The following is a 110,753-nucleotide window of genomic DNA, read 5'->3' as shown; positions in this document are numbered from 1 at the left end:
CCTGCGCGGCTCGCCCGCTCGTGTCGTCTGCCTGATGGGCGATGGCGAGCAGGCGGAGGGCCAAGTATGGGAAGCGGCGATGAGCGGCGCGCATTACCGCCTCGCCAACCTGGTCGGCATCGTCGACATCAACAAGGTGGGCTCCGACGGCGTGGTCGCCGAGACGATGGACAACGAACCTCTCGACGCGAAGTGGGCCGCGTTCGGCTGGCGCGTGCGGCGGATCGACGGTCACGACCTCGATCAGGTCTGCGAGGCGCTGGATTGGGCCCTGAACCGCCCAGAGGATCGCCCGAGCGTCATCCTCGCCGACACCGTGGCGGGCAAGGGCGTTTCGTTCATGGAAGGAACCTGGCAGTGGCACCTCGGTTTCCTTGGCCCGGCCGACCGCGACCGCGCCCTTGCCGAGATCGAGAAGGGGATCGGCTGACATGCCGACCGCGACCACGCCCCCGGCTTCCGGCCGCGCCGCCTACACCGCCATCCGCAACCCGGCCGTGGACATGAGCGAGTCCACGGTGCGCCCGGGCTTCGACGAGGCCTCCTGGGACATGGTGGGAAGCCTCAACCTCTCGCTTCAGCTTCCCACAGGGTCCGTGCTGATCGAGCTCGCCGAGAAGGGGCGCGACGACATCGTCGTGCTGACGGCCGATCTCGGCCGCCCCACGCAGGTGATCAACTTCGGCAAGCGCTTCCCACACCGCTACTTCAACTTCGGCATCGCCGAGCGGAACATGATCGGCGCCGCGGCCGGCCTCGCCACCACCGGCTTCACCCCCTTCATCTCGAACTACTCCTTCTTCCTTGCGCTCATGGGGGCGGAGAACATCCGCAACGACCTCGCCTACACCAACCTCAAGGTGCGCATGGTGGGGACGCACTCGGGCATCGCGATGGGCTTCTACGGCACCTCGCACCACTGCCTGGAGGACATCGGCCTATTGCGCGCCATCGCCAATCTGACCGTGATGGCGCCGTGCGATGCGAACGCGATTCGCGCCGCGCTGCCCGCTATGCTCGATCATCCGGGGCCGGTCTATTTCCGGGTCGGCCGCGGCCGGGAAGCGCCGGTGTACGACGCACCGCCCGCTTGGCAGGTGGGAGGGTCGCACGTGCTGCGCGACGGCCGCCACGCCACGGTCTTCGCCATCGGCAACCTGGTCAAGGCTTCGCTCGACGCCCACGACATTCTCGCCCGCGAGGGCATCGGGATACGGGTGGTCGATCTCTACTCGATCAAACCGATCGACCGCGATGTGATCCTGGCTTCAGCGCGCGAGCACGGGATCGTGTTCTCCGCCGAGGAGCACAACATCGTCTCTGGGCTCGGCTCGGCGGTGGCGGAGGTGCTGGCCGAGGCCGGTGCGGGCGCGCGGCTCGTTCGCATCGGCATTGAGGATCAGTACTCGATCCTCGGCCCGCCCACCCATCTCTATCGCCACTACGGGCTTGATGGCGAGGGGGTGGCGGCCAAGGTGAGACAAGCGCTCGGCAAGACCGGCTGAACCGGCAGGGCGCGCGAGGAAACGAAATCCGAACGAAGAAGGGAGACACGCCCATGACGCTGCGAACAACCCGCCGTGCCGCAATCGCCGGCACCGCCGCCCTCCTCGCCACACCGGCCATCGTCCGCGGCCAGGGCCAGCTTCGCCTCACCCTCGGCCACGGCGCGGCACGCGGCAACCCGCGTTGGCTCGCCGCCGAGCACTTCGCGGAGTTGGTGCGCGCCCGCAGCAACGGCAGGATCGAGATCCGCGTCGCTGGCGCAGCCCAGCTCGGCGATGACGTCGCGATGCTGACGTCGCTGCGAACGGGCACCCTCGACATGTCGATCAACAGCCAGGGGCCCGCCTCCGGCCTGGTCCCCGAGATGGCCGCGCTCGGTTTGCCGTTCCTTTTCGCCGCCAACCCGGCCGCCTACCGCCTGGTCGACGGTCCGATCGGGCAGGAGCTGGCGCGACGCTTCGAACCCTTGGGCCTGCTGCTGATCAGCTACTGGGACAACGGCATCCGCCATGTCACCAACTCGCGCCGTCCGATCCGCGTCCCGGACGACCTGCGCGGGCTCAGGATCCGCACGCCGGCTGACCCCGCGACCATCGACACCTTTCAGGCGCTCGGTGCGGCCACGCAACAGATCGCCTTCAGCGAACTCTACGTCGCCTTGCAGCAGGGCGTGGTGGATGGGCAGGAGAACCCGCTCGCCAATATCCACTCCTCAAAGCTCTACGAGGTGAACCGCTTCATCTCGCTTACCGCGCACAAGTGGGAATGCACGCCCGTGCTTGTCAGCCGCATCGCCCGCGCCAGGATTCCGGATGCCGACTGGCGACTCATCCTGGATGCGATGAAGGAGGCGGAAGCGTATCAGCGGCGCCTGATGCAGGAGAGCGACGTCACCCTTCTTGCCGAATTCCGCGCCAATCCCAACGTCGCCGTGAACGAGGCGGACCAGGCGGCGTTCCGGGCCGCGACGGCGGTGGTGCTCGACAACTGGGAGAAGAAGCCGTTCGGCGCCTTCGTCCGCCAGGTTCGTAACGCGGCGACGGCCTGAGCGGTGGCGCGCGCGTCGGGCCTCGCCCGCGGGCTGCTCGCCGTTGCGGAGGGGGCCGACCGCGTTGCCGGCCTCCTCTGCCGCATCGTCGTGGTGGTGACGGGCACGGTGATGCTCGCCGTGCTCGCCGCCAACGTGATCGCACGCTACGTCCTCGCCCAGGGCGGCTTCCGCTGGGTGCAAGAGATTCCCGAACAGCTCTTCCCTTGGTTCATCGCCGCCGGGGTGGCCATCGCCGCGCGCGATGGGGCGCACATCTCGGTCGATCTGTTGCCGCGCGCGCTCGCGAAAGGGCCACGCCGCGTCCTCCTCGCGCTGGTGCATGGGCTGATCGTGCTCGCCTATGTCTGGCTTGGCGTGCTCGCGCTCGAGGTGGCGGAGATCGCGGCGTTGCAGCGCAGCACCATCCTCAGGCTCTCCGGCAGTTATGGCTACTGGGCGCTGGCGGTTGCCGCCTTCCTGACCGCGCTCGCCTCGCTCACGGTGGCGCTGCGCGTGGTGCTCCTTGGATCCGATCGTGCCTTTCCGCCGGCGACCCGGGGGCATCCGTCATGAGCGGCGTGCTTGCTTTCGTCTTCTTCGCCCTGCTCGCCCTCTCCGTGCCGGTCGCGCACAGCCTTGTCATTGCTTCCGGGGCGGCGTTGCTCGCGGATGGGACGCTGCCGCTGTTCATCGTCGTGCAGCAGATGTTCGCGCAGACGCAGTCCTTTCCGCTTCTCGCGCTGCCGTTCTTCATGCTGGCCGGCAACCTGATGATGGCGGGCAGGCTGGGCGAGGCGCTGATCGGCTTCGCCTCCGCCCTGGTCGGGCGCTATCCGGGCGGGCTCGCCTCCACCACCGTGGTCGGCTCCGTCGTATTCGGCGGCGTGTCCGGCTCGGCTGTCTCGGACGCCTCGGCACTCGGCTCCGTACTGATCCCCTGGCAGGTTCGCGAGGGCTATCCGGCTGGCTTCGCAGCGGCGAACAACGCGGCCGCGGCGACGATCGCGATCCTCATTCCGCCCTCGATCCCGATGATCCTCTACGCGCTCGTCTCCAACGTCTCGGTGGGCGCGCTCTTCCTCGCGGGTGTGCTGCCTGGGCTGATGCTCGCCGCCGGGTTCCTGCTCGTCTGCTGGCTCTCGGCCAGGCTGCGCGGCTTTCCGCTCGCCGCCGACCCGCCCGGACGGCGCGGTCTCGCGCGGCTCGCGTTCACCGCCTCTCCCGCGCTCGCGATGCCCGTGCTCGTCCTCATCGTGCTGCGCTTCGGCATCGCCACTCCGACCGAGGTTTCGGTGATGGCGGTGCTCTATGCCCTCGGCGCCGGCCTCTTCCTCTATCGCGATCTGACGCCGCGGCGGATCTGGGCCGCGATGGTCGCTGCCGGTTCGGCGACGGGTGTGGTGATGCTCGTCATCATGGCTTCGGCGGCAGTCGGCTGGATTATGACCTTCGTGCAGGCGCCGCAGGCCTTCGCCGCCTGGGCGCTCTCCACCTTGCGCGAACCGTGGGCGATCATTCTGGCGATGAACGGGATCATGCTGATCGCCGGCATGTTCATCGACCTGCCGGCGGCGATCCTGCTGCTGGGCCCGATCTTCGTGCCGCTTGCGCAAGCGATCGGGCTCGATCTCGTCCAGCTCGGCGTCATCATGGTGCTCAACCTCGCGATCGGCCTCTACACCCCGCCCGTCGGCACCACGCTGTTCATCTCCTCGACCATCGCACGCGCCTCCATCGTGACGACGGCGCGCGAGCTCTGGCCGTTCTGGCTGGTCGGCCTCAGCGTGCTCCTATTGTTCAGCTACGTGCCGGCACTCACCGTCCACGCTTGAGAAGGCGCCGATGAAGGTTGCGGTGATTGGTCTCGGCTCCATGGAATCGGGGGCCGCGCGGACGCTGCTCCAGGGGGGCTTGCCGTGACGGGGGCCGATGCGCGCGCCCCGTTCGAGGCCGCGGGCGGGGTGGTCGTCGCATCCACCGGCGAGATCGCGAAGGCACGGAGGCGGCGGTCGTGCTGGTCGTCGACGACCGACAGGCCGTGGCCGCCCTGTTCGGCAGCGAAGGTGCGGCTCAGCGTCTCGCCCCCGGGGCGGTGATCATCGCCTCCGCCGCCGTGCCGCCCGCCTTTGCCCGCCGTGTCGCCGCCGAGGGCACCTCGCGGATGATGATGCGCTGCACGTTGGTGGGCGTGCCCGACTTCCAGTCGGCGAAGCGCTCGAGGATGGTCTCCTGGCCCGGCCGCCACGCGACCACGCGGAACGCCCCGCCGCCCGCGGCATTGGCGCGCGCGAACTCGACCGCCCAGGGGGCGGCCGCCGTCGCGCGTTCGCGCAACAGCTTCGAGTCATAGATGCAGGGGATGGCGACCGCGAGATTGGGCAGCAGAAGCTTGTCCGGCCGCACCCAGTGCACGCGGACGCGCCGCGCATCCACCACCTCGATCTGACCGGGTTCGATCAGGCTTCCCGCCGCCATCTGGTTGCGCGGGAAACCCGGAAGGGCGATCGCGCGGTCGAGCGACCACTTCACGTCCTCGGCGGTCATCGGGTTGCCGGAGTGGAACGTCGCCCCCTCGCGCAGGGTGAACAGCACGCTCTTGCCGTCGGGGGCGACCTCGAAAGTCTCGACGAGTTGCGGCACCAGGCGATCGTAGTCGTCATGGGTGTGCCCCTCGGGCATCGGTCGGTCGCCGAAGCCGAGCGGCCGGTCTTAGATCGCCATTACGATCGCCTGGGTGGGCCTGTTCGCCCCGGGGGCGTGGAGATCGAGGCTGTTCGGCCCCGCCCCCTGCAGGACCAGGAGGGTTTGCGCGCGCGCCTGGGCGAGCGCCCGGCGCAGCCCCGTCACCGGCATCAGCCCGGCTCCCGCCAGGGCAAGCACGGACGTCATCATGCGTCGACGACGCAGCACCATGGTCTCCCCTCCGTTGCCTCATGATCGGCGTGAGCGCCGCCCTCGGCCAAGGCGCGCCCGGTCTTCGTTGTTCTAGCGTACAAGCGTGATGCCGCCGGCAGTCGGACGTCTATCGCCTCATTCGATGCTTGGTCTGTGCGCGACTGCCCAACGCATGGGCAGAGTGGGCAGCCGATTGCCAATCGGCCCGGTGCGACTAGCCTTGTCAGGTGCAGGAGGCGCCGCATGCCCGCACCACGATCGCTTGCCGAACTCGAGCGCGACGTCGCCCATGATCTCGACCTGATCGCGCATCCGCGCGCGCCCTGGCTCGAGCGGAAGTATTGTCGCGGTGAGCCGGTGCTGGACGTGCTGCTGATCGGCGCCGGCCAGAGCGCGCTCGCCGTCGCCTTCGCGCTGCTGCGCGACAAGGTGACGAACATCCTCTGCATCGACCGCGCCGAGGAGGGGCTGGAAGGCCCGTGGCTGACCTACGCGCGGATGCACACGCTGCGGAGCTGGAAGGACCAGACGGGGCCTGATCTCCAGGTGCCGTCGCTCACCTACCAGGCGTGGCACGAGGCGCAGTGGGGGGCGGAGGACTTCGCCGCCATGCGCTACATCCCGAAGGAGAAGTGGGCCGCCTACCTGATGTGGTTCAGGCGGGTGACCGGCATCCCCGTCCGCAATCGCGTCGAGGCGGGCGAGATCGTGCCGGACCGCACCGACGACGGCCTGCCCTGCCTCGCCGTTTCGACCTCGGCCGGAACGATCCGTGCCCGCAAGGTCGTTCTCGCCACCGGCCAGGAGGGGGTGGGCAGCTGGTGGATGCCCGACTTCCTGGCGCGCCTGCCCGGGCATCTGCGCGCGCACACTGCGGACGCCATCGACTTCGCGGCGCTGCGCGGCAAGGTGGTGGCGGTGCTCGGTGCCGGCGCCTCCGCCTTCGACAATGCCGCGACCGCACTCGAGGCCGGGGCGCGCGAGGTTCATCTGTTCTGCCGTCGCGCGGAGCCGATGGTCATTCAGCCCTGGCGAGTTCCCCTATCTCTCGCCCGAGAGCGCCTTCGTCGAGAAGGAGCCGGGCAGGACGCCCTGGATCGCGGACATCCACCTGTTCGGCATCGGCACCACGATGAGCTTCGGACCGGCCGGCTCCTCGATCAATGCGATGAGCATCGCCGCGCCGCGCTTGGCCGCCGGCGTGACCAAGGGCCTGTTCGCCGCCGACCTGCCCAGGCTCTATCGCGAGCTGCGCGCCTACGCCGTCCCACAGGTGGAGCTCGATCGCTCTCGGCTGGCGGCGGAATGACTGAAATTCGACAGGCCGGCCTTCGCTCGGCCGCGCGACAGGGGGCGCTCAAGCCACAAGGGCTCGCACTGGCGGCAGGGGCCACACCGAAGACGGGGTGGACGCTCAGCGCAGGGTCATCCGCCACAAGCAGGGCAGGCGATCGATCCTGCTTGCCATCGCAAGCGCCGCGAGCGATCCGCGGGTGGGAAGCGGGTCACCCCCCACCTGCCGCCGGACGAGCCGATGACCGGCCCAATCGACGCTGCCGAGGGCTTGCGCGTTGCGCTCGACACGTCGCGGCATTTCTCCACCGCTGCCACAGCCGCTCCCGCAAGGCAGCCATCGCGGACGATCCTCTGATCCGTCGCCGACGCGCCCGCATCGGGAGCATGCGCGGAGAAAGCCGGGGCTCGCGCCGCGTCGTTCCCCAATGAGGCCCATGCCGACGCCCGTCTCTCAACACCCTCGTCCTCGGCAAATCCTCGCCCTGCTGCTTCGAAGCGGAACAAAACCTGCCGATAGGAGGAGCCACATCAGTGCTCTCCAAAGTACTTGCGCTTCAGGTGACGCAATTTCCGACGGATGCGGAACAGGGGATAGGGGAGACCGAAATCGTCGGGAAGGTCAGCGAGATAGGGCGAGGCCCAACGCGCGAAGGCGCTGTCCTTGCGCCGAACCTTGCCCGGGGTCAGGTCGTAGGCATGCGGCTTCGCCAAACTCTGCCAAAGATGGTTGGCATGAGTGCTGCGCGGGTCGTAGCCCGGCCAGGGGCCATAGAGCAAAGTGAGACCCTCGCCGTCGGCGAGCGGCCAATGGAACGTGTTGTAGGGGACGATGGTGATCTCGTCCGGGTGTTCACGCGCAAGCTTCAGCGGCAGTCTCACCGAGTGCTCGGCCCAGAATTCGTCCTTTCCGCGCGAGCGGAACCAGCGGTACTCGTCAAACCAGCGGCGTAGGAATGGTGCATTCGGTTCGGCGAGGATGACGCCGTTGCAGAGCCCGTAAGCCTGACCTGGCCCGGGCCCTTCCTCGCCCAGGACCACGCTGTGGGCGAGAAGGTCATCGAAATCGCGATGCACGAAGACGTCGCTGTCGAGGTAGATCCCGCCGTGCTCCAGCAAGACCTGGAGGCGGACGACGTCGGCCTTGTGGGCGTAGTGCAGCAGCTTGTTGCCGAACACCTCCGCTGGCGGCTTGATGCGAACCACTTCGACGTGAGGACGCGTCAAGCGCCACCATGGCCCGAGCGGTTCCGATCCACAATGGAACAGCACCCGGTCCGGCTTCAGGCGATCGACCGCGCTCATGACGCAGACGTGGTTCAAGAGCGTCCAGAAGCGATAGATGAAGTCGTCGGCCATGCCGAACACGAAGTGGACGGTCTTCGGGATCATCCGGCCTCTCCTTGAGGTAGGCTGGTGAAAAGTCGGGGCCCGCCAACGGACCTGATCCACACGCGGAGGGAGGTAAATCGATCGTAATGCCCGATATCCTTTCCGCAACTCGGTCGAAGCGGCTGGTGACACGGCTGTTTCTGGGGCGCTCGACGAAGCGCTCCAGGCGGCCGCCCTGCGTACGGCAGGTCGGCGGACGCGGTCCTGGACGCGTCCGCGTCACCTCCCCGGGATTTTCGGCAGAGCGCCGCGATGCCGCAGGCGCTGACCGATGCGGCCATTTTCTTTCCTGCACGACGTTCAGTAAGCAGGACGGCAGGGCCGCCGCGGCGTTCGACAGGCTTCGCGTCGTCCGGGGTCGATGAGCGTTCATCTTGCGTGCGGACCGCCTTCGGGCGTTCTCCGGCGGGCGGCGAAAGGGGCGGGGCGTGCGCGTCGGCCGAGAGGGGAGATCGGTCGTCAGCTGCCGGGCAAGCAGCCGAGGGCTTGGCGGCGGGTCCAACGTCCACCGCCAGTACAGTGGTCAACCTACACGTTGGTGCTGCGGCCACTTGTGTGATTGACCTCAGGTCTCCCCATCTTCTGGAGTAGCTCGGCATGGCCGTTGCCGTCTGCCAAACCCTCGAGGATCATACCGCATTGCCCCGGTGCGGTTCAGCGCCGGCAGTGGTGGAACACGCGTTCCGCTCCCTGAGCTCGGCGGGCGCATTCTGTCAGCCCCAGTGCGAGCGATCCGTGACACGCCATCTCAGAGTCTCAATACTCGTTTCGCGCCGGGCCGCGTCCCCAGGCCCCGTTGCGATCCCCAGACGGTTCAGTCGAACAGCGCCCACCCTTCGTTCAGTGGACGACGCCGGTTGACGCGTGATCTCGGATGGGGAATTCCGCCCTGGCTCATACCAAACCCCCGTCACCGAGGGGCCCGAGAAAACGTGCTTCCTTGCCCCGGGACGAACATCGGCCTCCTCAGCACGCGCGGCTCAACCATGCGCGGCCTGACGCGTGAGCACGGAAAGAACGGACACAGCCGAGCCATCCGCCGAGCCGAGAGCGGGAGCGGAACCTCCATCAAGTATCTCCGCCCTCTGCCAGAAAGGGCGAACCTCCGTTTCGCCCGACCCCTCCGTGGCATGGCGTTCCGTTAGGCAACGATGGGGGTCGGCGCAGGCACGCGGCATTGATGATCGCGACCTGGGGCGACACCGTCGCGCCACCGAAGCGGCCTCCTTGCGGAGGCGGTGACGCCGCGGAGGATTTGCGGCGGGGCACTCCGACGCCGCATGGCATGAAGGCCGGCACGAAGCCGATCGATCAAAACGGAACAGTTTTCGCAGCGCAACAGAGGACTGCGGGTCGCACACCGCGCCGCCACGCGACGCTGAGCTCGCCGACCGGCTTCGCTAGCGCGATCGACGGCCGCCCTCCCAGGCGCGGCGGCGTACCCCAGGCGCGTCCCCGGCGCCCGCGCGGGCTTTCGCTCGAGCGATCGCGTCGACAATCGCACATGCAAGCGACCGAGGAGCCCTCATTCTTTGGTTTCTTTGGTCGGGGCTCGAACCCGCCGCGAACGTCACGCTCACCGTCGCGCCTGGCTGCCGAGAGAACGCTGTCGCCTGATCACTCCACTCCTGATCGCGGCGAAGGCTGCTTCCAGGCGAGGCGACGCTGCTGCCGAACCCCCACCGAAGCGCCGCCTCGCCGCCACGGCCATCCCTCGCTCCGCCCCGGCAAATCTCCCTTCACCATTCGCGAGCGATGGTGCCGGCGATGTCGGAGCGATCCTAGGCCGAACGTGCTGTTCATCCACCGCTACGGGCTTGGCCAGTTTGCGCCGATCGCCCTTGCGCTGCATCATCAGCGGTCCGGTGGTGTCGCGCTGATCGCTGCCGGGGGCGATGACGGCGTACCCTACCCGACCTTCGCTGCGCTGCCGGCGCGCACCGTCACGGCCTCCCCCCCTTATCTGCGCGCGCTCGAGGCTGCGGTCCTGAACGGGCAGGCAACCGCCCGCGCGGTGCTTGCGTTGACGCGGTCCGGCAGGTTTCGCCCGGATGTCGTCGTGGTTCACCCCGGCTGGGGGTATGCGTTGTTCCTGCGCCACGTCCTGCCCGGCGTGCCCATCCTGCTCTACGCGGAATATTTCTCCGGCGTGGCGGGGTCGGATCTCGATGACGATTCCGACCTTGCGGGCGATCTCGATCGCCGGTGTGCCCTCGAACTCCGCAACGGCGGGCTTCTGCTGGGCCTGGCGGCGGCAGCGGCAGCGATTTCGCCGACCGTCTGGCAGCGAAACCTCCATCCGCTCCCCTATCGCCGACGAAATTCCGTCATCCACGAAGGGGTAGACACGGCCTTCGGTCGTCCCGACCCGTCGGCAGCCTTCGTGTTGCCGAACGGACGGGCGCTGACGCGTGCGGACGAGGTGGTCACCTACGTCGCGCGCGATCTCGAACCGCATCGTGGCTTCCCAGCACTGATGCGCGCCTTGCCCAGCTTGCTTGCGGCGCGGCCGCGGGCGGAGGTGCTCATCTGCGGGGGGGAGGGGGTGAGTTACGGTCGGCCTCCACCCCGGCGGGGGGAGTTGGCGGCGGCACCTCCTCGCCGAGATCGGGCCGTTGCCGCCCCGCGTGCATGTCCTCGGTCGGCTTCCGTACGACCGTTACCTCACCCTGCTCCAGGTCTCGCGGCTGCACCTCTAGCCGAGCGCACCCGTCGTGCTCTCCTGGTGGCTGCTTCAGGCCATGGCCGCCGGCTGTCTCGTGCTCGCCTCCGACACCGCTCCGGTGCGTGAGGTGATCGAACCGGGCGCGAACGGCATGGTCGCCGACCTGCGTGATCCAGGGGCTCTCGCTGCCTGTGCGGCGGAACTTCTCGCCGCCGGTGATGCGCTCGACGCCGTTCGGCGCGCGGCGCGGCGCACCATCCTCGCTCGCTTTCGCCGTGACCGTGCGCTCGCTCGCTGGTCCGCCCTGATCGAGCGCGTCGCAACCCAGTCCACGCCGGCTGCGGCGAGCGCAGCGCGGGAAGAGGGGGCGCGCCGCGCCGCCTCCTCCATCCCGATTGCGGCCACGATGCGCGGCAGGGAACGCTGCCAGTCGGGTCGTTCCAACCCGTGAGTGCCGCAAAGCCGCGTGCAGGCCAGCCGAGAGTCCGCCGGCCGGCGCGCTGCGGTCGGGAAGTCGGCGGTCGCAAGCGCTGCAATCGGCGGCCGGTGAGCCGGGGGCAGGGCGACCGCCACCGCTGCTTCGGCCAGCGCATGCCACGTGACATCCGGCCAACCGGCGACGTGCACAAGGCCGCTCAATCGTCCTCCCTCCGCGACGCGGCGGCAGAGAACGAGCAGCAACGCAGCCAAGTCGGGCGCCGGGGTCGGCGAGCCGCGCTGGTCGGCGACCACGCGCGGCGCCTCGCCGGCAAGGGCGCGGTGGCGAATGGCGCGGATGAAATTTCCGCCCCCCGCACCGAACAGCCATGCCGTGCGCACGATCAGCGCCTGCTCGTGCCGTGCCAGCACGAGGCTCTCACCCGCCGCCTTGGAGAGGCCGTACACGTTCAGCGGGCCGACAGGATCCTCCTCCGTGCAGGGCTCGCCCTTGCGGCCGTCGAACACGTGGTCGGTGGAGAGGTGCACGAGCGGAATGCCGCGCGCAGCACAGGCGGCGGCGACGATTCCCGCCCCGTCGCGGTCGACGGCGAAGCGGCGGTCGGCTTCGCGCTCCGCCCGATCCACCGCCGTATACGCCGCCGCGTCCACCACGACATCCGGCCGCGTGCGCGCGAGCGGCTCCGCAACCGAGCCCCGGTCCGTCACGTCCGCCGCCGTGTGGCTGAGACGGAGGATCTCCGCATCGCCCCCGGCGCCCGCCACGGCGCGGCCCAGCTGACCCTCACCGCCCAGGACGATGATCCTCGGCTTACCCGGCATGGGCAGGCCGTTCGTCGCCGCGGCGCTCGGGGCCGGCCGGCGGGCTGTGATGGAACCAATCAGCGAGCTCCGCCAACCGCGGCTGACGACGGTCCTTCTCCGAGAGGATCGCCGCCTCTTCGGCGACCGGCCAGTCGATCGCGAGATCGGGATCGGCCCAGAAGATGCCGCGATCATGCGTCGGCGCATACGGAGCCGAGGCCTTGTAGACGACCTCCGTGTCGTCGGCGAGCGTGCAGAAGTCGTGCGCGAAGCCCTCCGGAATGAACGGCATCGACCAGTCCGCAGCGGTGAGAATGGCGGCGACGTGCCTGCCGAAGGTCGGTGAGCCGCGACGGAGATCGACCGCGACGTCGAACACTGCGCCGCGCACCACGCGCACGAGCTTCGCCTGGGCGAAGGGGGGGATCTGGAAATGCAGCCCGCACACCGTGCCGGCGCGCAGCGAAATCGAGTGATTGTCCTGCACGAACTGCGCGGTGATGCCGAAGGCGGCGAGCACGGCTTCGCTGTACGTCTCGGCGAACACGCCGCGCGGGTTGCGATGGCGCTTCGGTCGAATCAGTTTCACCTCAGGAAGGAGCGTGTCGATCACCTGCACGGCGGTACACTCCCTCCCTGCCGATCGTTACGCGCGAGGCCGGCAGCCGTTTATTAGGGCTAGGTTAGTTGGGGTGGTTGCGAGTTTCACGTTCACGAAACGCTCTGTTGAGTTCCGGTTCACCTCTGCCGATCGCGCTCGGTCTCGTCCGCTGCAGTGCGGAAGACGGAACGATCCGATCCCGTCCCCCTGAACTCGGACCAGAGAAGCAACGGGCGAGCAGGAGAACCACTGTGGCGACGACTCCCGGCAGCACGTTCGACGACCCGATCATCGGCACCGACAGGGTCGATTTCATCGATGCGGGCACGGGCGATGACACCATCCTTGCCGCCAGCGGCAACGATCTCGTCGTCGGTGGTGACGGTGACGACACCATTGACGCCGGTGCCGGCAACGACGCGATCTTCGGCGGTGCCGGTCACGACGTGATCGATGGCGGGGACGGCGGCGACGTTCTGGACGGCGGCGCGGGCGACGACACGATGACCGGCGGTGCCGGCAACGATCGCCTGTTCGGCGGCGGGGGCAGCGACACGCTGGTCGGCGGGGCTGGCGACGATGTGCTCGACGGCGGTTCCGGCAACGACACGCTGATCGGCGGCTCGGGCAACGACACCTTCGTCTTCACCTCGGGCGGTGGCAAGGATGTCGTTCTCGACTTCTCCAACGGCGACATCCTGCACATCCCGAAGACCATCAACGGCCTCGCCGTCATCACCCCGGCCGACCTCCCCAACAACGTCACCTCCGTGAAGGGCAACGCGGTGATCGACCTCGGCAACGGCGACAGCATCACGTTGGTCGGCATCAAGGCGGAGGACGTGCAGGCCAACCCATCGGGCCACATCGTGATCGTCTGAGCCGGAGCGGGAGCGGGTCACTCCACCTCCGCTCCCGCCTGGTGCCCGGACGGAAGGCCATCACATGTTGCAGCGCGTTTGCGAAAGCGATGTCGGGCTCGCCGGAGCCTGGATCGGGGAGGGAGTCGCGCTCCTGCTGTGGAACGCCGCCCTTTGGCCGGCCCCCCTGCGTCCCCCCGCTGGTCCCGCTGCGATCGGGCATCCGATCGTCTCGGCCGTGCTGCCGCCGGGCGACCGCCGCGTCGCCCTGCTCAGGCTCAGGCCGTCGCGGCGCGGAGAGCGGATCGCGCTCGGCGAGGGCGGCCCGGGGATCGCCCCCGCTGCGCTGGGCGACGATGCCGGTGCGCTGGTCGAGACACTGGAGCCGCTCGCCCGGCGCCGCCTGCTCGGGCTTTTGCTCGAAGCCGGCTTGGGACTGTTCCGCCTGCAGGACAGCAGCACCTTTCGCGCCCTGCTCGCGACCCTCGCGCGCGATCTCGCCCGGGGCGAACCGCCGGCCCGGCCGGTCGCGGCGGGGCCGGGGCCATGGCGCTTCCTGCGCGCGAATGGTCCTGCCCCCGCCGGCGTCGTGCCCCTGGTCGGCGAGGCGCGCATCGTCGGCTGGTCGTTTCGGCCGACGAGGTCGTGCATGCCCTCATCGAGGCTCCGGTGCCGGTTGAGGTGCTCTGCGAAGCGGGGACCGGGGGCTGACCGAGGCCGATCGCCCCGCCGGAAGGCGATCTGCCGCCACTGCTCGACCGCCTCCTGACGGGCGGGGAAACGGCGCGGGCATTGACCCGGCTCGTTCCTGCCGTCCTCGCCGCGCGTGCGAGCGAGCCGGAAATCGCGACGGTGCTCCGAGCGGCCTCCCTTCTCGCGCCGGCGCGTCCGCGCAGTCCTGCGCGCGTCGAGAGCGCGCTGACGGGAGCGGTCGACCTCGCCATTCCCGCCCCCGAAGGCGGCCTCTTCCTGCGCGGGTGGCTTCGCGATCCGCACGACCTCGTCGGGGGCTTCGCACTCGCCACCGCGACGACGCGGCGCGTGGTGCCGGACGAGGCCGTGCCCAGGTTTCTCCGCCGTGACCTCGGCGAGCGGTTCCGCCGCGCCCCTCACGCCCCGGCCGAGGACGCGCATGGCTTCGTCGCTTACGTGCCGGATGCCGCGTCGGCAGGGCCGCAGCCGGATCTCGTCGTCGAGCTGCGGGGAGGGGCGAGGCTGGTCCTCACCCCTGCTCTCCGCACCCTCGCACCGGCCCAGGCGCGCGATGCGGTGCTGGCTTCGGTTCGTCCGGAGGCAGTCACCGAGGCGATGCTTGCGCAGTGTCTGCGGCCGGCGGCGGCACGCCTGCACCCCGCCCACCTCGCCGCTCCGCGCGACCCCGTGGTGCGGCGTCTCGGCACGGCGCCTGAGCGGCCCGAGGTCAGCGTGCCGGTGCCGATCCACCGCAACCTCGCCTCCCTGCCCACACAACTCGCCGCTTTCGCCACCGCTCCTGCCCGGTGCGACGTGGAGACGATCATCGTGCTCGACAGCCCGGAACAGGCCGAGGAGGTGGAGCACATCTCGCGGCCTGAGCGCGATGCACGGGTTGCCGTTGGTGCTCGCCGTGCCGCCGCGCAATCGCGGCTATGCGGCGGCGAACAATGTCGGCGCGGGCCTCGCGCGCGGACGGCGGCTTCTCCTTGTCGAACAGCGACGTGGTGCCCGATCGCCCTGGCTGGGTCGGTCGCCTCGTTTCCGACCTTTCCGTCAACGGAACGGTGGCGGTCGGTCCGAAACTCCTGTTCGAGGACGGATCGATCCAGCACGCGGGCCTCTATTTCACCCGCGATGCGGATGGGCTCCGATACAACCGTCAGTATTTCAAGGGATTGCCGCGCGCCGATCCGCCGGCCGGGAAGGCGCGCGAGGTTCCTGCCGTCACCGGCGCCTGCCTCCACGTCGACCGCGCCGCCTTCGAGGCGGTGGGCGGTCTGACCGAGGCTTCCATCGTGGGTGACTGCGAGGACAGCGAACTCTGCCTCACGCTGCGCGCGCGCGGTGGGCGGATCCGCTACGAGCCGGCGGTTGAGGTTCGGCATTTCGAGCGCCGCTCCATCGCGCTCAGCCGAAGCTATCGCGGCACGCTCGCCTCCCTCTTGAACCGGCGCCTGCACGCCGAGCGTTGAAATGCCGCGATCGAGGCGCTGATGCGCCGCTGCAACCGGCGCGAGACACGATGACCGCCCTCGCGCAGCCCCCCCCCGTCATGGGTCAGCACACGCTCGACGTCCTGTGCGCGCATCTCGCGGCCAATCGCTTCCTGCCCGCTCCGCCGCCCGAGTTGATGACCTGCGGAGATGGCGATTTCCGGGCCATCGGCGCCGAGTTCCTCGGCCACTTCGTCCGCCTCGCCGGTCTCGCGCCGCACGAGTGTGTGCTCGATCTCGGCTGCGGGGTGGGGAGGATGGCGATCCCGCTCACCCGGTACCTGTCGGAGCAGGGTTCCTATGAGGGTCTCGACGTCGATGCGGCGGCGATCGCGTGGTGTGCGCGTACGATCACGCCCGTCTATCCGTCGTTCCGCTTCCGCCATCTCGCCGTCGCGCACCCGCTCTATAACCCGAACGGCGCCTCCCGGCCGACGCCGTCACGCCGCCTCGGCCGCCGGGCAGTGCGGATGTCGTGCTCCTCGTCTCCGTGCTGGCCCATCTCGACCTGTCGGCGGTCCGTCGTTACGCGGCCGAGATTGCGCGTGTGCTCGCGCCGGGCGGGCGCTGTTTCGCCACCGCCTTCCTGCTGAACGGTCCGTCGCGAGCCGGCATCGCCTGCGGCACCGCCCGCCCCGCCTTTCCCGACCGACCGGAGGAGAAGGTGCTGCATGCCGATGCCGACGCCCCGCTCGCGGCGGTCGCGTTCGACGAGGACGCACTGCTCGCCGCCTTCCTCGCCGCGGGGCTGCGACGCCGCCGCCCTGCCGCCTACGGCACCTGGTCCGGCCGGCGCGGTGGCGTCTCGTTCCAGGACATCTGCGTCTTCGAACGCGGCTGAGGAGGTTCGGCGTGCGCATCCTCTTCCTCTGTCATGGTCATCCCCTGTTGCAGGCGGGCGGGACGGAGATTGCCGCCCCCGCGCTGTTCCGCGCCCTGCGTCGCCGCCCGGGCATCGAGGGTCTGTTCGTCGCCGGCGTGAGCGCCCTGCATCGGCCGGCGAGCCCGGGCACGCCGTTCCAGACGGTGGGCTCGGCGCCCGACGAGCTCCTGATGGGCACCGAGGGGTTCGATCGGTTCCTGTTGTCGCAGATCGACCTGCACGGCATCGCGCCCGAACTCGAACGCCTGCTGCACGACCTCAGCCGGATGTCGTGCACATGCACCACCCGTTGCTGATCGGGGTGGAGATTCTGCAGCTCCTTCGACGCTGTCTGCCCGAGGCGATGATCGTGCTCACCCTGCACGACTACGCCGCGATCTGTGCCAACGAGGGCCTGCTGCACACCACCGCCGGCCGGCTCTGCGAGGAAGCCTCGCCGGATGCGTGCCGGCGCTGCTTTCGCGAGCGCAGCGCCACGGCGAGACCGTCTGCTGCGCCGGTATCGACCCGAACGGAAACTGGATCAGGCTTTATCCGGTCTCGTTCCGTTCGCTTGACGAAGGAAAGAAGTTCGCACGTTGGGACCGCATCCGGTTTCGCTGGCTCCTGCCGCAGGACGACCGCAGACCGGAAAGCCGTCGCGTCGACCAGAACAGTGTTCGCGTACTTGGCCGACTGGTGGAATCGGAACGACAGCGATTTCCTGCCGACCGCATCGTCACGGGCCTCGGAGTGGAACGCGAAGCCGGGCGAAGCCTGGCCTTGCTGCGTGCGCGTATCATCGACTTCACCGACGAGCCCAAATCGAAGGACGACCTTGAAAAGGAGGCCGCACGGTTCGCAGCCCTGCGCAGACAAGCCGACCTGTTCAAGACGAAACCGATGATCCCTTACAGGCCTTGCCCATTCCGGTTCGAGTATCGCTACGAATGCGACGATGGGCTTCGGGAAGGCACATGCCAGGATTGGGAACTTGAGGCCACGTTCTTCCGGTAGAGCCTACAATACGGTGAGAGCAGAGCCTTGGCGTAAATGGATCGCGTGTTCAAAGTCGAGTATCCGCGGCGCGGCATGCTGCTCGCCATGGGAACGCACTCCCGGTTTCCTGATACTTGGTTGATCAACGGCGTGATCCGCCTCAACGAGAGTGCCCAGGCGAACCTGTTCTGTGACTGCGGCGTATCCGCAAACCGCGCTTGGTGAGCGTTTGAAGGAGGGGCCAGAACGCGATGGTTGGGCCCCGAGGTGATTGGGCCCGAAAGCAACGACCCCGCCAGCTTGGCATCGCCAGGGCGGGGCCGGCCACCCGAGGGTGGTCTTGAGGCGCAGCGGGCAAGCCCGCGCGCGATCGCTACCGAAGTGGTACGGTGCGCGGCGAAGATCAACCGTAAAGGCCGATGGCGTGCGCAATCGCCGCGCGAATGCGCGCGAGGTCTTCGGGACCGACCATTGGCCGCAGATACCGGCGCTTGCCGTCGGGGCCGCGCGGGGTGCGGAAGAAGTCCAGGCGGGTGAAAGCGACCGTCGCCACCATGTCAGCCTTCACCCACATGGCGGTGGCGTCGAATGGGGCCGGCAAGGCTTCGGCGCGTTCGAGTTCGCAGACTTAGGGCACGGGTTCTCTGGGCGCCGTGGTGCTCAGCGGCACGACGGTGGCCAGGCCGTCGCGGTGCGGCAGGCGCGGCGAGACGACGACAACCGGGCGGCGCTTCACCATTTCCGGCGGCCTGAACCCGGTGTCGTCGTCGCAAAGCAGGATCGTCCCCGCCGCAACGGGGTAGAGGATCGGCATGGCGGTGTGATGCCCTAGGCCGAGCGGGGCCGAAACCCCGGCCCGCGACCTTCCGCCGCCGGGCGGGGGCGGGATAGCGTCCGGGATCATGAAGGGGCCTTGAGCCATGCCAGTCACGGAACACGAGTACCGGACCGGCGCCGCGCGCGTTCTCGAGGGCGCAAATGAAGCGGCAGTGGAGGCCTGGGTTGCCGTGTACTGCGCGCAGGAGGGCGGCCGCGGCCTTCGTTCGGAAGATGTCCCGCGCGCCTTCGCCGCGGTTTTCGGCGAACGCGACTTCTCCTGGCCGCTTTTCGACGCTGCGCTGGCGGCTCTCGCGGGGGTTCCCCCCGAAGACTGGCCGATGCAGATGTCGCACTGGGCACCTTGGCCAGATGAGGATGGCGAGTTGCGGCGCGAGGATCCCCTCGCGTGGTTGGCGGCTGGGCTACGCAATGCGGCTCTCGTGCAGCTGTGCTCCCGGCACGGCATCACCGTTCCGCGCAGGGCAACCCGCGACGTGCTTCTTGAAGCCTTGCGCCGCGGCCTCAGCCACGCTGCCGTCGCCGAGGAGGTGGCTCGCGCGCTTGCGCAGGAACAGGCCCGCCGGCGCCGGTTCCTGTGGGAACGCAAGGTGTTTCTCTTGGCCGTAACGACGAGCCACGCCGCCCACGCCATCGTTCGAGAGCGGCAACTGGCCGAATTTCCGCTCGTCATCGTGAGGGCGAGCGGATGCGAGTATCGCGCCCACCGCGCTCAGGACGGCCTTGTTCTTCCCCATGGCAACGAGACGTTCGCTCGTTTTCGGCTCCCGCTGCTGCCGGCCTGCGGCTGTTATCTGATCGGCGCCTCCAGTTTGGAGGCAGCCCGAATCCTGGATCGGCGATTGCCCCCCGCCCCCTGACCGCCGTCACATGGCACGGCCTGCGCGCGCCGGGCTAAGGGCCCGGCCATGCCGCGCGACCACGCCGACCCCCCTGCCGGAGCACCGGACGAGACCGGCGCGGCCGCGCTGCTGACTGGCGTTTCCTCCCTTCCCGTGAACGACCTCTCCGCCCACGATGCGGGCGGCCCGCCGGAATGGGTGCATCTCATTCCGGCGGGCACCTTTTCGGCGCGTGACGGGCGCGGCCCCTATCGCCTCGATGCCGAGGCGGTCGCCGCCGCCTTCGCTCGCCACGGCGCCGACCTGCCCATCGACGACGACCACCAGAGCCTCTCCGCCGAGGAGAAGGCGGGCCCGGTGCCCGCCGCCGGCTGGATCACCGCCATCGAGGCGCGCGAGGACGGCCTCTGGGCCCGCGTGCGCTGGACCGAGCGCGCCGCCGCCCGCTCCTTGCGCGCCCGCGCCGACAGCCCCGACCCCGCCCAGTATGTGCCCATCGCGCAGCACCGCGCGGTAGCCGAGGAGCTCGCGCGCCTGCAGGCCGAAGTGGCCGAGCGCGACGCGCGCACCGCGGTGGCCGAGGCGATGCGCGCGCGGATGTCCTGTCGAACCGCGTGCCATGATCGCGGTGGCCAAACGGGTCAGGCTGCATCGCATCATCGCGGCGCTCCCCACGGCTACGCCACGCCGATCACCGAGGCCGGCTTCCTGCTGTCGGGCGGCCAACGGCAGAGGCTCGCCATCGCCCGCGCCCTGGTCCTCGGCCCCCTCGACCAGCTGCTCGCCCCTTGGCGATCCGCGGCGGCGGCTCGCCCGGCCTGGCGTCGGCTGGGTGCCCTCGTTCCCCGGGGTCGCCGCCGAACCCGACGGCGTCGTGCCCGACGGATCCGGCATCGTGTTGCGCGACGTGGTCTTTCGGGCGGACGACGGTCGCGGCCGCGCCATTGTCGATGGCGTCAGCCTGGCCGTGGCCCCTTGGGAGCCCGTGGTGTTGAACGGCCCGAACGGCAGCGGGAAGTCCACCGCGCTTCGCCTCGCCGCAGGCGTGCTGACGCCGGCGGAGGGGGCGGCTGCCGTCTCCGGCCTGCCTGCTGATCTCGCCGCTGCTCGCGGCCTCCTCGGCTCCGTGCCGCAGCGCCAACAGTTCCCGCCCGGAACCGTGGCGGATACGATCGCACGCTTTCATCTCACCTCGGCCGAGCCGGTGGTCGCGGCAGCGCGAGCGGCCGGATTGCAGGAGATCGTCGGCCGACTTCCCCGTGGCTACGCGACCCGGACCGGCGCGAACGACCCGCAGTTCAGCGACGGGCAACGACAGCGCCTGGCTCTCTCGCGCGCGCTGTTCGGCGATCCTCCGGCCCTTGTCCTCGACGAGCCCGATGCGGGGCTCGACCATGAGGGTGAGCAGGTCCCCGTCTCCGCTCTCGTTGCGGCCAGGGCCCGCGCTGCGATCCTGGTGGTGACGCATCGGCGACCCCTCCTCTGCGTCGCCGACCGTGTGGTCCGGCTCGCCGGCGGGCGGCTCGTCAGCGAAGAGCAGCGGGAGGCGGCATGAGCGAAGGGATCGCAATGTCCGGAACCGGCGCGGCGGAGGCGAGCGATCTGCCCGCCGGGCCCTCGCCCGGCCGGCTCGCTCTGGTTGGGCTTCTCGTCGTCCTGGTCGGCTTTGGTGGACTGATCGGCTGGGCGGCCGTCGCCCGTCTCGACAGGGCTGTCCCCGCCGCAGGCCAGCCCGCGGTGCAGAGCAAGGGCAAGACCTTGACGCTTCTCGAAAGCGGAATCCTGCGCGGGCTGCGCGTGGTGGAGGGCCAGCGGGTGGAGGCCGGCGACCTTCTCCTCCTTCTCGACGATGCGCAGCCGCGGGCGATGCTGGCCCAGGCCTGGGCGAGAACGGTCGCGGCGGAGGCGCGGATCGCGCGGCTGGCTGCCGAGAAGGGGGATCGCGCCGCCCTAGAATTTCCCCGCAGCTTTCCTTCCGGCGTGGCGGAGGCGATGGCCGAGCCCCTGGTTGCGGCCGAGGCAGCCTTGTTTGCGGCGCGACGCGAGGCCTGCGAGGGGGCGGTTGCCGTGCAGCGGCGTCGCATGGCGCAGCTGGAACAGCAGATCGCCGCGCACGAGGCGCAGGCGGCCGCGCATCGGCGTCGCCTCGCGCTGGTGCAGACCGAGTTGCGCGGCACGACGGAACTCCTGGCACGCGGCTTCGCCACACGCACGCGCGCCCTCGAGTTGCAGCGTCTCGTCGCCGAGCTCGAGGGGCAATCGGCGAACGCGAGGCGCGGGCGGCCGAGGCACGCCAGGCGATCGCCCAGGCCGAGCTCGAAATCCTCAACCTGCACACCTCGTGCCGCAACGAGGCGGCGCGCGAGATGCAGAATGCCGTGAGCCGTCTCGCCGAGGCGCGCGCGCAGCTGGCCGCGGCCCAGGATCTGCTGGCCCGCACCGTCGTCGTCGCGCCGGAAACGGGCATCGTGACCGATGTTCGCTTCTTCACCCCGGGCTCTGGCGTGGGTGCCGGCCAGGCGATCCTCGGCGGCATGCGCCGCGCCATGGGGGAAGACCGATCCCCACGCCGCCGTACGCGCGACCGCCGGGGTGCCGCCGCCCGGCCGCGACCTGTGTCATCGATCTGTCATGCGGGCGAGGCTCGGTCTCTGCTATCCCCGCGGCTCGCGGCGACCCGCCGCACCGTCGAAGGGAGGTTCCATGCGCACCCGTCGTCTCGTCATCGCCGGGGCGGCCCTCGCCGCCGCCGTCATCGCCTCGCCGGCCCGCGCGCAGGGCGAGCTTGTCGTCTACTGCACCGTGCAGGAGGAGTGGTGCCGGCCGATGATGGCGGCCTTCGAACGCGCCACCGGCATCCGTGTGGCCATGACCCGGCGCAGCTCGGGCGAGACCTTGACGCAGATCCGCGCCGAGCGCGCCAACCCGCGCGGCGACGTCTGGTGGGGTGGGACCGGCGATCCGCATCTGCAGGCGGCGGAAGAGGGGCTCACCGAGGAGTATCGCTCGCCGAACCTCGCCCTGCTTCACCCCTGGGCTGTCCGCCAGGCGGAACAATCCGGCTTCCGCACGGTCGGGATTTACGCCGGCGCTCTCGGCTATTCCTTCAACGCGCGCGAGCTCGAGCGCCGCCGCATCGCCGCCCCGCGCTGCTGGGCCGACCTGCTGCGCCCCGAATTCCGCGGCGAGGTGCAGATGGCGGACCCGAACACCTCCGGCACCGCCTACACCATGCTCGCCACCATCGTGCAGCTGAAGGGCGAGGAGCCTGCGTTCGAGTATCTCCGCGCGCTCCATCGCAACATCAACCAGTACACGCGATCCGGTGCTGCGCCGGCACGGGCGGTGGCGACCGGCGAGACGCTGGTCGGCATCACCTTCCTGCACGACGCCGTGACCCAGAAGGTCGCAGGTGCCCCGGTGCAGATCGTCGCACCGTGTGAAGGGACAGGCTACGAGATCGGTTCGATGAGCATCATCAAGGGTGCGCGCAACCTCGACAACGCCAAGCGCTTCTACGACTGGGCGCTGACGGCGGAGGCGCAGGCGATCGGCGCCACCGCCAAGGCCTACCAGATCCCGTCCAACCGCGAGGCGCCGATCCCGCCCGAAGCCCCGCGCTTCGAGGACGTGAAGCTGATCGACTACGATTTCGCCCGTTGGGGCAGCGCGGCGGAACGCACGAGGCTCCTGCAGCGCTGGGATCGCGAGGTGAGGGCGGCCGCGCGCTGAGCCGCAGGCGCGTTTGACCTCCGTCCGTCTCGACTGGGCGGCGGCGTTTGCCGCCGCCATCGCCCTCTTTCCCCTGCCCTGGTACGCCGGCAGGGCCGAGGCCCTGCTTCCGCTGTTGCCCGACCGGCCGTGGCTGTGGCCGGGCTTGGCCTGCCTCGTCGCTGCGGCGGCAACGGCACTTGCGGCGCCGCGCGCCGGTCGCGGGCTGGTGGCGCTGGCGGCGGCGGCCCTCGTGCTCCTGCTCCTGCAGGGGATCGCGATCGGCCTGCCGACCACCACCTGGCCGATCGCCGAAGCGCTGTTCGGTGCCGGCGTGCGGCAGCCCGCCTTCGGCCCCGGCGCCGCCGCCGCGCTCGCCGCCGCCACCATGCTGATCGCGCTCGGCTTCGCCCGCGCCCGCGCGTTCAACGCCGACGCCACGGTGGCGCTGATCGCCGTCGCCGGCGGCGTCTCGCTCGCCTTGTTCGTCTTCCTCCCCATCCTGCGCGTGCTGGTCGACGTCTTCGTCGAGGCGGGGCGGTTCTCGCTCGCCGTCGCGTTTGACCGGCTTGCCGCGCCGGAGGCCTGGGGCCTCGCCTGCCTCGCGGGCGGCGTGCGATGCGGCGTGGTGTGGAACACGCTGCTGCTGGCCGCGCTGACGGGCGTGCTCTCCACCCTGCTCGGCCTCGCCTTCGCGCTCCTCGAGACGCGCGGCGGCCTCGCGCACACGGGGGTGTTCCGCGCCCTCGCCGTGCTGCCGCTCATCACGCCCCCCTTCGTCGTCTCTCTGGCGCTGATCGTGCTGTTCGGCCGCACCGGCATCGTCACCGCCCTGCTGTGGGAGCTGTTCGACATTCCGCGCACGCGCTGGATCTACGGCCTGCCGGGCGTGCTCCTCGCCCAACTGTTGTCGCAGACACCGATCGCCTTCCTTCTCCTCTCCGCTGCCTTGCGCGCGATCGCACCCTCCCTTGAGGAATCGGCGGCGACGATGGGGGCGCGGCCCGCGCGCGTGTTCGCCACCGTCACCTTGCCCTTGCTTCGCCCGGCACTCGCCAACGCGGCCCTGCTCGGTTTCGTCGAAAGCCTCGGCGATTTCGGCAACCCGCTCGTGTTGGGGGGCGAGTTCGACGTGCTCGCCACCCGGATCTTCTTCGCCATCGCCGGGGCTCGGCACGAGCCGGGCCGGGCAGCCGCCCTCGCCATCCTGCTGCTCGGTCTGACGCTCGGCGCGTTCTGGCTGCAGGAGCGGTGGGTGGGGCGACGGCAATACGTGACGGTCGCCGGCAAGGGCGATGCCGGCATTCCCGCTCCACTCCCGGCAGGCCTTCGCCGCCTCGTCTCCGCCCTCGCTTGGCCCTGGGCGGCGTTCACCGCGATCGTCTACGCGATCATCCTGTTCGGCGCCTTCGTGCACGACATCGGCCGCTTCGACCTCACCTTCACCTGGCGCCACTTCATCGAAGGCTTCGCGATCGAACGTTCCGCGTTTGGCCTCCACTTCCGCGGCGCGGCCTGGGACAGCCTGTTCACCACCCTCGAGGTGGCGGCGATCTCCGCCCCGATCACCGCCTTCGTCGGCATCCTGCTCGCCTGGCTGTTCGCCCGCACGAGCTTCCGCGGCAAGGGCACGCTGGAGTTCGTCACCCTCCTCACCTTCGCCATCCCGGGCACGGTGGTGGGGGTCGCTTACGTCACTGCCTTCAACGTTCCCCCGCTCGAGATCACCGGCACGGGCCTGATCCTCATCCTCTGCTTCGTCTTCCGCAACATGCCGGTGGGCGTGCGCGGCGGGCTCGCGGCGCTCGCGCAGATCGACCGTTCGCTCGATGAGGCCTCCGCCACCATGGGGGCGGATGCCGCGACCACGCTGCGCCGCGTGGTGCTGCCGCTGCTTCGGCCGGCCATCGTCGCCGCCCTCGCCTACGCCTTCGTGCAGGCGATGACGGCGGTCTCGGCGGTGATCTTCCTGGTCTCGGCCCGGCACAACATGGCCACCGTCTACATCGTCGGCCGGGTCGAGGCGGGCGAGATCAGCCTCGCCATCGCCTATTCGTCTGTGCTGATCGTGCTCATGCTCCTCGTCATCCTGATCATCGACCGCGTGGTGGGCGCCGCCCGCCTCGGCCGCCGTGCGGCCGCCCCGCTCGTTCGCGTCGGCGCATGATCCGCTTCGAGACCGTCTCGAAACTGTTCGGGGCGACGCGCGCGGTCGACCGCGTCTCCTTCACCCTCGCCGAAGGCACGCTGACCACGCTGCTTGGCCCCTCGGGCTGCGGCAAGACGACGACCTTGCGTCTGATCGCGGGGCTCGAGCTGCCGACGGAGGGCCGGATCGAGATCGAGGGGCGGGATGTCACCGCCCTGCCGGCAGCGGAACGGCGTGTGGCGATGGTGTTCCAATCCTATGCGCTCTTTCCCCACATGAGCGTGCGCGAGAACGTCGCCTACGGGCTGATCGTCGGCGGGATGGCGAAGCGTGCCGCCCTCGCGCGTGCCGAGGAAATGCTCGACACGTTGGGGCTTGCCGGCCTCGGCGATCGCCAGCCGAGCGCGCTGTCCGGTGGGCAGCAGCAACGTGTCGCGGTGGCGCGGGCGCTCGTGCTTCGCCCGCGCGTGCTGCTGTTCGACGAACCCTTGTCGAATCTCGACGCGCGCTTGCGTCGGCGCGTGCGCGAGGACATTCGCGACCTGCAGCGCCGGCTCGGCCTGACCGTGGTCTATGTCACGCACGACCAGGCTGAGGCGCTCGCCGTCTCCGACATCGTGGTGGTGATGCGCGAGGGTCGGATCGCGCAGATGGGCTCGCCGCGCGAGCTCTACGACGCGCCCGCCGACCCGTTCGTCGCCGACTTCATGGGCGAGGCGAACGTGATCGAGGCCGAGGTTGCCGCCGGACCCGACGGCGTCGCACGCCTCGTCATCGGCAATCACGCGCTCGAGGCCCCGTTGACCAGGCAGGCAGCGGGACGGATGCGGCTCGCGGTGCGGCCGGAGGCGATTCGGCTCACTCCTCCCGACGGCACGGCAGGGCTGCCCGGCACGGTGCGACGGGCGGTCTTCGTCGGCGGGCACATGGAGTACGAGGTCGACACGCCGGCAGGGCTCCTGTTCGCCACCGCCCCGTCCAGCGAACCGGCGGTTGCCGCCGGCACGCTCGTGTCCCTCGCGTTCAGCCGCGCCATCCCGCTCGGTTGAGGCAAGCGGGCGGCGCGGTGGGACGCGCCCAACATCGACCACCCTCCGATTGATCCGGCTGGCCTGCACAGAATCGCGCCAGGTGCCGTGCCGGCGTGCTGTTTCCATGGGCACGGCGATCGCGGCGCGGCATCGCCGTCGCGCTTTCGGATCATGGCATGCGACGTGCTCCGTTTAGGTGGGCGGGCCTGACACGCTCCTGTCAAGGTCGAGTGACGCGCGACAGGCGGGGGAGCGGGGCCTGCTCACCGTGGGGTTCGAGGAGGCTGTTCGACATGACAACACTTTCGCGCCGCTCCCTGCTCGCCGGCACTGCCGGCGCGATCGCCGCAACCACCCTCGCCGCGCCCTATGTGCGCGCGCAGGCAGCACCGATCCGCATCGGCGTGCTCCACTCCCTCTCCGGCACGATGGCGATCAGCGAGACGACGCTGCGCGACGTCATGCTGATGCTGGTCGAGGAGCAGAACAAGAAAGGCGGCGTGCTCGGCCGGCGCATCGAGCCCGTCGTGGTCGACCCAGCCTCGAACTGGCCGCTGTTCGCCGAACGCGCGCGCGAACTGATCAGCGTGCATCGCGTCTCCGCCGTGTTCGGCTGCTGGACCTCGGTCTCGCGCAAGTCGGTGCTGCCGGTGTTCGAGGAGCTGAACAACATCCTCTTCTATCCCGTGCAGTACGAGGGCGAGGAATCGAGCCGCAACATCTTCTACACCGGTGCGGCACCGAACCAGCAGGCGATCCCCGCTGTCGACTACCTGATGAACGAGGAGAAGGTGCAGCGCTGGGCGCTGCTCGGCACCGACTACGTCTATCCGCGCACCACCAACCGCATTCTCGATGCCTACCTGAAGTCGAAGGGCGTGGCGGCGGAGGATATCTTCGTCAACTACACGCCGTTCGGGCATTCGGATTGGCAGTCGATCGTCGCCCAGGTGAAGCGGTTCGGCTCGGCCGGAAAGAAGACGGCCGTCGTTTCCACCATCAACGGCGACGCCAACGTGCCGTTCTACAAGGAACTCGCCAACCAGGGCATCAAGGCGACCGACATCCCGGTCGTCGCCTTCTCGGTCGGCGAGGAGGAGCTTGCCGGCATCGACACCGGGCCGCTGGTCGGCCACCTCGCCGCCTGGAACTACTTCATGAGCGTCGATACGCCCGAGAACAAGGCGTTCATCGACACCTGGCACAAGTTCATCCGCAACCCGCGCCGCCCGACCAACGACCCGATGGAGGCGCACTACATCGGCTTCAACATGTGGGTGCAGGCGGTGCAAAAGGCCGGCACGCCGGACCCCGACCCGGTGATCGACGCCATGATCGGCGTCGCAGTGCCGAACCTCACCGGCTCCATCGCGGCGATGATGCCGAACCATCACATCACCAAGCCGGTGCTGATCGGCGAGATCCAGGCGGATGGGCAGTTCAACGTGGTGTGGCAGACGAAGGGCACGGTCGTTGGCGACGAGTGGTCCGACTACCTCGAGGGCTCGAAGGACCTGATCGCGGATTGGCGCCCACCGATGCGCTGCGGCAACTTCAACGTGCGCACCGGTCGCTGCGGCGGCCAGAGCTGACGATCGTTCTCGTCACGGCCGTGGCGGGCCGGCCCGTGTCGGCCCGCCACCGCGCCTCTCTTCGCATCGGTGCGATGGGCGTTCTCCTCCGCCTCGTTCTCTGCCTCGCCCTTCTGATCTTCGCCGCGTTCATCCAGGCGCCGCCCACCCGCGCGCAGCAGGCGGCGGAGGATCCGGTCGCGGCGATCGCCGCCGCCTCGGGCTTCGACGAGCTTGCTCGCGCGATCGATCGTCTCGCCGTCTCCGGCCACCCGCAGGCCTTGGCGATCGTCGAGGCGTTGCGTGCGGGAACGCTCGGTCAGCGTGCGGCCGATCGTGCGCTCCTTTGGCGCGATGCCGAGGGGCGCTTCCGCGACGCCGCGACGGGCGAGGTGGTCGAGGGGGTGAGCCCGCGCGATGTTCGCCCCATCCGCGTCAACAACCGCGTGCGGCGATCGCTCGACGCCGCTCTCGGCGCGCTGCAGCTCGCTTCGCCGGATCCGCGCGTTCGCCTCTCGGCGGCGGAACGAGTCTTCCGCGCGCGTGATCCCGAGGCGATCCCTGTGCTCGAGGCGCAGATCGCGCGCGAGACCGACCCGCGCATCCGCCGTGCCATGGAGTGGGCCCGGGCTGCCGCCCTGCTCGCCTCGGACCGCGACGTGGCGGCGAAGGTGGAGGCGGTGGCGACCATCCGCACCCGCTACGATCTCGATGCGCGTGGCCTGCTCGCGTCCTTGCGCGACGAGCCGCCCGAGGTGATGGAGGCGGCCTCCGCCGCCATCCGTGCCATCGACCGGCATCTCGCTCTCGTGCATGCCGCCCAGGACGTGGTGTTCGGGCTCTCGCTCGGCTCCGTCCTGCTGCTCGCCGCCATCGGGCTTGCCATCACCTTCGGCGTGATGGGCGTGATCAACATGGCGCACGGGGAGATGGTGATGCTCGGCGCCTACACCACCTTCGTCGTGCAGGACTGGATCCGCGACAACGCGCCGCATCTCTTCGACCACTCGCTGTTCATCGCCCTCCCGCTCGCCTTCGTGGTCGCCGCCCTGGCCGGCGTGCTGATCGAGCGCACCATCATCCGCTTCCTCTACGGCCGCCCGCTGGAGACGCTGCTCGCCACCTTCGGCCTCTCGTTGATGCTGCAGCAGGCGGTGCGCGTCATCTTCGGTCCGAACAACCGCGAGGTCGGCAATCCGTCCTGGATGAGCGGGTCGATCGAACTGTTCGAGTTGATGCTGACGCGCAACCGTGTCGCCATCATCGTCTTCGGTTTCGCGGTCTTCTTCGCGCTCCTGCTCGTCATTCGCCGCACCCGGCTCGGGCTCGAGATGCGGGCGGTGACGCAGAACCGGCGCATGGCGGGCAGCATGGGCATCCGCGTGCCCTGGATCGACAGCCTCACCTTCGCCCTCGGTTCCGGGGTGGCGGGCCTGGCGGGGGTGGCGCTGAGCCAGATCGACAACGTCAGCCCCAACCTGGGCCAGGGCTACATCATCGACAGCTTCATGGTCGTGGTGTTCGGCGGCGTGGGCAACCTTTGGGGCACGCTGGTCGCGGCCTACACCTTGGGCATCGTCAACAAGCTCCTTGAGCCTTTCGCCGGTGCGGTGCTGGGCAAGATCGCCGTACTGGTGCTTCTGGTGCTGTTCATCCAGGTCAAACCCCGTGGACTCTTCCCTCTCAAGGGTCGTGCGGTGGAGGCCTGAGCCATGCTGCGGGCGCTGATCGGCGATCGCGCGGTCGTCATGGTCGCGGCACTGGTTCTCGCCGGCGCGATCGGCGTCGCCTTCGCCAACCAGTCCCTGCCGCCGACGCACGAGCTGCACGCTTCCGTCTTCGCGGTGGGTTTGATCGGCAAGTATCTCTGCTTCGCCCTGCTTGCCCTCGCGATCGACCTCGTCTGGGGCTATGCGGGGATCCTCTCGCTCGGGCATGGCGTGTTCTGGGGCCTCGGCGGCTATGCCATGGGCATGCACCTGATGCGGCTGATCGGGCCGCGCGGCGTCTATGGCCATCCCGTGCTGCCCGACTTCATGGTGTTCCTCAATTGGACCGAACTGCCCTGGTACTGGCGCGGCTTCGATCAGGCCTGGTTCGCCCTGTTGATGGTCGTGCTCGTTCCCTCCGTGCTCGCTTTCGTCTTCGGCTGGCTCGCTTTCCGCAGCCGCGTGACGGGTGTGTATCTCTCCATCATCACCCAGGCCCTCACCTACGCCACCATGCTCGCCTTCTTCCGCAACGACATGGGCTTCGGCGGCAACAATGGGCTGACCGACTTCCGCGAACTTTTCGGCTTCTCGCTGCGTGACGACGGCACGCGCGTGGGGTTGATGCTCGCCTCGGCGGTGGCCGTCGTGCTCGGCCTGATCCTCTGCCGACTGATCGTCGCAAGCCGATTCGGCAAGGTGCTGATCGCCGTGCGCGATGCGGAAAGCCGCGTGCGCTTCCTCGGCTACCGCCCCGAGGCGTACAAGCTCGCCGCCCTCGTCGTCTCCGCCGCGCTTGCAGGCATCGCGGGAGCCCTGTACGTGCCGCAGGTCGGCATCATCAACCCGTCCGAGTTCGCGCCCACCTTCTCGATCGAGGCGGTGATCTGGGTTGCAGTCGGCGGGCGCGGCACGCTCGCAGGCGCGGTCCTCGGCGCGGTGCTGGTGAATGCCTTGAAGTCCTGGTTCACCACCGCCATGCCGGACCTCTGGCTGTTCGCCTTGGGCGGCCTGTTCATCCTCGTCACGCTTTTGATGCCGAAGGGCGTGCTCGGCCTCGTCTCCGCCTTGCCGACGGCCTTCTCTCGCCGCGGCGTGATCGCGGAGCGGCCGGCATGACCGAAGCCGCCGTTCTGCCCTCCGGCGCGCTCGCGGATCCGCCGCAGGCACCGACTCTTCTCTATCTCGACGGCATCACCGTCACCTTCGACGGCTTCCGCGCTCTCGACAGCCTTTCCCTCATCCTCGCCCCCGGCGAGCTGCGCGCCGTGATCGGGCCGAACGGGGCGGGCAAGACGACGATGATGGACGTGATCACCGGCAAGACGCGCCCCGATGCAGGCCGCGCCCTGTTCCGTGACGAGCACGATCTCACCCGGCTCGATGAGGCGGCGATCGCGGAGCTCGGCATCGGGCGGAAGTTCCAGAAGCCCACCGTGTTCGAGACCCAGACCGTGTGGGACAACGTGCTGCTCGCGCTCGCCGGCGACCGCCGCGCCCGCCGCGCCTTCCGCTTCGGCGAGACGGCGGAGGAGCGCGAGCGTATCGAGCAGGTGCTGACGACCGTTCGCCTGCTCGAGCATCGCCATCGCCTGGCGGGCGGCCTCTCGCACGGGCAGAAGCAGTGGCTCGAGATCGCCATGCTGCTCGCGCAAGACCCCGAGCTCCTCCTCGTCGACGAGCCGGTCGCCGGCATGACCGATGCCGAGACGGAACAGACGGCGGAGCTTCTGGTCGCGATCAATCGCGACCACAGCGTGATCGTGGTCGAGCACGACATGCACTTCGTGCGCGCGCTTGGCTGCAAGGTCACCTGCCTGCACGAGGGCCGCGTGCTCGCCGAAGGCTCGATCGATCGCGTCAGCAACGACCCGCGCGTGATCGAGGTCTATCTCGGGCGCTGAGGCACGAGCAGAGCGGATCGGGAAGCGGGGCGGAAATTGCGTTCGAACGGCGGAGAACGCTGAGCGATGCTGGAGGTGCGGGGGATCGATCTCGCCTACGGGGCGGCGCGCGCCCTGCGCAACGTCTCGCTCATCGCGCCCATCGGCGCCGTCACCTGCATCCTCGGCCGCAACGGCACCGGCAAGACCAGCCTGTTGCGCGCCGTCACCGGCACGCACCCGGTGGCGCGCGGCAACATCCTCTGGCAGGGCGAGGACATCACCCGCCTGCCCTCCTGGGAGAGGGCGCGGCGGGGCATCGCCTCCGTGCCGCAGGGGCGCGACATCTTCCCGCTGCTGTCCGTGCGCGAGAACCTGGAGACCGGATTCGCCGTGCTGCCGCGGCGCCAACGCCGCATCCCCGACGAGGTGTTCGAGCTCTTCCCGGTGCTGAAGACCATGCTCAACCGCCGCGGCGGCGACCTCTCGGGCGGGCAGCAGCAGCAGCTCGCCATCGCGCGCGCCCTCGTCATGCGCCCGCGCCTGCTTGCGCTCGACGAGCCGACCGAAGGCATCCAGCCCTCCATCATCAAGGACATCGCGCGCGTGATCGCCTTCCTGCGCGATCGCGGCGACATGGCGATCCTCCTCGTCGAGCAGTACTTCGACTTTGCGCGCGACCTTGCGCAGTCGGTCGCGGTCATGGACCGTGGCGAGGTGGTGCTGAGCGGACCGCTTGCCTCGCTCGATGAGGGCGAGGTGCGGCGACGGTTGATGGTCTGATGGTGGTCGCTTGGACGGCATCGCGGCCGCATGACACCGTGCCGCGCCTGCCGCGGCAGATGCGCACGCCATGGCGTCATGTCGTGAACGGTTCGCGGCGAGGGAGGAGCGGGTTGCGCATGGTCGAGGCCGGTTTGGCCGGCACGGGGCGTCTCGCGCGGTCGGTCGGGCGGCTTGCGCTCGCTTTCCGACGGCGTGGCGCACGCACCGTGCTGTTCGAACGGGCTGAGGCCGGCGCGCTCCGCGTGCGCCTGCCGCATCACGACCCCCGCACGCCTCCCGTGGCGGTGACGCTGAACAACGCCGGCGGCCTTGCCGGCGGGGACGATCTTGCCGTCACCGTGCGCTGGGAGGAGGGTGCGGAGGCCGCCGTCGCCTCCGCCGCTGCGGAACGCGTCTATCGCGCCCGTGCTGAGGATCCGCCCGCCCGCGTGCGCGTTCGCCTCGAAGTCGCGGCTCAGGCCTCTGCCGCCTGGCTGCCGCAGGAGACCATCCTGTTCGATGCCGCACGGCTCGATCGCGAGACGCGCATCGTGCTGGCCGACAGCAGCGCGCGGTTCGTCGGGCTTGAGGCGGTGGTGTTCGGCCGGCTTGCGCGTGGCGAGGTGATGCACACGGGGCTGTTGCGTGACCGCATCGTGCTCGAGCGCGCAGGCAAGCCGGTGCTGATCGACCCCACACGGCTTGCCGGCGACATCGCCGCCGCCCTCGACCGCCCGGCCGTGGCGGGCGGGGGCCGCGCCGTCGCCGCCATCCTCGCCGCCGGGCCCGACGTCGCTGCGGCCCTCGAACCGCTGCGCGAGGTGCTGGCCCGTGCGCCCGATGGTGTGGCGGGCGGTGCCTCCTGCTGGGACGGCATCCTGTTCGCCCGCCTCGTTGCGCGGGATGGGCTTTCGCTTCGCCGCACGCTGATCGATGCCCTTGCGATCCTCCGTCCGGCGCAGGATCCTCCGCGCGTGTGGCTATGTTGACGAGCTCGCGATGAACCTCTCGCCGCGCGAAAAGGACAAGCTTCTGATCGCCATGGCCGCGATGGTGGCGCGACGGCGCCTCGAGCGGGGGCTGAAACTCAACCACCCGGAAGCGGTGGCGCTGATCTCCGATTTCGTGCTCGAAGGCGCGCGCGACGGCCGGTCGGTCGCCGAACTGATGGAAGCCGGGGCGCACGTGCTGAGGCGCGATCAGGTGATGGAGGGGGTGGCCGAGATGATCCACGACGTGCAGGTGGAGGCGACCTTCCCCGACGGCACCAAGCTCGTCACCGTGCACAACCCGATCCGCTGAGGTGCGGCGATGATCCCCGGCGAAGTCATCCCCGCCCCCGGCGAGATCGTGCTCAACGAGGGAACCGAGGCGATCACGCTGCGCGTCTCCAACACCGGTGACCGCCCGGTCCAGGTCGGCAGCCACTACCACTTCGCCGAAACGAACCCGGCCCTCGCCTTCGACCGCGCCGCGGCGCGCGGGCGGCGGCTCGACATTCCCTCCGGCACCGCCGTCCGGTTCGAACCCGGGCAGACGCGCGAGGTGCGGCTCATTCCCTACCGTGGCGCGCGGCGTGTGATCGGCTTCCGCGCGGCGGTGATGGGAGAGCTCTGAGCATGCCGCGCACGATCTCCCGCGCCGCATATGCCGACATGTTCGGCCCCACGGTCGGCGATCGCGTCCGGCTGGCGGATACCGACCTCATCGTCGAGGTGGAGAAGGATTTCACCGTCTACGGCGAGGAGGTGAAGTTCGGCGGCGGCAAGACCATCCGCGACGGCATGGGCCAGAGCCAGGCGACCAATGCCGAAGGCGCGATGGACACCGTCATCACCAACGCGCTGATCATCGACCACTGGGGCATCGTCAAGGCCGATGTCGGGATCAAGGGCGGGCGCATCGCCGCCATCGGCAAGGCGGGCAATCCGGACGTGCAGCCCGGCGTGACGATCGTCATCGGGCCCGGCACCGAGATCATCGCCGGCGAAGGCAAGATTCTCACCGCGGGCGGCATCGACAGTCACATCCACTACATCTGCCCGCAGCAGGTGGAGGACGCGATCGCCTCCGGCATCACGACCATGATCGGCGGCGGCACCGGCCCGGCCACCGGCACCGCCGCCACCACCTGCACCCCCGGCCCCTGGCACATCGCGCGCATGCTGCAGGCCGCCGAGGGGCTTCCCGTCAACCTCGCCTTCGCCGGCAAGGGCAATGCCTCGCGCGCCGCGCCGCTGGAGGAGATGCTCCGCGCCGGCGCCTCCTGCCTGAAGCTGCACGAGGACTGGGGCACCACGCCCTCCGCCATCGACACCTGCCTCTCGGTCGCGGATCGTTACGACGTGCAGGTGATGATCCACACCGACACCCTGAACGAGAGCGGCTTCGTCGAGGACACCATCGCCGCCTTCAAGGGCCGAACCATCCACGCCTTCCACACCGAAGGCGCGGGCGGTGGGCATGCGCCGGACATCATCAAGGTGGCGGGGCTGCCCAACGTGCTGCCCGGCAGCACCAATCCCACCCGGCCCTTCACGGTGAACACCATCGACGAACATCTCGACATGCTGATGGTGTGCCATCACCTCGACCCCTCGATCCCGGAGGACGTCGCCTTCGCGGAAAGCCGGATCCGACGCGAAACGATCGCCGCCGAGGACATCCTGCACGACATCGGTGCCTTCTCCATCATGGCCTCCGACAGCCAGGCGATGGGACGCGTCGGCGAGGTGTGGATCCGCACCTTCCAGACCGCGCACAAGATGAAGGTCCAGCGCGGGCGCCTTGCCGAGGAGACCGGCGACAACGACAACCTTCGCGTCCGCCGCTACATCGCCAAGCTCACCATCAACCCGGCCATCGCGCAGGGCATGAGCCACCTGATCGGCTCGGTCGAAGTGGGCAAGCTCGCCGACCTCTGCCTCTGGAAGCCGGCCTTCTTCGCGGTGAAGCCCGATCTCGTGCTGAAGGGCGGCATGATCGTGCGCGCGGCGATGGGTGATCCGAACGCCTCCATCCCCACCCCGCAGCCGGTGCATGACCGGCCGATGTTCGCGGCCTTCGGCGCCGCACTGGCCGCCACCTGCATCACCTTCGTCTCAGAGGCCGCCATCGAGGCCGAAGTCGCACGCCGCTTGGGGCTTCGCCGCATGGTCGAGCCCGTGCGCAACACGCGGGGCGCCATCGGCAAGCGGTCGATGATCCTGAACGACGCGACACCGGTGATCGAGGTCGACCCCGAGACCTACGAGGTGCGGGCGGATGGCGTGCTGCTCACCTGCGAACCGGCGGCGGTGCTGCCGATGGCGCAGCGCTACTTCCTGTTCTGAGCGGGCGGCGAGCGAGGAGGCGCAAGAGAGAGGGTGGCGTGGGCCATGCGTCGGGCGATTGCGGTGCATCAGCGCGGGAGCTGGAGCGGTCCGGCGGCGGACACGGTGGTGCTCGATCAGGCGCATCGCCATCGCCGGCGCTTTACCTTCGACACCGTCTCGGGGGGGCGCGTGCTGCTCGATCTCGCGCGCCCGGTGCGCCTGCGCGACGGCGATGCGCTTGCCTGCGACGACGGCGCACTCATTCTGGTCCGCGCGGCGGATGAGCCGGTGATGGATCTTTCCGCCCCCGACCCCGCCGCGCTCCTGCGCATCGCCTGGCACCTCGGCAATCGCCACCTGCCGGTGCAGATCCTGCCCGACGGTTTGCGCATCCGCGCCGATCACGTCATCGCCGAGATGGTGCGCGGACTAGGTGGTACGGTGACGGAACGGTCCGCTCCCTTCGACCCCGAACCCGGCGCCTACGCGGGGGGGCATCATCACCATCACCACGACGAGGAGGAGGAGCACGAACCGCCTCGGCCACCGCGCGTGCTGGCGGGGGACCATGACCGCGGCGCCTGACCCGGCAGCCGCCCTGTGGCGGCTTCTGCTCTGGGCCTCGCCCGCCTTCCCGGTCGGCTCCTTCGCCCATTCGCACGGGCTCGAGTGGGCGATCGAGGCCGGCGACGTGCGCGATTCGGCGACCCTGCGTGACTGGGTCGAGGATGCGCTGACGTTCGGCACGGGGCGGACGGATGCGATCCTGCTTGCCCACGCGCACCGCGCCGCCGCGGCGCGCGACACGGCGCGACTGGCCGAACTTGCCGCCGTCGCTGCCGCGCTCGCGCCGGCGCGCGAACGCCGCCTCGAGACACTGGGCCAGGGCCGCGCCTTCGCCGCCGCCCTCGCCCCCTGGCCGGAAGTGGCTTCGGCCCTCGACTCGCTCGACCGCGACGCGCTCGCCTACCCGGTCGCCTTCGGCGCCGCCTGCGGTGCCGCCGGCGTCGCCCTGCCGGAGGCGCTGCTCGCCTATCTGCAGGCCTTTGCGGGGATGCTGGTGTGGGCAGCGGTGCGCGCGGTGCCGCTCGGCCAGACCGACGGGCTCGGCGTGCTGGCCGTCATCGCCCCGCTCGCCGCGCAGGTTGCGGCGGAGGCTCAGTCGGCACCGCTGGATGCCGTCGGCGGCGCGGCCTGGCGGCTCGACATCGCCGCGATGCGGCACGAAACTCAGTACACGCGCCTGTTCCGCAGCTGAGGGAGGCGAGCATGGAAAGGACGCACACGGGCCCGCTTCGGGTCGGCGTCGGCGGCCCGGTGGGAACCGGCAAGACCGCGCTGATGGACGCCTTGTGCAAGCGGTTCCGCGACCGTTACGACATCGCCGCCATCACCAACGACATCTACACCAAGGAGGACGCGGAGTTCCTCACCCGTGCGGGGTCGCTGCCGCCCGAGCGCATCCTTGGCATCGAGACGGGCGGCTGCCCGCACACCGCGATCCGCGAGGACGCCTCGATCAACCTCGCCGGTGTGGCCGAGCTCTGCCGGCGCTTCCCCGCCCTCGACCTGATCCTGATCGAATCGGGCGGCGACAACTTGGCCGCCACCTTCAGCCCGGAACTCGCCGATCTCACCATCTACGTCATCGACGTCGCCGCCGGCGACAAGATCCCGCGCAAGGGCGGACCCGGCATCACGCGCTCCGACCTTCTGGTGATCAACAAGATCGACCTCGCGCCCTATGTCGGTGCAAGCCTCGAGGTGATGGAGCGCGATGCACGGCGGATGCGGGGCGACCGCCCCTTCGTCTTCACGAACATCCGCGCCGGCATCGGGGTCGAGGAGGTGGCGCGATTCATCGAGGAGCGCGGCGGACTGGTCGCGCGGCGGGAGGTGGCGGCATGATGAAGCACGCAGCGTTGATCGCAGGGGCCATCCTCGTCTCCGTTCCGGCGGCGGCGCATACGGGGCACGGCGAGACCACGGGCCTTGTCGCCGGGCTCCTTCATCCCCTGACGGGGCTCGATCATTTGGCGGCCATGCTGGCGGTCGGGCTCTGGGCCGGGTTGGCGGGCGGGCTCCGCGTCTGGACATGGCCTGCCGCTTTCGTTCTCGCCATGCTGGCTGGGGCCGCGATCGGCTGGCAGGCGGTCGCGCTGGGCGGGGTCGAGATGGCGATCGCGGCCAGCGTGCTCGCCTTGGGCCTCTCTCTCGCCGCGGGCTGGCGCGCGCCGATGGCGCTCGGGCTTGCGCTGATCGCCGCCTTCGGGCTTGCGCACGGCTATGCGCACGGGGCGGAAGCCCCGGCCGACGGTTCGGGGTTCGCCTACACGGCCGGGTTCATGCTCGCCACAGCCGGCCTGCACGCCGCCGGACTTGCGCTCGCCCTTGCCTTGCGGCGGCCTCTGCTGGTGCGCGGGCTCGGGGCAGCGGTCGCGGCCTTCGGGCTCGTGCTCGTCGCGGCAGCGGGCGGGCTTGCTTGACCTTGATGCGCCTTGGGCGAGGGACCACCTCCCCCGCGTTGTTTCGTGAGCGGCTCCGATGGCGCTGAACAAACCGACCCACATCCGGCTGACGTCGCACCCGCAGCCCCTGCCGCATGCCTGGAGCCTGCGTTGGGGCGCGCCGACTGCAGCCGAGCGCGGGCCCGTCATCGCCTCCGCCGCCCGTCCGCAGGACCGCAACGTCATCGGTACCTACGGCGGGGCCTACGCGCTCTACCGCGCGCTTGCCGTCTCCTCGGGGGCGCTGTCGCCGCTCGCGCGACCCGATCTCACCAACACCCATCCCGTCGTGCAAATCGGACCCTACCCGCAATGGTCTGAGCCGGGAAAGATCGTCTCGCTCGACCCGTGGGGCCATGTCGTCGCCGATGCGTTCGCCGACGCCATTGCGGAAGGCATCGACGTGCGCCCGACGATCGCCATCACGCGGGCGCGGCTGAACCTGCCCGAGATCACCGCCGAACTCGCCCGCGGCAGCCTGACGGCGGACGGGACGATCCTCCACCCCAACGGCGACATCTCGGTGGTGAAGGCGGCGATCGACCCCGTCTGGTGGCTGCCCGGCATCGCCGCGCGCTTCGGGGTGGCGGAGCACGTGCTGCGCCGCACGCTGTTCGAGCAGACGGGCGGCATGTATCCCGAACTCGTCACCCGGCCCGACCTCGAAGTGTTCCTGCCCCCGATCGGCGGCACCACGCTCTACATCTTCGGCGATGCCCGGGCGCTCGCCGATCCCGCTCGCCCGCTCACCTGCCGCGTGCACGACGAGTGCAACGGCTCCGACGTGTTCGGCTCCGACATCTGCACCTGCCGCCCCTATCTTCTGCACGGCATCGAGGAATGCGTCCGAGCCGCGCAATCGGGCGGGGTGGGGCTGATCGTCTACAACCGCAAGGAGGGGCGTGCGCTGGGCGAGGTGACCAAGTTCCTCGTCTACAACGCGCGCAAGCGCCAGGAGGGTGGGGATCGCGCCGACACCTATTTCGAGCGCACCGAGTGCGTCGCCGGGGTGCAGGACGCGCGCTTCCAGCAACTGATGCCCGACGTGCTGCACTGGCTCGGTGTGACGCGCATCCATCGCTTCGTGTCGATGTCGAACATGAAGTACGACGCGCTCGTCGCCCAAGGCATCGAGGTGATCGAGCGCGTGCCGATCCCGCCCGAACGCATCCCGGCCGATGCGGCGGTGGAGATCGAGGCGAAGAAGGCGGCCGGCTACTTCGCGCCCCTGCCGCCGACGGAGGAGGAGCTTCGCCGCACCCTCGGCCGCCCGTTGGAGCGGATGTGAACGACGCCCCGTTCGTCGACGCCCGCGCGTTGCGCACGCCGGAGGCGGTGCGCGAGCGCGCGCAGGCGATGTTGGCCCTCGCACGGGCCGATCGCACGCTCGCTTGGCGGCTGGACGAGACCCGCCTCGAGCCGGTGGCGGATCGCGTCGCCGCGGTGACGCGCGCGACCTTCCCCGAGCTCGCCGTGCCCCTGCACGCGCGCTGGCGCCATTTCGTACTCGGCGGGCGCGATCTCTGGGCGGAGGCGGTCGCCGCCTCGGGGCTTACGGGCGATGACCTCGCCCGGGCGGCGTTCGACACCGCGATCGTCTCCGTGCTGCTCGATGCCGGAGCCGGCCCTTCCTGGCGTTATCGCGCCGCGGACGGAACAATCCTTGCGCGATCCGAAGGTCTCGCGGTCGCTTCGCTCGAGATGCTCGCGTGCGGGGCGTTCTCCTCGCGCCGCCGCCCATTCGAGGCGGACGCGGAGGGGCTTGCTCAGATCACCGCCGACCGGCTTGCCGAGGGCTTCCAGGCGAGCGAGGCGAACGCGCTCGTCGGCCTGGCGGGCCGGGCGGCGCTGCTGCGGCGCCTCGGTGAGACCGTCGCCGCCGACGCAGTCTTGCGCGACTCCGAGGGGCGGGCGCGGCCGGGAGCGCTGTTCGACCTCCTCGCATCCCGTGCCGATGAAGGAACGATCCTCGCACGCGACATTCTCATCGCGATCCTCGATCGCTTCGGCGCGATCTGGCCCGGGCGGATGACGCTCGGCGGCATCGCCCTCGGGGATTGCTGGCCGCACCCGGTGCTCGGCCCAGTCCCCCTCCATAAGCTCTCGCAGTGGCTCGCCTGGTCGCTGATCGAACCGCTGCGCCAGGCGGGGTTGCGCGTCGACGGCATCGATGCGTTGACGGGGCTTGCCGAGTATCGCAACGGGGGGTTGTTCGTCGATGGGGGCGTCCTGCAGCTCCGCGATCCGGCGGAGGCCGAGTGCGAGCACGACGTCGCTTCGGCCCTCGTCGTCGAGTGGCGGGCGCTGACCGTCGCCCTGCTGGACGAGCTCGCCCCGCTTGTGCGCGCCCGCCTCGGCCTCGACGAGACGCGCTTTCCGCTCGGCGCGCTGCTCGAAGGCGGAACCTGGCGCACGGGACGGATGCTGGCGCGCGAGTGTCGCGCGGATGGCGGTCCGCCGATTCCTGTGGTGTCCGACGGCACGGTGTTCTGAACCCAGCGGAAGGAGAAGGGATCATGGAAGGCGCCGTCGCAACGGCGATCGAGCAGGTGAACGTCGTCCGCCATCCGCTCGTGCAACACAAGCTGACGCTGCTGCGCGACAAGGACCGCTCGACGCAGGGCTTCCGGCGGCTGATGAACGAGATCGGCATGTTGCTCTGCTACGAGGTGACGCGCGATCTGCCGCTCGCGACGATCACCATCGAGACGCCGCTCGCCACCATGCAGGCGCCGATCCTTGCCGGGAAGAAGCTCGTCTTCGCCCCGATCCTGCGCGCAGGCGAAGGCTTCCTCGAGGGCATGCTGACCCTCGTGCCCTCCGCGCGGGTGGCGCATATCGGTCTCTATCGCGACCCGAAGACGCTCGCCGCCGTCGAGTACTACTTCAAGGCCCCGCCCGACGTTGCCGAACGCCTCGTCATCGTGCTCGACCCGATGCTCGCCACCGCGAACTCGGCGGTGGCGGCGGTCGATCGGCTGAAGGAGTGCGGCTGCCGCGAGATTCGCCTCGTCTGCCTGCTCGCCGCGCCGGAGGGCATCGCGCATTTCCACGGCCAGCACCCCGATGTGCCGATCTGGACGGCGGCGGTGGACAGCCATCTCGACGAGAAGGGCTACATCGTGCCGGGCTTGGGCGACGCGGGCGACCGCATGTTCGGCACGAAGTGAGGCCGCGGGTCGGGCGCCCGCCGTCGCCCCGCTTGCAAAGCCGACCCGATTGCTCAGGTATGGGCCGAGGCCAGGGCTGAGCGGAGACCGCGGTGGAACCGAAGGACACGACGACGAACGAGGCATTCAAGGGCTTCACCAACTCGGCCTGTCCGTTCTTCCCCTGCCACAAGGGGGTGAAGGGCGAGTTCAACTGCCTGTTCTGCTACTGCCCGCTGATCGCCTACGAGTGCCCGGGCCCCTACAAGGTGTTCACCGACAAGAACGGTGTGGTGCGCAAGGACTGTTCGGACTGCATCCTGCCGCACGAAGGCTATCGAAAGTCCTGGAACTTCATCCAGCGTTGGTTGGAATACCCGGTGCCGTGGTCGGGCAAGCCGCAGACCGATCCCCCGACCCGGCGCCCACGTCCGCCCGGGCGCGAGAACGAGGGGCCGGACGACTGAGCCGCCCCCCGCGTCCGGCGCCGCATCACGGTCCAGCGACTTCGCCCACGAGCGCGGCGGCCGCCTCGTCGAGTGCGGCGAGGAACGCGGTGAGACGGTCGCCGTCGCCGAGCTCAGGGGGATCGCAGGGGGTGAGGGAGAGGGCACGGAGCGCGACGGCGTGTGCGGAATGCGTGCCCGCGAAGGCCAGCAGTCCCTCGCCGCTGCTGGCGTCGATCTCGCGCGCGACCAGGGCGGAGGCAGCTGCCGCCACGCCGTCGATCACCACGGTCAGGGCGTGACGTTGCGCCTCGACGATCGCGCCGGCGATGGCGGCGAGTTCGGGCGGGCACAGCCCAGCGAGGGCGGCGATGCGGTCCGCAACGGCGTCGGCCGCAAAGACGACGGCTTCAAGCTCGACGGTTCGGCTTTTCCAGCCAGCGAGGCTTTCGCTGTCGCAGTGCCGCATCACCGCCGCGCCGGGCGCCGGGGCGAGCAGCGCCACCAGCGCCTCGGCGAAACGCTCAAGAACGAGACTCTCGGCCACGCGGGGAACGACGAGGCGGATGCGACCCGCCAAGCTCTTCACGGCAGCCGCGCCGGCGGCCGCGGCGGTGGCGAAGCGGCTGAGCTGCTCGGGCGCAGGCGAGGCGGGGGTGGAGAGGTGTTCCGGGTCTGCCTGGCCGACATCGACCGCGACGACGGCGGCGCCGAGAGCCGGCGGGTGAGCCGTGAGCTCGGGAAGGTCGAGGGGCGGCGCCCCGGTGCTGCCGGCGCGGCGGAAAGCGAGCACGCAGAACGGCCGGCCCGCAGGGCGCACGCTGGCCTGGGTTTCGGCGAGACGAACGGCGAGCGCATCACGTCCGATGGGCCGTGGCGCGCCGCCGGGCCGAGCGGCACGCCTGACACGGACCACGGCCGAAAGGTCGAAATCGAGATCGGTCACGGCGGCCCCGGCGGAGGAGGCGGCGGCAGGCACCATCGGGAATGGCCCGGATCCGCTCGGCTCGCAAGGCCGCTGGCCGGTGGCCTGACCGCCGTTTTGCGGGAAAAGTCTCCGACCGGCGTGCCGGACAATCCTGCGGTAACGAACAGCCCTACCCTCGCGCTGGCGTGCGCCGAGGGGCTATTCTGCGCCTGCCGGCGACAGATTTCACAGAGTAAGGCGGCAGCCCGTGACGACGGTGCAGGACACCCTGAAGACGCGCGAGGACGGAGCGGCGCGAGCCGTGGCCCACGCGCTCGCCGCGTTCCACTCCGGCAGCGCGGAGGACCGCGAGCGCGACCTCCTCGCCTTCGCGCTGGCCGCGCAGGGCGGCGACACGCTGTCGCCGGAAACGGTCGAGAAGCGCCGGCGGGAGGCTGATGCCGCCCTCGCGGCGTGGGCGCATCGCTATCTGCACAACCGGATCGAGGAGCTCCGCACCGAAGCCGTGCGAGACCATCTCGGCCGCCTGCCTCGCCCGCCCGGGTTCCTGCGCTTGGTTGCCGCTGCCTTCGCCGGGGTTGTGCTGGCGGCCACGCTGCTCGCCTGGGCGACGGGGCACGCCGAGCTTCTCGTCGAGGCGGCGGAAAGGCTGCGGAGCCTCGCCGCCGCGGTGGCGACGCTGTCGGCAGGAGGCTGAGCCATGGTTCCGCCCCCCGCGTTTCGCCCAGGCCCCGATCCCGACAATGCCCTGGCCAAGGCGGTAGCCGCCACCAAGGCCCAATTCGTCTCGGTCGGCGCCTTCTCGCTGGTCGTCAACCTGCTGATGCTCACGACCTCCATCTACATGATGCAGGTGTTCGACCGCGTGCTCGCCACGCGCTCGACCGACACGCTGCTGTTCCTCACGCTGATCGCCCTCGGCGCCCTCCTGGCCCTTGCCCTGCTCGAGGCCACCCGCACGCAGATCCTCGCCCGCACCGCGGCCTGGATCGAGCAGCGTGTCGCCCCCGAAACCTTCGCCCGTGCGCTCGAGGCCCAATTGCGTGCCCGCCCCTATCGCGCGGAGGCGTTGCGTGATCTGGCGGTCTGTCGCGGTTTCGTCGCCTCCCCCGGCATGACCGCGCTCTACGACGTGCCGTGGGTGCCGGTGTATCTCGCCTTCGTCTTCCTCCTCCACCCCTCGCTCGGCTGGCTCGCGCTCGGCGGCGCGATCGTGCTGTTCCTGCTCACGCTGGCCAACGAGTGGTCCACGGGAAGGCTCCTGCGCACCGCCAACACCGCGGCGCTGACGGCGCAGCGGCGGGCCGACAGCATCGTGCGCAACGCCGAAGTCATCGACTCGATGGGCATGACCGGCGACGTGATCCGGCGCTGGCAGGAGGCATCCGCTCGCGTGGTTCCCGCCCAACTCTCGGCGGCCGACCGTGCGGCCTGGATCATGGGCACGACGAAGTTCGTCCGCCTCGGCGTGCAGGTCGGCGTGCTCGGGCTCGGCGCTTTGCTCGTGCTCGACCAGGCGATCACCGCGGGGGCGATGATCGCCGCCTCGATCATCATGGGCCGAGCGCTGGCTCCGGTCGAACAGATGATCGGCGCGTGGAAGCAGCTCGTCTCGGCCCGCCAGTCCTACCGCCGGCTCACCGCACACCTGTCGATGCCGCGCATCCGCCCGCCCGGCATCCCGCTGCCGGAGCCCGAGGCCCGGCTGGTGGCGGAGCGCGTGACCTACGCCTTTCCCGGCGCCTCGCTCGCCACCATCAAGGGGGTGAGTTTCGCGCTCGAGCCGGGGGAGAGCCTCGCCGTCATCGGGCCCTCGGCGGCGGGCAAGACGACGCTGATCCGCCTTTTGATCGGCGTGCTCGAGCCGACCGCCGGCACGGTGCGCTTGGGTGGGGCCAACGTCTACACCTGGATGCGCGAGGATTTCGGCCGCCATGTCGGCTACCTGCCGCAGGACGTCGAGCTGTTCGACGGCACGGTGATGCAGAACATCGCGCGCATGGCCGAACCGGATCCGGAGGCGGTGTTCGAGGCGGCGCGGCTTGCCGGCTGCCATGAGATGATCCTGCGCCTGCCGCAGGATTACCGCACCGAGATCGGCGACGGCGGCACCTTCCTGTCGGCCGGGCAGCGGCAGATGATCGGGCTTGCGCGCGCCATGTACGGCCGGCCGAAACTCGTCGTGCTCGACGAGCCGAACAGCAATCTCGACGGCGACGGCGAGGCCGCCTTGCTCAAGGCGCTGGAGCGGCTGAAGGCGCAGGGCACGACGGTCGTGCTGGTCTCGCACCGCCCCACCCTCGTGCAGGGGGTCGACAAGGTGCTGCTGCTCCGCGACGGCGCGGTCGAGCTCTACGGGCCGCGGGCGGAGATCCTGAAGCGGCTGATGCAACCCGCCCGCCCGGCTGAGGTGGCGGCACCGTCCTCCTCGCCCCGACTCGATGACCGAAAGGCGGGGCCATGAGCGAGAGCACGACCACCACGCTCGCTCCACTCGGGCCGCGCACCGTCGGGGCACCGCGACCCATCACCCCGGGGCCGGTGATCGATCTCCCGCCAGCGCCGCGCACGCGGTGGCCCACACTGTTCGGCGTCCTGGTCCTTGTCCTCCTTTTCGGCGGCTTCGGCGCGTGGAGCGCGCTCGCCCCCCTCTCCGAGGCCGCGCACGCGGTCGGTGCGCTGAAGGCGGAGGGTAACCGCCGCATCGTGCAGCATCTGGAAGGCGGGATCGTGCGCGAGATCCTGGTGCGCGACGGGGATCGGGTGCGGGCCGGCCAGCCGATGATCCGCCTCGACGACATTCAGGCCGATGCGCAACTCGCCGCGCTCGCCGCGCAGCGCCTCGCCTTGCTTGCGCAGGATGCCCGCCTGGTCGCCGAACGGGCGAACGCGCGCGAGATCGCCTGGCCGCGGGAGTTGCTCGAACTGTCGTCGGATCCGCGCGTGGCCGACCTGCTGGCCGGACAGACTGCGCTGTTCAGTTCTCGCCTGGTCGCCTTCGAGAGCGCCCAGGCCGTGTTGCAGGCGCGGGCGGATCAGCTCCGCGCCCAGGCGGACGCCGCACGCGGGCAGATCGCCTCGATGGAACGGCAGATCGCGCTCATCCGCGAGGAAATGGCCGGGGTGGCGGAACTGCTCCGGCTCGGGCTCGAGCGCCGGCCCCGTCTGCTTGCCCTGCAACGCGCGGAGGCGAGCCTGATCGGCAACCGCGAGGACCTCGCCGCCCAGGTGGTGAAAGCCGAAGCCGGCCTCGCCGAGACCATGGCCCAGCTGCAGGCGCAGGCCGATGCGCGCGCGGCCGAGATCAGTAAGGAACAGCGCGAGGTGCGCGACCGCCTGGTCGAGGTGGAGGAGCGGCTGCGCCAGGCGCGCGACATTGCGGTCCGCCGCGATATCGTCGCCCCCGTGGCGGGCACGGTGCTCAATCTGCGCGTCTTCGCCCCCGGCCAAGTCGTTCGCCCCGGCGATGCCGTGCTCGAGATCGTGCCGGAGGAGGACCGTCTCATCGCCGAGGTGTTCGTGCTGCCGACCGACATCGACTCCGTGCATGTCGGGCTTGCGGCCGAGGTGCGCTTTCCCGGCGTCAAGCAGCGACTGGTGCCCTACCTGCACGGGCATGTCGAGTTCGTCTCGGCGGACGCGATCTGGGACGAACGGCTGCGCAGCTCCGTCTATCGGGCCCACATCGCGCTCGACGAAGGACAGGTGGAGCAAATCCGCGGCGTGCGGCTCGTGCCTGGCATGCCGGTCGAGGTGATGATCCTGGTCGGCGAGCGGACGTTCTGGCAGTACATCACCCAGCCGCTGCGCGACAGTTTCGCCCGCGCCTTCCGCGAACCCTGACGTCGCGAGCGGGCGGCCCCCGCGCGGCACGAGGGCGATGAGCCGGAGGTAGGGCCGATCACCTTTTTCGGAGGAGCAACGATGACGGAACGCCTGCCTGCCCTGTTCTGCGACGGCATCATCGAGGCCCAGGTGGTGAACGGGGTCGCCCGCCTCACCCTCGGCCAGGCGGGGGCTGACGGCAAACCCTTCCCCTGCGGCCAGCTGATCCTGCCGATCACCCAGCTTCCCGGCGCGGCGAACGCCCTCGCCAACCTCGTCAAGCAGATCCAGGAAAAGGTGAAGGAAGCGCAGGCCCAGGCTCAGGCACAGGCCCAGCAGGCAAGCGAGGCCCCACCTTCCGCCTTCCGCTTCTCCTGACGCGCTGAGCGACCGCGGTCGCGCCCATGGTGTCCTGGCGCCCCGGAAGGCCATTCCGTGACCGGCGCGAGGCCGGCAAGGTGCTTGCTGCCAAGCTCGCCGCCCTGCCGTTGCGGGACCCTGTGGTGCTTGCGCTGCCACGCGGCGGCGTCGTCGTCGGAGCGGAGATCGCCGAGGCCTTGCGCGCCCCGCTCGACCTCTTGCTCGTGCGCAAGCTCGGCGTGCCGGATCAGCCGGAACTTGCCATGGGCGCGGTCGGTGAGGGCGAGGAGGCGCTCGTCCTCAACCCGGATGTCATCCGGCTTGCCGGAGTGAGCGAGCGCGAGATCGCCGAGGCCGTGGCCCGCGAGAGGGCGGAGATCGTACGCCGGCGCGAGGCCTACCTTGCCGGGCGGGCGCGGGTTCCCGTCTCGGGTCGCAGCGCGATTGTGGTCGATGACGGCATCGCGACCGGGGCGACGATGCGGGCGGGCCTCGCCGTGCTGCGCCGGGCCGGCCCGCTGGAGATCGTCGTCGCGGTGCCCGTCGCACCGCCCGACACGGTGCGGGTGCTGGAGGGCGAGGCCGACCGGGTCGTGGTCGCCCAGGTGTCGTCGCTCCCCTTCGGCATCGGTGGACACTACGAGGACTTCCACCAGCTCGAGGACGAGGAGGTGACGGCCATCCTCGATCGGTTCACCCCAGGCCGCTGACGCGCCGCACTTTCCCTCACGCGCCGACATGGCCGCCGAGATAGGCGGCGCGGACGCGCGGATCTTCGGCGAGGGCGGCCGCCTCGCCCGCAAGCACGATCCGCCCGCCATCCATCACGTAGGCCCGGTCCGCGACGGCGAGCGCCGCCTTGGCGTTCTGCTCGACGAGCAGGACCGGCGTGCCGGCCGCGCGAATGGTACGGATGAGGTCGAACACTTGGCGCACGAGCTTGGGCGCAAGCCCGAGCGAGGGCTCGTCCATCAGCAGGAGTTTCGGCTGCGCCATCAACGCGCGCCCTATGCAGAGCATCTGCTGCTCGCCGCCCGAGAGACTGCCCGCCCGCTGGTGGTAGCGCTCGCGCAGGACCGGAAAGAGGGCGAGAACCCGATCGAGGGTCGCCGCTCGGTCCGCCGCGCGCGTCACCGCCGCGCCGAGCCGGAGATTCTCCGCTACCGTCATCGCGCCGAAGATCTGCCGCCCCTCCGGCGCCTGGGCGAGGCCGCGCGCGACGATCGCATGCGAAGGAAGTCCCGCGATCTCCTCGCCCGCGAACCGGATCGATCCCTTCGCCGGACGATACACGCCCGAAATGGCGCGCATCAGCGTGGTCTTGCCGACCCCGTTCGAGCCGAGCACGGTGACGATCTCGCCGGGGGCGAGATCGAGATCCACCCCGCGCAGGATCTCGAACGCTCCCATGCGCACGACGAGGCCACGCACCGCGAGCAGACTCACGCCACCTCCTCCGTGCCGAGATAGGCCTCGAGCACGAGGGGATCCTGCTGCACGACCGAGGGTGGGGCGTCGGCGATCTTGCGGCCCGAGGCGAGCACCATCACGCGTTGGCAGATGCCCATCACCAGGCTCATGTCGTGCTCGACGAGCAGGATGGTGAGCCCCTCGGCATGCAGGGTGCGGATGAAGCGGGCGAGTTCGGCCGTTTCGGTCTCGTTCAGGCCGGCCGCCGGTTCGTCGAGTACGAGAAGGCGCGGGCCGGTGGCGAGTGCGCGCGCGATCTCGAGATACTTGCGCCGCCCGTAGGGCAGGTCGGCGGCGAGCAAGTGAGCGTAGGGCGCGAGGCCGGTGCGTTCCAGCGCCTGCCAGGTGCGGGCGCTGACGTCTGCTGCGCGATCGCGCGCCGCCCGCGTGCGCAGGAGCGATTCGAAGGGGCCGATGCCGAGACGGCCGACCGCGCCGACAGAGACGTTGTCGAACACCGTCATGTTCGGAAACAGGCGCAGGTTCTGGAACGTCCGGCCGATGCCGCGGCGACAGATCCGCCAGGGCCTGAGGCCGGTGATCGGCTCGCCGGCGAAACGGACTTCGCCCGAAGAGGGCGGGGTGAAGCCGCAGATCACGTTGAACAGCGTGGTCTTGCCGGCGCCGTTCGGCCCGATCAACCCCACGAGCTCGCCCTCCGCGATCGCGCCCGAAACGTCGTCGACCGCAACGAGGCCGCCGAAGCGGCGCGTCACGCGATCGATCTCGAGCAGGGCCATCGCGCGGCGTCAGCGCCAGCCGAGCGGCCGGTCGGTGGGGCTCCCGCGCCAGGCGGCGCCGAACTGACGCCGCACGAGATCGAGTGCGGTGACCTCGCCGAACAGGCCCTTCGGCAGGAACAGGATGCAGAGGAACATGATCAGCCCGACCGCGAGGATCCGCACCCTGCCGATCGCCCGCAGCGCCTCGGGGAGCAGGATCAGCAGGGCTGCGCCGACGATCGCGCCGGGGATCGAGCCGAGCCCGCCGACCACCACCATGGCGAGGATGAGAATGCTTTCGGCAAAGCGGAAATCGGCCGGGTTGACGTAGCCCGTGGTGTGCGCCCAGAGCGCGCCGGCGATGCCGGCGAGGAAGGTCGCGATGGCGAATGTCTCGATCTTCAGCCGCACCACCGGAAGCCCCATCGCGTCGGCACACTGGTCGTCCTCACGCAGGGCGCGCAGCGTGTTGCCGTAGTAGGAGTGCGCGACCCGGTGCACGACCAACAGGGCCAGGGCGGCGAGAGCGGCGATCAGGAGATAGGTGCCGAGCGGGGAGGAAAGGTCGAAACCGAAAGGGCGCAAGGGCGGAATGTCGCCGATTCCCAAGGGCCCGCGCGTGAACGATACCCAATTGAGGAGCGTGACGTAGATCATCTCGCCCAGGCCCAAGGTGGCGACGGCGAAGTAGATCGAAACAAGACGCATGGTCGGCAGAGCGATGAGCACGCCGAAGAGGGCCGAGACGAGGCCCGAGGCCGGGATGGTCAGCCCGGCATCGAACCCGAGGCGTGTCGACAGGATCGCCGCCGTGTAGGCGCCGATGCCGTAGAACGCGGCGTGTCCGAGCGTGAGAAGCCCGGCCACGCCGGTGATCAGCTGCATCGACAAGGAGAGGATGCAGAAGATCAGCGTGACGTCGGCGAGCCGAAACAGGTAGCCGGAGCCGGCCGCGCTCAGCCCCGCCGGCAGAACGCCAAACAGCACGGCGAACACGGCGAGCGGAGCGAGGACGCCGCGCATCGCGCTCAGACGCGCTCCCGGCCCGCGCCGAACAGGCCGGTGGGGAAGAAGACGAGGGTGAGGACGAGGAAGACGTAGGCGACGAGATCGGCCCAGCCCTGGCCGAAGAATTCGGTCGCCACCGCCTCGGCGAGGCCAAGCACGATGGCGCAGATCACCGCACCGGGGATGGAGTTGAGCCCCCCCATCACCATCGCGACGAAGGCCTTCACGCCGGGCGCGAACCCCATCGCGGGAAAGATCGTACCCTGATAGAGGCCGATCAGGATGCCGGCCACCGCGCCCATGCCGGAGCCTATGGCGAAGGTCGCGATCACGGTGCGATCGACATTGACGCCGACATACTGGGCGCCGAGCGGGTTCGCCGCCACGGCGCGAATGGAAAGCCCGATGTCGGTGCGCTTGAGGATCCACTGCAGGGTGGCGAACATCACGAGCGCGGCGGCGAGGATGGCGATCTGACCCGAGGCGACGGCCAACTCACCGAGCACGATCGGGTCCTGCATCGCGTCCGCATAGGCGCGCGGGATCGCCTGCATGTCGGCACCGAAGATCTTCTCCACGCTCTCGCGCACGACGATGGAGATGGCGAGCGAGGAGAGCAGCGTGCTCTCGCGCATCGCCTTCGACTTCAGCGATGCCTCGTCGCGGAAACGCCGGAACGGCTTGAAGGCCGCACGCTCGAGGGCGACGCCCGCAGCGATGCCGGCGGCGAGCACGAGCAGGATGAGCGCGACCCAAGGTGGCGCAAGGAAGACGATGGCGAGCAGACCGGCATAGGCGCCGATCATGTAGATTTCGCCATGCGCGAAATTGACCACGTTCAGCACGCCGAAGATCAGCGTGAATCCGATCGCGACGAGGGCGTAGACGAGCCCGACCGAAAAGCCGTTGATCAGCTGCTGGACGAAGAAGATGTCGAAACGGTCGAACACGCCCCGATCGGCGCTTCGCCTCTTCCGCCCCCCGCGCGCCCGTCAGCGCAGCAGCACGAACTGCCCGTTCTCGATGCGCATGCGTGCCAGCGTCTTGGCCGGTTCGCGCGTCTCGGGGTCGAAGGTCGTCACGCCGGTCACACCCGGGAAGTCGCGGGTTTTCGCGAGCTCATCGCGCACGCGCGCGCGCGTCACTTCGGGCCAGGCGCGCACGATCGCCTCGAGCAGGATGTTCACCGCATCGAAGGCCTGGGCGGAGAACATGTTCGGCTCGCTGCCGAACCGGCGCCGATACTCCTCGACATAGGCGCGGACGTGCGGCTCGGGGCTGGTCGCCATGAAGGTGGTGGAGAGGAACACGCCCTCCGCTCCCGCGCCCGCGAGTTCGACGAGCTTCGGTTCGTAGAGCGAGGAGGTGGCGTAGACGGGAGTGCGGATGTTGAGCTGGCGGCGCTGCTGCAGGAAGGCGGCACCGTCCTCGTAGAACATGCCGATGTAGATGGCATCGGGCCGGGCGCGCGCGATCTCGGTCAGGATGGCGCGGAACTCGCGGTTGCCGGGGTTGAAGAACTGGGTCGCCACCATCTCGCCACCCCCCGCCCGGAAGGCCTCGGCGAAGTTCGAAACGACACTCTGGCCCCAGTCGTTCTGGATCGCGACCACGGCAACCCGGCGCACGCCGTTCTCGCGCATCCACTCCGCCACGCGCGGGCCCTCGTAGGCCTGGGTGGTGATGTTGCGGAACTGCCAGGGGCTGATCTTGACGAAATCCGGATGCGAGGCGGTCTGCGACAGTTGCGGCATGCCGGCCTCGGCGTAGACACGACCGGCCTGGATGGAGGCGGAGGAGGAGAAGTCGCCGAGCACGGCGACGATCTCCCGGTTGTCGACGAACTTGCGCGCCACCGCCACCGCCTCGCGCGGATCGGACCGTGTGTCCTCGAACACGATCTCGACCGGCACGGGCAGGCGGCCCGAGCGGTTGAAGGCATCGAGCGCCATCAGCGCGCTGTTGCGGAAGCGCTCGCCGTACTGGCTGAACTCGCCGGTGAGGGGGAGCTGATAGCCGATCAGGATCCGCCGCGGCTGCGCGGTCGCGACCGGCGCGGCTAGGGGTGCGAGAGCGGCGGTGGCGAGCAGTCCCCGGCGGGTCGTCGTCATGCGCCGTCTCCTTTTGTTTCGGTGCGGGAAGAGATCACCAGGTGGCAGCAGCCGTCGCGGCCGGGTTGCCAGGTGCGGTTCTCGATCGCGAAGCCCGCCGCCTCGAAGGTACCGAGGTCGACCGTGCCGGCGATGCGGCAGAGGGTCGCCACCTCGCTTTCGGGCAGGCCGGCGGCGAGCCAGGCTTCCTTCAGCGGGCAGCCGCCGAACTTGATTTCGAGCCCGCCCTCGTCGCAGCGCCGGACCTCCGGCTTGAACAGCTCCGTCCCGCCGGGGACGATGGCGAGGAAGGCATCGCGCAGCCCGGCGAAATCGTCGGGCGCATAGGCGCGGAACTGCTGGCCGATCCCTTCGCCGCGACGATAGATGGCGCGCGTGAGCAGGGGGACGGCGCGGTCCCGCCCCAATTCCTCACTCAGGGTGACAAGCAGGTCGCGATACAGGAGCGCGCGATTCGCCATCTGCCCGCGCAGGTCGCGCTCCGCGCGCTCGGTCTCCATCGGTTGCCTCCGCTTGTTCGTATGCGAATACGCTGCGGGAGGTGCCGGCTCGCGTCAAGCACTGACGCGCGCGGCCGACCGCGAGGGCGCAAGGATCGCAGCCGCCGCGACCAGCCCCCCGGCGGTGACGGCGATCGTGCCGGCGGCGTTCAGACCGCCGAGGCCGAAGTGAGGGGGGAGAAGCACCGAGGCGCCGTAGCCGCCGGCGCCCATCGCCACTGCGGCGGCGGCGGATAGCGCGAACTGGACGCCGTAGCGGTCGGTGAGGAGCCGGGCGACGGCAGCGGGTGCGACAAGGGCGGCGATGACCAGGATGGTGCCCACCGCCCAGAACGCAGCGACGGTGGCGAGCGCCGTGAGCAGAAGCACGAGCAGGCCGAGGGTGCGCGGCGCGAACCCGATCGTGGCGGCGAAGTCGGGGTCGAAGGCGACGAGGCGGAGCTCCTTCCACAGGAGTGCGAGAACGCCGAGCACGATCGCGAACACGACAAGCAGCGTCCACAGCTCGGGCGGCAGGGAAGCGAGCGCGCGCGGATCGAACAGCGACTGCAGGTCTTCGGCGGCGGGCCAGATCAGCGTCTCGAGCTGGCCCGCGAGCACGCAGTCGATGTCGAGATCGACCGAGGCCGCACCGGTGAGCTCGATCAGCACGAGCCCGAGCGCGAACATCGCCGAGAACACCACGCCCATCGCCGCTCCGGTCTCGAGGCGGGCGGTGCGGCGGACGAGGTCGATCGCGCCCGACGCAAGGACCGCCGCGATGACGGCGCCCGCCACCATCGGCAGGGGCGCGCGCGAACCCGAGACCCAGAAGCCGAGCACGAGCCCGGGCAGTACGGCGTGGCTGATCGCATCCCCGAGCAGGCTCTGCCGGGTGAGCAGCAGCAGGTTGCCGATCAGGCCGCAGGCGAGGCAGGCGAGGGTCGCGGCGGCGAGCGGGACGAAGTCGAGCTGGAGAAAGGTCGTCATCCGGCGGCCGACATCGATCGACCCCGCCCTGGCGAGGCGCCGTCGCGGCGTGGTGCGGCAGGAACCCGTTGCATCGTGCGCGCCACGATCCCGCGCTCGGGGGCGAACAGCAGGGCCAGCACGAACAGGGCGGAGGCGACGAGCACGATGGTCGCGCCCGTCGGCAGGCCGGGGCGTGCGGCCGAAACGGCCGAGCCGATCCAGGCCGAGGCGGCGCCGAGCAGGGCCGAGAGCACCACCATCGTCGCCAGCCGCCCCGTCAGCAGCCGCGCGGTGGCGGCGGGGATCACCATCAGCCCGACCACCATCAGCGCGCCGACCGCGCCGAGGCCGATCACCGCCACCCCGAGCATGAGGGAGAGGAGCACGAGGTCGAGCGCCCGCACCGGCAGGCCCACCGCGGCGGCGAAGGACGGATCGAAGCAGAGCAGCGCCAAGGGGCGGAAAAGGAGGGCGAGCAGGGCGGCGGCGGCGATCGCCAAGCCCGCGATCAGCAGCGCATCGCCCTCAAGCATCCCCGCCGCCTGGCCGAGGATGAAGCCCTTGAGCCCAGCTTGGCCCCCGACCGGCAGCGCCTGCACGACGGAGAAGAGCACCATGCCGAGGCCGAACCCGACCGAGAGGACGAGCGCCATCGCCGCATCGTCCTTCAGCCGCCCCGTCGCGGCGAGCGCATCGACCGCGAGCACGGCGAGCGCCGCGGCGACGGCAGCCCCCGCGAGCAAGGCGGGCAGGGCGCGCGGATCGCCCCCCAGGGCGAGGGCGAGCAGGAAGGCGCCGGCGACCCCGGGCAGCATGGCGTGCGCCGCCGCGTCCGCGATCAGCGCCCGCCCGCGCAGCAGGACGAAGGCGCCGACCGCGCCGGCGGCAAGGCCGAAGGCGGCGGTGCCCAGCACCACCACCGCCGCGTTGTGGCCGGCGTTCAGCGTCAGCGCGTCGAGCAGCATGCGGCGAGGCGGCGTCAGGCCGCCGCGGCGAGGGGGATGGGGGCGCCGTAGGTCTCGGCCAGAGCCTCGGCGGTGAAGGTGGTCGCCATCGGCCCCGCCGCGATCACCCGGCCGTTGAGCAGCAGCACCTCGCTGAAAGTGGCGGGGGCGGTGGCGAGGTCGTGGTGCACCGCGATCACGGTGCGGCCGTCGCGGGCGAGACGGCGCAGCACGGCGAGGATCGCCGCCTCGGAGGCGGCATCGACCCCGGCGAAGGGCTCGTCCATCAGCATCAGCTCGGCCTCGAGGGCGAGCGCGCGGGCGAGGAAGACGCGTTGCTGCTGCCCCCCCGACAGGGCCCCGATGCGACGGTCGGCGAGATCGGCGAGACCGACCTCGGCGAGGGCGGCGAGCGCGCGGTCGCGCTCGTGCCGAGGCAGGGGGCGGAACCAGCCGACATGGGGGTAGCGCCCCTGCGCGGCGACCTGCAGGGCGGTCAGCGGGAAGTCCCAATCGACGGAGGCACGCTGCGGCAGATAGGCGACACGGCGCCGCGCTTCGGCAAGCGGGCGACCGAACAGGCGCACCTCGCCGGAGAGACGGGGGATCAGGCCGAGCACGGCCTTGAGGAAGGTGGATTTGCCCGCCCCGTTCGGGCCGATGACGGCGGCGAGGGTGCCGGGCCGCACCTCCCACGAGACGTCGCGCAACACGGTGGTGCCGCCGTAGGCGACGCTGAGCCCGTGCACCGCGAGGGCGGGTTCGGGCGGGAGGGGAACGGGATCGGGCGCCCTCATCGCGGCACCGCCAGCCGCCCCGCGAAGCCGCGCTCGGGGGCCGTGCCGCCCAGGGCACGCACGATGGTGGTCACGTTGTGATCGAGCATGCCGAGATAGGTTCCTTCATAGCTGCCGGGTTCGCCCATCGAGTCGGAGAACAGCGTGCCACCGAGCACGACGCGATGCCCGCGCGCCGCCGCACCTTCGATGAGGGCGCGCAGGTTGCGGTCAGGCACCGAGGATTCGGCGAAGACGGCGGGGATGCGACGCGCCACGACGAGCTCGACGAGATCGCCGATCCGTCTCAGCCCGGCCTCCGTTTCGGTGGACAGGCCTTGGATACCCTCGACCGCGAGGCCGTAGCGCCGGCCGAAATAGGCGAAGGCGTCGTGCGCGGTGATCAGCACGCGGGTGTCGGCGGGAATGGTGGCGACGGCGGCGGCAGCATAGAAGTCGAGGGCGGCGAGGTCGGCCCGGAACGTTTCGAGGTTGCGCCGAAACGGTTCCTCCCCGTCCGGATCGAGCCGGATCAGCGCCGCGGCGACGGCCTCCGCCGCCTTGCCCCACAGGCCAGGGTCCATCCAGACATGCGGATCGAACGCACCGGGGGCGTCGGCCACCGCGATCAGATCCTGTTCGGGCAGGGTTTCGGCGACGGCGAGCACGCTCCGCCCCGCGCGCGCGACGCGGGCGAAGGTCTCGGCGAGCCTGCCTTCGAGGCCGAGACCGTTGGCGAGCACGAGGTCGGCGCGCAGGAGCCGCTCGAGGTCGGCGCGCGTGGCGCGATAGAGGTGGGGATCCACGCCCGGGCCCATCATCACGTGCAGCGCGGCGCGCTCCGCCGCGATCGCGGCGACGAGGTCGCCGATCATCGCAGTGGTCGCCACGACGTGAAGGCGCCGCCCGGCCTGGGCCGAGACCTGTCCGATCCCGCTCGACCAAGCGGCCAGGGTAGCGAGCAGCACGCGTCGGCTGACGGCGACCTCGGGCATCCTGGGCAAGCCTCCGCCATCCCTATCCCATCGGTTCTCGATGTAGCCTTGGCAACATTTCGCATGCAAGGCTCAAGTTTGCCGCCATCACGCGAGAGTGAAGCCCGTTCTGCAAATGGTCTCGCCCGCCGCGATGTGCTAGGCCTCCACCAATGACGCCGCAGGACCACACCAGCCTGCCCGAGTCCGCCCCACCCGCCCCGGACGAGGAGGCGGCCCGGCACGCCTCGGCGCGATCGGCACGGGCCTCCGCGCTGACCGAGGACTATGTCGAGATCATCGCCGACCTGCTGGAACGCGAGGGTGAGGCGCGGCCGACCGACATCGCGCGCCGGCTCGGCGTGGCGCACGCCACCGCGATCAAAACCATCGCCCGCCTCAAGCGCGACGGTCTGGCCCGCGCCCGCCCCTATCGCGGCGTCTTCCTCACCGACCGTGGCTGGGAGATGGCGCGCAAGATGAAGGCACGGCACCAGACGGTGGTCGCCTTCCTGCTCGCCCTCGGGGTGCCGGCGGAGGTGGCGGAGGTGGACGCGGAAGGCATCGAGCACCACGTCAGCGACGCCACCCTGGCCGCCTTCGAGCGCTTCCTCGCCGAGGCGGGTCGGGGCGACGGCTGCTGAGCGTGCGTCATTTCGAGTCCGTGTCCGACCCGGCGATCGAGTCGCTCGTTCACGGCACGCATGGCGACCCTTTCGCCCTGCTCGGCCGGCACGGCCCGGTGCTGCGGGCGTTCCTGCCCGGAGCCGAGGCGGTTGAGGTCGCGAGCGCCGATGGCGCGTGGCCGCTCGCCCGGTCCCATCCGGTCGGGCTGTTCGAGGGTCGCGCCCCCCAGGCCTGGCCCTACGTGCTGCGCATCACCTGGCCCGGCGGGGTGGTGCAGGAGACGGAAGACCCCTACGCCTTCGGCCTGCTCCTTGGCCCGCTCGACCTCTACCTGTTCGGCGAAGGCACGCACCGCGAACTGGGACGCGTGTTCGGCGCGCAGGCGATGACGCTCGGCGGGGTGCCTGGGGTGCGCTTCGCGGTCTGGGCGCCGAACGCGCGGCGGGTCTCGGTCGTCGGCGACTTCAACGCCTGGGACGGGCGGCGGCACCCGATGCGCCGCCGTCCCGAGGCCGGGGTGTGGGAGCTGTTCATCCCTCGCCTCGGCCCCGGCGTGCGGTACGCCTACGAGATCCTGGGCGCCGACGGGCACCTGTTGCCGCTGAAGGCCGACCCGGTCGCACTCGCCGCCGATCTTCCGCCCTCCACCGCCTCCATCGTCGCCGACCCCGCGCCCTTCGCCTGGACGGACCGGGACTGGATCGAAACCCGCGCGCAACGACAGCGCCCCGAGTCGCCGATCGCGATCTACGAGGTGCACCCGGAGTCCTGGGCCGATGGGCTGCGGGACTGGGACACGCTCGCCGACCGGCTGATCCCGCATGCGGTGGGCCTGGGCTTCACCCATCTCGAGCTCCTGCCGGTGATGGCGCACCCGTTCAAGGCCTCCTGGGGCTACCAGCCCCTCGGGCTCTACGCGCCCAACCCGCGGCTCGGTTCCCCTGCGGCCTTCGCCCGCTTCGTCGATCGCTGCCACGCCGCGGGTTTGGGCGTGATCCTCGACTGGGTGCCGGCGCATTTTCCCACCGACCCGCACGGCATGGGCCGCTTCGACGGCACCGCGCTCTATGAGCACGCCGACCCGCGCGAGGGCTTCCACCGCGACTGGAACACGCTGATCTACAATGTGGGCCGGCACGAGGTGCGCGCCTTCCTCATCGCCTCCGCCCTCTTCTGGCTTGAGCACTACCACGCGGACGGGCTGCGGGTGGATGCAGTCGCCTCCATGCTCTACCGCGACTACTCGCGCCCCGAAGGCGAGTGGATCCCGAACCGCTACGGCGGGCGCGAGAACCTGGAAGCGATCGACTTCTTCCGCGAACTCACCGCGGTCGTGCACCAGCGCGTGCCGGGGGCGATGCTGATCGCCGAGGAATCGACCGCCTGGCCCGGGGTGACGCGCCCGCCCGCAGACGGCGGGCTCGGTTTCGATTGGAAGTGGAACATGGGCTGGATGAACGACACGCTGCGCTATTTCGCGCGCGATCCGGTCCATCGCGCCCATCACCACGACGAGATCACCTTCGGGCTGTGGTATGCGTGGTCGGAACGGTTCGTGCTGCCGCTCTCGCACGACGAGGTGGTGCACGGCAAACGCAGCCTGCTCGCTAAGATGCCGGGCGACGACTGGCAGCGCTTCGCCAACCTGCGCGCCCTGCTTGCCCTCACCTGGACGCATCCGGGCAAGAAGCTCGTCTTCATGGGGGCCGAGATCGCCCAACCCTGGGAGTGGCACCACGACGGCTCCGTGCCGTGGCACCTGCGGGCCGATCCTCGCCATGCCGGGGTGGAACGTCTCCTTGCCGACCTGAACCGACTGTACCGCGAGCGGCTCGCCCTGCATGCGGCGGACTGCCGGCCGGAGGGCTTCGCCTGGGCGGTGGTGGACGATCGCGCGCAATCCGTGTTCGCCTGGCTCCGGCGCGGTGGCGGCGATGAGGTGCTGGTGGCGCTCAACCTCACCCCCGTCCCGCGTGAGGGCTACGCGATCCCGGTCCCGCGCGACGGGGTGTGGCGCGAGCTGCTGAACACAGACTCGGCCCTCTACGGCGGGTCGAACCTCGGCAATGCGGGCAGGGCGGTCGCTTCGGGCGGCGTGCTTCGCCTCACCCTGCCGCCGCTCGCCGGGCTGATTCTCGCTCCTGAGGCTTAGTTCAGCTTGGCCTTCAGTTCCTCGATCAGCGCCCGGGTGCGGCTGGCCGTCTCCGGATCGGGGGCGAGGGGAAGGAGGCGCTCGAGGCAGGCGATGGCCCCGCGCAACGACCCGCTCTCGTAATGCAGCCGTGCGGCCTCGCGCAGGATGTACGGCTCCTCGGGGGCGAGCAGCGCCATGTCCTCCAGCACCGCAAGCGCGCCCGCGACGTCGCCCGACTTTGCCCGCCTCTGCCAAACGTTGTTCTCCAGCCGCAGCAGCACGTCGCGATCCGTCATCGGCCGCAGCACGAATTCCCCGCCCTCGGGCTCGATCGCGGCCAGCCGCTCGCCGAGCTCCTCCAGCGACACGACGCGTCCGCGGTCGAAGGGGTCGAGGATGACGGGCCCCGATCCGGCATCGAGCCCGACCAGGAAGTGGGCGGGCATGTTCGCCCCCTTCGCCTCGAAGCCGGCGGCGCGCGCGGCATGGATCCAGAGGATGCCCAAGGCGACCGGAAGCCCCCGGCGGCGTTCGATCACCCGGAGCAGGTTGGCGTTGGCGAGATCGTCGTAGGTCTCCGAGTCGCCGACATAGCCGAAATGATCCGCGAGCAGCCCGGCAAGTCCCGCTGCCGCCGCCGTACTGTCGCCCTCCGCCGCCGGCCCCATCGCGGCCGCCGCCTGCGCCATCTCCTCGAGATGCACGAGTGCCGAGGCGAGGTCGGCTTCGCCCGCCTCGACGGCGGCGAACAGCAGGGCCGCGCGCGCAAGATCGAGCCGGGCGGAGGCCGGGGCGCGCCCGAGTTCGGCGAGCAGGCCCCGCGCCTCCGCCGCGGAGAGGATCACGCCGCTTCGGCGAGACGGCCGTTGATGGCGAGCCCGTCGCCGGCCGCAGTGACGTGCACCGTCTCGCCCTCCCGGATCGCACCTTCGAGCAGCATGGTCGCGAGCGGGTTCTGCAGGCTGCGCTGGATCACCCGCTTCAAGGGCCGCGCCCCGTAGGTCGGGTCGTAGCCGGCTTCCGCGAGCCACGCCTTCGCGCTCTCGTCGAGCTCGAGCGTGATGTGCTTCTCGGCAAGCAGCGCGCGCAGGCGGCGCAGCTGGATCTCGACGATCTCGCTCATCTGCGCCCGGCCGAGGCGGCGGAACAGGATGATCTCATCGAGGCGGTTGAGGAACTCGGGACGGAAGCGGCTTCGCACGACGGCCATCACCTGCCCGCGCACCAGATCGACGTCCTCGTCCTCGCGCAAGGAAGCGAGGATGTCGGAGCCGAGGTTCGAGGTCAGCACGATGATGGTGTTGCGGAAATCGACCGTCCTGCCCTGGCCGTCCGTCAGACGCCCGTCGTCGAGCACCTGCAGGAGCACGTTGAACACGTCCTCGTGCGCCTTCTCGACCTCGTCGAACAGGATCACTTGGTAGGGCCGGCGGCGCACGGCCTCGGTCAGCGCGCCACCCTCCTCGTAGCCGACGTAGCCGGGCGGAGCGCCGATCAGGCGGCTGACGGCGTGCTTCTCCATGTACTCGGACATGTCGATGCGCACCATCGCCCGCTCGTCGTCGAACAGGAACTCGGCGAGCGCCTTGCAAAGCTCGGTCTTGCCGACACCGGTGGGGCCGAGGAAGAGGAAGGAGCCGATCGGGCGGTTCGGGTCCTGAAGCCCTGCGCGCGCGCGGCGCACCGCGTTCGCCACGGCGCGCAGCGCATGGTCCTGGCCCACCACGCGGGAGCGAAGCTTCTCCTCCATCGCGAGCAGCTTGGCGCGCTCGCCCTCAAGCATCTTGTCGACGGGGATGCCGGTCCAGCGGCTCACCACCTGCGCGATGTGCTCCTCGGTCACCGACTCGTTGACGAGCGTGCTCTCCTTCGCCGCCGCCGCGATGCGCTTCTCCAGATCCGGAATGATGCCGTAGCGCAACTCCGAGGCGCGCGTGAGATCGCCCTGCCGCTGCGCGATCTCCATCTCGGCCCGCGCACGGTCGAGCTTCTCCTTCAACTCCTTCGTTTCCGACACCTTCGCCTTCTCGGCCTGCCAGGCGGCGGAGAGCGCGTTCGACTTCTCCTCGAGTTCGGCGATCTCGCGCTCGAGCTTGGCGAGACGCTCCTTCGAGGCCGGGTCCTCCTCCTTCTTCAACGCCTCGCGCTCGATCTTCAGCTGGATGAGACGCCGATCGAGCTCGTCGAGCTCCTCGGGCTTGGAGTCGATCTGCATGCGCAGCCGCGACGCCGCCTCGTCCACGAGGTCGATCGCTTTGTCGGGCAGGAAGCGATCGGTGATGTAGCGGTTGGAAAGGGTGGCGGCGGCGACCAGGGCGGAGTCCGAGATGCGCACGCCGTGGTGCGTCTCGTACTTGTCCTTGATGCCGCGCAGGATCGAGATGGTGTCCTCGACCGAGGGCTCGCCGACATAGACCGGCTGGAAGCGACGGGCGAGGGCGGCGTCCTTCTCGACGTGCTTGCGGTACTCATCGAGCGTGGTGGCGCCGATGCAATGGAGCTCGCCGCGGGCGAGGGCGGGCTTGAGCAGGTTGGAGGCGTCCATCGCGCCTTCCGCCTTGCCCGCCCCGACGAGGGTGTGCATCTCGTCGATGAACAGGATGATCTCGCCGGCGGCGGCCTCGATCTCCGCGAGCACCGCCTTCAAGCGTTCCTCGAACTCGCCACGATATTTCGCGCCCGCAACCAGGGCGCCGAGATCGAGTGCCAGCACCCGCTTGCCCTTCAGCGCCTCCGGCACGTCACCGTTGACGATGCGCAAGGCGAGCCCCTCGACGATCGCGGTCTTGCCCACGCCGGGTTCGCCGATCAGCACCGGGTTGTTCTTGGTGCGGCGGGCCAGCACCTGGATCACGCGCCGGATCTCGTCGTCGCGGCCGATCACCGGGTCGAGCTTGCCCTGGCGGGCGGCCTCCGTGATGTCGCGGGCGTATTTCTTCAGCGCATCGAACGTGTCCTCGGCGCCGGCGGAGGTCACCTTGCGGCCCTTGCGCACCTCCTCCACCGCGCGTTCGAGCGCCTGCGCCGTCGCCCCGGCCGAACGCAGCGCCTCGCCGGCGGGCCCGGGTTCGGCGGCGAGCGCAACGAGCAGCCGGTCCTGCGCGACGAAGCTGTCGCCCGCCTTCTCGGCCGCCCGCTGCGCCGCGTCGAGCACGCGCACGAGTTCGGGTGTCAGCATCGGCTGGCCGGCACCGGGCCCCGACACCTTGGGAATGCGGGCGACGGCCGCATCCACCGCCGCCTTGGCCCGAACCGGATCGCCGCCCGCGGCCTTGATCAGGCCAGACGCCGCGCCCTCGGGGTCGTCCAACAGCGCCTTCAGCAGGTGCTCCGGCGCGATCCTCTGGTGATATTCGCGGATCGCGATGGTCTGCGCGGCCTGGATGAAGCCGCGCACACGTTCGGTGAACTTCTCGATGTCCATGGGTGTCCCTCCAGGAGGCGACCGGCCGCCCCGGCCCCCGAAGGCGACCCGAACGACCGTTGCACCCGTTACATGGGGCGTGCCTTGATCACGCTCAAGGCCGAAGCGGAGGAGCCCCACGCGTGCGAGTCGAAACGCTCTATCGCTACCCGGTGAAGGGGCTGACGGCGGAAGCCCTGGGCGAGGTCCGGCTTGCGGCCGGCGAGGCAATCCCCGGGGATCGCGTGTTCGCGCTCGCGCAGGGCGATGCGCCGTTCCACGAAGCGGCCCCCGCCTGGTTGCACAAGCGGCACTTCGGCTGCCTGATGGCGAATCCCCGCCTGGCCGCCGTGCACGCCTCGTGGGACGAGCGTCGCGGCGTGTTGCTGCTCCGCTTGCCGGGAGAGCAGCCCTTTGCCGGCGACACCACCAAGGCGGAGGGCAGGGCTGCGATCGGTGCACGCCTCGCCGCCGCACTGGGGCCGGAGGCGCGAGGCACGCCGCGCTTCGTGCACGCACCCGGGCATCGTTTCGCCGACCATCCGGATCAGCTGATCAGCCTGATCAATCTCGCCTCGCTCGCTTCCCTCGAGCGGGCGATGGGGCGGGCGCTCGATCCGTTGCGCTTCCGCGCCAACCTCCACTTTTCGGGCGCAGCACCGTGGGCGGAGCAAAGCTGGGTCGGGCGTCTGATCGAGGTGGGCACCGCCACCTTGCGCGTGGTGGAGACGATCGAGCGCTGTGCCGCCACGGGGGTGAACCCGCTGACGGCCGAGCGCGACTGCGACCCGGTCGAAGGCCTGCGCGCCGCCTTCGGCCACACCGAGCTCGGCGTCTATGCGCGAGTGGAACGGTCCGGCCGGGTGGCGGTCGGCGACGCGCTCATCCTGCGCGCGGAGGAGTGACGCGGGGCGGCCGAGACGGAGCCGCCGCCGCGCTCATTCCGTCGGCGGCAGGGTGGAGGGCTGCTCGCCCTCGCCGGGCACGGCCTGCGGCGCGCCGTTCACGCCCTCGCTGTGCCCGTTCAGCGCCTGTTCGATCGCCGCCTCGACCGAATCGGCCTCGCCTTCCATGCCGTTCGGGCCACGGCGCTGCTGCTGCGGCGCCTGGTGCTGGTGCACCTGCTGCATCGCGTTGAGGATGCGGAAATAGTGCTCGGCGTGCTGGAAGTAGCTTTCCGCCAGCACGCGATCGCCGGCCGAGGTCGCGTCGCGACCGAGCTGCAGGTACTTCTCGAACAGCTGCTGGGCGGTGCCGCGCAGCCGCACGTCGGGCCCGTTCGAATCGAACACCGTGTTGCGATTGAGCGGCGCGTTGCGGTGCTGGTGCCGCCCGCCCTGGTGGTGTCCTCGGCCGCGCATGCGCTTGAGGTTCATGTCGTTCACGTCTGCCGTTGCGATCGCAGTTCGTCCGCTTCCGAAGCCCCACCGGCCGCCACCCGCTCCTCCCCCGAGCGCGCCGGAGCCCGTCCCGGCGCCGCCCACCACTTGCGGACTGTTCGCGACGCCACGCGGAACAATCGCACCCTAGTCCGAGCCTGCCGGCGCGCCAACCCCCTTTTCCGCATTTCCGAAGGCGAGGGCGCGCGGGATTCCGCCCAAATCCTGCCGCATTTCCAGCACGGCGAGGCCCGAGGCGGCACCGAGCCCGGCCACCGCCTCAGCCTGGCCCGCCCCCACTTCGAGGATGGCGACCCCGCCCAGAGCCAGCACGCGCGAGAGATCGGGCAGCAGCGCGCGATAGGCGGCCATCCCGTCCGCCCCGCCGTCGAGGGCGGCGCGGGGCTCGTGGTCCCGCACTTCCGGAGCGAGCAGGGCGATCTCGCCGGTCGGAACGTAGGGCGGGTTGCACAGCAGGAGATCGATCGAAGCCGGGGCGAGGGCGGAGGACCAGTCGGCCTGCACGAACAGGGCGCGCGCCGCGAGGCCGGTGGCGAGGGCGTTGCGGCGCGCCACCGCCAGTGCGGCGAGAGAACGATCCACCCCGACACCGATCGCGCCTGGATATTCGGAGAGGGCGGCGAGCAGGAGCGCGCCCGAGCCGGTGCCCAGATCGGCGATGCGCCGCACCGCGGTGCGGTCGGGGCGAAGGGCGAGTGCTGCCTCGATCAGCGTCTCCGTCTCCGGCCGAGGCACGAGCACGGCGGGCGAGACCGCGAGCTCGAGCGTCCAGAAGCCTCGCCGGCCGGCGATGTGGGCGAAGGGCTCGCGCGCCGCGCGGCGTCGGAGCAAGGCGCGGAAGCGTGCGGCGTCCGCCTCCGCCACGGGGTCGCGCGCGGCGGCGATCAGGCTGGCCGCGTCGCGCCCGAGCGCAAGCCCGAGCAGGAGGCGGGCTTCGCGCCGCGCGTCCTCCACCCCGGCCGCGCGCAACACCGCGCCCCCCTCGCAGAGCAGGGCGCCGATCGTCGTCCCGGCGGCGCACGCCTGCGCCACGGCCGCCTCACGCCTCGGCGGCGAGCAGCTGCGCCTGCTCCTCGGCGGCGAGCGCGTCGATGATCTCGTCGAGCTCGCCGGCGAGAATGCGGTCGATCTTGTGCAGGGTGAGGCCGATTCGGTGGTCGGTCACGCGCCCTTGCGGAACGTTGTAGGTGCGGATCCGTTCGCTGCGATCGCCGCTGCCGACCTGGGCGCGCCTGAGCCCCGCCCGCTCCGCCGCCTTCGCCTCGCGTTCGCGCTCGTAAAGCCGCGCGCGCAGGATCTTCAGCGCACGGGCGCGGTTCTTGTGCTGGCTCTTCTCGTCCTGGCAGACGACGGTGATGCCCGTCGGCAGATGGGTGATGCGCACCGCGCTCTCGGTCTTGTTCACGTGCTGCCCGCCCGCCCCGGAGGCGCGGAAGACGTCGATGCGCAGATCCGCCTCATCGAGACGCACGTCAACCTCTTCGGCCTCCGGCAGCACGGCGACGGTCGCGGTCGAGGTGTGGATGCGCCCCTGCGCCTCCGTCACCGGCACGCGCTGCACGCGGTGCACCCCGCTCTCGTATTTCAGGCGGGAATAGACGTCCTCGCCGGTGATCTCCGCCACCGCCTCGCGATAGCCGCCCAGGTCGTTCTCCGCCACCTCGAGCACCTCGAAGCGCCAGCCGCGGCTCTCGGCGTAACGGCGATACATGTCGAACAGGTCGGCGGCGAACAGGGCGGCCTCGTCGCCGCCTGTGCCCGCCCGCACCTCGAGGATGACGTTGCGCCGATCCGCCTCGTCCTTCGGCAACAGCGCGACGCGAATGGCGCGTTCGAGCTCGGCGATGCGCGCTTCGAGCGCGCGCGCCTCCTCGCGGGCAAGGGCACGCATCTCCTCATCGGCGGACGAGTCCTCGGCCAGTGCCTTTGTCTCCGCGAGCTCGCGCTCCGCTCGCCGCAAGGCCTCGACCTGGTCGGCGAGGGGTTCGATCTCGGCGAGCTCCTTCGTCGTCGCCACGTAGTCCTGCGGCGTGAGTTCGGTGGCGAGCCTCGCCTTCAGCGTCGCGGCCCGTTCCGTGAGGCGATCGAGACGGTCGCGGAACGCCGTGTTCATGCCGTACGCAGACGCTCGGGCAGCGCGGCGAGCGGCACCTCGGCCTGCTCGCCGCTGCGGAGGTCCTTCACCTGGGCGACCCCGCGCGCCACCTCGTCCTCGCCGAGGATGACGGCCGCGCGCGCGGCGATCCTGTTCGCCCGCTCCATCCGCCGCTTCAGCGTGCCGCGGAAGGCCATTTCGGCTCGGATGCCCGCCCGGCGCAGCCCCACGAGCACGCGCACGGCCTCGGCTTCCACCACCTCGCCGACCGGGATGACGGCGATGGGGGCGGCGGGCGGCGGTGGTGAGTCGGCCAGCATCGCGAGCCGCTCCACCCCCGCCGCCCAGCCGACGGAGGGCGTGTGCGGCCCGCCCATCTCCTCGACCAGCCCGTCATAGCGGCCGCCCGCCATCACCGTGCCTTGCGCGCCGAGCCGGTCGGTGACGAATTCGAAGGCGGTGTGGCTGTAATAGTCGAGCCCGCGCACGATGCGCGGGTTGACCCGGTACGGCACGCCGAATACCGCGAGCCACTTCAGCAGTGCTTCCCAATGCGCCCGCGCGGCCTCCGTCAGGTGGGCGAAGATGTCGGGCGCGTCGGCGACGATGGCGCGATCCTCCGCCTCCTTGCTGTCGAGCACGCGCAAGGGGTTGCGATGCAGCCGTGCGCGGCTTTCGGGCGAGAGCCGCTCCTCGTGGCGGGAGAGGAACGCGACCAGTGCCGAACGGTAGGCATCGCGGCTTTGCTTGTCGCCCAGCGTGTTCACTTCCAGCACGGTGTCCTTCGCCACGCCGAGGGCGTCGAGGATCGCCTGGCCGCAGGCGATGATCTCGGCATCGGCCAGCGCCTCGGCCGCGCCGAGGGTCTCGATGCCGATCTGGTGGAACTGGCGGTAGCGCCCCTTCTGCGGGCGTTCGTAGCGGAACATCGGCCCCGCGTAGAACACCTTCTGCGGCAGCGCCTGGGTGAGGCCGTTGGAGACCAGGGCACGGCAGACGCCGGCGGTGTTCTCGGGGCGCAACGTCACGCTGTCGCCGCCGCGGTCGAGGAAGGTGTACATCTCCTTCGTCACCACGTCCGAGGTGTCGCCGAGCGAGCGGGTGAAGACGCGGGTGTCCTCGAGGATGGGGGTGGCCCATTCGTCGAAGCCCCAGAGTTCGGCGATGCGCCGTGCGGTGTCGATGACGTGGCGGTGCTGGCGCAGCTCCTCGCCGATCAGGTCGCGGGTTCCGCGCACGGGTTGCAGGGCACTCAACGGTCGGCTCCTCCGAGAGGGCGGGGGATGGGGCCACGGGGGGGCGCGCGTCAAGCGGGCGGGGGTTTGCGCGGGGGCGCGGCCGCGGCTAAGCGGGCGGGTAAGGACCACCGTTCCGGGGGAAACGCCGATGCCGAACCGACGCGCCGTGCTCGCCCTTCTCGCCGCCAGCGCCTTTACCGCGACGGCGGCGGCGCAGGACTGGCCCGGGCGGGAGCCTTTGCGTCTGATCGTCTGCGCGCCGGGCGGCTCGACGGTGGATGTGACCGCCCGGGCCTGGGCCGAGGCGCTGAAGGAGCCGCTCTCCGGGCACCCGATCGTGGTCGAACCGCGCGCCGGGGCGGGCGGGATGATCGGGGTGGAGGCGGTGGCGCGGGCGCGGCCTGACGGCACCACCCTGCTCGTCTGCTTCCCCGGCTCCTTCACCATGATCCCGCACCTCAGGGCGAACTTGCCGGTGCGCCCGCTCGAGGACCTTCGCCCCGTCGCGCTGCTCGCCACCGCCCCCTTCGTCGTCGTCGCCCACCCGGAGGCGGGCCGGTCCTTGCCCGAGTTCCTCGCCCGCGCGCGCGCCGCCGATCTCAACTACGCCTCGGTGGGGGCGGGGAGCCTCGCCCATCTCGGGATGGAGCTCCTCAAGTTGCGCACGGGCATCCGTCTCGAGCACGTGCCGTATCAAGGGAGCCCGCAGGCGCTGGCCGATCTGCTGGCGGGACGCGTGGCCGCCTTCATCACCCTCCTCTCCGCGGTCGAAGGTCACATCAAGGAGGGCAGGCTTGCCCCGCTCTTCGTCACGGGGTCGGAACGCCTGCCGCAACTGCCCACCGTGCCGACGGCGCGCGAGGCGGGCCTGCCCGACCTCACCGTGCTCACCTGGCACGGGCTGTTCGTGCCGCGCGCCACGCCCGAGCCCGTGTTCGCGAAGATCGCCGAGGCGGTGGCGAAGGCGCGCGCCAACCCGGCGCTCAAGGAGGCTCTGGCGCGCGCCGGGTCGGACCTGCCCGCGCTCTCCCCGGCCGAGGCCGAGGCGTTCATCCGGGCGGAGAGCGAGACCTGGGGCGGGGTGATCCGCGCCGCCGCCATCCGGCTCGATTGAGGGGCGGGCGATGGGAGTGCTCGAGGGCAAGCGCGCCGTCGTCACCGGCGCCACGCGCGGCATCGGCCGGGCGATCGCGGAACTGTTCGTGCGCGAGGGGGCCAAGGTTTCGGTCTGCGCGCGCGGCGAGGACGGGTTGATCGAGGCGCGCACGCGCTTCGCCGCCCATGCCATGGCCTGCGACCTCGCGGTGGCCGAGCAGGTGCGTGCCTACATCGACGCCGCCGCCGAGGCCTTGGGCGGGATCGACATCCTGATCAACAACGCCTCCGCCTTCGGCAGTGCGGACACCGAGGAGGGCTGGGCAGCCTCGCTCGCGGTGGACGTGATGGGCTCGGTGCGCGCCTCGCTCGCCGCCATCCCGCATTTGCGCGCGGCCGGCGGGGGGGCGATCGTGCACATCACCTCCATCGCCGGCATCCGCCCCTCAGCCCGCGGCCCGGCCTACGGGGCGGCGAAGGCGGCCCTCATCCACTACGCGCAGAGCCAGGCGGTGAACCTCGCCAAGGACGGCATCCGGGTGAACACGGTGGCTCCCGGTTCGATCGAGTTTCCGGGCGGGCGGTGGGAGAAGCGGCGCCTGGCGGGCGATCCGCTCTACGAGCGGATCCGCGCCGCCATTCCCTTCGGCCGGCTCGGCACCGCGGAGGAGGTGGCGGAGGTGGTGCTGTTCCTCGTCTCGCCCGCCGCGCGCTGGGTGACGGGGCAGTCGATCGCGGTGGATGGGGGGCAGATGCTGACGTGAGGCGGGCCGCCGCCTCTCACGCTCCGGCCATCTCCTTCGCCTTCGCCCGCAACAGGTGCTTCTGGATCTTGCCCGTCGAGGTCTTCGGGATCTCGGCGAACAACACCTGCCGCGGCGCCTTGTAGTGCGCGAGCCTCTCCCGCGCGAAGGCGATCAGCTCCTCGGCCGTCGCCGTCATGCCGGGCTTCAGTTCGACGAAGGCGAGGGGTGTTTCGCCCCATTTCTCGTCGGGCTTGGCCACCACCGCCACCGCCGCCACCGCCGGGTGGGCGTAGAGCACGTCCTCCACCTCGATCGAGGAGATGTTCTCGCCGCCCGAGATGATGATGTCCTTCGCCCTGTCCTTCAGCTGCAGGTAGCCGTCGGGGTGGACGACGGCGAGATCGCCGGTGTGGAACCAGCCGCCCGCGAAGGCCTTCTCCGTCGCCTCCGCGTCCTTCAGATACCCCTTCATGACCACGTTGCCGCGCATCATCACCTCGCCGAGCGTCGCTCCGTCAGCGGGCACGGCGCGCATGGTCTCGGGGTCGAGCACGGCGAGGTCCTCGAGCGCGAGGTAGCGCACGCCCTGGCGCGCCATCAGCCGTGCCTGCTCCGCCATCGGCAGGGCGTTCCAGTCCGCATGCCACTCGTTCACCACGGCTGGGCCGTAGACCTCGGTGAGGCCGTAGACGTGCACCACGTCGAAGCCCGCCTCGCGCATCGCGCGCAGCACGGCCTCGGGTGGGGGCGCGGCGGCGACGAGGAAGTTCACCGTCCGGGAAAGCGGGCGGCGATCGGCCTCCGGCGTGTCCAGGATCGTCTTCATCACGATCGGCGCGCCGCACAGGTGGCTCACGCCTTCCGCGCTCATCAGCCGCCAGATCTCGGGGCCCCGCACGGCGCGGAGGCAGACATGGGTGCCGGCGAGCGCGGTGATGGTCCACGGGAAGCACCAGCCGTTGCAGTGGAACATCGGCAGGGTCCAGAGATAGACCGGATGGCGCGGGATCTGTGCGGCGAGCACGTTGCCGATGGCGAGCAGGTGCGCGCCCCGGTGGTGATACAGAACGCCCTTCGGCCGGCCCGTGGTGCCGGAGGTGTAGTTGAGCGCGATCGCGTCCCACTCGTCCTCGGGCCAGGGCCAGGCGAAGCCCGCGTCGGCGGTGGCGAGCGCGGCCTCGTAATCGGTGCCGCCCAGGGTCTCGTCGCGGTGGCTCGCGGGGGTGGTGGCGTCCGCCACCTCCAGGATTGCCGGGCGCACCGCGGCCTGCGCGAGCGCCGCACGCGCGAGGGGGGCGTATTCGCGCTCGACGAGGAACACCTTCGCCTCCGAATGGTCGAGGATGTAGGCGATCGTTCCGGCATCGAGCCTGGTGTTGATCGCCGCCAGCACGCCCCCGCTCATCGGCACGCCGAAATGCGCCTCCAGCATCGCCGGCACGTTGGGCAGGAGCGCGGCCACCGTATCGCCGCGGCGCACGCCGAGGCGATGGAGCGCATGCGCAAGCCGCACCGCACGGTCGCGGAAGGTGCGGTAGGGGATGCGCTGCTCCCCGTGCACGATCGCGGTGTGATCCGGAAACACCGCGGCGGCGCGTTCGAGGAAATGGAGAGGGCTGAGCGGGCGCCAGTTCGCCGGCCGCCGGGCCAGAGCCGGATCGTCGTTCGCCGGGTTCATCGCGTCGGTTTCCTCCCGAGGATCAGGGCGGAGAGTCCTCGCCTGCGCCGCCGCTGTCCAGAAGCCGCCGCGTCTCGGTCTCGATCGCCTCCTCGAGCCGGCGTAGGAACTCCGCGCGCGGCAGGCCGGGCGGGATCGGCGGCAGCACGGAGAGGGTGATCGTGCCCGCCCGCTTGCGGAAGGCACGCCGCCCCCAGAAACGGCCCGAGTCGGTGGCGGCCGGGATCACGGGCAGCCCGAGCCGCTCGTAGAGCGCGACCACGCCGGGCTGGTAGCGTCGGCGCTCGCCGGGCGCGACACGGGTTCCTTCCGGAAAGATCACGATCTGCCGGCCCTCCGCGGCGGCCCCCTCCGCGGCGCGGAGCAAGGACAGCAGCGCCGAGGCGCCGGCCGAACGGTCGACCGGGATCATGCCCGCCGCGGCCGCCCACCAGCCGTAGACGGGGATCGCGAGGAGTTCGCGCTTCAGCACGTAGGCGGCGGCGGGCAGCAGCGAGAGCCAGACGATGGTGTCGAAGGCGGATTGATGCTTGGCCGCGATGATCGCCGCTCCCTCGCGCGGCAGCAGCTCCTCACCCAGCACGCGGACGCGGATCCCGGCGAGCAGGCGAAGCAAGGCGAGCACGCGCCCGGCCCACCAGGAGACCAAGTGGAGAGCCCCGGCGCGGTCGAGGAAGAGGAGGAGCGGCAGGCAGACGAGCCCGGCGGCCGCGGTGAAGGCGAAGAACGCCGCGTTGAACAGGGCGGAGCGCAGCCAGGTCACGGCAGGCTCCGCGCCGCCGTCCGCGTTTCGGCCGGTGCTGGAGGGGCGAACGGGTGCTCGGTGAGGCCGGCGAGGGCGGCGAGCCACTTCGTGTATTCGCCGGCGGCAAGCCGCAGGAAGGTGGGGGAGAGCCGTCCCCAGGGCTCGCGCCAGGCCCGGGGCGTGACCGGATGCGGAACGAGACGCGTCTGCGGCAGGGCGCGGCGGAGCAAGAGCAGCGCCCGCGGCATGTGATAGGCCGAGGTGACGACGACGAGGGTGTCGATCGCCTGCGTTCGCGCCCAGGCGGCGGTCTCCTCGGCGTTGCCGCGCGTGCTGCGGGCGGTGCGGCCGAGCGTGACCCGCTCGACCAGCGTCTCTGCAGAGCGGCCTTCGCTGCGCACGAGGTCGGCGAGGCCAGTCGCCTGGTGCACACCGGAGACGAGCAGTTTCGCCGACTGATCCGCCTCGAGCAGTCTCAGCCCCTCGCCCACCCGGCCGGCGCCGCCCGTGAGCACGACGATGCCGGCCCCGCGTGGCGGGTCGGACGCGGCGGTCGGCAGGAAAAGGAGGAACAGGCCGAAGCCCGCGAACCAGAGCAGGCAGGCTGCGCCGAAGGCGACGCCGGCGCGGCGAAGCGCGCGGCGAAAGGCGTCTCGGGCGTGGTTCGGCATCGGGTCGGGAACGGCCGGCGCTGGCTCTGTCACGCTGGCATGCGGGAACGACGCCGGCAAGCATGCTCCCTTGCGCCCCGGGCGGGCTTCGGCGAGACACTCGCGCCGGGATCTGCCCGGAGGATCGCGCCCGGATGCCGCGCATTGCCTGCCCCAACTGTGGTGCCCGCTACGAGATCGCGGCCGAGGTGCTGGGCCCCGCGGGCAAGAAGGTGCGCTGCGTGCGCTGCGGCCATGTCTGGCTGGCGACGCCGGAGGGTGAGGCGCAAGCCTCGGGTCCGAGCGACGCTCCGCCCTGGCCCGAGCCGCGCCAGGTGCGGGTGCGTGAGCCGGAGGAGGAGCCAGCGGCGGCACCCGCCGTCGCCGCCACGGCGCCGCCGCCAGCTCCGCCCACCGCGCGCCCGGCGGCGAGCGCCATCGGGGCGGAGCCGGCGGGTCTTTCGCGAGCTGTCTCGGCCAATGAGCGCGGGACCACCGCCCTGCTCGCCGCCTGGGCCCTCTCGCTCGCCGTCCTCGCCGCGGCGGCCTGGGGCGCGATCGCCTATCGCGCCGAAGTGATCGACGCGTGGCCGGCCTCTCAGCGCCTTTACGCCCTGCTCGGTCTCGACGGCTGAGCCCCAGCGGCGCCGCGACCGCCCACGCCGGCGCGTGGGGGCGGTTTCTCGCCCATCTCGCCGCTCGCCGCGGCTGGCGGGCGCCGGTGACGGCGGCGGCCTTCGGCGCGCTCGCCGCCGCCGCCCTGCCGCCCGTACATCTCGTGCCGGTGCTGTTCGTCTCCTTGCCCGCGCTCCTGGTCCTGGTCGGCTCGCGAGCGAGCCCGGGTGCCGCCATGCTGACCGGCTGGGCCTGGGGCTTCGGTCACTTCGTCGCCGGTCTCTACTGGATCTCGCATGCGCTGCTGACCGAGGCCGAGCGGTTCGCCTGGCTGGTGCCGCTCGCCGTGCCCGCGATCTCGGCTCTGCTCGCCCTGTTCATCGCCGTGCCGGCGGTGGTCGCCTGCCGGTTCTTTCCCGAAGGCTGGTCGCGTGTGCTCGCCTTTGCAGGGCTGTGGACGTTGGGCGAACTCGCCCGCGGGCTGGTGCTGACGGGGTTTCCCTGGAACCTGCTCGGCACGGTCTGGGCCTTCGGGGCGCTGCCGGTGCAGGGGGCGGCCTGGCTCGGCACGCCCGGGCTCTCGGCCCTGACCGTGCTGCTTGCCTGCCTGCCGCTGTTGCCGCGCCGTTCGGCTCTCGCCGCGGGGGGTGGGCTGATCGCCGCGGGGCTTGCGGTCGGCTTGCTTCGGCTTTGGCCGGAGGAGCCACCGGCCGGGCCTGTCGCGATCCGCATCGTGCAGGGCAACATCGCGCAGACGCACAAGTGGCGCGACGAGCTGCGGGCGGCGCACTTTCGGCGCTATCTGCAGCTCACCGCCGCCGTGCCGGAGGCGGGCGAGGGCGAGGGGCCGATGGTGGTGGTCTGGCCGGAAACGGCGAGCCCCTATTTCCTCGACAGCGACGAGACGGCACGTGCCTTCGCCGGCGCCGCGCTGCGCGAGGGGGCGGTGCTGATCGCCGGCACGGTGCGGCTCGAGCGGTCGGCCGGGGGTGCGGGGCCTCCGCTCAGGCTGTGGAACAGCCTTGTTGCGATCGCGCCCGACGGCGCCCTGCTCGGGATCTACGACAAGCATCACCTGGTGCCGTTCGGCGAATACGTGCCACTGCGCTCCATCCTGCCGCTCGAAACCGTGGTGCCGGGCAACATCGACTTCTCGGCCGGTCCAGGACCCTCGACCCTTCGGCTGCCGGCCGAGTTCGGCGTGCCGCCGGCGAGCCCGCTCATTTGCTACGAGGTCATCTTCCCGGGTCGGGTGACGGAGCCGGGTGTGCGTCCGGCTTGGCTGCTCAACCTCACCAATGATGCTTGGTTCGGTGTCTCCTCCGGGCCGTATCAGCATCTGGCGGCGGCCCGGATGCGCGCGGTGGAGGAGGGATTGCCGCTGGTGCGGGCGGCGAACACGGGCGTGTCGGCGGTGTTCGACTCGCGCGGGCGGACGGTGGCGCAGCTCGGCCTCAACGAGACGGGCGTGCTGGCTACCCCGCTGCCGGCGCCGGGCGAGCGGACACCCTTCGCGCGTCTGGGGCTTCTTCTGCCTGCTGGCGTTGCGCTGGGCTTGGTCGGCGTCGGTTTGGTGGTGCGACGGACGTGGAGGGATTCGCGAGGGTTGTCTGATCTTTGAGACTTATCCCACGCAGTTGCATGACATTGACGCGTCATAGTTGTGTCGGTTACATTTTTGAGCGGGCGGGTATGGGGCCCGTCACACCGCTGAGGGGGGAGCTTGGCCGATGCAGGATGCATCCCAGAAAGGCCCAAGCTTGGAAGGGGATTGGACGATGACTGAAGACCCTGCAGACAAGGGTGAGCGCGAAAGCAAGCCGAGCCCGATCGACGTGCATGTCGGCAGCCGCATCCGGCTGCGCCGGACCTTGCTCGGCATGAGCCAGGAGCGGCTGGGCGAAGCCCTGGGCCTCACCTTCCAGCAGATCCAGAAGTATGAGCGCGGGGTCAACCGGGTGGGGGCGTCGCGCCTGTTCGACCTCGCCCGCGTGCTCGACGTGCCGATCAGCTTCTTCTTCGACGACATGCCCGAACCGCTCGCTCGCGAATACGGCGGGCCGGCCGCCCGGCGTGCGGTCGGCTTCGCCGAGGCGCAGGAAGGGTTCGAGGACGATACGCTGAACCGACGCGAGACCCTGGAACTCGTTCGCGCCTACTACCGCATCACCGACCCGGCGGTGCGCAAGCGGGTGTTCGAACTGATCAAATCTCTCGCTCCCCAGGACCCGACGGCGACCTGAGCCCGGCCACAACCTGCGCGAGCCCGCAGGAGGTCTTCGACGTGGCGCCAGAAGGGCGCCCTTTCTTTTTCCCGCTACCCGACGACGGACACCGCAGGCGATCGCCAGCGGCACAAGGCCTCGCGCAGCGCCGAGGCGAAACTCTCCCGCTCGCCCTCGCTCAGGCCGCTGCCCACGACCAGCCGGCGGCCATGCGTCGCGAGCACGACCCCGCCCGCTCCCTGCGGACCCGGCGGCTCGACCGTCACCCGCAGCCAGCCGGGCGGAAACTCCCACGCCTGCACCGCGCCCAAGCCGCGCCGGCGGCGAACGCGCAGCACGCGCTCCTCCAGCACCACCTCCTCGACCACGCGCGCCAGAGCGTGATGGCCGAGAAACAGCGCGATCGCCAGCCCGACCTCGAGCCCGACGAACCCCACCACCGGCCAGGCGCCCATGGCGAGGAAGAGGCCGGCAACGGCGGCCCCCGACGCGATCAGTACCAGGGCGACCACCGTCAGCCCCCGCCCGTCGAGGCTGCGCTGCGCGACCAAGGTGGCGGAAAACGCCACCCGTTCACTCCCCACCGCCATCGTTGGCCATAGCCTAGGACGGTCCGCCGGGCCCGTGAAGCCCCGCCTTGCGTCGGCCGCCCACCCGCCGCATCACCGCCCGTGATGACCGAGCCCAAGCCGAGTTCGCGCCGGCCGAAACCCCAGCCCAAGGCGTCGCGCCGCATGCCGGCCGACGACGTGCGCCCCTTCCTCGAGGCGCTGGCGGCGGCGCACCCGAACCCGCGTTCGGAACTCGAGTATGCCACCCCCTTCCAGCTCCTGGTCGCGGTCGTGCTTTCCGCCCAGACGACGGACGCCGCGGTGAACAAGGCAACCCGCGCCCTGTTTGCCCGCGCGCCGGACGCGCGCGCGATGGCCGAACTCGGCGCGGATGGCATCGCGCCCTACATCCGTTCCATCGGGCTGTGGCAGGCGAAGGCGCGCAACGTCGCCGAACTCTCCCGCCTCCTGCTCGAACGCCACGGCGGCGAGGTGCCGGCGGATCGCGTCGCGCTCGAGGCCCTGCCGGGGGTGGGGCGGAAGACCGCCAACGTCGTGCTCAACGTCGCCTTCGGCCAGCCCGAGATGGCGGTCGACACCCACATCTTCCGCCTCGGCAACCGCACCGGATTGGCGCCGGGCAAGACCCCGCGCGCGGTCGAGGAGGAGCTCGTCAAGCGCGTGCCGCCCGAGTACCTGCGCGACGCGCACCACTGGCTGATCCTGCACGGCCGTTACGTCTGCAAGGCGCGCAAGCCCGAGTGCTGGCGCTGCGCCGCCGCCCGCTGGTGCCGCTACACGAACAAGACCCCGCCGCCCGAGCCCCCGCCGCCGCAGGCGAAGCGCCGTCGCCGCCCCGCGCCGGCTGCCCCCGGCTGATCGTCCCCCGTTGCCGCCGCCCCGGCGGCACGCCACACTCGGCGCCAACGAAGGGGAGGGGACCGGCATGCTCGCGGACGCGATGGACGAGCGGGCGATCGTCGAGACGTTCGATCTGCGTACGCTGCCGCCTGCCTTCTACGACGATCCCTATCCCGCTTACGCCGCGCTGCGCCGTCTCTCCCCCGTCCATCGCCTGCCCGACGGCGGGGTCTTCCTCACGCGCTGGACCGATCTCGACCGGGTCTACCGCGACACCGAAACCTTCTCCTCCGACAAGACGCGCGAGTTCCGCCCCAAGTTCGGCGACACCCCGCTCTACGCGCACCATACGACGAGCCTCGTCTTCAACGACCCGCCGCTGCACACCCGCGTGCGGCGGCTGATCGCGGGCGCGCTCACACCGCGCGCGATCGCCGCCATGGAGCCCGATCTGATCCGCCTCGTCGATGCTTTGCTCGATGCGATGGCGGATCGTAGCGAGGCCGATCTGATCGAGGACTTCGCCGCGCGCATCCCCGTCGAGGTGATCGGCAACCTGCTCGGCGTGCCGCGCGACGAGCGGGGGCCGCTGCGCGGCTGGTCGCTCGCCATCCTCGGCGCGCTCGAACCCGTGCTGAGCGAAGAGCAGCTCGCGCGCGGCAACCGGGCGGTCGAGGAGTTCCTCGACTATCTCCGCGTCCTCGTCGCCGACCGCCGCCGCCGCCCGGGCGACCCCGCCACCGACATCCTCACCCGCCTCATTCAGGGCGAGGCGGACGGCGAGCGCCTGACCGAGCACGAACTCCTGCACAACTGCATCTTCCTGCTCAACGCCGGGCACGAGACGACGACCAACCTGATCGGCAACGGGCTCGAGCTCCTGATACGGTTTCCGCGCGAGCGCGCGCGGCTTGTCGACGATCCGGGCCTGATCGCGACCGCCATCGAGGAGATGCTGCGCTACGAGAGCTCGAACCAGTTCGGCAACCGCCGCACCACGCGCGACACCGAGATCGGCGGCGTGGCGATCCCCGCCGGCACCTATCTCACCCTCTGCATCGGGGCGGCCAACCGCGACCCCGAGCAGTTTCCCGACCCCGATCGTTTCGACGTCGCCCGCCGCCCGAACCGACACCTCGCCTTCGGCGCGGGCCCGCACATCTGCGCGGGCCTCGCTCTCGCCCGCCTCGAGGGGCGGATCGCCATCGCCCGCTTCCTCGCCCGCTTCCCGGCCTACGAACCCGCCGGCCCGCCGGTGCGCGGCGGGCGGGCACGCTTCCGCGGCTTCCTTTCGCTTCCCGTTCGTCTCGCCTGAGCATCGACCCGATCGGAGACCGAGCCCATGCGCCTCTCCCGCCGCCGCCTTCTCGCCCTTGCCGCCACCTCCGCCACGGCGGCTACACCCGCCGCCCGCGCGCAAACCTGGCCGGATCGGCCCATCCGCTGGCTGGTCGGCTACCCCGCCGGTGGCGGCACCGACGTGCTCGCTCGCCTGATCGGAGCGGAGATGAGCCGTCGCCTCGGCGTGCCGGTGGTGATCGAGAACCGACCCGGCGCCGCCACCAACGTCGCCGCCCAGGCGGCAGCCACCGCGCCTCCGGACGGCTACACGGTGTTCACCGCCGGCAACGAGACCACCGTGTTCAACCCCGCCCTGTACCGGAACCTCCCCTTCGACATCGATCGCGACCTCCGCCCCCTCGGGCTGATGGCACGCTTCCACCTCGTGCTGACCGCCGCCGACCGCTCGCCCGCCCGCACGGCGCGGGAGCTGATCGAACGCGCCCGCGCCGAGCCGGGAAGGATCGACTTCGGCACGCCGGGCCAGGGCTCGCCGCACCATCTCGCCATGGAACGCCTCGCGCGCGATACGGGCGTGCGCTTCAACCACGTGCCCTATCGCGGCATGGCGCCGGTGATGAACGACCTGCTCGCCGGCACCGTCGAGGCGGCGATCGTCGATGTCGCGGCGGGACGGGAGCTGCTGCGTTCCGGTCGCGTCCGTCCGCTCTGCGTGCTCTCGCCCGCCCGGCTGGAGGCCTTCCCCGACCTGCCGACGGCGGAGGAGGCCTTGGGCCTCCAGGGCTTCGCCGCCTTCGCCTGGCAGGGTCTGACCGCGCCGGCCCGCACGCCGGACGCGATCGCCGCTCGCCTCGCCGCCGTGCTTGCCGAGAGTGTCGCCGACCCTGCGGTGCAGGCGCGCATGCGCGAGATCGGGCTCGACCCCCTTCCCGGGGGGCCTGCCGAACACCGTGCCCTCATCGACGCCGAGCGCGCGATCTACTGGCCCTTGATCCGCGGGCTCGGTCTCGTGCTCGAGTGAAGGGGCCCCGCATGGCCTCGAGCGGGGCGCCCGTGCTAGGCCAGGGGCGATGTCGCTCGAAACGGACCTGCTGATCGATCGCCGCCGCCTCAAGCGCAGCCTCGCCTTTTGGCGTCTGGCCGCCATCGTCGCCGTGCTCGTCGCCGTCGGGCTGTGGGCCGCCTCCGAGGTGGGGCCTGCGCGCGGCCTGCTCGGCGGCTACGTCGCCCGCCTCAGCGTCGAGGGTGTGATCGCCGAGGACCGCGAGCGCGACGAGGCGCTTGCCCAGATCGCGCGCGACGACCGCGCCAAGGCCCTGATCGTCGTCATCGACAGCCCGGGCGGCACGGTGGCCGGCGGCGAGGCCCTCCATCGCGCGATCAGCCAGGTGGCCGAGCGCAAACCCGTGGTCGCGGTGATGGGCGGCACGGCGGCTTCCGCCGGGTACATGGTCGCCCTGCCGGCGGAACGGATCTTCGCCCGCGAGGCCACCGTCACCGGCTCCATCGGCGTCATCCTGCAGACGGCGGAGTTCTCCGGCCTGCTCGAACGCCTCGGCGTGCGGTCGGAAGCCATCACCTCGGGCCGTCTGAAGGACCAGCCGAGCCCGTTCCGGCCGCTGACCGAGGAGGGGCGGGCGGCGCTCGAGGCGGTGGTGCGCGACCTCCACGCCCAGTTCGTCGCCATGGTGGCGAAGGGACGGCGGTTGGCCGAGGAGGAGGTGCGGGCGCTGGCCGATGGCCGGGTGATGACCGGGCGCCAGGCGCTGGCGGCGCGGCTGATCGACGCCATCGGCGGCGAGGCCGAGGCGCGGGCCTGGCTGGCAGCCGAGAAGGGGGTGGGAACGACGCTGCCCGTGCGTGACCTGGCGGAGCCGGTGCAGCGGCGACTCATTTCGCGGGTCGTGCGAGAGGCCGGAAAAGCCTTGTGGAATGAACAGCTTAGGCTTGACCAGGGGATCTTCCTCTGGCAAAGTCCCACGCGATGAGGGGGTTTGGCGAAGGGCGCGTCAGCGCGCTGCCGGCGGTACGGGCGGTGAGGGTGGCCATGCCGCGAGGGGCGTCGGCTGGCGGGAGCAGGGGCGGCTGAGGCGATGACGCGCTCGGAGCTGATCGAGGAACTGGCGCGCCGCAACCCACACCTGTTGCAGCGCGACGTCGAGGCCATCGTCAGCACGGTGTTCGAGGAGATCACCGCCGCCTTGGCGCGTGGCGAGCGGGTGGAGCTGCGCGGCTTCGGCGCCTTCACGGCGAAGACCCGCCAGCCTCGGCTCGGCCGCAACCCGCGCACCGGCGAAACCGTGGCGGTCGGCGCCAAGCGTCTGCCCTTCTTCAAGGCCGGCAAGGACCTGCGGGAACGCATCAACCGCATGGCGAAGACGAGCGAAGCCGCCGTCGCCGAACGGACGGGGTGAGGTCGCGACAGGTTTCGTTGGGCCGCGGAAGAGCGCCGCCGGCGCAGGACGGAGAAGGAGAGGACCATGCGTCTCGTCTGGCTCGTCACCCTCGTCTTTGCAGTGCTCGTCGTCTTGTTCGTGGTGGCGAACGTCGCCCCGGTCTCGGTCGGGCTCTGGCCGTTCGACACCCGAGTCGAGGTGCCGCTCGCGGTGGCCGCCTTGGCGGTCGCCGCCGTCTTCTACCTGTTGGGCGCCACCGTCACCTGGGTCTCGGCCGTCTCCGCGCGCCGTCGCGCGCGCAAGCTCGCCGCTTCGGTCGAGGCCCTGCAGGCCGAGATCGCGGCGCTGAAGGACAAGCTGCGCCAGGCGGAGGCGGCGAAGGCTGCGCCCTCGTCGTCGACGGCGCTCGCCCCCGCCCGCTGAGGGGAGCGGGGCGGGTTCGCCGCACGTCGTGTCCCTCCTCCGGCCGGGCATGATCGGGCGGCCTGCAGCGGCGGCCGAACGGCTGATCGTGGCGCTCGATCTCGCCGAGGTCGAGCCCGCCGCCGCGCTTGCCCGCGCCCTCCGAGGCTCCGTCGGCTTGGTCAAGGTCGGGCTTGAGCTGTTCATCGCCGCGGGCCCGGCCGGCGTGGCGCACATCGCCGAGGCGGGGGTTCCCGTCTTCCTCGATCTCAAGCTGCACGACATCCCGAATACGGTGGCCGGGGCGGTGCGCTCCGCCGCTCGCCTCGGTGCCGCCATGCTCACCCTGCACGCCGCAGGAGGCGCGGCGATGATCGCCGCCGCCCGCGAGGCTGCCGAGACCGCCGCACGCCCGCGCCCGCTGCTGCTCGCCGTCACCGTGCTCACTTCGCTCGAGGGCCCCGATCTCGACGCGATCGGGCTCGCCGGGCCCGCGGAGGCCGCCGTGCTTCGTCTCGCTCGCCTTGCCCTGGCGGCGGGGGCGGACGGGCTCGTCTGTTCGCCGCGCGAGGTGGCCGCCCTGCGGGCCGCGTTCGGCCCCGATCCGGTCCTGGTCGTGCCGGGAATCCGGCCCGCGGGCAGCCTGGCCGACGACCAGCGGCGGACGATGACTCCCGCCGAGGCGGTTGCGGCGGGTGCGGACTGGCTGGTCATCGGGCGGCCGATCACGCGCACGCCCGACCCCCTCGCCGCCGCCCGCGCCATCGCCACCTCCCTCGCGGCATGAGTGCTCGCGTTCGGGTGAAGATCTGCGGCGTCCGCGATGCGCCGGCGCTCACGGCCGCCGCCGAGGCAGGGGCCGATTTCGTCGGACTCGTGTTCTTCCCCCGCTCGCCGCGGGCGGTGAGCGTCGAGGTCGCCGCCGCACTCGCCGCCGCCCGCCCCCCGGGCGGCCCCGGCCTGGTCGGTCTGTTCGTCGACCCGGCGGACGACGACCTTTCCGCCGTGCTCCGCCAGGTCCCGCTCGACTGGATCCAGCTGCACGGCCACGAGCCGCCCGACCGGGTCGCCGAGATCCGGCAGCGTTTCGGCCTGCCGGTGCTGAAGGCGGTCGGTGTCGGCTCGCGGGCCGAAGCCGAGGAAGCCGTCGCCGCGTACGCCCCGGTCGCCGATGCCCTGTTGTTCGACGCCAAGCCTCCGCCCGGGTCGACGCGGCCCGGCGGCAATGCGGTGGCGATCGACGCCGCCATGCTGGCCGGCCTCGCCTGCCCTCTGCCCTGGCTGCTCGCCGGCGGCCTCACGCCCGACACCGTGGCGGGAACGATCCGCGCCAGCGGCGCGCCGGGGGTCGATGTCTCGTCGGGGGTGGAGCGCGCGCCCGGCGAGAAGGACCCCGCGCTGATCCGCGCTTTCGTCACCGCCGCCCGCGCCGCATGAGCATGCTCGAGCCGCTGTCCGTGCGGGCCGAGGACGGCGTCGTTCTGGCGGGCGAACTCCATCTCCCGCCTTCGCCTCCCCCCTGGCCGGCGATGCTGTTCATCCATGGGTCCGGCGGCCTCTTGCGCTGGCACCGGCGCTACGCCGCCCTGCTGCGGTCCGAGGGCGTGGCGGTCGCGATGCTCGACCATTTCGGCCCGCGCGGCATCCGCCGCACCGTGCACGACCAGGAGCGCCTCACCTCCGAACACATGGCGCGCGATGCGCACGCCGCGCTGGCCGTACTCGCCGCCGACCCGCGGCTCGATCCCGGGCGGATCGGCGTGCTGGGCCTTTCCAAGGGCGGCAGTGCGGCTTGGCGCGCCGCCTTGCGCCGCTTCGCCGGCTCCCGTGCCTTCGCCCTGCACCTCGCGCTCTATCCCGGCTGCGAGACGCGCTATGCCGACATGACGACGACGGGCGCGCCGATCGTGATCCTGGTCGGGCTCGCCGACACCTACACCTGCCCGCACGCCTGCTTCGACCTCGTGCCCCACCTGCGCGCGGGTGGGTCGCCGGTGGAGATCTACGGCCTGCCCGGTGCGCCGCACGGTTGGGACAGCGGGGCGGGGCGCTGGCAGGATCCGAAGGGTGTCTCCTACGCGCCCTGCCGTTTCGTCGAGATCGCGCCGGGGCTTTGGCGCGAGGAGGGCTCGGGCGAGACGTGGCGGGCCGGCGACGCCGACGGGCGGCGGCGGGCGGTCGCGCGCTGTCGGCGGCTCGGCGTGGCGGGTGGGGGATGTGCGGAAAGCACGCGGCTGTCGGACGGGATCCTGCGCGCAGCCGTCCGGCGTGCCTTGCTCGGCGGGCGAGAAGCCGGGGCGCGTTCCCCTCGCGCGGTTTCTGCCCTATGAGGCGGGGCTCGACCCTCGGAGGTGCCGCGTGAACGCCCCGCTCCCGAACTCCTTCCGCACCGGGCCCGATGCGCGGGGCCATTTCGGCCCCTTCGGTGGCCGTTACGTCGCCGAAACCCTGATGCCGCTGATCCTCGAGGTCGAACGCGCCTACGAGGACGCCAAGGCCGACCCGGCGTTCCAGGCCGAGTTCCGCCGCCTGCTCGCCCACTACGTCGGCCGGCCCTCGCCCTTGTGGTTCGCCGAACGCCTCACCCGCGAACTCGGCGGGGCGCAGATCTGGTTCAAGCGCGACGAGCTCAACCACACCGGCGCGCACAAGATCAACAACTGCATCGGCCAGATCCTGCTCGCCCGCCGCATGGGCAAGACCCGCATCATCGCCGAGACGGGCGCGGGCCAGCACGGCGTCGCCACCGCCACCGTCTGCGCCCTGTTCGGGCTTGCCTGCACCATCTACATGGGGGCGACCGACGTCGCCCGGCAGTCGCCCAACGTGTTCCGCATGAAACTCTTGGGCGCCGAGGTGAAGCCGGTGACGGCGGGTGCGGCGACGCTGAAGGACGCGATGAACGAGGCGTTGCGCGACTGGGTCGCCAACGTCGCAGACACCTATTACCTGATCGGAACGGTCGCCGGCCCCCACCCCTACCCCGCCATGGTGCGCGACTTCCAGTCCGTCATCGGCGAGGAGGCGAAGGCGCAACTGAAGGAGATGACCGGCCGGCTGCCCGACGTGTGCGTCGCCGCGATCGGCGGCGGCTCCAACGCCATGGGGCTCTTCCACCCTTTCCTCGACGACCCCGGTGTGCGTCTGATCGGCGTCGAGGCCGCCGGCAAGGGGCTGGAGACGGGCGAGCACGCGGCGTCGCTGTCGCGCGGGCGGCCCGGTGTGCTGCACGGCAATCGCACCTACCTGCTGCAGGACGAGGACGGCCAGATCCTGGAGGCGCACTCGATCAGCGCCGGTCTCGACTATCCCGGTGTGGGGCCGGAGCACGCTTGGCTCAAGGAGCTGGGCCGTGTGGAGTACGTCGCGGTGACGGACGAGGAGGCGCTCGAGGCCTTCAAGCTCTGTACGCGCACGGAGGGAATCATTCCGGCTCTGGAACCGGCACACGCCCTCGCCCACGTCGCCAAGCTCGCGCCCGGCCGGCCCCGGGATTCGATCGTGCTGATGAATCTCTGCGGCCGCGGCGACAAGGACATCTTCACGGTCGCCAACGCGCTCGGGGTGGCGCTGTGAGCCGCCTTGCTGCCACCTTCGCCAGGGCGCGTGCGGAGGGCCGCGGCGCGCTGATCCCCTTCGTCGAGGCCTTCGACCCCGATCGCGACACCACCGCCGCCCTGCTCGCCGGGCTGCCCGCGGCGGGGGCGGACGTCATCGAGGTCGGCATGCCCTTCTCCGACCCGATGGCGGACGGGCCGACCATCCAGCGCGCCGGGCAGAGGGCGCTGAAGGCCGGCGCGACACTCGCCGGAACGCTCGATCTGGTGCGTGCGTTCCGCGTAGGGAACGACGTGACCCCGGTCGTGCTGATGGGCTACTTCAACCCGATCCTGTCCTACGGTGTCGCGCGGTTCTGTACGGATGCCGCCGCCGCCGGCGTTGACGGGCTGATCGTCGTCGACCTGCCCCCCGAGGAGTCCGAGGAGCTCGATGGCCCTGCGCGCGCGGCGGGGCTCGACATGATCCGCCTCGTCGCCCCCACCACCGGGCCCGAGCGCCTGCCTTTCGTGCTCGCCGGTGCGGGAGGCTTCGTCTACTACGTCTCCATCACCGGCATCACCGGCACGCGCACCGCGACCGAAGCCCATCTCGCCGAGGCGATTCCCCGCCTGCGCGCGGCGACCGCGCTTCCCATCGCCGTCGGCTTCGGCGTGCGCACGCCGGAGCAGGCGGCGACGGTGGTGCGCCACGCCGATGCCGCGGTCGTCGCCTCCGCCCTGATCGACACCATCGCCGACCGTCTCGACGCCGAGGGCAGACCGCGCCCAGGCACCGTCGAGGCGGTGCTGGATCAGGTGCGCGCGCTCGCCCGCGCCGTGCGCACTGCCCGCGCACCCGCCGCCGCCTGATCCGCCGCCGCCTCGGATGCGCTCCCGTCACGTTTCCTGATCGTCATGAACTGGCTCACCAACTACGTCCGGCCCAAGATCCGCACCCTGCTCGGGCAGAAGCCGGTGCCCGACAATCTCTGGGTCACCTGCCCGAACTGCTCGCAGATGATCTTCCACGAGGATCATCGCAAGAACCTGCGCGTCTGCCCCAATTGCGGGCACCACATGCGGCTGCCTGCGAAGGATCGTCTCGACTCCGTGATGGACGAGGGCTTTGCTACGATCGAACTGCCCAAGGTGCCGCCCGACCCGCTGCACTTCCGCGACCAGAAGCGCTACACCGACCGCTTGCGGGCCGCACGTGCCGAGACCGGGCTCGAGGACGCGATCCTCGTTGCGCACGGCACGATCGGCGGCGAGAAGGCGGTGGTGGGCGCCTTCGCCTTCGACTTCATGGGCGGCTCGATGGGGGCTGCGGTGGGCGAGGCGATCCTCGCCGCCGCCCAGCTCGCCGTGCTGCAGGAGGCCGCACTCGTGATCTTCACCGCCTCCGGCGGGGCGCGCATGCAGGAGGGCGCGATCAGCCTGATGCAGATGCCGCGCACCGTGCTCGCCGTGCGCATGGTCAAGCGCGCGGGGCTTCCCTACATCGTCGTGCTGACCGACCCGACCACCGGTGGCGTGACGGCCTCCTTCGCCATGCTGGGCGACGTGCACATCGCCGAACCCGGTGCGCTGATCGGTTTCGCCGGCGCGCGCGTGATCGAGCAGACGGTGCGCGAGAAGCTGCCCGACGGCTTTCAGCGCGCGGAATACCTGCACGAGCACGGCATGGTCGATCTGGTGGTGAAACGGAGCGAGCTCAAGGCGACGCTCGCCCGCCTGATCGGCCTGCTCACCGAACCGCGCAAGGCCGCCCCCGACCGGCCCGTCGCCGAGGTGTTGCCGCTGCCCTCGCCCGAGGCGCCAGCCTCCGCCGGCTGAGCCGAACCGTGACCGGCCCTGAACCGGTGCTGGCGCGGCTCGAGCGCCTGCATCCGCGGCTGATCGATCTCTCGCTCGGCCGCATCGAGCGGCTGCTCGCGCGGCTTGATCATCCGGAACGCCGCCTCCCGCCCGTCATCCATGTCGCCGGCACCAACGGCAAGGGCTCGACCTGCGCCTTCCTGCGCGCCGCCGCCGAAGCCGCGGGGCTTCGCGTGCACGTCTACACCTCGCCGCATCTCGTCTCGTTCAACGAACGGATCCGGCTCGCCGGCCGCCTCGTCGAGGACGAACCTCTCGTCGCTGCGCTCGAGCGCTGCGAGGCGGCGAATGCGGGCGAGCCGATCACCATCTTCGAGATCACCACCGCCGCCGCCCTTCTCCTGTTCGCCGAGACGCCGGCCGACCTCCTCGTGCTCGAGGTGGGACTGGGGGGGCGGCTCGATGCGACCAACGTCGTGCCCGGCCCCCGGGTCTGCGCCATCACCTCCATCTCCTTCGACCACATGGACTTCCTCGGCGACACCCTCGCCAGGATCGCCTTCGAGAAGGTCGGAATCCTCAAGCCCGGCGCGATCGCGATCACCGGCGACCAGCACCCGGAGGCCTTCGCCGCGATCGCGGCGCGGGCACGCGAGGTCGGCGTTCCGCTTCGCGCGCGCGGGCGGGAATGGACGATCGCGCACCGGCCGGACGGCGGACTTCGTTTCGAGGACGACGCGGGCGTGCTGGAGCTTCCCCCGCCCGCCCTGCGGGGACCGCACCAGGTCGACAACGCCGGCATCGCCGTCGCCGCGCTGCGCGCCTTCGCCGATCGGCGGATCGACGCGGCGGCGATCGCGCGCGGCATCGCGCGTGCCGAGTGGCCGGCGCGGTTGCAGCGTCTTGCGCGCGGCCCGCTCATCGATCTCCTGCCCGAAGGATGGGAACTCTGGCTCGACGGCGGGCACAACGAAGGGGCGGGGCGGGCGCTCGCCGCCCATCTGGCCGCCGATCCCGATCCGCCCTGGCACGTCGTCGTCGGCATGAAGACCGGCAAGCACGCGGAGGCCTTCCTCGAAGCGCTCGCCCCGCATGCGGCGAGCCTGTGGGCGGTGGCGGAACCGGGCCAGCATGCGGCGCAGAGCCCGGACGCGATCGTCGCCGCCTCGCAAGGGCGCGCCCGGCCGGGCCCGCGCGTGGCGGATGCGATCCGCGCGATCCTGCGCGAGGCGGATCGTCCGGGCCGCGTGCTGATCTGCGGTTCGCTCTACCTCGCGGGGCGTGTGCTGGCCGAGAACGGCTGACTTCGTGCCCAACCACGCCATCGGCCGGTCCGTCGCCGGGCTGAAGCTCGGGCTCTCATGGCGCGTCGGTCTCCTCAGCCCCCGGTTCAGACCGGATCGAGACGCCAGATCGCCCCTCGCGGGCTGTCGGTGAGCAGATGGACGCGGCCGTCGGGCGCAACGCGCACGTCGCGGATCCGCTCGCCGAGCGGGATGCGCTCCTCCGCGACCGGTCGCCCGTCCTCCATGCGCAGCCGCACCAGCGCGCGTTCGCGCAAGCCCCCCACCAGCAGGTCGCCGCGCCAGCCGGGAAACGCCGCGCCGACATAGAACGCCGCCCCGGACGGCGCGATGGAGAGCGGCACCCAGACCCAGAGCGGGTCGACCATGCCGGGCAGCGAGCGGTGCTCGGTGATGGTCGAGCCGTCGTAGTTGATGCCGTGCGTGGCGCGCGGCCAGCCGTAGTTCGCCCCGGCCTCGAGCAGGTTCACCTCGTCGCCGCCGCGCGGGCCATGGTCGACCACCCAGATCCGGCCTGTCTCGGGGTGCACCGTCATCGCTTGCGGGTTGCGATGGCCGAGGGTCCAGATCTCGGGCAAAGCGCCCGGGCGCGCGGCGAACGGGTTGCCGGGGGCCGGTCGGCCGTCCTCGGTCAGGCGCAGCGTCTTGCCGTTGTGGCTGGCGAGGTCCTGGCTCTGGTCGGGGCGCATGCGGTCGCCGAGCGAGAGGTGAAGGAAGCCCTCGCCGTCCCACACCATGCGGCAGCCGAAGTGGAGCACGCCCCCCGTGCGCGGGGTGGCGGCGAAGATCGTCTGAAGCCCCTCGATCCCGGCCTCGGTCAGCCGCCCGCGGCTGATGGCGGTGGAGGCCCCACCCGGACCTTCGGCGGCGTGGCAGAAATAGACGAGCCCGGTGCGCGCGAACGCCCGGTGGAGAAGGACGTCGTGCAGCCCGCCCTGGCCGCGGGCGAACACGGCCGGCGCTCCCGGCAGCGGGGCCGAGAGGGCGCCGTCGGGCGAGACCAGCCGCACCCGCCCGGGCCGCTCGGTCACCAGCATCCGCCCATCGGGCAGGAAGGCGAGGCCCCAGGGGTGCTCGAGCCCTGCGGCGACGACGCTCACACGGAACGTCGCCCGCTCGCTCGCCACCGGCCCCGCCGGCTGGGCCCAGGCGGGCACGGCCAAGGCGGCGAGCAGCACGACAAGCGAGCGACCAACCATGTGTCCTCTCCCGGATCTCGTCTCCCGCGAGAGGTGGCGCGGACGCGGGCGGGCGGAAACCCCGTCTCGCGCGCCCGTGTTGCGCCTCAGAGGTGCTGATCCACCCAGGCCATCAGGTTGCCCTTGGAATCCGCCCCCACCTTGGTCGCCACCGCCTGGCCGCCCTTGAACAGCATCAGGGTGGGAATGCCGCGCACGGAGTAGCGGTTGGGCGTGACCGGGTTCTCGTCGATGTTCACCTTGGCCACGGTGAGCTTGCCCTCGTAGGCCTTGGCGATCTCCTCGAGCGCGGGCGCGATCATCCGGCAGGGGCCGCACCACTCCGCCCAGAAGTCGACCAGCACGGGGCCGGGGGCCTTCAGCACGTCGGTTTCGAACGAGGCGTCGGTGACGGACTTGGTGAGCGCACTCATGCGGATGGCATCTCCGGATGGTTTCGTTGCGCTCACCATAGCGCGGGCCCCTCGCCCCGGTCCAAGGGGGGGGTCAGGGCGCGAAGCGATCGAGCGCCTCGGGGGGGATGGGCATGAGCTTCGGTCCGAAGGTCCAGACGAGGGCGCAGTCGACCCCCCGGCCGGGGAAAAGTGAGGCGAGCACGGCGCGATAGGCGGCGAGCTGGCGGAGGTAGAGGGGGGTGACGTCCGCCACCTGCTCGGGTGGCGGGCGGTTGGTCTTGAAGTCGGCGACCAGGACGCGATCGGCCGTGACGGCGAGGCGGTCGACCACGCCGTTCACCAGCCGCTCCCCGACGCGGCCGACGATCGGCACTTCGGCGAGGCTGCCGGGCGCGAACAGGGGAGCGAAGTCGGGGTGGCGCAGCACGGCGAGGGTCTCGCGCGCGATCTCGAGGGCCTCCTCCGCCGGCAGCGCCATGAGGAAGCGGCGGGCCGCGCGCTCGCGGTCGTGATCCGGGATCTCGGGCAGGTGCTGCAGCAGGGTGTGGATCAGACTGCCGCGGCGGAAACGCCGGCCCGCGCGGTCGTGCGGCTGTACGGGGGGTGCGGCGGGCTGCTCCTCGCCGTCCTCGCGCGAAGGGCGGATGGGACGCAAGGCCGCCCCCTCCACCGGGGCGGGGGCCTCGGCCCAGGGCGGCAGGGGCGCCGGCCCCGGCTCGGCGCGCTCCGGCGCTGCGACGGGCGCGACCGGGCTGCCGGTCTCCATCCGCCACCCCTCGCCCGACCACGCCGAGCCCTCCGCGACGCCGAACGCCGCCGCGTCGAAGGCGAACCGCTCCGCCCGCCCCTCGGCGGCGAGACGCGCGAACCCAGCCTCGACCAGGCGGTACCAGCAGCCGGGTTTGGCGGCGGTGTCGTCCTTCTCCGCCCAGCCGCAGACGATCAGCCGGTCCTCGGCCCGGGTCAGCGCGACGTAGAGGAGCCGGCGGTGCTCGGCGTCCTGGCGCCGCGCGAGGGCCAAGCGCCGCTCCTCCACCACCCGCTCGCGCAGCTCCTTGCGCGGCGCCCACAGCGGCACGGGCGGGTTGCCCGGCACGGTGTCCTCCGCCCACACCACCGGCTCGTCGAGCTTCGGCAGCCCCGTGGTGTCGGGCAGGATGACGATCGGCGCCTCCAGCCCCTTCGCCGCGTGCACCGTCATCACCCGCACCGCGTCCGCTCCATGCTCCTGTTCGCGCTTGACCTCGATCCCGGCGCGATCGAGCCAGGCGAGGAAACCCTGCAGGGACGGCGGCTCCACCCGCTCGTAGGCGAAGGCCTGGTTGATCAGCTCCTCGACGGGCTCGATCGCATCCGCCCCCAGCCGGCGGCGGAGCCGCCAGCGGCCGCTGACCGTGCCGGCGCCGCCCGGACGGGGGAAGGGGTGGCCGGTCAGGACGTAGCCCAGCAGTTCGCCGGGGCGGAGGAAGTCCGCCCGCGCGGCCACCGCCTCGATCAGTGACGCCGCCGCCTCCCACTCGGCCCTCTCGGCCCGCCGCGCGCGCAGCACCTCCCACAGTCGCCCCCGCCGCGGCCGCGCGACATCGTCGGCGTCGCGGCAGAGCGCGAACAGGCCGTCCTCGTCGACGTCGCAGAACGGCCCGCGCAGCACCTCGGCGAGCGAGAGCTCGTCCGCTTCCGGCAGCAGGGCCACACGGCAAAGCGCGAGCAGGTCCTGCACGGCGAGGCTTTCGGTGAGCTTGAGGCGATCGAGGCCCGAGACGGGCACGGCGCGGGACTTGAGGGCGCGCACCAGTTCGGCGACGAAGCGGTCGCGGCGGCGGACCAGGATCATGACGTCGCCCGGCCGGATGGGGCGGCCGCGGGCCGGGAGAAGCTCCCCCCCATCGAGCCAGGTGCGGATCCGCCCGGCGATCGCCTCGGCGAGGGCGCGCGCCGGGTCGCGCTCGGTCACCGCCTCCGCAACCGGGGCCCAGGCATCCTCCGGCGGCCCTTCGCGGGCGCCGGTGACGACGGGCCAGAGCTCGACCGACCCGGCGGCATCCTCCCGCGCCGCCCGGTGGCGGATCGGCGCCTCCTCGGCGGTCAGGCCCTGCCCCGCCTCGCCCGCGAAGACGGCATCGACGAGGGCGAGCACGGCGGGAACGGAGCGGAAGGAGAGGGTCAGGCTCTCCGCCCGCCAGGCGAGGCCGGCCTCGGCGCAGCGCCGCGCGAACGTGCCTTTCCAGCGCGCGAATTCGGCCGGTTCCGCCCCTTGGAAGCCGTAGATCGACTGCTTCTCGTCGCCGACCGCGAACACGGTGCGCGGCAGCGGCCGCGCGCCCACCCCGGCGAAGAACTCCTCGGTCAGCCGGCCGACGATCGCCCACTGGTCGGGGTTGGTGTCCTGCGCCTCGTCGATCAGGACGTGATCCACCCCCTGGTCGAGCTTGTAGTGCACCCAGGCGGCCGCACCGTCGGTTTCGAGCAGGCGCCGGGCGTGCGCGATCAGGTCGTCGTAGTCGAGGCCTGCGCGGGCGGCCTTGGCCTCGGCGAAGCCGGCGATGGCGGGGGCGGCGAGGGCGGCGAGAGCGGCCGAGGCCGCAGCGAGTTCGGCGGCGGCGAGGCGTTCCTCCACGCGGCGGATCCGCTCGGCTTCGGCCAGGAACGCGTCGTAGGCTTCCGGCCAGCGCTGTCGCACCTTGGCGGGGGCGACCGTGCGCTCGGCGCGCGGCTCTCCCTTGTCGGTGAGGAAAACCGACCGCCAGCGCGGCCAAGCGGCCACGCGGTCCGCCACGTCGCGGCCGAGCCACTCCCGCACCGTGCGGCCGCGCTCCTCGTGGCTGTCGCCGCCGGCCTCGATCCAGAGGGCGGCGAGGCGGACGAGCTCCGTCTCCCGCGCCGGGTCGGGCCGGCAGGCTTGGTGCAAGATGGTCTCGGCGTCCTCCTCCAGGCCGAGCCCGAGCACGCGCCGCTGCGCCGACGCGACCGCCTCGGGATGGTTGCCGCTGGCTTCGAGCCCCGGCCGGCCGCGAGCGGGAAGCAAGAAGCGGATCGCCTCGCCGAGCCGATCGGCGGAGGCGAGGGCGGCGAGCCGCGCCACCGCCCGCCCTCCCGTCTCCGTCAGCGGGGCTTCGGCGAGCGCGGCCTCGCGGGCGGACGCGAGCAGGGCCGCAGCCTCGGCCTCCTCGATCAGCGCGAAGCGCGGCGGCACCCCGGCCTCGATCGGGAAGCGGCGAAGCAGGCCTTGGGCGAAGGCGTGGATGGTCTCGATCTTCATGCCGCCCGGCAGGTCGAGCACTTCGGCGAACAGCGCCCGCGCCCGACGCATCGCCTCGGTGGACGGTGCCTCGCCGGTGAGCTCGGCGAGATCCCGCGCCAGCGCCTCCTCGCTCGCCGTCGCCCACGCGCCGAGGCGACGGGCGAGCCGGGTCGCCATCTCGGCGGCCGCGGCGCGGGTGAAGGTGAGGCACAGGATCCGGCCGGGGTCGGTGCCGGCGAGCATCAGGCGCAGCACGCGATCGATCAGCAGCCGCGTCTTGCCCGACCCGGCCGAGGCCGAGACCCAGGTTGAGGCCCGGGGGTCGGCGGCACGGCGCTGCTCCGGGGTCGGCACCGCCATCGCTCAGCCCTCGCCGTTGCCGTCGCCGGCCGACCACTCGTCGATGCGGGCGAGCACGGCGTAGTCGGACCGCTGCCAAGGAAGACGCGGGTGCGGGCGGGAGAGGTAGGGGGTCTCCTCGTCGTCGAAGGCGTGCAGGCGTCGCAACAGCCCCTGCCAGGCCGTCTCCGCCGCCTCGGCCTCCTGGCCCTTGCACACGGCGCGCGGCTCGCCCGGCTTCCAGCCACCGGAAAGCTTCCAGTAGGCGAGCTCGACCGCAGGGAAAGGGGGCACGCCCGGGAAGGCGCCGCGGCGGGCCAACGCGGCCTCGAGGGTGAGCTGGGGTTCGCTGCCGCGCGCGACCGAGCCGTCGGTCGGCATGGTGCCGGTCTTGTAGTCGAGGATGGCGAGCCCGCCCTCGCGGACCTCGATGCGGTCCGCCCGCCCGACCAGGACGAAGGGCCCGCCCGGCAGGCCGCCGATCGCGTGCTCCGCCTTCGCTTCGGCGACCACGGCGCGCGGGGGGAAGGTCGTGCGGCGGTCGCGCTCCGTGCGATCGAGCCAGGCGGCGATGCGGGCGAGCCGCGGCCGCCACAGCGCGGCCAGCGCGGGGCGGACGGCGCGGGCGGCGAGCGCACGATCGAAGGCGGCGACCAGCCGCGCCTCGGCATCCTGGGGCCAGTCCGCCCCCACCGCGCGCAGCACCTCGGCGATGCCGCGATGCACGATATCGCCGAAATCCGCGGCTTCGGCATCGGCATCGAGCGGGTCGAGAGGGCGAAGCCCGAGCACGTGCCGGGCATAGATGGCGTAGGGCTCGGCGATCCAGGCGGCGATGTCGGTCACCGCGAGGCGCCGCGGCCGGGCGGCGCGCGGCGGGCGCGGGGCGGGGCGGGCGGCGGGCGCGATCTTGCCCGGATCGTCCAGGCGGTGTGCGATCTCCATCAGGTTGTCGGGCGGGGCGAGCAAGCGCTCGGCCTTCTCCCCGAACTGGCCGCGCAGGAAGGTCTCGAGCCGAACCAGCCAGCGCGACGGCACGGTGGGCGACCCCTCCACCCGGCGGGAGCGGGTGAGCAGCACCTCCCCCGCCCCCGCGATCAGGTCGGCGACGTCGCGCGCGGCATCGCCGATGCGACGTTCGGGCGAGGCAAGGCCCAAGGCCCGCCGCATCGGCCGCGACAGCCACGGCCCCGGCTCCTCGGCCGCCGGCCAGGTGCCTTCGTTCAGCCCGGCCAGGATCACCGTGTCGAAGGCCTGCAGCCGCGCCTCCAGCGTGCCCAGGATCTGCACCCGCGGGTGGGGGTCCTGGGTGCGGACGAGGCGCACCGAGGGCCCTTCGAGCATCGCCTCGAACACGTCGGGGAAGCGGGGCGGAGCAACCGGCGGCAGGTCGGCGACCGCCTCGGCGAGGTCGGCGAGATGGCGGGCCAGAGTCTCGCCCTCCTCGCCGCGCCAGAGCACGAGCGGCCCCGGCAGGTCGGGGCGGGCGGCGAGCGCCTCCGCGGCGGCCAGATGGGCCTCGAGGAGTTCGGGCAAGGCGACCTCGGCCCGTGCGGTGAGCTCGAGCAGAGGGGCGAGGATCGGGCGGAGGCGATCGAGAACCGCCCGCCCATCTTCGGCCTCCGGGCCGGAGGCGCGGGCGAGCGCGGCGCTAAGCCCCTCCAGGCCCGGCGCGGGGCGGGGGCCGCGCAGGACCGCCACCTCGAGCGCGCGGACCGCGGCGCGGAAGCGGGCGGGCTCTTCGCCGGCGGCGGCGAACGGATGCTTGAGCAGGGCGAGGAGCGGGATCGGGGCGAGACGCTCGGCCACCGCGCGCGCGAGGAGGCGCAGGAACACCCCCGCCGGCGCGTTCTTCGCCGGCTCGCCCCCCGTGTCGTCGGCCAGCACGCCGTGGCGGGCGCAAGAATCGGCGATGCGACGGGCGAGCAGCCGGTCGGGCGTGACCACGGCGACGGTGCGGCCGGGTGTCTCAAGGGCGCGGCGGACGGCGAGCGCGACCATGGCCGCCTCCTCCTGCGTCTCCGCCGCTTCGAGGCGTGCGAGGCCCGCAAGCGCGGGCCGCCAGCGGTCCGGATCGCGCGTGCGCCAGGCGGCCAAGCCCTCGGGCGGAGCGAACACGGCGGAGAGAAGCCCAGTCCGGTCAGGTTTGTCGGAGGTGGGAGAGCGGGCGGGCCAGGGCAGCACCGCCTCGCGCTCCAGCCCCATCCGGTCGAGCAGGCACGAAAGCCCCGCCTGCGGGTGGCTCTCCGGCAGGCTACGCCAGAGCGCGGCGGGGAGCGAGCGGTCGATGCCGGGCAGGACCACCGCACCGCGCGGCAGGCGGGAAACGGCGGCGAGCAGGTCGGCGAGGGCCGGGAAGGCGGAGGTCGGCCCGGCGGCGATGACGGGCTCATCGGGCGGCGCCTGCTCCCAGGCGGCGATCTGCGCCCGCAGCGCGCGGACACGCCGTGCGCCGGGGTCGGCGAGTCCCCGCTCGCGCAGCACCTGCGGCCAGGCCGCGATCAGGATGTCGAGGAAGCGCAGGGTCTTCTGCCAGTGCGCCGCGTAGTCCTCCGGCACCAGGGTGCGCAGGCGGGCAGGGTCCACCTCATCGAGCGCGAGCTCATCGAGCAGGGCGGCGAGCTCGACCGCGAGCCGCCAGGTGCGATCGAACGGAAGCGTGGGGTCGGCCTTGGCGACCAGGCGGGAGAGGAGGGCGGTGCGGGCGAGCGGGGCGATCGGCGGCGGCTCGTCCAGGGCGCCAGCGAGCAGAAGAGGCTCGTCGGCCACCTCGCCCAACGGGTGGATGCGCGGCAGCACGGCCGAACGGTTACCCGAGAGGCGAAGGAGGGCGGCGGCCAGCGCCCGGCCGGCGCGGCGCGTGGGCAGCAGAACCGTTGCGCGGGCGAGCGAGAGCGGATCCTCACCCGCAAGGGCGAGGAGACCGGCGGCGAGATCCTCGAGGAAGGGCCGGCCGGCAGGGATCTCGAACACGCGCGGGCGGTCGGCGGCGAAGGGATCGGCGCTCATCAGCGGGCATAGGCGAAGACGGAAACCCGGCCGGCGAGCGACTCCTCGGCATCCTCGATGTCCGCGGGCGTGGAAAGATGAAGCCAGACCCCGTCGTGCACCACGGCGCGCAGGCGATCGGCGTCGATCGCGCGGTTCCACAGGAGGTTGGTGGAGAACGGGCCCTCGGGGGCGCCGGCGAACAGGGCGGGCGAGGCGATCTGTACCCCGGCGTAGAGGTAGGGCACGATCTCCTTCTCGCGCGGACGGCGCACCCGCCCCCAGGGGTCGACCGCGAAGTCGCCCCGTCCGGCGTAGAAGGGCAGGAGTGCGGCGCGGTGCACCATCAGCACGGCATCGAGCCGGTCGGGGTCGAAGGCGTCGGCGAGGCGAAGCAAGGCCGGGCGCGCGCCGTCGAGCCAGAAGGCGTCGCCGTTGACGACGTAGAAGGGGGTGTGGCCGAGCAGAGGAAGCGCCTTCACCACCGCCCCCCCGGTGTCGAGCAGTCGCTCCTCGTGGCTCTCGACGATTTCGAGGTCGTGCCGTTCGGCCAGTGCCGCGAGCACGGCCTCGCGCTGCCAGTGCGTGTTCACCACCACCCGCTCGACCCCCGCCGCGGCGAGGTGGTCGAGGATGCGGTGCAGAAGGCTGCGGCCGGCGACGTGCAGCAGCGGCTTGGCGGTGGTTTCGGTGAGCGGGCGCATGCGGGTGCCCAAGCCTGCGGCGAGCACCATCGCCACCTTGGGCGGGGTCACCGCGCCGCCTCCTCGGGTGCCCGCCGCAGGGCGGGGGGGATGTGGCGGTCGAACCAGGCGGCGAGCGGGCGACAGGCGGGGTTGGCGAGCGCGCGTTCGAGCAGGCGCCAGGTGCGCGGGGCGAAGCGCAGGTAGCGGGGCTTGCCGTCGCGGCGGGCGAGCCTGGTCCAGAGCGCGGCGACCCGGACGTGGCGCAGCGCGGCGTGGGCGGCGAGGGCGCCGAGGAAGCGCATCCGATCGGCGACCGCGGCCTCCTCCAGATAGAGGGCGAGCGCGGCGCGGCGGGCCTCGGCCGAGACGTCGCGGCGGGCGTCCTCAACCAGGCTCATCACGTCATAGGCCGGGTGGCCGGCGGCGGCGTCCTGGAAATCGAGCAGGCCGCAGGCCGCGACCCCGGGGCGGGGCAGGCGGATCAGGTTGTCGACGTGGAAATCGCGGTGGACGAGCACGGTGTCGTCCTCGGCGAAGGGGGAGAGGGTTTCCGCCACCGCCTCGGCGAAGGACCGGCGGAGCTCGTTGGGCGCGGGTTCCCCGAACACGGCGGGCCACCACCAGTCGAAGAAGGTGGCGGCGGCGGCCTCTGTCATCTCGGCCGCCCTCCATGGGGGGAGTTCGTCGGGGGGTGGGCGACGATGCAGCGCGGCAAGCGCGGCGGCGGCGAGACGATAGAGCGCCACCTCGTCCTCGCCGGCGGCCAGGAGGCGGGTGAAGGTGTCGTCGCCGAAATCCTCGATCAGGGCGAGCCCCGCGCCCTCGTCGGCGGCGAAGACGTGCGGGGCGGAGAGGCCGTAGCCGCGCAGCAGGGCGGCGATGCGGAGGAAGGGGCCCAACGCCTCGCGCTCGGGCGGACAGAGCATCAGCAGCGCCGGGCGCGGCCCGCCCTCGAGGCGCTCGTAGGCGCGAAAGGAGGCATCGGAGGCAAGCGGGACGCGGCGCGCGCCCCGGAAGCCGTGTTCGGCGAGGAAGGCCGCGGGCGTCACGGCGCGAGCAGGGCCGGCAGCCGGTCCGGCCAGCCGGCGAGACGGCCCTCGCGCGCCTGAGGTCGGTCCGGCACCGGGGAGAGGGTGATGGTCAGCGCCTCGGAGGGTGCGAGAGGGCCGAGCCGCTCCGGCCATTCCACCAGCACGATGCCGCGCCTCGCCTCCTCCCAGCCGAGTTCGGCGAGCTCCTCCGCGCCGGCGATGCGCCAGAGGTCGTAGTGCCACGCCTCCACCCCGCCGGGCAGGGCGTACGTCTGCACCAGGGTGAAGGAAGGAGACGGCACGACGAGGTCGGGGTCGGCGGTGGCGGCGCGCAGGAAGGCGCGCGCGAAGGCGGTCTTGCCCGCGCCATAGGGCCCGGCGAGCAGGATCGCATCGCCCGGCCGTGCCAGGGCGGCGACCCGGGCGGCGAGCCGCGCGGTCGCCGCCTCGTCGGCGAGATGCAGGGCACACTCCAGCACCATGGCGAATCGTCGCCAGTGTAGCGACGGTGCGGCCGCTTGCGCGACCGAGGGCGGGGGGTATCTAGGCGAGGACGGCGGCGAGGAGAGCGCGATGGCGGAGACGATCACGACGGACGTGTGCATCGTGGGGGCGGGGCCCGTCGGTCTCTTCGCCGTGTTCGAATGCGGCATGCTGCGCATGCGGGCGGTGGTCGTCGATGCGCTGGATGCGATCGGCGGGCAGTGCATCGCGCTCTATCCGGAGAAGCCGATCTACGACATCCCCGCCCACCCGGCGATCACCGGTGCGGGGCTGATCGAGAAGCTGATCACGCAGGCGGCCCCGTTCCGCCCGCAGTACCTCCTCGGCCGGCAGGTCACCGGGTTCGCGCGCGAGACGGACGGGCGGCTGCGCATCGCGACCTCGGCCGGCGATACGATCCTTGCCCGCGCGATGATCATCGCCGCCGGGGCGGGCGCGTTCGGGCCGAACCGCCCGCCGCTCGAGGGTCTCGCGGCCTTCGAGGGCCGAAGCGTGTTCTATGCCGTGCAGCGGCGAGAGGATTTCCGCGGCAAGCGCATCGTCATCGCCGGCGGTGGCGACTCGGCGGTGGATTGGGCGCTCTCCCTCGCCGAGCTTGCCGCCTCGGTGCACGTCGTGCATCGGCGGCCGAAGTTCCGCGCCGCCCCCGAAAGTGTCGCGCGCATGGAGGCGCTCGCCGCCGAAGGCAAGCTCGAGATCGTCGTGCCCTATCAGCTCCATGCCCTGAAGGGTTCGGGCGGCGTGCTGGAGGCGGTGGAGGTGGCCACGCTGAAGGGCGAGGTGCGGTCGATCCCGGCCGATGCCTTGCTCTGCTTCTTCGGGCTCGCGATGGACTTGGGCCCGATCGCCGGATGGGGGCTCGCGCTCGAGCGCGGGCACGTGGTGGTCGACCCGGCGACCTGCGAGACGAGCCTGCCCGGCGTGTTCGCGATCGGCGACGTCGCGACCTATCCGGGCAAGCTCAAGCTGATCCTGCAGGGTTTCGCCGAGGCGGCGGTCGCCGCGCACGCCATCCACCCGCTCGTCTTCCCGGGCCAGGCGCTGCATTTCGAATACTCGACGACCAAGGGCGTGCAGGGGCTCGCCGCGTGAACACCCCGCCCTTTGGCCCTTTGGCGCTTTGGTCCTTCAGCCCAGCAGGTCGGCGAAGGAGGGCGCGCCGGCGAGAGCGGGCCTCTCGCTGCGGATCACCCTCAGCGCATCGTTGAAGAAGGCGACGAACCGGTCGGCGTGCTTGCCGGTGCCGAGGGGGTACTGCCGCATCTTCCAGCGGTTCGCCTCGCCGCGCTGGTGGTGGATGCCGCCCGCGTTGTAGGCGCAGGCGACCACGGGCGGATCGAGCCGCGTGCGGGGCGCCTGGCGGGCGATGTAGCCCAGGCCCGCGCGCAGGCTCGTCTCCGGATCCGTCAGGCGGGCGGCATCAACGCTCGCATCGCCCAACACCTCGCGGGCGGTGGAGATCAACGTCTGGGCGAGGCCGACCGACACACGATGGGGGGTGGCTTCGTCGGAGACGAAGCCGGGTTCCTCGCGCCGGGCGCTGATCGCCGCGTCGAGATTGCGCTGCCCGCCCGCGCTCTCCGTCGCCACCGTGGCCAGCGCGAGCTCGACGGGGATGCCCGTCTCGCGGCAGACGGCGCGCAAGGCGGGCCCGATGCGCAGGTGGCCGAGCAGGGCGCGCACGGTGCGCGGCTCTCCCGGCGTGCCGCGCGGCGGTTCGCCCTCGATCGCCAGCCCTTCCGGCGTCAGCGCCCAGGTCACGCTGTCGGAAAAGATTCGGTGCGGGCGGCGGAGTTGGGGCAGGGCGCGGCGCAGGATCTCGAGGGGGTGCACGGCGCGTTCAGCCTGATCCGCCTCGCGCCGGATGTCGAGGGCGGAACGATCGGGCTCGGCGAAGAGCGCGGCCCAGGTGCGCGGCCCGACCACCCCGTCGACGGCAAGCCCAAGCCGGCCCGACTCGCGGGCCTGGAAGGCGCGTACCGCCCGTTCCGTCGCCGGGCCGAACAGCCCGTCCGCCGGGCCGATGAGGCGGGCGAAGGCGGCATCGCGCGCGATCAGCCGCGTCTGCACGGCGCGCACGTCCGGCCCGCGCATGTAAGGCAAGGTCAGCCGCAGCGGCCTCTCGTAGCGGGGCGTGTTCAGGCCGGGCATGCGTGGCGCCTCCTCTCGGTCGCGACCGCGCGGGCGAGCGCGCCCATCGCCGGGGCGAGCCGGGCGTCGGGGGTGGGAGAGCCGGCGAGCAGGTCGGCGGCGCGGGCGAGCGCCGGGCAGCGGGGCCCGAGCCCGAGGCTCGCTTCGGCGAAGGCGGCCGAGGCGCCGTAGTAGGCACCGAGCGCCGACCGGGGCGCGGCGCGCCGCGCGGCTTCGGCCTCCGCGGCGAGGGCGGCGTTGAGGGGGGCGGCTTCGCCTGCCGAGCGCGCCTGGTCGCGTCGTTCGCGCAAGGCGAGGAGATAGCCGGCATAGAGACGCGCGGCCTCCGCCTCGGAGAGCGGGCGCGGGGCCGCAGCGAGAGCCGCACGGTAGTTCACCACCGCGCAGTCGAAGCGCGCCGCCGCCTCCGCCGCGCGGCCCGACCCCGGAGCGAGGGCGACGGTGCCGAGCCTGAGGCAGGCATTGGCGACGATCTCGCGCGCCTGCAGGCAGAGGGGATCGTTCGGGCCCGCGCAATCCACGCGGGTGGCGGCGATCGCTTCGAGATCGCCCCGGGCGTTGAGGTCCTTCAGCCGATCGAGGTCGCGGGCGGCGCAGGCGGCGAGGGCGAGGGCGGCGATGAGCAGGACGGCGCGTCTCATGCGGGGATCTCCCGGGCGGCACGGGCGAGGGTGTCGGCGAGGTCGGGGGCCGCCTCCGCCTGGGCGAGGCGGCCGGCGGCGAGCGCGAGGCGATCGAGCGCGGCGGCGGCACCGAGGTCCTCGCGCGCGGCATCGAGGGCGGCGCGAAGCGCGCCTTGGCCGACGGCGCGCGGGCCCTCGGGCAGCGGGACGGAGACCGGCCTTGGGTCGGCGGCGTCGAGCAGCCCATCCAGCAGAGCGCGGCGATACTCGGCGAGGCCCTCCTCGAGTTCGCGTTCGCTGGCGAAGCCGCCCTCCGTACCGAGGGGGCGGGGCGGCAGGGCGCCCTCGCCGGCGAGGAGGCGGGCGGGGGCGTCGGGGGCGAGGGTGGCGACCATCAGGGCGCGGGCGGCGGCGAGGTCGCGCGCGGCGAGGATGTCCCGATAGAGGCGCGCGAAGATCGGCGCGCGTTCGAGCGCGGCGAGGCTCATCGGTGCATCCGCCAGGCCCTCGGGGTAGAGGTCGAGGCCGTAGGGGCGGTCGAGCACGCGGGCGACCCAGCGCCGGTAGTGTTCGGCGCCGACGCGGGCCGCCTGCAGCCCACCGGCGAGGACCGCGCCGACGAGGCCCAAGGGTCCGCCGACGGCAGCGGCGAGGGCGGGCACGCGGGCCAGGGCAGGGGCGATGCCGCGGGCCGTGTCGGCGGCCAGGGCGGCGAGCGGGTTGGCGGGGGCGAGGCTCGCGGCGAGCCCTGCGGCACGGGCGGCGGCCTCGGCGAGGTCGCCCGCCTGCCCGGCGGCGACTGTCGTGAGGGTCGTCTCGGCCAGCGCGGCGGCGCGCGCCGCTTCGCGCGCCAGCGGCGAGGAGGGGTCGGCGGCGGCGATCGCCTCGGCGGCCGCCTTCACCCCCGAGGCGAGCTTCGCGGCGGCGGAAAGCCCGTCGCGCGCGGCGTCGTGGGCGGCAATCTCGCGGGCGGAACGCGACTTCGCGGCTTCGGCCTCGCGGGCGGCCGACCGCGCCTCGGCCTCCGCCCGGGCGGCCTTGGCTTCCGCCTCGCGCGCGGCGTCGGCCTCCCGCTCGCGCTCGGCCCCCGCGCCGCGGGCGCCGAAGTAGAAGCCGAGCACGGTGCCGAGCAGGCCCGCGATCTCGCCGGTGGAAGGAAGGCCCAAGGAGCGCTGGAACAGGATGGCGGTGAGCCCGAGGGTGACGATGACGAGCCCCAAGGCGGCGCGCACCGTGCCTTCCGGCAGGCCCAAGGGCAAGGACTTCAGTCCCAGGAACGCCTTCAGCCGGGCGGCCTGGATTTCGGCGGCCTGGGCACCGGGGATCGGCTCGCCGCACCACTCGGCCATCCGGGTCAGCGAGCGGTGCAGCCAGACCGCGACGAGACCGAACAGGATCAGGGCGACGAGCAGCGACAGGCCGAGGATCAGCGCGGCGTCGGCGAGACGCGACGAGGCGGCGACTGAGGCCGCGCCGCCGACGATGACCTGCTGGGCGGCGGCGGGGAGCGGGAGGAGGGTCGGCAGGGCGAGAAGGGCGAGGAGGGCGTGCGGGGGCATGGCGGCTCCGGCGTGGCGCCCTCGCTTATAGGATGTTTTTCCTCTCCGGTCACGTTCATGTTTTGTTCAAGGGAGGGGCCGGGCGCCATTGACCGCGCGCCGGCGCGCGCCGATCCTCGCGCCCCGATCGCAACGACAGGGGAGGCGCCAGCGCGATGCCGCAGGATCCGTTCTTCAACGAGAAACTCTTCGAGGCGGGGCTTGCCGTGCGCAAGCAGGTGCTCGGCAAGGACTACGTGGAGAAATCCCTCGCCTCCGCCGACGACTTCATGCAGGCGTTCCAGGAGTTCACCACCCAATATTGCTGGGGGATCATCTGGAACCGGCCGGGGCTCGATCGCAAGACGCGCTCCTTCCTCAACCTCGCCTTCCTGATCGCGCTCAACCGCCCCAACGAGCTTCGCCTGCACATCGCGGGCGCGCTCGCCAACGGGGTGACGAAGGAGGAGATCAAGGAGGTCTGCCTGCAGGCCTTCGTCTATTGCGGCGTGCCGGCTTCGCTCGATGCCTTCAAGGTCGCGCAGGAGGTGTTCAAGGAGAAGGGAGTCTGAGGGCGGCGCAGCGGGGTGAGGGGGCGCGGTGGCGGAGACGTTCCGCATCGGCTGCGGGGCAGGGTTCTCGGCCGACCGGATCGATGCCGCCGTCACCCTGATCGAGCGCGCGCGGCCCGAGGCGGTGGTGTTCGAGTGCCTGGCCGAGCGCACGGTGGCCAAGGCGGTGGTCGCCCGGCTCGCCGACCCGGACGCGGGGTTCGACCCGTGGTTCGAGGAGCGGATGCGCGCCGTGCTGCCCCCCGCCCTCGCCGTCGGCACGACCCTCATCACCAACATGGGCGCCGCCAACCCCGCCGCCGCCGGCCGTCTCGCCCGCCGGCTCGCGGCGGAGGCGGGGGCGCGGAATCTGCCGATCGCCGTCGTCGAAGGCGACGAGGTGACGGAGCTCGTCCGCCGCCTCGACCCGCCCTTTCTCGATCGCCCGGGCCGGCCCTCCGACCTCGGCGCGGCGGTCGTCTCGGCCCACGCCTATCTCGGAGCGGGGCCGATCGTGGACGCGCTGCGCCAAGGCGCGCGCGTCGTCATCACCGGCCGGGTCGCCGACCCTGCCCTGTTCCTCGCCCCCCTGATCGCCCGCTTCGGCTGGGCGGCGGATGACTGGGAGCGGCTCGGGCGCGGCATCCTGATCGGCCACCTGCTCGAATGCGCGGGGCAACTGACGGGTGGCTACTTCGCCGACCCAGGCGTGAAGGACGTCGCGGGGCTGGCCGACCTCGGCCTGCCCTTCGCCGATGTCGAGGCCGACGGCAACGCCACGCTGAGCAAGCCCGAGGGCACGGGAGGGCGGGTCGATCGCCTCACCTGCACCGAACAGCTGCTCTACGAACTGCACGATCCGGGGGCCTACCTGCAGCCCGACGCCACTGCCGATTTCCGCGCCGTGCGCTTCAGCGAACTCGGGCCCGACCGCGTGCGGGTCGAGGGTGGGGCGGGAGGGCCGCCGCCCGCGACGCTGAAGGTCGTGGTCGGCTACCGCGACGGGGTGGTGGTGGAGGGCGGCATCTCCTACGCCGGCCAAGGCGCCGTGGCGCGCGCCCGGTTGGCACTTGCCATCCTGCGCGAGCGCATCGCCCGCCGAGGGATCCCCGTCTCCGACCTCCGCACCGACGTGATCGGCGTCGATTCCCTCCTGCGTGGGGCGGCGGTTGCCCCCGACGCGGATGTGCGCGACGTGCGCGCCCGCCTCGCCGCCCGGGTGGCCGATGCGGCCTCCGCGCGGGCGATCGGGCACGAGATCGAGGCGCTATGGCTGAACGGGCCGGCGGGCGGGGGCGGGGCGTCGTGGTCGGCGCGCGAGGGGCTCGCCGTCGCCTCCGCCCTCATCCCCCGCGATCTCGTCCGCCCCACCGTCTCTTTCGTGCCCCCCGCCTGATGGCCAGCTTGCGCGACCTCGCCACCGCCCGCTCGGGCGACAAGGGCGATACCGCCACTCTCGGCGTCGTTTGCCGCGACCCGGCCGACTACCCCCTGCTCGCCGCTTGGCTGACGCCCGAGCGGGTGGCGGCCTTCCTCGCCCCCGATGTGCGCGGGCCGGTGCGGCGGCATGAGCTTCCCGGCCTCGCGGCGCTGCTCTTCGTGCTGGAGGGGGCGCTGGAGGGCGGGGTCACCCGCTCGCTCGCCCTCGACCCGCACGGCAAGAGCCTGGCGTCCTCCCTGCTCGCCATGCCGCTGCCGCCGGACGTGGCCGCACGCAGCCGTCTTGCATCGGCGCCGGCGGGGCGATAGCCGAATGCCGCGCTGCGGCACGAAGGGGAGAACGGGCCGGAGCCGTTCCGACACCAGAACGGAGACCCTTCGCCATGCTCGACGCCGTCACTGCGGCTCCCGCCATGCCGCGCCTCAATGAACCCGCCCCGGCCTTCTCTGCCATGACCACGCACGGGCCGCGCAGCCTCGCCGACTATCGCGGCCGCTGGCTCGTGCTGTTCTCGCATCCGGCCGACTTCACCCCTGTCTGCACCACCGAGTTCATCGCCTTCGCCAGGGCCTACCCTGACTTCCAAGCGCTGAACTGCGATCTCCTCGGCCTCTCGATCGATTCCACCTTCGCGCACATCGCCTGGGTGCGTGCGATCAAGGAGAAGTTCGGGGTCGAAATCCCGTTCCCGATCATCGACGACCTCTCGATGCGGGTCGCCAACGCCTACGGGATGATCCAGCCGGGGGCGTCCGACACCTCCGCCGTGCGCGCGGTGTTCGTCATCGACGACAAGGGGATCCTGCGCGCGATGCTTTACTACCCGATGCCGACGGGGCGTTCGATCGCCGAGGTGCTGCGCTTGGTGCGCGCGTTGCAGACGGCGGACAAGCACGGGGTCGCGACCCCGGAAGCGTGGCAGCCGGGCGAGAAGGTGATCGTGCCGCCGCCGAAGACGGTGGCGGATGCCGAGGCCCGCGCCAGCGCCGGCGACGAGTACGTGGATTGGTACTTCTGCCGCCGCGTCCTGCCAGCGGCCTGAGGGCCGTGGGGGAGCGGCGGTCGCGCCGCTCCCCATGCGCGGCTCACTCGGGCTCGATGCCGGCGGCCTTGACCATCGCCGTCCACTTCGCGCGTTCGGCGCGCACGAAAGCCGCCGCCTCCTCCGGCGTGGAGATGAACAGCGTCATGCCGAGCGTGTTCTCCAGCCGATCGCGCACCGTGGCGTCGTTCGCCGCCGCCCGCACCGCCGACCCGAGGCGATCGACCACCGTCTTCGGCACGCCGGCCGGGGCGACGAGGACGAACCAGGCGAAGATCGCGTAGTCGGGCAGGCCCTGCTCGGCGATGGGGGCGACGTCGGGCAGCTGCGGCACGCGCGTCTTCGTCGTCACCCCGAGCGCGCGCACCTGGCCGCCGCGGATGGCGGGCAGGGTGACGGCGACGTCGGCGACGAAGAGATCGAGCCGCCCGGCGATCACCTCCTGCACCACCTGCGGCGAGGAGCGGAACGGCACCTCGAGCAGCCGGATGTCGGCCATGCGGGCGAGGGTGCGCGCGGCGACCAGCTGCGAGGAGGAGGCGGTGCCGAAGGAGAGGCTCTCGGGCCGCGCCTTCGCCGCGGCGATGAAGTCCGCCAGGCTGCGGTAGGGCGAATTGGCGTTGACGATCGCCACCAGCGGCACGGTGGCGAGGGTGGAGATGGCGACGAAATCGCGCTCGATGTCGTAGGGCACGCGCTTGAACAGCGCATCCGCCGCGGCGTGGGTGGAGTTGGTGCCGAACAGGATGGTGTTGCCATCAGGAGCGGCGCGGGCGACCTGTTCCGCCGCGATCAACCCGTTGGCGCCGGGGCGGTTCTCCACCACCACGGGCTGACCGAGCGCGGGGCGCATCGCCTCGGCGAACAGCCGCGCGATGGTGTCGGTGGCACTGCCCGGCGCGAAGGGGACGATGGCGCGGATCGGCCCCGTCGGCCAGGTATCGGCGAATGCCGCGCGGGGCAGGGCGGGCAGGGTGGCGGCCGCGGCGGCCGCGAGCAGCGTGCGTCGCGTCGTCATCGTTTCCTCCTCGAGCCGGAACGCAAGGTCGAGGAGGCTGGCGCCGCTGCCGCGCCCGCGCAAGAGCCCTCAGGCGGCGCGGCGGGCGTCCTCGGCCATGGCCGCCTGCAGAGGCGCGACCACCGCGGCGAAACGGGCAGCGAGCGCCGCGGCCGCCACGTCGTAGGCGGCCGGGTCGGCCCAGGTCGCGCGCGGGTCGAGCAAGGTCGGATCGACGCCCGGGCAAGCGGTGGGCACGGCGAGGCCGAAGCGCGGATCGGTGCGGAACGGCACCGCGTCGAGCCGGCCGGAGAGGGCGGCGGAGAGGAGAGCGCGGGTGGTGGCGATGCTCATGCGACGGCCGACGCCATAGCCGCCGCCGGTCCAGCCCGTGTTGACCAGCCAGCAGCGCACCTCGTGCCGCGCGATGCGCTCCTTCAGCATCCGCCCGTAGATGACGGGCGGGCGCGGCAGGAACGGGCCGCCGAAGCAGGGCGAGAACACCGCCTCCGGCTCGGCCCCCAAGCCCTTCTCGGTGCCGGCGACGCGAGCGGTGTAGCCGGCGAGGAAATGGTCGACCGCCTGGTCCGGGGTCAGCCGTGCGATGGGGGGCAGCACGCCGAACGCATCCGCGGTGAGGAAGACGATGTTGCGCGGATGCCCCGCCCGGCCGGAAGCGACCGCCTGGGGAATGAACTCGATCGGGAACGAGGCGCGCGTGTTCTCGGTGCGCGAGGCGTCATCGAGGTCGAGCGCGCGCGTCGCCGGGTCCATCGTCACGTTCTCGAGGATGGCGCCGAAGCGGTGCACCGCGCGCCAGATCTGCGGTTCGGCCTCGGCGTCGAGGCGGATCGCCTTCGCGTAGCAGCCGCCCTCGAGGTTGAACACGCCCGTCGGGCTCCAGCCGTGCTCGTCGTCGCCGATCAGCGCGCGGGCGGGATCCGACGAGAGGGTGGTCTTGCCGGTGCCGGAGAGGCCGAAGAAGAGGGCGACGTCGCCCGCCGGCCCGACATTGGCCGAACAGTGCATCGGCAGCACGCCCCGCTCGGGCAGGAGCCAGTTCAGCACGGTGAAGATCGATTTCTTGATCTCGCCTGCGTAACGGGTGCCGGCGATCACGATCTCGCGGCTCGTCACGTCGAGCGCGATGGCGACCGTGCTGCGCACGCCGTCGAGTGCGGGGTCGGCGGCGAGATCCGGCGCGTGCAGGATGGTCCAATCGGGGCGGAAGGAAGCAAGCTCCTCCGCGGCGGGGCGGAGGAACATCGTGCGGGCGAATAGCGCGTGCCATGGCGATGGCGTGAGCACGCGCACGGCGATGCGGTATGCGGGGTCGGCACCGGCGAAACAGTCCTGCACCCAGAGATCGCGCGCGGCGAGGTGGGCGGCCGCCCGGGCGCGCAGCAGGGCGAAGCGGTCGCGCGCGAGGGGTTTGTTCACTGCCCCCCACCAGGCGGCGTCGCGCGTGGCGTCGTCCTCGACCAGGTACTTGTCGTTCGGCGAACGGCCCGTGTGCTCGCCCGTCTCCACCACCAGCCCGCCCGACGCGGAGAGGTGCGCTTCGCCGCGCGCGATCGCCGCCTCGATCAGCGCGGCCGGGGCGAGGTTGCGATGCACGGCCGCGAGCGGAACAAGACCGGGGATGTCGAGGCCGGACATGCGGGGCACCTCCCTTGCTGCGCTGCCGAATGCCCCTACCACTCACGCGGAGTTGTGGTCAAAGAAGGGCGGGCGATGGCGCCTGCGACGCGGGTCAGGGCTGCGCCGCCCTCCTCTTCGGCAGGCCGAGCGCCGTCCGCCCTGCCTTGGCGGCCAGGATCAGCGCCCGCCGCACCCCGTCGGCATCGGCCACCGGCCGCGCGAAGTCGAGCCGCGCCCGCGCCTGCCCCCGCACCAGGTCGCAGCCGTCGACGTCGACCGCCGCCAGCCGCCATCCCGTCCCCTTGCGCTTCAGCACCCCTTGCGCGATCGCATCGAGGGCCTCGGCGTGGTCCTCGTTCACGTGGGCGATGATTTCGGCCTCCGCTTCCGCGATCGCCGCCACTGCCGCGGGTTCGGGGCGCAGCGCCGAGCCCGGGATGCGGCGGGCCATGGCGAAGCCGCCGACGAACAATCCCTCCTCGAGGCTGATCCGCCAGAGCGCGAAGTCGTTGAACCCCGCGTAGAGCTTGGCGTAGGGGTGGCGGGCCAGCCAGCGCGCCTTCAGCGCGCCCGCCTCCGGCCCCTCGACGCGGGAGGCAAGCCCCGTCACCGTCAGCCGCGCCCTCTTCTGCGGATTGGGACCCCGCGCGGGGCCGACGAAGAGCAGCGAACAGCGCGCATCGTTCATCAGGTGCCGGGTGTGGCCCGACAGCATGGAGAGCCACAGCAGCACCGAGAGGTCGGGCGCGGGCGCGGGGGTGACGAGGGAGGCGAAGGGCTGGCCCGAGCCGGTGACCGTGGCGAGGGTCGCCTCGCGGGCGGTGCGGATCAGCCGTCGCGCGGCGATGGCGGGCTCCGGCGCTTCCGCCTCTGCTCCCGTCGGTTCCGGCGCGGCCTCGCTCATCCCTTCGCCCCAGGCTAGAACACCGACGAGAATGTCGGCGCGCCGCGCCCGGCCGGCAACAGGGCGGCGCGCCTTGCTCCGAACGGAACCGCCATGCCGCAGACCATCGCCCTGGTCGATGACGACCGCAACATCCTCACCTCGCTCGCCATGACGCTGGAGGCCGAGGGCTTCCAGGTCCGCACCTACACCGACGGCGAGAGCGCGCTGCACGGGCTGACCACCAAGCCGGTCGACCTCGCCGTGCTCGACATCAAGATGCCGCGCATGGACGGGCTCGAGCTCCTGCAACGCCTGCGCAAGACCTCCTCGCTGCCCGTCATCCTGCTCACCTCGAAGGACGAGGAGGTGGATGAGCTGATGGGGCTTCGCCTCGGCGCGGACGACTACATCACCAAGCCGTTCAGCCAGCGGCTGGTGATCGAGCGGATCCGGGCGTTGCTGCGGCGGAACGAACTCGCCAAGAGCGAGGGTTCGGGCCAGCCCGCCGGCGGGGTGATGGTGCGGGGCTCGCTGGCGCTGGACGAGAACCGCCACCTCTGCACCTGGAAAGGCGCACCGGTGCAGCTCACCGTGACCGAGTTCCTGCTGGTGAAGGCGCTCGCCGCCCGACCGGGGATCGTGAAGAGCCGCGACCAGCTGATCGACGCCGCCTACGGCGAGAACATCTACGTCGACGACCGCACGATCGACAGCCACATCAAGCGCATCCGCAAGAAGTTCCGCGCCGTCGACCCCCAGTTCTCGCAGATCGAGACGCTCTACGGCATCGGCTACCGCTACAAGGAGGAGTGAGCGGCCTGAGGGGCCGGGGAGACGGCGGTGCCGGACGGCACGGCCGCGGCGGCGGAGATGCGGGCGGAGGTCTCCGCTCCCGCTCCACCGCTGCGACGTCGCGCGTACCGGCTGCTGCGCTCGCCGCTGCTGAGGCGGATCCTGCTCGTCAATGCGCTGCCGCTCGCGCTGCTGGTCGCCGCACTCCTGTATCTCGACACCTACCAGGACGGGCTGGTCGAGTCCGAGATCGCCGCCCTGCGCGTGCAGGCCCAGGTGTTCGCCGCCGCGATCGGCGAGTCGGCGGTTTCGCTCGAGCGGCCCGAGAGCCCGCGCATCGCGCCCGACCTCGCGCGGCCGCTGCTCCGCCGCCTGGTCGAGCCCACCCCGCTCACTCAGGCGCGGCTCTATGCGCCCGATGGCACGCTGATCGCCGATTCTCGCGTCATCCTCGGCCCGGGCGGGGTGGTGACGACGGAGCCGCTGCCGGAACCGCCGCCGCCGCGCGGCCCCTTCGCCTCCGCCATCGGCGCCCTCTACGAACGGGTGATGCGCGTGCTGCCGCGCGCCACCACCTACCCGACGATCGAGGACGAGGGCGACTGGAGCCCGGAGATCGCGCCGCTCCTGCCCGCCGCGGCGGAAGCGCGCGCCGCCCCGGTGGTGCGGCGAACGGCCGACGACCGGCTGGTCGTTTCGGTGACGCAACCCGTGATCCGCGCCCGCGAGACGATCGGCATCGTGCTCGTCACGCGCGAGGCGCGCGCGGTGGACGAGGCGCTCTTTCACGTGCGCATGACCATCCTCGCCACCTTCGGGCTCGCGCTTGCGCTCACCGTCGCCCTCTCCTTCTACCTCGCCACCACCATCGCCCGCCCGCTCGTGCGCCTCGCCCGGGCGGCGGAGCGGATCCGCGAGGGGCGGGGGCGGCGCAGTTCCGTCCCGCCGGCGCTGAAGGCGCGGCGGGACGAGATCGGCGGGCTCGCGATGGCGCTGGATGAGAGCGCGCGGGCGCTCTGGGCACGCATGGACGCGATCGAGCGCTTCGCCGCCGACGTCGCGCACGAGATCAAGAACCCGCTCACCTCCATCCGCAGCGCGATCGAAACGATCCGCCGCATCGACGACCCGGCCCGGCGCGAGCGCCTCCTGTCCGTCATCGCCGACGACGTCCGCCGCCTCGATCGCCTGATCAGCGACATCTCCGAGGCCTCGCGGCTGGATGCGGAACTCTCGCGCACCGGGCTCGAGCGGGTCGATCTCGCGCCGATGCTGGCCACGCTGGCCGACATCCACGAGACCACACGCGGACCCGAGGACCCCCACGTGGTGGTGGACGCACCCGCCGAGGGGCTCATCGTCAACGGCGTGGAGGGCAGGCTCGTGCAGGTGCTGCGCAACCTGATCGCGAACGCGGTCTCCTTCTCCCCGCCTGGCGGCACGATCCGGCTCACCGGCCGCCATGACGGCGGCTGGGTCGAGATCGCGGTGGAGGACGAGGGGCCGGGGATCCCCGAGGCCAAACTGGAGCGGATCTTCGAACGCTTCTATTCGGAACGGCCGAAGGGCGAGCGCTTCGGCACGCATTCGGGGCTCGGGCTCTCCATCTCGCGCCAGATCGTCGAGGCGCTCAGGGGGACGATTGCGGCCGAGAACCGGCGCGACGCGGCGGGGCGCGTCGTCGGCGCGCGCTTCGTGGTGCGGCTGCCGGCGGCGTGAGGCTTGCGCCGAGGCGGGGCGTCTGATTCCGTTCCGCCCGTGCTGATCCGACGCGCCGCGCTGATCCTGCCCCTGTTCGCCGCCGCCTGCGCGCGGGGCCCGCGCGTGCACGAGACGGCGACCTTCGCCCCACCCGCCCCCCTCTCCT

Annotated in this window: 112 protein-coding genes and 4 pseudogenes (2 of these 116 cut by a window edge); 74 read left to right on the top strand and 42 right to left on the bottom strand. The window is 71.6% G+C overall.

Translation table 11 applies throughout. From position 1 onward, the window contains the following. The 5 genes in view from DWB05_RS12800 to DWB05_RS12780 are tightly spaced (at most 53 nt apart) and all read left to right on the top strand, a layout consistent with a single transcriptional unit that may run on beyond the window. Window positions 1–430: the 3' portion of a transketolase gene (locus DWB05_RS12800; protein WP_114377560.1), read on the top strand. It extends 419 nt beyond the left edge of the window; only the last 430 of its 849 coding nucleotides appear in the window; its start codon lies off the left edge, out of view; the stop codon is at window positions 428–430. A 1-nt stretch (window position 431) separates the two neighbouring features. Next, entirely contained in the window at window positions 432–1,505 is a 1,074-nt protein-coding gene (locus tag DWB05_RS12795; RefSeq protein ID WP_114377559.1) for a transketolase family protein, read from the top strand. Window positions 1,506–1,558: 53 nt separating this feature from the next. Then, window positions 1,559–2,554: a TRAP transporter substrate-binding protein gene (locus DWB05_RS12790; protein WP_114377558.1), complete on the top strand. Its 996-nt coding sequence runs from the start codon at window positions 1,559–1,561 to the stop codon at window positions 2,552–2,554. Between the two features lie 3 nt (window positions 2,555–2,557). Beyond that, window positions 2,558–3,109 carry a TRAP transporter small permease gene (locus tag DWB05_RS12785; RefSeq protein ID WP_114377557.1) on the top strand — a complete coding sequence of 184 codons (552 nt, stop codon included), beginning with the start codon at window positions 2,558–2,560 and terminating at the stop codon, window positions 3,107–3,109. Then, window positions 3,106–4,368 (top strand): TRAP transporter large permease, encoded by a 1,263-nt coding sequence (locus DWB05_RS12780; RefSeq protein ID WP_114377556.1) that lies wholly within the window; start codon window positions 3,106–3,108, stop codon window positions 4,366–4,368. Before DWB05_RS12785 ends, DWB05_RS12780 begins: the two co-directional genes overlap by 4 nt. A 238-nt stretch (window positions 4,369–4,606) precedes the next feature. Here the strand turns inward: DWB05_RS12780 and DWB05_RS12775 are convergent, their stop codons facing one another. Together DWB05_RS12775 and DWB05_RS12770 are read right to left on the bottom strand one after the other, a co-directional pair. Then, window positions 4,607–5,215, bottom strand: a complete 609-nt coding sequence (locus DWB05_RS12775) for an ABC transporter substrate-binding protein (RefSeq protein ID WP_114377555.1) — start codon at window positions 5,213–5,215, stop codon at window positions 4,607–4,609. A gap of 30 nt (window positions 5,216–5,245) precedes the next feature. After that, a complete protein-coding gene (locus tag DWB05_RS12770) occupies window positions 5,246–5,449 on the bottom strand; it encodes a hypothetical protein (protein WP_157967196.1) in 204 nt (67 codons plus the stop codon). Window positions 5,450–5,674: 225 nt separating this feature from the next. Here DWB05_RS12770 and DWB05_RS15390 point away from each other — a divergent pair. Further along, window positions 5,675–6,388 (top strand): annotated as a pseudogene (locus DWB05_RS15390) (FAD/NAD(P)-binding protein); the annotation flags it as partial. Between the two features lie 175 nt (window positions 6,389–6,563). After that, complete coding sequence (locus DWB05_RS15135; protein ID WP_232818535.1) at window positions 6,564–6,740, top strand: hypothetical protein; 177 nt, start codon at window positions 6,564–6,566, stop codon at window positions 6,738–6,740. Window positions 6,741–7,255: 515 nt separating this feature from the next. Here DWB05_RS15135 and DWB05_RS12755 read toward each other — a convergent pair. Then, window positions 7,256–8,116 (bottom strand): glycosyltransferase family 32 protein, encoded by an 861-nt coding sequence (locus tag DWB05_RS12755; RefSeq protein WP_114377552.1) that lies wholly within the window; start codon window positions 8,114–8,116, stop codon window positions 7,256–7,258. Between the two features lie 1,180 nt (window positions 8,117–9,296). Here DWB05_RS12755 and DWB05_RS15385 point away from each other — a divergent pair. Both DWB05_RS15385 and DWB05_RS15380 read left to right on the top strand, forming a co-directional pair. Beyond that, a complete protein-coding gene (locus DWB05_RS15385; RefSeq protein ID WP_114377551.1) occupies window positions 9,297–10,907 on the top strand; it encodes a glycosyltransferase family protein in 1,611 nt (536 codons plus the stop codon). Beyond that, a complete protein-coding gene (locus DWB05_RS15380) occupies window positions 10,858–11,232 on the top strand; it encodes a glycosyltransferase family protein (RefSeq protein ID WP_408608494.1) in 375 nt (124 codons plus the stop codon). The genes DWB05_RS15385 and DWB05_RS15380 overlap by 50 nt, the downstream gene beginning before the upstream one ends. Here DWB05_RS15380 and rfbD read toward each other — a convergent pair. Beyond that, a pseudogene (rfbD, locus tag DWB05_RS12745) lies at window positions 11,190–12,041 on the bottom strand (dTDP-4-dehydrorhamnose reductase); the annotation flags it as partial. The gene DWB05_RS15380 and the pseudogene rfbD overlap by 43 nt on opposite strands. Next, complete coding sequence (rfbC, locus tag DWB05_RS12740; RefSeq protein WP_408608491.1) at window positions 12,031–12,642, bottom strand: dTDP-4-dehydrorhamnose 3,5-epimerase; 612 nt, start codon at window positions 12,640–12,642, stop codon at window positions 12,031–12,033. The pseudogene rfbD and the gene rfbC, both read right to left, overlap by 11 nt. 68 nt (window positions 12,643–12,710) lie before the next feature. Here rfbC and DWB05_RS12735 point away from each other — a divergent pair, with 68 nt between their 5' ends. The 3 genes from DWB05_RS12735 to DWB05_RS12725 all read left to right on the top strand — a co-directional run bounded on the left by DWB05_RS12735 (window position 12,711) and on the right by DWB05_RS12725 (window position 15,652). Further along, window positions 12,711–13,505, top strand: a complete 795-nt coding sequence (locus tag DWB05_RS12735; RefSeq protein WP_232818533.1) for a calcium-binding protein — start codon at window positions 12,711–12,713, stop codon at window positions 13,503–13,505. 64 nt (window positions 13,506–13,569) lie between these two features. Then, the gene (locus tag DWB05_RS12730; protein ID WP_114377548.1) at window positions 13,570–14,253 is read left to right on the top strand and encodes a hypothetical protein; all 684 of its coding nucleotides are present in this window, start codon (window positions 13,570–13,572) and stop codon (window positions 14,251–14,253) included. A gap of 874 nt (window positions 14,254–15,127) precedes the next feature. After that, window positions 15,128–15,652, top strand: coding sequence for a glycosyltransferase (locus tag DWB05_RS12725; RefSeq protein WP_157967194.1), 525 nt, complete (start codon window positions 15,128–15,130; stop codon window positions 15,650–15,652). Here the strand turns inward: DWB05_RS12725 and DWB05_RS15305 are convergent. Further along, entirely contained in the window at window positions 15,598–16,074 is a 477-nt protein-coding gene (locus DWB05_RS15305) for a hypothetical protein (RefSeq protein WP_332871728.1), read from the bottom strand. The genes DWB05_RS12725 and DWB05_RS15305 overlap by 55 nt on opposite strands. Window positions 16,075–16,112: 38 nt before the next feature. Here DWB05_RS15305 and DWB05_RS15120 point away from each other — a divergent pair. From DWB05_RS15120 to DWB05_RS14710, 4 genes and pseudogenes are all read left to right on the top strand, one after another. Then, a pseudogene (locus tag DWB05_RS15120) lies at window positions 16,113–16,514 on the top strand (class I SAM-dependent methyltransferase); the annotation flags it as partial. 11 nt (window positions 16,515–16,525) lie between these two features. Continuing rightward, complete coding sequence (locus tag DWB05_RS12715; protein ID WP_114377546.1) at window positions 16,526–16,852, top strand: glycosyltransferase family protein; 327 nt, start codon at window positions 16,526–16,528, stop codon at window positions 16,850–16,852. Between the two features lie 148 nt (window positions 16,853–17,000). Then, the gene (locus DWB05_RS12710; RefSeq protein WP_114377545.1) at window positions 17,001–17,552 is read left to right on the top strand and encodes a DUF8758 domain-containing protein; all 552 of its coding nucleotides are present in this window, start codon (window positions 17,001–17,003) and stop codon (window positions 17,550–17,552) included. A 45-nt stretch (window positions 17,553–17,597) separates the two neighbouring features. After that, window positions 17,598–17,759, top strand: coding sequence for a hypothetical protein (locus DWB05_RS14710; RefSeq protein WP_157967193.1), 162 nt, complete (start codon window positions 17,598–17,600; stop codon window positions 17,757–17,759). Window positions 17,760–17,937: 178 nt separating this feature from the next. On the opposite strand, the gene DWB05_RS14905 is transcribed toward DWB05_RS14710, so the two are convergent. Further along, window positions 17,938–18,090: a hypothetical protein gene (locus DWB05_RS14905; RefSeq protein ID WP_198669161.1), complete on the bottom strand. Its 153-nt coding sequence runs from the start codon at window positions 18,088–18,090 to the stop codon at window positions 17,938–17,940. Window positions 18,091–18,162: 72 nt separating this feature from the next. Then, entirely contained in the window at window positions 18,163–18,348 is a 186-nt protein-coding gene (locus DWB05_RS14900) for a type II toxin-antitoxin system PemK/MazF family toxin (protein ID WP_198669160.1), read from the bottom strand. Between the two features lie 106 nt (window positions 18,349–18,454). On the opposite strand from DWB05_RS14900, the gene DWB05_RS12700 reads away from it, so the two are divergent. The 24 genes and pseudogenes from DWB05_RS12700 to DWB05_RS12585 all read left to right on the top strand — a co-directional run bounded on the left by DWB05_RS12700 (window position 18,455) and on the right by DWB05_RS12585 (window position 41,469). Further along, window positions 18,455–19,231 carry a hypothetical protein gene (locus DWB05_RS12700; protein WP_157967192.1) on the top strand — a complete coding sequence of 259 codons (777 nt, stop codon included), beginning with the start codon at window positions 18,455–18,457 and terminating at the stop codon, window positions 19,229–19,231. A 48-nt stretch (window positions 19,232–19,279) separates the two neighbouring features. Next, a pseudogene (locus DWB05_RS15375) lies at window positions 19,280–19,747 on the top strand (phage protease); the annotation flags it as partial. A 298-nt stretch (window positions 19,748–20,045) separates the two neighbouring features. Continuing rightward, on the top strand, window positions 20,046–20,768 hold the full coding sequence (locus DWB05_RS12690; protein ID WP_114377542.1) for an ATP-binding cassette domain-containing protein: 723 nt from the start codon (window positions 20,046–20,048) through the stop codon (window positions 20,766–20,768). Beyond that, a complete protein-coding gene (locus DWB05_RS12685; RefSeq protein WP_114377541.1) occupies window positions 20,765–21,595 on the top strand; it encodes a putative HlyD family type I secretion protein in 831 nt (276 codons plus the stop codon). The genes DWB05_RS12690 and DWB05_RS12685 overlap by 4 nt, the downstream gene beginning before the upstream one ends. A gap of 321 nt (window positions 21,596–21,916) precedes the next feature. Next, window positions 21,917–22,945 carry an ABC transporter substrate-binding protein gene (locus DWB05_RS12680; protein ID WP_114377540.1) on the top strand — a complete coding sequence of 343 codons (1,029 nt, stop codon included), beginning with the start codon at window positions 21,917–21,919 and terminating at the stop codon, window positions 22,943–22,945. Window positions 22,946–22,958: 13 nt separating this feature from the next. Then, complete coding sequence (locus DWB05_RS12675; protein WP_114377539.1) at window positions 22,959–25,091, top strand: ABC transporter permease; 2,133 nt, start codon at window positions 22,959–22,961, stop codon at window positions 25,089–25,091. Continuing rightward, window positions 25,088–26,122: an ABC transporter ATP-binding protein gene (locus DWB05_RS12670; RefSeq protein ID WP_114377538.1), complete on the top strand. Its 1,035-nt coding sequence runs from the start codon at window positions 25,088–25,090 to the stop codon at window positions 26,120–26,122. The genes DWB05_RS12675 and DWB05_RS12670 overlap by 4 nt, the downstream gene beginning before the upstream one ends. Before the next feature lie 275 nt (window positions 26,123–26,397). After that, window positions 26,398–27,696 (top strand): urea ABC transporter substrate-binding protein, encoded by a 1,299-nt coding sequence (urtA, locus tag DWB05_RS12665; RefSeq protein ID WP_114377537.1) that lies wholly within the window; start codon window positions 26,398–26,400, stop codon window positions 27,694–27,696. Window positions 27,697–27,770: 74 nt separating this feature from the next. After that, entirely contained in the window at window positions 27,771–29,384 is a 1,614-nt protein-coding gene (gene urtB / locus DWB05_RS12660; protein WP_114377685.1) for an urea ABC transporter permease subunit UrtB, read from the top strand. Window positions 29,385–29,387: 3 nt separating this feature from the next. After that, complete coding sequence (urtC, locus tag DWB05_RS12655) at window positions 29,388–30,503, top strand: urea ABC transporter permease subunit UrtC (RefSeq protein WP_114377536.1); 1,116 nt, start codon at window positions 29,388–29,390, stop codon at window positions 30,501–30,503. Then, window positions 30,500–31,288, top strand: a complete 789-nt coding sequence (gene urtD / locus DWB05_RS12650) for an urea ABC transporter ATP-binding protein UrtD (protein WP_114377535.1) — start codon at window positions 30,500–30,502, stop codon at window positions 31,286–31,288. Before urtC ends, urtD begins: the two co-directional genes overlap by 4 nt. 66 nt (window positions 31,289–31,354) lie before the next feature. After that, entirely contained in the window at window positions 31,355–32,050 is a 696-nt protein-coding gene (gene urtE / locus DWB05_RS12645) for an urea ABC transporter ATP-binding subunit UrtE (protein ID WP_114377534.1), read from the top strand. Between the two features lie 119 nt (window positions 32,051–32,169). Then, window positions 32,170–33,021 carry an urease accessory protein UreD gene (locus DWB05_RS12640; RefSeq protein ID WP_114377533.1) on the top strand — a complete coding sequence of 284 codons (852 nt, stop codon included), beginning with the start codon at window positions 32,170–32,172 and terminating at the stop codon, window positions 33,019–33,021. 10 nt (window positions 33,022–33,031) lie between these two features. Continuing rightward, a complete protein-coding gene (locus DWB05_RS12635; RefSeq protein WP_114377532.1) occupies window positions 33,032–33,334 on the top strand; it encodes an urease subunit gamma in 303 nt (100 codons plus the stop codon). 9 nt (window positions 33,335–33,343) lie between these two features. Continuing rightward, entirely contained in the window at window positions 33,344–33,649 is a 306-nt protein-coding gene (locus DWB05_RS12630) for an urease subunit beta (protein ID WP_114377531.1), read from the top strand. Window positions 33,650–33,651: 2 nt separating this feature from the next. Further along, on the top strand, window positions 33,652–35,364 hold the full coding sequence (gene ureC / locus DWB05_RS12625; protein ID WP_114377530.1) for an urease subunit alpha: 1,713 nt from the start codon (window positions 33,652–33,654) through the stop codon (window positions 35,362–35,364). 45 nt (window positions 35,365–35,409) lie between these two features. After that, entirely contained in the window at window positions 35,410–35,931 is a 522-nt protein-coding gene (ureE, locus tag DWB05_RS12620) for an urease accessory protein UreE (protein ID WP_114377529.1), read from the top strand. Next, window positions 35,915–36,604: an urease accessory protein UreF gene (locus DWB05_RS12615; RefSeq protein WP_114377528.1), complete on the top strand. Its 690-nt coding sequence runs from the start codon at window positions 35,915–35,917 to the stop codon at window positions 36,602–36,604. The genes ureE and DWB05_RS12615 overlap by 17 nt, the downstream gene beginning before the upstream one ends. An 11-nt stretch (window positions 36,605–36,615) precedes the next feature. Then, window positions 36,616–37,254, top strand: a complete 639-nt coding sequence (gene ureG / locus DWB05_RS12610) for an urease accessory protein UreG (RefSeq protein ID WP_114377527.1) — start codon at window positions 36,616–36,618, stop codon at window positions 37,252–37,254. Next, entirely contained in the window at window positions 37,251–37,832 is a 582-nt protein-coding gene (locus DWB05_RS12605) for a HupE/UreJ family protein (protein ID WP_114377526.1), read from the top strand. Before ureG ends, DWB05_RS12605 begins: the two co-directional genes overlap by 4 nt. Before the next feature lie 58 nt (window positions 37,833–37,890). Then, window positions 37,891–39,141: a GTP cyclohydrolase II gene (locus DWB05_RS12600; RefSeq protein WP_114377525.1), complete on the top strand. Its 1,251-nt coding sequence runs from the start codon at window positions 37,891–37,893 to the stop codon at window positions 39,139–39,141. Then, the gene (locus DWB05_RS12595) at window positions 39,138–40,346 is read left to right on the top strand and encodes a DUF1688 family protein (RefSeq protein ID WP_114377524.1); all 1,209 of its coding nucleotides are present in this window, start codon (window positions 39,138–39,140) and stop codon (window positions 40,344–40,346) included. Before DWB05_RS12600 ends, DWB05_RS12595 begins: the two co-directional genes overlap by 4 nt. Window positions 40,347–40,369: 23 nt before the next feature. Then, window positions 40,370–41,023: a uracil phosphoribosyltransferase gene (gene upp, locus DWB05_RS12590; protein WP_114377523.1), complete on the top strand. Its 654-nt coding sequence runs from the start codon at window positions 40,370–40,372 to the stop codon at window positions 41,021–41,023. 92 nt (window positions 41,024–41,115) lie between these two features. Beyond that, window positions 41,116–41,469 carry a cysteine-rich small domain-containing protein gene (locus DWB05_RS12585; protein WP_114377522.1) on the top strand — a complete coding sequence of 118 codons (354 nt, stop codon included), beginning with the start codon at window positions 41,116–41,118 and terminating at the stop codon, window positions 41,467–41,469. Window positions 41,470–41,494: 25 nt separating this feature from the next. Here DWB05_RS12585 and DWB05_RS12580 read toward each other — a convergent pair whose 3' ends face one another. Further along, the gene (locus DWB05_RS12580) at window positions 41,495–42,430 is read right to left on the bottom strand and encodes a nicotinate-nucleotide--dimethylbenzimidazole phosphoribosyltransferase (RefSeq protein WP_114377521.1); all 936 of its coding nucleotides are present in this window, start codon (window positions 42,428–42,430) and stop codon (window positions 41,495–41,497) included. 193 nt (window positions 42,431–42,623) lie between these two features. Here DWB05_RS12580 and DWB05_RS12575 point away from each other — a divergent pair, with 193 nt between their 5' ends. The 5 genes from DWB05_RS12575 to DWB05_RS12555 all read left to right on the top strand — a co-directional run bounded on the left by DWB05_RS12575 (window position 42,624) and on the right by DWB05_RS12555 (window position 47,271). Then, window positions 42,624–43,073 carry a hypothetical protein gene (locus DWB05_RS12575; protein WP_114377520.1) on the top strand — a complete coding sequence of 150 codons (450 nt, stop codon included), beginning with the start codon at window positions 42,624–42,626 and terminating at the stop codon, window positions 43,071–43,073. Between the two features lie 3 nt (window positions 43,074–43,076). Beyond that, the gene (locus DWB05_RS12570; RefSeq protein ID WP_114377519.1) at window positions 43,077–44,840 is read left to right on the top strand and encodes a type I secretion system permease/ATPase; all 1,764 of its coding nucleotides are present in this window, start codon (window positions 43,077–43,079) and stop codon (window positions 44,838–44,840) included. Then, window positions 44,837–46,219 carry an HlyD family type I secretion periplasmic adaptor subunit gene (locus DWB05_RS12565; RefSeq protein ID WP_114377518.1) on the top strand — a complete coding sequence of 461 codons (1,383 nt, stop codon included), beginning with the start codon at window positions 44,837–44,839 and terminating at the stop codon, window positions 46,217–46,219. The genes DWB05_RS12570 and DWB05_RS12565 overlap by 4 nt, the downstream gene beginning before the upstream one ends. A gap of 81 nt (window positions 46,220–46,300) precedes the next feature. Beyond that, the gene (locus DWB05_RS12560) at window positions 46,301–46,579 is read left to right on the top strand and encodes a hypothetical protein (protein ID WP_114377517.1); all 279 of its coding nucleotides are present in this window, start codon (window positions 46,301–46,303) and stop codon (window positions 46,577–46,579) included. Window positions 46,580–46,605: 26 nt separating this feature from the next. Further along, window positions 46,606–47,271: a phosphoribosyltransferase gene (locus DWB05_RS12555; RefSeq protein ID WP_114377516.1), complete on the top strand. Its 666-nt coding sequence runs from the start codon at window positions 46,606–46,608 to the stop codon at window positions 47,269–47,271. 16 nt (window positions 47,272–47,287) lie between these two features. On the opposite strand, the gene DWB05_RS12550 is transcribed toward DWB05_RS12555, so the two are convergent. From DWB05_RS12550 to DWB05_RS12505, 10 genes are read right to left on the bottom strand one after another with little or no spacing between them, the layout of a single operon-like run. After that, window positions 47,288–48,007 carry an ABC transporter ATP-binding protein gene (locus DWB05_RS12550; RefSeq protein ID WP_332871726.1) on the bottom strand — a complete coding sequence of 240 codons (720 nt, stop codon included), beginning with the start codon at window positions 48,005–48,007 and terminating at the stop codon, window positions 47,288–47,290. Beyond that, window positions 48,004–48,771 (bottom strand): ABC transporter ATP-binding protein, encoded by a 768-nt coding sequence (locus DWB05_RS12545; RefSeq protein ID WP_114377515.1) that lies wholly within the window; start codon window positions 48,769–48,771, stop codon window positions 48,004–48,006. Before DWB05_RS12545 ends, DWB05_RS12550 begins: the two co-directional genes overlap by 4 nt. A gap of 9 nt (window positions 48,772–48,780) precedes the next feature. Next, entirely contained in the window at window positions 48,781–49,776 is a 996-nt protein-coding gene (locus DWB05_RS12540; RefSeq protein ID WP_114377514.1) for a branched-chain amino acid ABC transporter permease, read from the bottom strand. A gap of 5 nt (window positions 49,777–49,781) precedes the next feature. Then, window positions 49,782–50,711 (bottom strand): branched-chain amino acid ABC transporter permease, encoded by a 930-nt coding sequence (locus DWB05_RS12535; RefSeq protein WP_114377513.1) that lies wholly within the window; start codon window positions 50,709–50,711, stop codon window positions 49,782–49,784. A 42-nt stretch (window positions 50,712–50,753) separates the two neighbouring features. Then, window positions 50,754–51,872: an ABC transporter substrate-binding protein gene (locus tag DWB05_RS12530; RefSeq protein ID WP_114377512.1), complete on the bottom strand. Its 1,119-nt coding sequence runs from the start codon at window positions 51,870–51,872 to the stop codon at window positions 50,754–50,756. Continuing rightward, window positions 51,869–52,372 (bottom strand): L-2-amino-thiazoline-4-carboxylic acid hydrolase, encoded by a 504-nt coding sequence (locus tag DWB05_RS12525; RefSeq protein ID WP_114377511.1) that lies wholly within the window; start codon window positions 52,370–52,372, stop codon window positions 51,869–51,871. Before DWB05_RS12525 ends, DWB05_RS12530 begins: the two co-directional genes overlap by 4 nt. 54 nt (window positions 52,373–52,426) lie before the next feature. Beyond that, window positions 52,427–53,341 carry a metal ABC transporter permease gene (locus DWB05_RS12520; protein WP_114377510.1) on the bottom strand — a complete coding sequence of 305 codons (915 nt, stop codon included), beginning with the start codon at window positions 53,339–53,341 and terminating at the stop codon, window positions 52,427–52,429. Beyond that, window positions 53,338–54,288 carry a metal ABC transporter permease gene (locus DWB05_RS12515; RefSeq protein WP_114377509.1) on the bottom strand — a complete coding sequence of 317 codons (951 nt, stop codon included), beginning with the start codon at window positions 54,286–54,288 and terminating at the stop codon, window positions 53,338–53,340. The genes DWB05_RS12520 and DWB05_RS12515 overlap by 4 nt, the downstream gene beginning before the upstream one ends. Window positions 54,289–54,302: 14 nt before the next feature. Next, a complete protein-coding gene (locus DWB05_RS12510) occupies window positions 54,303–55,064 on the bottom strand; it encodes a metal ABC transporter ATP-binding protein (protein ID WP_114377508.1) in 762 nt (253 codons plus the stop codon). Continuing rightward, window positions 55,061–56,038, bottom strand: a complete 978-nt coding sequence (locus tag DWB05_RS12505; RefSeq protein ID WP_114377507.1) for a metal ABC transporter solute-binding protein, Zn/Mn family — start codon at window positions 56,036–56,038, stop codon at window positions 55,061–55,063. Before DWB05_RS12505 ends, DWB05_RS12510 begins: the two co-directional genes overlap by 4 nt. A 152-nt stretch (window positions 56,039–56,190) precedes the next feature. On the opposite strand from DWB05_RS12505, the gene mntR reads away from it, so the two are divergent. Beyond that, the gene (gene mntR / locus DWB05_RS12500) at window positions 56,191–56,661 is read left to right on the top strand and encodes a manganese-binding transcriptional regulator MntR (protein WP_114377506.1); all 471 of its coding nucleotides are present in this window, start codon (window positions 56,191–56,193) and stop codon (window positions 56,659–56,661) included. After that, window positions 56,658–58,796 carry a 1,4-alpha-glucan branching protein GlgB gene (gene glgB / locus DWB05_RS12495; protein ID WP_408608492.1) on the top strand — a complete coding sequence of 713 codons (2,139 nt, stop codon included), beginning with the start codon at window positions 56,658–56,660 and terminating at the stop codon, window positions 58,794–58,796. The genes mntR and glgB overlap by 4 nt, the downstream gene beginning before the upstream one ends. Here the strand turns inward: glgB and DWB05_RS12490 are convergent. After that, the gene (locus DWB05_RS12490) at window positions 58,793–59,623 is read right to left on the bottom strand and encodes a SirB1 family protein (protein ID WP_232818531.1); all 831 of its coding nucleotides are present in this window, start codon (window positions 59,621–59,623) and stop codon (window positions 58,793–58,795) included. The two genes, glgB and DWB05_RS12490, sit on opposite strands and share 4 nt — an antisense overlap. Beyond that, on the bottom strand, window positions 59,620–62,202 hold the full coding sequence (clpB, locus tag DWB05_RS12485) for an ATP-dependent chaperone ClpB (protein WP_114377504.1): 2,583 nt from the start codon (window positions 62,200–62,202) through the stop codon (window positions 59,620–59,622). Before clpB ends, DWB05_RS12490 begins: the two co-directional genes overlap by 4 nt. Window positions 62,203–62,324: 122 nt before the next feature. On the opposite strand from clpB, the gene DWB05_RS12480 reads away from it, so the two are divergent. Continuing rightward, window positions 62,325–63,086: an MOSC domain-containing protein gene (locus DWB05_RS12480; RefSeq protein WP_114377503.1), complete on the top strand. Its 762-nt coding sequence runs from the start codon at window positions 62,325–62,327 to the stop codon at window positions 63,084–63,086. A 33-nt stretch (window positions 63,087–63,119) separates the two neighbouring features. Here DWB05_RS12480 and DWB05_RS12475 read toward each other — a convergent pair whose 3' ends face one another. From DWB05_RS12475 to hisS, 4 genes are all read right to left on the bottom strand, one after another. Then, window positions 63,120–63,557, bottom strand: a complete 438-nt coding sequence (locus tag DWB05_RS12475) for a DUF4167 domain-containing protein (protein WP_114377682.1) — start codon at window positions 63,555–63,557, stop codon at window positions 63,120–63,122. Between the two features lie 150 nt (window positions 63,558–63,707). After that, the gene (prmC, locus tag DWB05_RS12470) at window positions 63,708–64,613 is read right to left on the bottom strand and encodes a peptide chain release factor N(5)-glutamine methyltransferase (protein WP_114377502.1); all 906 of its coding nucleotides are present in this window, start codon (window positions 64,611–64,613) and stop codon (window positions 63,708–63,710) included. Window positions 64,614–64,620: 7 nt separating this feature from the next. Continuing rightward, entirely contained in the window at window positions 64,621–65,694 is a 1,074-nt protein-coding gene (gene prfA / locus DWB05_RS12465; protein ID WP_114377501.1) for a peptide chain release factor 1, read from the bottom strand. Beyond that, window positions 65,691–66,932: a histidine--tRNA ligase gene (gene hisS, locus DWB05_RS12460; protein WP_114377500.1), complete on the bottom strand. Its 1,242-nt coding sequence runs from the start codon at window positions 66,930–66,932 to the stop codon at window positions 65,691–65,693. The genes prfA and hisS overlap by 4 nt, the downstream gene beginning before the upstream one ends. A 130-nt stretch (window positions 66,933–67,062) precedes the next feature. Here hisS and DWB05_RS12455 point away from each other — a divergent pair, with 130 nt between their 5' ends. Then, window positions 67,063–68,028: a Bug family tripartite tricarboxylate transporter substrate binding protein gene (locus DWB05_RS12455; protein WP_157967190.1), complete on the top strand. Its 966-nt coding sequence runs from the start codon at window positions 67,063–67,065 to the stop codon at window positions 68,026–68,028. 10 nt (window positions 68,029–68,038) lie between these two features. Beyond that, on the top strand, window positions 68,039–68,773 hold the full coding sequence (locus tag DWB05_RS12450) for an SDR family NAD(P)-dependent oxidoreductase (RefSeq protein ID WP_114377499.1): 735 nt from the start codon (window positions 68,039–68,041) through the stop codon (window positions 68,771–68,773). A 16-nt stretch (window positions 68,774–68,789) separates the two neighbouring features. Here the strand turns inward: DWB05_RS12450 and DWB05_RS12445 are convergent, their stop codons facing one another. The 3 genes from DWB05_RS12445 to DWB05_RS12435 are packed head-to-tail and all read right to left on the bottom strand — an operon-like array spanning window position 68,790 to window position 71,882. Continuing rightward, window positions 68,790–70,433, bottom strand: coding sequence for a long-chain-fatty-acid--CoA ligase (locus DWB05_RS12445; protein WP_114377498.1), 1,644 nt, complete (start codon window positions 70,431–70,433; stop codon window positions 68,790–68,792). A gap of 22 nt (window positions 70,434–70,455) precedes the next feature. Beyond that, window positions 70,456–71,196, bottom strand: coding sequence for a lysophospholipid acyltransferase family protein (locus tag DWB05_RS12440; protein WP_114377497.1), 741 nt, complete (start codon window positions 71,194–71,196; stop codon window positions 70,456–70,458). Further along, window positions 71,193–71,882, bottom strand: a complete 690-nt coding sequence (locus tag DWB05_RS12435) for a YdcF family protein (protein WP_157967189.1) — start codon at window positions 71,880–71,882, stop codon at window positions 71,193–71,195. Before DWB05_RS12435 ends, DWB05_RS12440 begins: the two co-directional genes overlap by 4 nt. A 101-nt stretch (window positions 71,883–71,983) precedes the next feature. Here DWB05_RS12435 and DWB05_RS12430 point away from each other — a divergent pair, with 101 nt between their 5' ends. The 3 genes from DWB05_RS12430 (at window position 71,984) to DWB05_RS12420 (ending at window position 74,686) form a co-directional block, all read left to right on the top strand. Beyond that, entirely contained in the window at window positions 71,984–72,463 is a 480-nt protein-coding gene (locus DWB05_RS12430; protein WP_157967188.1) for a zinc-ribbon domain-containing protein, read from the top strand. An 86-nt stretch (window positions 72,464–72,549) separates the two neighbouring features. Next, entirely contained in the window at window positions 72,550–74,064 is a 1,515-nt protein-coding gene (gene lnt, locus DWB05_RS12425; RefSeq protein WP_232818530.1) for an apolipoprotein N-acyltransferase, read from the top strand. A gap of 157 nt (window positions 74,065–74,221) precedes the next feature. Continuing rightward, a complete protein-coding gene (locus tag DWB05_RS12420) occupies window positions 74,222–74,686 on the top strand; it encodes a helix-turn-helix domain-containing protein (protein ID WP_114377494.1) in 465 nt (154 codons plus the stop codon). A gap of 74 nt (window positions 74,687–74,760) precedes the next feature. On the opposite strand, the gene DWB05_RS12415 is transcribed toward DWB05_RS12420, so the two are convergent. Then, complete coding sequence (locus tag DWB05_RS12415; protein WP_114377493.1) at window positions 74,761–75,258, bottom strand: DUF2244 domain-containing protein; 498 nt, start codon at window positions 75,256–75,258, stop codon at window positions 74,761–74,763. 144 nt (window positions 75,259–75,402) lie between these two features. Here DWB05_RS12415 and nth point away from each other — a divergent pair, with 144 nt between their 5' ends. The 13 genes from nth to DWB05_RS12350 all read left to right on the top strand — a co-directional run bounded on the left by nth (window position 75,403) and on the right by DWB05_RS12350 (window position 86,841). Next, the gene (gene nth, locus DWB05_RS12410; protein ID WP_198669159.1) at window positions 75,403–76,098 is read left to right on the top strand and encodes an endonuclease III; all 696 of its coding nucleotides are present in this window, start codon (window positions 75,403–75,405) and stop codon (window positions 76,096–76,098) included. Window positions 76,099–76,165: 67 nt separating this feature from the next. Further along, window positions 76,166–77,395: a cytochrome P450 gene (locus DWB05_RS12405; RefSeq protein WP_114377491.1), complete on the top strand. Its 1,230-nt coding sequence runs from the start codon at window positions 76,166–76,168 to the stop codon at window positions 77,393–77,395. A 27-nt stretch (window positions 77,396–77,422) separates the two neighbouring features. After that, a complete protein-coding gene (locus DWB05_RS12400; RefSeq protein ID WP_114377490.1) occupies window positions 77,423–78,403 on the top strand; it encodes a Bug family tripartite tricarboxylate transporter substrate binding protein in 981 nt (326 codons plus the stop codon). A gap of 49 nt (window positions 78,404–78,452) precedes the next feature. Further along, window positions 78,453–79,370 (top strand): signal peptide peptidase SppA, encoded by a 918-nt coding sequence (gene sppA, locus DWB05_RS12395; protein WP_114377489.1) that lies wholly within the window; start codon window positions 78,453–78,455, stop codon window positions 79,368–79,370. A gap of 105 nt (window positions 79,371–79,475) precedes the next feature. Next, complete coding sequence (locus DWB05_RS12390; RefSeq protein WP_114377488.1) at window positions 79,476–79,796, top strand: integration host factor subunit beta; 321 nt, start codon at window positions 79,476–79,478, stop codon at window positions 79,794–79,796. A 66-nt stretch (window positions 79,797–79,862) separates the two neighbouring features. After that, window positions 79,863–80,201: a lipopolysaccharide assembly protein LapA domain-containing protein gene (locus DWB05_RS12385; RefSeq protein WP_114377487.1), complete on the top strand. Its 339-nt coding sequence runs from the start codon at window positions 79,863–79,865 to the stop codon at window positions 80,199–80,201. A gap of 49 nt (window positions 80,202–80,250) precedes the next feature. Then, complete coding sequence (gene pyrF / locus DWB05_RS12380; protein ID WP_114377679.1) at window positions 80,251–80,967, top strand: orotidine-5'-phosphate decarboxylase; 717 nt, start codon at window positions 80,251–80,253, stop codon at window positions 80,965–80,967. Then, complete coding sequence (locus tag DWB05_RS12375; protein WP_114377486.1) at window positions 80,964–81,617, top strand: phosphoribosylanthranilate isomerase; 654 nt, start codon at window positions 80,964–80,966, stop codon at window positions 81,615–81,617. The genes pyrF and DWB05_RS12375 overlap by 4 nt, the downstream gene beginning before the upstream one ends. Beyond that, a complete protein-coding gene (locus DWB05_RS12370) occupies window positions 81,614–82,510 on the top strand; it encodes a dienelactone hydrolase family protein (RefSeq protein ID WP_114377485.1) in 897 nt (298 codons plus the stop codon). The genes DWB05_RS12375 and DWB05_RS12370 overlap by 4 nt, the downstream gene beginning before the upstream one ends. Window positions 82,511–82,538: 28 nt before the next feature. Beyond that, entirely contained in the window at window positions 82,539–83,756 is a 1,218-nt protein-coding gene (gene trpB, locus DWB05_RS12365; protein ID WP_114377484.1) for a tryptophan synthase subunit beta, read from the top strand. Continuing rightward, window positions 83,753–84,589, top strand: a complete 837-nt coding sequence (gene trpA, locus DWB05_RS12360) for a tryptophan synthase subunit alpha (protein ID WP_114377483.1) — start codon at window positions 83,753–83,755, stop codon at window positions 84,587–84,589. The genes trpB and trpA overlap by 4 nt, the downstream gene beginning before the upstream one ends. Window positions 84,590–84,634: 45 nt before the next feature. Then, window positions 84,635–85,555 (top strand): acetyl-CoA carboxylase, carboxyltransferase subunit beta, encoded by a 921-nt coding sequence (gene accD / locus DWB05_RS12355; protein WP_114377482.1) that lies wholly within the window; start codon window positions 84,635–84,637, stop codon window positions 85,553–85,555. 8 nt (window positions 85,556–85,563) lie between these two features. Next, entirely contained in the window at window positions 85,564–86,841 is a 1,278-nt protein-coding gene (locus DWB05_RS12350; RefSeq protein WP_114377481.1) for a bifunctional folylpolyglutamate synthase/dihydrofolate synthase, read from the top strand. 86 nt (window positions 86,842–86,927) lie between these two features. Here DWB05_RS12350 and DWB05_RS12345 read toward each other — a convergent pair whose 3' ends face one another. The 7 genes from DWB05_RS12345 to tsaE form a co-directional block, all read right to left on the bottom strand. Beyond that, window positions 86,928–88,040 (bottom strand): PQQ-dependent sugar dehydrogenase, encoded by a 1,113-nt coding sequence (locus DWB05_RS12345; RefSeq protein WP_114377480.1) that lies wholly within the window; start codon window positions 88,038–88,040, stop codon window positions 86,928–86,930. Window positions 88,041–88,126: 86 nt separating this feature from the next. Beyond that, window positions 88,127–88,453: a thioredoxin TrxA gene (trxA, locus tag DWB05_RS12340; RefSeq protein WP_114377479.1), complete on the bottom strand. Its 327-nt coding sequence runs from the start codon at window positions 88,451–88,453 to the stop codon at window positions 88,127–88,129. A 73-nt stretch (window positions 88,454–88,526) separates the two neighbouring features. After that, window positions 88,527–92,036 carry a double-strand break repair helicase AddA gene (gene addA / locus DWB05_RS12335; RefSeq protein ID WP_114377478.1) on the bottom strand — a complete coding sequence of 1,170 codons (3,510 nt, stop codon included), beginning with the start codon at window positions 92,034–92,036 and terminating at the stop codon, window positions 88,527–88,529. A 3-nt stretch (window positions 92,037–92,039) separates the two neighbouring features. Continuing rightward, a complete protein-coding gene (addB, locus tag DWB05_RS12330; protein ID WP_114377477.1) occupies window positions 92,040–95,024 on the bottom strand; it encodes a double-strand break repair protein AddB in 2,985 nt (994 codons plus the stop codon). Beyond that, window positions 95,024–95,737, bottom strand: a complete 714-nt coding sequence (locus DWB05_RS12325; protein WP_114377678.1) for a nucleotidyltransferase family protein — start codon at window positions 95,735–95,737, stop codon at window positions 95,024–95,026. Before DWB05_RS12325 ends, addB begins: the two co-directional genes overlap by 1 nt. A 17-nt stretch (window positions 95,738–95,754) precedes the next feature. Further along, on the bottom strand, window positions 95,755–96,738 hold the full coding sequence (locus tag DWB05_RS12320) for an aminoglycoside phosphotransferase family protein (protein WP_114377476.1): 984 nt from the start codon (window positions 96,736–96,738) through the stop codon (window positions 95,755–95,757). Continuing rightward, window positions 96,735–97,202 (bottom strand): tRNA (adenosine(37)-N6)-threonylcarbamoyltransferase complex ATPase subunit type 1 TsaE, encoded by a 468-nt coding sequence (gene tsaE, locus DWB05_RS12315; protein WP_114377475.1) that lies wholly within the window; start codon window positions 97,200–97,202, stop codon window positions 96,735–96,737. The genes DWB05_RS12320 and tsaE overlap by 4 nt, the downstream gene beginning before the upstream one ends. Window positions 97,203–97,293: 91 nt before the next feature. On the opposite strand from tsaE, the gene DWB05_RS12310 reads away from it, so the two are divergent. Then, window positions 97,294–98,316 carry an NAD(P)/FAD-dependent oxidoreductase gene (locus DWB05_RS12310; protein WP_114377474.1) on the top strand — a complete coding sequence of 341 codons (1,023 nt, stop codon included), beginning with the start codon at window positions 97,294–97,296 and terminating at the stop codon, window positions 98,314–98,316. A 36-nt stretch (window positions 98,317–98,352) separates the two neighbouring features. Here DWB05_RS12310 and DWB05_RS12305 read toward each other — a convergent pair whose 3' ends face one another. Genes DWB05_RS12305 through DWB05_RS12295 form a run of 3 tightly spaced genes read right to left on the bottom strand, consistent with a single transcriptional unit; the run spans window position 98,353 to window position 101,557 of the window. Further along, window positions 98,353–99,375 carry a peptidoglycan-binding protein gene (locus DWB05_RS12305; protein WP_114377473.1) on the bottom strand — a complete coding sequence of 341 codons (1,023 nt, stop codon included), beginning with the start codon at window positions 99,373–99,375 and terminating at the stop codon, window positions 98,353–98,355. Further along, a complete protein-coding gene (locus DWB05_RS12300) occupies window positions 99,363–100,016 on the bottom strand; it encodes a hypothetical protein (RefSeq protein WP_114377472.1) in 654 nt (217 codons plus the stop codon). Before DWB05_RS12300 ends, DWB05_RS12305 begins: the two co-directional genes overlap by 13 nt. Then, window positions 100,013–101,557 carry a hypothetical protein gene (locus DWB05_RS12295; protein WP_114377471.1) on the bottom strand — a complete coding sequence of 515 codons (1,545 nt, stop codon included), beginning with the start codon at window positions 101,555–101,557 and terminating at the stop codon, window positions 100,013–100,015. The genes DWB05_RS12300 and DWB05_RS12295 overlap by 4 nt, the downstream gene beginning before the upstream one ends. A gap of 155 nt (window positions 101,558–101,712) precedes the next feature. Between DWB05_RS12295 and DWB05_RS12290 the strand changes: the two genes are divergently transcribed. The 4 genes from DWB05_RS12290 to DWB05_RS12275 all read left to right on the top strand — a co-directional run bounded on the left by DWB05_RS12290 (window position 101,713) and on the right by DWB05_RS12275 (window position 104,570). Then, window positions 101,713–102,108 carry a carboxymuconolactone decarboxylase family protein gene (locus tag DWB05_RS12290; RefSeq protein ID WP_114377470.1) on the top strand — a complete coding sequence of 132 codons (396 nt, stop codon included), beginning with the start codon at window positions 101,713–101,715 and terminating at the stop codon, window positions 102,106–102,108. Window positions 102,109–102,136: 28 nt separating this feature from the next. Continuing rightward, a complete protein-coding gene (locus tag DWB05_RS12285) occupies window positions 102,137–103,483 on the top strand; it encodes an acyclic terpene utilization AtuA family protein (RefSeq protein ID WP_114377469.1) in 1,347 nt (448 codons plus the stop codon). Further along, window positions 103,483–103,836, top strand: coding sequence for an AtuA-related protein (locus tag DWB05_RS12280; RefSeq protein ID WP_114377468.1), 354 nt, complete (start codon window positions 103,483–103,485; stop codon window positions 103,834–103,836). Before DWB05_RS12285 ends, DWB05_RS12280 begins: the two co-directional genes overlap by 1 nt. 74 nt (window positions 103,837–103,910) lie before the next feature. Beyond that, a complete protein-coding gene (locus tag DWB05_RS12275) occupies window positions 103,911–104,570 on the top strand; it encodes a peroxiredoxin (protein ID WP_114377467.1) in 660 nt (219 codons plus the stop codon). Between the two features lie 43 nt (window positions 104,571–104,613). On the opposite strand, the gene DWB05_RS12270 is transcribed toward DWB05_RS12275, so the two are convergent. The 3 genes from DWB05_RS12270 to DWB05_RS12260 form a co-directional block, all read right to left on the bottom strand. Further along, a complete protein-coding gene (locus DWB05_RS12270) occupies window positions 104,614–105,588 on the bottom strand; it encodes a Bug family tripartite tricarboxylate transporter substrate binding protein (protein ID WP_157967187.1) in 975 nt (324 codons plus the stop codon). Between the two features lie 69 nt (window positions 105,589–105,657). Next, window positions 105,658–107,226, bottom strand: coding sequence for a phosphoenolpyruvate carboxykinase (ATP) (pckA, locus tag DWB05_RS12265; protein ID WP_114377465.1), 1,569 nt, complete (start codon window positions 107,224–107,226; stop codon window positions 105,658–105,660). 94 nt (window positions 107,227–107,320) lie between these two features. Next, the gene (locus DWB05_RS12260; RefSeq protein WP_114377464.1) at window positions 107,321–108,112 is read right to left on the bottom strand and encodes a HugZ family pyridoxamine 5'-phosphate oxidase; all 792 of its coding nucleotides are present in this window, start codon (window positions 108,110–108,112) and stop codon (window positions 107,321–107,323) included. A 93-nt stretch (window positions 108,113–108,205) separates the two neighbouring features. Here DWB05_RS12260 and DWB05_RS12255 point away from each other — a divergent pair, with 93 nt between their 5' ends. The 3 genes in view from DWB05_RS12255 to DWB05_RS12245 are tightly spaced (at most 39 nt apart) and all read left to right on the top strand, a layout consistent with a single transcriptional unit that may run on beyond the window. Next, the gene (locus tag DWB05_RS12255) at window positions 108,206–108,907 is read left to right on the top strand and encodes a response regulator transcription factor (RefSeq protein ID WP_114377463.1); all 702 of its coding nucleotides are present in this window, start codon (window positions 108,206–108,208) and stop codon (window positions 108,905–108,907) included. 27 nt (window positions 108,908–108,934) lie between these two features. Beyond that, the gene (locus DWB05_RS12250; RefSeq protein ID WP_332871725.1) at window positions 108,935–110,605 is read left to right on the top strand and encodes a sensor histidine kinase; all 1,671 of its coding nucleotides are present in this window, start codon (window positions 108,935–108,937) and stop codon (window positions 110,603–110,605) included. A gap of 39 nt (window positions 110,606–110,644) precedes the next feature. Next, on the top strand, window positions 110,645–110,753 hold the 5' end (the start) of the coding sequence (locus DWB05_RS12245) for a CHAP domain-containing protein (RefSeq protein ID WP_114377462.1). It continues 437 nt past the right edge of the window; 109 of the gene's 546 nt are visible here — the first part of the coding sequence; it begins with the start codon at window positions 110,645–110,647; the stop codon falls past the right edge of the window.

It is taken from the genome of Elioraea thermophila (ex Habib et al. 2022), from assembly GCF_003336755.1.
In the GTDB taxonomy this organism is placed as follows: Bacteria; Pseudomonadota; Alphaproteobacteria; order Acetobacterales; family Acetobacteraceae; genus Elioraea; species Elioraea thermophila.
This window is presented reverse-complemented; position numbering and strand designations above follow the sequence as displayed.

Bases quoted from the DNA above. Each gene is read 5' to 3' on its own strand.
- DWB05_RS12795 (WP_114377559.1), top strand. From the start codon at position 432: ATGCCGACCGCGACCACGCCCCCGGCTTCCGGCCGCGCCGCCTACACC.
- DWB05_RS12790 (WP_114377558.1), top strand. From the start codon at position 1,559: ATGACGCTGCGAACAACCCGCCGTGCCGCAATCGCCGGCACCGCCGCC.
- DWB05_RS12780 (WP_114377556.1), top strand. From the start codon at position 3,106: ATGAGCGGCGTGCTTGCTTTCGTCTTCTTCGCCCTGCTCGCCCTCTCC.
- DWB05_RS12775 (WP_114377555.1), bottom strand. From the start codon at position 5,215: ATGCCCGAGGGGCACACCCATGACGACTACGATCGCCTGGTGCCGCAA.
- DWB05_RS12770 (WP_157967196.1), bottom strand. From the start codon at position 5,449: ATGGTGCTGCGTCGTCGACGCATGATGACGTCCGTGCTTGCCCTGGCG.
- DWB05_RS15135 (WP_232818535.1), top strand. From the start codon at position 6,564: ATGAGCTTCGGACCGGCCGGCTCCTCGATCAATGCGATGAGCATCGCC.
- DWB05_RS12755 (WP_114377552.1), bottom strand. From the start codon at position 8,116: ATGATCCCGAAGACCGTCCACTTCGTGTTCGGCATGGCCGACGACTTC.
- DWB05_RS15385 (WP_114377551.1), top strand. From the start codon at position 9,297: ATGATCGCGACCTGGGGCGACACCGTCGCGCCACCGAAGCGGCCTCCT.
- DWB05_RS15380 (WP_408608494.1), top strand. From the start codon at position 10,858: ATGGCCGCCGGCTGTCTCGTGCTCGCCTCCGACACCGCTCCGGTGCGT.
- DWB05_RS12730 (WP_114377548.1), top strand. From the start codon at position 13,570: ATGTTGCAGCGCGTTTGCGAAAGCGATGTCGGGCTCGCCGGAGCCTGG.
- DWB05_RS12725 (WP_157967194.1), top strand. From the start codon at position 15,128: ATGTCGGCGCGGGCCTCGCGCGCGGACGGCGGCTTCTCCTTGTCGAAC.
- DWB05_RS14905 (WP_198669161.1), bottom strand. From the start codon at position 18,090: ATGGTGGCGACGGTCGCTTTCACCCGCCTGGACTTCTTCCGCACCCCG.
- DWB05_RS14900 (WP_198669160.1), bottom strand. From the start codon at position 18,348: ATGCCGATCCTCTACCCCGTTGCGGCGGGGACGATCCTGCTTTGCGAC.
- DWB05_RS12700 (WP_157967192.1), top strand. From the start codon at position 18,455: ATGCCAGTCACGGAACACGAGTACCGGACCGGCGCCGCGCGCGTTCTC.
- DWB05_RS12685 (WP_114377541.1), top strand. From the start codon at position 20,765: ATGAGCGAAGGGATCGCAATGTCCGGAACCGGCGCGGCGGAGGCGAGC.
- DWB05_RS12680 (WP_114377540.1), top strand. From the start codon at position 21,917: ATGCGCACCCGTCGTCTCGTCATCGCCGGGGCGGCCCTCGCCGCCGCC.
- DWB05_RS12670 (WP_114377538.1), top strand. From the start codon at position 25,088: ATGATCCGCTTCGAGACCGTCTCGAAACTGTTCGGGGCGACGCGCGCG.
- urtA (WP_114377537.1), top strand. From the start codon at position 26,398: ATGACAACACTTTCGCGCCGCTCCCTGCTCGCCGGCACTGCCGGCGCG.
- urtB (WP_114377685.1), top strand. From the start codon at position 27,771: ATGGGCGTTCTCCTCCGCCTCGTTCTCTGCCTCGCCCTTCTGATCTTC.
- urtC (WP_114377536.1), top strand. From the start codon at position 29,388: ATGCTGCGGGCGCTGATCGGCGATCGCGCGGTCGTCATGGTCGCGGCA.
- urtD (WP_114377535.1), top strand. From the start codon at position 30,500: ATGACCGAAGCCGCCGTTCTGCCCTCCGGCGCGCTCGCGGATCCGCCG.
- urtE (WP_114377534.1), top strand. From the start codon at position 31,355: ATGCTGGAGGTGCGGGGGATCGATCTCGCCTACGGGGCGGCGCGCGCC.
- DWB05_RS12640 (WP_114377533.1), top strand. From the start codon at position 32,170: ATGGTCGAGGCCGGTTTGGCCGGCACGGGGCGTCTCGCGCGGTCGGTC.
- DWB05_RS12635 (WP_114377532.1), top strand. From the start codon at position 33,032: ATGAACCTCTCGCCGCGCGAAAAGGACAAGCTTCTGATCGCCATGGCC.
- DWB05_RS12630 (WP_114377531.1), top strand. From the start codon at position 33,344: ATGATCCCCGGCGAAGTCATCCCCGCCCCCGGCGAGATCGTGCTCAAC.
- ureC (WP_114377530.1), top strand. From the start codon at position 33,652: ATGCCGCGCACGATCTCCCGCGCCGCATATGCCGACATGTTCGGCCCC.
- ureE (WP_114377529.1), top strand. From the start codon at position 35,410: ATGCGTCGGGCGATTGCGGTGCATCAGCGCGGGAGCTGGAGCGGTCCG.
- DWB05_RS12615 (WP_114377528.1), top strand. From the start codon at position 35,915: ATGACCGCGGCGCCTGACCCGGCAGCCGCCCTGTGGCGGCTTCTGCTC.
- ureG (WP_114377527.1), top strand. From the start codon at position 36,616: ATGGAAAGGACGCACACGGGCCCGCTTCGGGTCGGCGTCGGCGGCCCG.
- DWB05_RS12605 (WP_114377526.1), top strand. From the start codon at position 37,251: ATGATGAAGCACGCAGCGTTGATCGCAGGGGCCATCCTCGTCTCCGTT.
- DWB05_RS12600 (WP_114377525.1), top strand. From the start codon at position 37,891: ATGGCGCTGAACAAACCGACCCACATCCGGCTGACGTCGCACCCGCAG.
- upp (WP_114377523.1), top strand. From the start codon at position 40,370: ATGGAAGGCGCCGTCGCAACGGCGATCGAGCAGGTGAACGTCGTCCGC.
- DWB05_RS12580 (WP_114377521.1), bottom strand. From the start codon at position 42,430: ATGGTGCCTGCCGCCGCCTCCTCCGCCGGGGCCGCCGTGACCGATCTC.
- DWB05_RS12570 (WP_114377519.1), top strand. From the start codon at position 43,077: ATGGTTCCGCCCCCCGCGTTTCGCCCAGGCCCCGATCCCGACAATGCC.
- DWB05_RS12565 (WP_114377518.1), top strand. From the start codon at position 44,837: ATGAGCGAGAGCACGACCACCACGCTCGCTCCACTCGGGCCGCGCACC.
- DWB05_RS12560 (WP_114377517.1), top strand. From the start codon at position 46,301: ATGACGGAACGCCTGCCTGCCCTGTTCTGCGACGGCATCATCGAGGCC.
- DWB05_RS12555 (WP_114377516.1), top strand. From the start codon at position 46,606: ATGGTGTCCTGGCGCCCCGGAAGGCCATTCCGTGACCGGCGCGAGGCC.
- DWB05_RS12545 (WP_114377515.1), bottom strand. From the start codon at position 48,771: ATGGCCCTGCTCGAGATCGATCGCGTGACGCGCCGCTTCGGCGGCCTC.
- DWB05_RS12540 (WP_114377514.1), bottom strand. From the start codon at position 49,776: ATGCGCGGCGTCCTCGCTCCGCTCGCCGTGTTCGCCGTGCTGTTTGGC.
- DWB05_RS12530 (WP_114377512.1), bottom strand. From the start codon at position 51,872: ATGACGACGACCCGCCGGGGACTGCTCGCCACCGCCGCTCTCGCACCC.
- DWB05_RS12525 (WP_114377511.1), bottom strand. From the start codon at position 52,372: ATGGAGACCGAGCGCGCGGAGCGCGACCTGCGCGGGCAGATGGCGAAT.
- DWB05_RS12520 (WP_114377510.1), bottom strand. From the start codon at position 53,341: ATGACGACCTTTCTCCAGCTCGACTTCGTCCCGCTCGCCGCCGCGACC.
- DWB05_RS12515 (WP_114377509.1), bottom strand. From the start codon at position 54,288: ATGCTGCTCGACGCGCTGACGCTGAACGCCGGCCACAACGCGGCGGTG.
- DWB05_RS12510 (WP_114377508.1), bottom strand. From the start codon at position 55,064: ATGAGGGCGCCCGATCCCGTTCCCCTCCCGCCCGAACCCGCCCTCGCG.
- DWB05_RS12505 (WP_114377507.1), bottom strand. From the start codon at position 56,038: ATGCCCGAGGTCGCCGTCAGCCGACGCGTGCTGCTCGCTACCCTGGCC.
- mntR (WP_114377506.1), top strand. From the start codon at position 56,191: ATGACGCCGCAGGACCACACCAGCCTGCCCGAGTCCGCCCCACCCGCC.
- clpB (WP_114377504.1), bottom strand. From the start codon at position 62,202: ATGGACATCGAGAAGTTCACCGAACGTGTGCGCGGCTTCATCCAGGCC.
- DWB05_RS12475 (WP_114377682.1), bottom strand. From the start codon at position 63,557: ATGAACCTCAAGCGCATGCGCGGCCGAGGACACCACCAGGGCGGGCGG.
- prfA (WP_114377501.1), bottom strand. From the start codon at position 65,694: ATGAACACGGCGTTCCGCGACCGTCTCGATCGCCTCACGGAACGGGCC.
- DWB05_RS12455 (WP_157967190.1), top strand. From the start codon at position 67,063: ATGCCGAACCGACGCGCCGTGCTCGCCCTTCTCGCCGCCAGCGCCTTT.
- DWB05_RS12450 (WP_114377499.1), top strand. From the start codon at position 68,039: ATGGGAGTGCTCGAGGGCAAGCGCGCCGTCGTCACCGGCGCCACGCGC.
- DWB05_RS12445 (WP_114377498.1), bottom strand. From the start codon at position 70,433: ATGAACCCGGCGAACGACGATCCGGCTCTGGCCCGGCGGCCGGCGAAC.
- DWB05_RS12430 (WP_157967188.1), top strand. From the start codon at position 71,984: ATGCCGCGCATTGCCTGCCCCAACTGTGGTGCCCGCTACGAGATCGCG.
- DWB05_RS12420 (WP_114377494.1), top strand. From the start codon at position 74,222: ATGACTGAAGACCCTGCAGACAAGGGTGAGCGCGAAAGCAAGCCGAGC.
- DWB05_RS12415 (WP_114377493.1), bottom strand. From the start codon at position 75,258: ATGGCGGTGGGGAGTGAACGGGTGGCGTTTTCCGCCACCTTGGTCGCG.
- nth (WP_198669159.1), top strand. From the start codon at position 75,403: ATGCCGGCCGACGACGTGCGCCCCTTCCTCGAGGCGCTGGCGGCGGCG.
- DWB05_RS12405 (WP_114377491.1), top strand. From the start codon at position 76,166: ATGCTCGCGGACGCGATGGACGAGCGGGCGATCGTCGAGACGTTCGAT.
- DWB05_RS12400 (WP_114377490.1), top strand. From the start codon at position 77,423: ATGCGCCTCTCCCGCCGCCGCCTTCTCGCCCTTGCCGCCACCTCCGCC.
- sppA (WP_114377489.1), top strand. From the start codon at position 78,453: ATGTCGCTCGAAACGGACCTGCTGATCGATCGCCGCCGCCTCAAGCGC.
- DWB05_RS12390 (WP_114377488.1), top strand. From the start codon at position 79,476: ATGACGCGCTCGGAGCTGATCGAGGAACTGGCGCGCCGCAACCCACAC.
- DWB05_RS12385 (WP_114377487.1), top strand. From the start codon at position 79,863: ATGCGTCTCGTCTGGCTCGTCACCCTCGTCTTTGCAGTGCTCGTCGTC.
- pyrF (WP_114377679.1), top strand. From the start codon at position 80,251: ATGATCGGGCGGCCTGCAGCGGCGGCCGAACGGCTGATCGTGGCGCTC.
- DWB05_RS12375 (WP_114377486.1), top strand. From the start codon at position 80,964: ATGAGTGCTCGCGTTCGGGTGAAGATCTGCGGCGTCCGCGATGCGCCG.
- DWB05_RS12370 (WP_114377485.1), top strand. From the start codon at position 81,614: ATGAGCATGCTCGAGCCGCTGTCCGTGCGGGCCGAGGACGGCGTCGTT.
- accD (WP_114377482.1), top strand. From the start codon at position 84,635: ATGAACTGGCTCACCAACTACGTCCGGCCCAAGATCCGCACCCTGCTC.
- DWB05_RS12345 (WP_114377480.1), bottom strand. From the start codon at position 88,040: ATGGTTGGTCGCTCGCTTGTCGTGCTGCTCGCCGCCTTGGCCGTGCCC.
- trxA (WP_114377479.1), bottom strand. From the start codon at position 88,453: ATGAGTGCGCTCACCAAGTCCGTCACCGACGCCTCGTTCGAAACCGAC.
- addA (WP_114377478.1), bottom strand. From the start codon at position 92,036: ATGGCGGTGCCGACCCCGGAGCAGCGCCGTGCCGCCGACCCCCGGGCC.
- addB (WP_114377477.1), bottom strand. From the start codon at position 95,024: ATGAGCGCCGATCCCTTCGCCGCCGACCGCCCGCGCGTGTTCGAGATC.
- DWB05_RS12325 (WP_114377678.1), bottom strand. From the start codon at position 95,737: ATGGTGCTCGCCGCAGGCTTGGGCACCCGCATGCGCCCGCTCACCGAA.
- tsaE (WP_114377475.1), bottom strand. From the start codon at position 97,202: ATGGTGCTGGAGTGTGCCCTGCATCTCGCCGACGAGGCGGCGACCGCG.
- DWB05_RS12310 (WP_114377474.1), top strand. From the start codon at position 97,294: ATGGCGGAGACGATCACGACGGACGTGTGCATCGTGGGGGCGGGGCCC.
- DWB05_RS12305 (WP_114377473.1), bottom strand. From the start codon at position 99,375: ATGCCCGGCCTGAACACGCCCCGCTACGAGAGGCCGCTGCGGCTGACC.
- DWB05_RS12300 (WP_114377472.1), bottom strand. From the start codon at position 100,016: ATGAGACGCGCCGTCCTGCTCATCGCCGCCCTCGCCCTCGCCGCCTGC.
- DWB05_RS12295 (WP_114377471.1), bottom strand. From the start codon at position 101,557: ATGCCCCCGCACGCCCTCCTCGCCCTTCTCGCCCTGCCGACCCTCCTC.
- DWB05_RS12290 (WP_114377470.1), top strand. From the start codon at position 101,713: ATGCCGCAGGATCCGTTCTTCAACGAGAAACTCTTCGAGGCGGGGCTT.
- DWB05_RS12280 (WP_114377468.1), top strand. From the start codon at position 103,483: ATGGCCAGCTTGCGCGACCTCGCCACCGCCCGCTCGGGCGACAAGGGC.
- DWB05_RS12275 (WP_114377467.1), top strand. From the start codon at position 103,911: ATGCTCGACGCCGTCACTGCGGCTCCCGCCATGCCGCGCCTCAATGAA.
- DWB05_RS12270 (WP_157967187.1), bottom strand. From the start codon at position 105,588: ATGACGACGCGACGCACGCTGCTCGCGGCCGCCGCGGCCGCCACCCTG.
- pckA (WP_114377465.1), bottom strand. From the start codon at position 107,226: ATGTCCGGCCTCGACATCCCCGGTCTTGTTCCGCTCGCGGCCGTGCAT.
- DWB05_RS12260 (WP_114377464.1), bottom strand. From the start codon at position 108,112: ATGAGCGAGGCCGCGCCGGAACCGACGGGAGCAGAGGCGGAAGCGCCG.
- DWB05_RS12255 (WP_114377463.1), top strand. From the start codon at position 108,206: ATGCCGCAGACCATCGCCCTGGTCGATGACGACCGCAACATCCTCACC.